Annotated in this window: 94 protein-coding genes and 2 riboswitches (2 of these 96 only partly in view); of the genes, 51 read left to right on the top strand and 43 right to left on the bottom strand. The window is 61.6% G+C overall.

Annotation, left to right across the window (positions count from 1 at the left end):
* Positions 1-1,528, top strand: partial view of a TonB-dependent receptor gene (locus tag PSFL_RS09860; RefSeq protein ID WP_115128336.1) — the 3' portion only. 863 nt of this gene lie to the left of the window's left edge; only the last 1,528 of its 2,391 coding nucleotides appear in the window; its start codon lies beyond the left edge, outside the window; it ends in the stop codon at positions 1,526-1,528.
* Positions 1,529-1,645: 117 nt separating this feature from the next.
* Complete coding sequence (locus tag PSFL_RS09855) at positions 1,646-1,861, top strand: molybdopterin-binding protein (RefSeq protein ID WP_003173733.1); 216 nt, start codon at positions 1,646-1,648, stop codon at positions 1,859-1,861.
* Between the two features lie 33 nt (positions 1,862-1,894).
* On the opposite strand, the gene PSFL_RS09850 is transcribed toward PSFL_RS09855, so the two are convergent.
* The 3 genes from PSFL_RS09850 to PSFL_RS09840 are packed head-to-tail and all read right to left on the bottom strand — an operon-like array spanning position 1,895 to position 4,708.
* Positions 1,895-3,043: a MalY/PatB family protein gene (locus PSFL_RS09850; RefSeq protein WP_115128335.1), complete on the bottom strand. Its 1,149-nt coding sequence runs from the start codon at positions 3,041-3,043 to the stop codon at positions 1,895-1,897.
* A gap of 49 nt (positions 3,044-3,092) precedes the next feature.
* The gene (locus PSFL_RS09845; RefSeq protein WP_115128334.1) at positions 3,093-3,773 is read right to left on the bottom strand and encodes a Crp/Fnr family transcriptional regulator; all 681 of its coding nucleotides are present in this window, start codon (positions 3,771-3,773) and stop codon (positions 3,093-3,095) included.
* A 47-nt stretch (positions 3,774-3,820) separates the two neighbouring features.
* Complete coding sequence (locus PSFL_RS09840; RefSeq protein WP_397469952.1) at positions 3,821-4,708, bottom strand: LysR family transcriptional regulator; 888 nt, start codon at positions 4,706-4,708, stop codon at positions 3,821-3,823.
* Positions 4,709-4,821: 113 nt separating this feature from the next.
* On the opposite strand from PSFL_RS09840, the gene PSFL_RS09835 reads away from it, so the two are divergent.
* On the top strand, positions 4,822-5,682 hold the full coding sequence (locus tag PSFL_RS09835) for a DMT family transporter (protein WP_057445050.1): 861 nt from the start codon (positions 4,822-4,824) through the stop codon (positions 5,680-5,682).
* A gap of 89 nt (positions 5,683-5,771) precedes the next feature.
* Here PSFL_RS09835 and narL read toward each other — a convergent pair whose 3' ends face one another.
* Both narL and PSFL_RS09825 read right to left on the bottom strand, forming a co-directional pair.
* Entirely contained in the window at positions 5,772-6,419 is a 648-nt protein-coding gene (gene narL / locus PSFL_RS09830; RefSeq protein ID WP_081044232.1) for a two-component system response regulator NarL, read from the bottom strand.
* Between the two features lie 11 nt (positions 6,420-6,430).
* Complete coding sequence (locus PSFL_RS09825) at positions 6,431-8,236, bottom strand: ATP-binding protein (protein ID WP_057436849.1); 1,806 nt, start codon at positions 8,234-8,236, stop codon at positions 6,431-6,433.
* 310 nt (positions 8,237-8,546) lie between these two features.
* Between PSFL_RS09825 and PSFL_RS09820 the strand changes: the two genes are divergently transcribed.
* From PSFL_RS09820 to PSFL_RS09760, 13 genes are all read left to right on the top strand, one after another.
* Positions 8,547-9,812 (top strand): nitrate/nitrite transporter, encoded by a 1,266-nt coding sequence (locus tag PSFL_RS09820; protein ID WP_081044233.1) that lies wholly within the window; start codon positions 8,547-8,549, stop codon positions 9,810-9,812.
* Positions 9,809-11,206: a NarK family nitrate/nitrite MFS transporter gene (locus PSFL_RS09815; RefSeq protein ID WP_057959377.1), complete on the top strand. Its 1,398-nt coding sequence runs from the start codon at positions 9,809-9,811 to the stop codon at positions 11,204-11,206. Before PSFL_RS09820 ends, PSFL_RS09815 begins: the two co-directional genes overlap by 4 nt.
* 70 nt (positions 11,207-11,276) lie before the next feature.
* Positions 11,277-15,050, top strand: coding sequence for a nitrate reductase subunit alpha (locus tag PSFL_RS09810; RefSeq protein ID WP_057959378.1), 3,774 nt, complete (start codon positions 11,277-11,279; stop codon positions 15,048-15,050).
* A gap of 1 nt (position 15,051) precedes the next feature.
* Positions 15,052-16,590, top strand: a complete 1,539-nt coding sequence (narH, locus tag PSFL_RS09805) for a nitrate reductase subunit beta (protein WP_029291316.1) — start codon at positions 15,052-15,054, stop codon at positions 16,588-16,590.
* 3 nt (positions 16,591-16,593) lie between these two features.
* Positions 16,594-17,349 carry a nitrate reductase molybdenum cofactor assembly chaperone gene (gene narJ / locus PSFL_RS09800; RefSeq protein ID WP_057436843.1) on the top strand — a complete coding sequence of 252 codons (756 nt, stop codon included), beginning with the start codon at positions 16,594-16,596 and terminating at the stop codon, positions 17,347-17,349.
* Positions 17,342-18,019 (top strand): respiratory nitrate reductase subunit gamma, encoded by a 678-nt coding sequence (gene narI, locus PSFL_RS09795; protein WP_057436841.1) that lies wholly within the window; start codon positions 17,342-17,344, stop codon positions 18,017-18,019. The genes narJ and narI overlap by 8 nt, the downstream gene beginning before the upstream one ends.
* Before the next feature lie 10 nt (positions 18,020-18,029).
* Positions 18,030-18,944, top strand: a complete 915-nt coding sequence (locus tag PSFL_RS09790; RefSeq protein WP_057436839.1) for a peptidylprolyl isomerase — start codon at positions 18,030-18,032, stop codon at positions 18,942-18,944.
* A 1-nt stretch (position 18,945) separates the two neighbouring features.
* The gene (gene moaA / locus PSFL_RS09785) at positions 18,946-19,932 is read left to right on the top strand and encodes a GTP 3',8-cyclase MoaA (protein ID WP_057445054.1); all 987 of its coding nucleotides are present in this window, start codon (positions 18,946-18,948) and stop codon (positions 19,930-19,932) included.
* A gap of 120 nt (positions 19,933-20,052) precedes the next feature.
* A complete protein-coding gene (locus tag PSFL_RS09780) occupies positions 20,053-21,105 on the top strand; it encodes a YhcG family protein (RefSeq protein ID WP_057436837.1) in 1,053 nt (350 codons plus the stop codon).
* A gap of 96 nt (positions 21,106-21,201) precedes the next feature.
* Positions 21,202-23,196, top strand: coding sequence for a ribonucleoside triphosphate reductase (locus tag PSFL_RS09775; protein WP_057436835.1), 1,995 nt, complete (start codon positions 21,202-21,204; stop codon positions 23,194-23,196).
* 64 nt (positions 23,197-23,260) lie between these two features.
* Positions 23,261-23,416 carry an anaerobic ribonucleoside-triphosphate reductase gene (nrdD, locus tag PSFL_RS09770; protein ID WP_038441552.1) on the top strand — a complete coding sequence of 52 codons (156 nt, stop codon included), beginning with the start codon at positions 23,261-23,263 and terminating at the stop codon, positions 23,414-23,416.
* Complete coding sequence (locus PSFL_RS09765; protein ID WP_057436833.1) at positions 23,413-24,108, top strand: anaerobic ribonucleoside-triphosphate reductase activating protein; 696 nt, start codon at positions 23,413-23,415, stop codon at positions 24,106-24,108. The genes nrdD and PSFL_RS09765 overlap by 4 nt, the downstream gene beginning before the upstream one ends.
* Before the next feature lie 101 nt (positions 24,109-24,209).
* Positions 24,210-25,829, top strand: a complete 1,620-nt coding sequence (locus PSFL_RS09760; protein ID WP_120733256.1) for a methyl-accepting chemotaxis protein — start codon at positions 24,210-24,212, stop codon at positions 25,827-25,829.
* 194 nt (positions 25,830-26,023) lie between these two features.
* Here PSFL_RS09760 and PSFL_RS09755 read toward each other — a convergent pair whose 3' ends face one another.
* The 4 genes from PSFL_RS09755 to PSFL_RS09740 are packed head-to-tail and all read right to left on the bottom strand — an operon-like array spanning position 26,024 to position 29,096.
* Positions 26,024-27,349: a 4Fe-4S binding protein gene (locus tag PSFL_RS09755; protein WP_397470071.1), complete on the bottom strand. Its 1,326-nt coding sequence runs from the start codon at positions 27,347-27,349 to the stop codon at positions 26,024-26,026.
* A 32-nt stretch (positions 27,350-27,381) separates the two neighbouring features.
* The gene (locus PSFL_RS09750; RefSeq protein ID WP_057436829.1) at positions 27,382-28,224 is read right to left on the bottom strand and encodes an FTR1 family protein; all 843 of its coding nucleotides are present in this window, start codon (positions 28,222-28,224) and stop codon (positions 27,382-27,384) included.
* A 17-nt stretch (positions 28,225-28,241) separates the two neighbouring features.
* The gene (locus PSFL_RS09745; RefSeq protein ID WP_057436827.1) at positions 28,242-28,565 is read right to left on the bottom strand and encodes a cupredoxin domain-containing protein; all 324 of its coding nucleotides are present in this window, start codon (positions 28,563-28,565) and stop codon (positions 28,242-28,244) included.
* Positions 28,566-29,096, bottom strand: a complete 531-nt coding sequence (locus tag PSFL_RS09740) for an iron transporter (RefSeq protein WP_170059230.1) — start codon at positions 29,094-29,096, stop codon at positions 28,566-28,568.
* 176 nt (positions 29,097-29,272) lie between these two features.
* Between PSFL_RS09740 and PSFL_RS09735 the strand changes: the two genes are divergently transcribed.
* Positions 29,273-29,482, top strand: coding sequence for a DUF3079 domain-containing protein (locus tag PSFL_RS09735; RefSeq protein WP_057436825.1), 210 nt, complete (start codon positions 29,273-29,275; stop codon positions 29,480-29,482).
* Positions 29,483-29,587: 105 nt separating this feature from the next.
* Positions 29,588-29,800 carry a PLDc N-terminal domain-containing protein gene (locus PSFL_RS09730; RefSeq protein WP_057959387.1) on the top strand — a complete coding sequence of 71 codons (213 nt, stop codon included), beginning with the start codon at positions 29,588-29,590 and terminating at the stop codon, positions 29,798-29,800.
* A 202-nt stretch (positions 29,801-30,002) separates the two neighbouring features.
* Here PSFL_RS09730 and PSFL_RS09725 read toward each other — a convergent pair whose 3' ends face one another.
* Positions 30,003-30,887, bottom strand: coding sequence for an alpha/beta hydrolase (locus tag PSFL_RS09725; RefSeq protein WP_057436821.1), 885 nt, complete (start codon positions 30,885-30,887; stop codon positions 30,003-30,005).
* 74 nt (positions 30,888-30,961) lie between these two features.
* Positions 30,962-32,131, bottom strand: coding sequence for a diguanylate cyclase (locus PSFL_RS09720; RefSeq protein ID WP_057436819.1), 1,170 nt, complete (start codon positions 32,129-32,131; stop codon positions 30,962-30,964).
* Positions 32,132-32,314: 183 nt separating this feature from the next.
* On the opposite strand from PSFL_RS09720, the gene PSFL_RS09715 reads away from it, so the two are divergent.
* Complete coding sequence (locus PSFL_RS09715; protein ID WP_057436817.1) at positions 32,315-32,911, top strand: NUDIX domain-containing protein; 597 nt, start codon at positions 32,315-32,317, stop codon at positions 32,909-32,911.
* Positions 32,912-33,008: 97 nt separating this feature from the next.
* Entirely contained in the window at positions 33,009-33,596 is a 588-nt protein-coding gene (locus PSFL_RS09710; RefSeq protein WP_057445062.1) for a LysE family translocator, read from the top strand.
* 1 nt (position 33,597) lies between these two features.
* On the opposite strand, the gene PSFL_RS09705 is transcribed toward PSFL_RS09710, so the two are convergent.
* From PSFL_RS09705 to gloB, 11 genes are all read right to left on the bottom strand, one after another.
* Positions 33,598-34,419, bottom strand: a complete 822-nt coding sequence (locus PSFL_RS09705) for an AraC family transcriptional regulator (protein ID WP_057436815.1) — start codon at positions 34,417-34,419, stop codon at positions 33,598-33,600.
* A gap of 111 nt (positions 34,420-34,530) precedes the next feature.
* On the bottom strand, positions 34,531-36,999 hold the full coding sequence (locus PSFL_RS09700; RefSeq protein WP_057959390.1) for a TonB-dependent receptor: 2,469 nt from the start codon (positions 36,997-36,999) through the stop codon (positions 34,531-34,533).
* 122 nt (positions 37,000-37,121) lie between these two features.
* On the bottom strand, positions 37,122-38,090 hold the full coding sequence (locus PSFL_RS09695; protein ID WP_057436813.1) for a FecR domain-containing protein: 969 nt from the start codon (positions 38,088-38,090) through the stop codon (positions 37,122-37,124).
* Positions 38,087-38,617, bottom strand: coding sequence for a sigma-70 family RNA polymerase sigma factor (locus tag PSFL_RS09690; RefSeq protein WP_143110313.1), 531 nt, complete (start codon positions 38,615-38,617; stop codon positions 38,087-38,089). The genes PSFL_RS09695 and PSFL_RS09690 overlap by 4 nt, the downstream gene beginning before the upstream one ends.
* A gap of 176 nt (positions 38,618-38,793) precedes the next feature.
* A complete protein-coding gene (locus tag PSFL_RS09685) occupies positions 38,794-40,404 on the bottom strand; it encodes an ABC transporter ATP-binding protein (protein ID WP_057436811.1) in 1,611 nt (536 codons plus the stop codon).
* Position 40,405: 1 nt separating this feature from the next.
* Positions 40,406-41,425, bottom strand: coding sequence for an ABC transporter permease (locus tag PSFL_RS09680; RefSeq protein ID WP_057436809.1), 1,020 nt, complete (start codon positions 41,423-41,425; stop codon positions 40,406-40,408).
* 1 nt (position 41,426) lies between these two features.
* Entirely contained in the window at positions 41,427-42,500 is a 1,074-nt protein-coding gene (locus PSFL_RS09675) for a microcin C ABC transporter permease YejB (RefSeq protein WP_057436807.1), read from the bottom strand.
* Position 42,501: 1 nt separating this feature from the next.
* Complete coding sequence (locus PSFL_RS09670) at positions 42,502-44,340, bottom strand: extracellular solute-binding protein (RefSeq protein WP_057436805.1); 1,839 nt, start codon at positions 44,338-44,340, stop codon at positions 42,502-42,504.
* The gene (locus tag PSFL_RS09665; protein WP_271043799.1) at positions 44,337-46,166 is read right to left on the bottom strand and encodes an extracellular solute-binding protein; all 1,830 of its coding nucleotides are present in this window, start codon (positions 46,164-46,166) and stop codon (positions 44,337-44,339) included. The genes PSFL_RS09670 and PSFL_RS09665 overlap by 4 nt, the downstream gene beginning before the upstream one ends.
* A 168-nt stretch (positions 46,167-46,334) precedes the next feature.
* A complete protein-coding gene (locus PSFL_RS09660) occupies positions 46,335-47,747 on the bottom strand; it encodes a lytic transglycosylase domain-containing protein (protein WP_057436803.1) in 1,413 nt (470 codons plus the stop codon).
* Positions 47,748-47,845: 98 nt separating this feature from the next.
* On the bottom strand, positions 47,846-48,613 hold the full coding sequence (gloB, locus tag PSFL_RS09655) for a hydroxyacylglutathione hydrolase (RefSeq protein ID WP_057436801.1): 768 nt from the start codon (positions 48,611-48,613) through the stop codon (positions 47,846-47,848).
* Between the two features lie 65 nt (positions 48,614-48,678).
* Between gloB and PSFL_RS09650 the strand changes: the two genes are divergently transcribed.
* Together PSFL_RS09650 and rnhA are read left to right on the top strand one after the other, a co-directional pair.
* A complete protein-coding gene (locus PSFL_RS09650) occupies positions 48,679-49,437 on the top strand; it encodes a class I SAM-dependent methyltransferase (protein ID WP_057436800.1) in 759 nt (252 codons plus the stop codon).
* An 84-nt stretch (positions 49,438-49,521) separates the two neighbouring features.
* Positions 49,522-49,974: a ribonuclease HI gene (gene rnhA, locus PSFL_RS09645; RefSeq protein WP_057436798.1), complete on the top strand. Its 453-nt coding sequence runs from the start codon at positions 49,522-49,524 to the stop codon at positions 49,972-49,974.
* Positions 49,975-50,029: 55 nt separating this feature from the next.
* On the opposite strand, the gene PSFL_RS09640 is transcribed toward rnhA, so the two are convergent.
* A complete protein-coding gene (locus tag PSFL_RS09640) occupies positions 50,030-50,335 on the bottom strand; it encodes a DUF2388 domain-containing protein (RefSeq protein WP_057436795.1) in 306 nt (101 codons plus the stop codon).
* Positions 50,336-50,535: 200 nt separating this feature from the next.
* On the opposite strand from PSFL_RS09640, the gene dnaQ reads away from it, so the two are divergent.
* From dnaQ to PSFL_RS09625, 3 genes are all read left to right on the top strand, one after another.
* Positions 50,536-51,276: a DNA polymerase III subunit epsilon gene (gene dnaQ / locus PSFL_RS09635; protein ID WP_162947798.1), complete on the top strand. Its 741-nt coding sequence runs from the start codon at positions 50,536-50,538 to the stop codon at positions 51,274-51,276.
* A 217-nt stretch (positions 51,277-51,493) separates the two neighbouring features.
* Complete coding sequence (locus PSFL_RS09630; protein WP_397469951.1) at positions 51,494-53,749, top strand: Orn/Lys/Arg decarboxylase N-terminal domain-containing protein; 2,256 nt, start codon at positions 51,494-51,496, stop codon at positions 53,747-53,749.
* Positions 53,750-53,757: 8 nt separating this feature from the next.
* Entirely contained in the window at positions 53,758-54,321 is a 564-nt protein-coding gene (locus PSFL_RS09625) for a GNAT family N-acetyltransferase (RefSeq protein ID WP_057436789.1), read from the top strand.
* 18 nt (positions 54,322-54,339) lie between these two features.
* On the opposite strand, the gene PSFL_RS09620 is transcribed toward PSFL_RS09625, so the two are convergent.
* Both PSFL_RS09620 and PSFL_RS09615 read right to left on the bottom strand, forming a co-directional pair.
* Positions 54,340-55,239 carry a LysR substrate-binding domain-containing protein gene (locus PSFL_RS09620; protein ID WP_057959400.1) on the bottom strand — a complete coding sequence of 300 codons (900 nt, stop codon included), beginning with the start codon at positions 55,237-55,239 and terminating at the stop codon, positions 54,340-54,342.
* Between the two features lie 92 nt (positions 55,240-55,331).
* A complete protein-coding gene (locus PSFL_RS09615; protein ID WP_057436787.1) occupies positions 55,332-55,556 on the bottom strand; it encodes a hypothetical protein in 225 nt (74 codons plus the stop codon).
* A 227-nt stretch (positions 55,557-55,783) separates the two neighbouring features.
* Here PSFL_RS09615 and PSFL_RS09610 point away from each other — a divergent pair, with 227 nt between their 5' ends.
* The 6 genes from PSFL_RS09610 (at position 55,784) to PSFL_RS09585 (ending at position 64,667) form a co-directional block, all read left to right on the top strand.
* The gene (locus tag PSFL_RS09610) at positions 55,784-56,341 is read left to right on the top strand and encodes an NADPH-dependent FMN reductase (RefSeq protein ID WP_057436785.1); all 558 of its coding nucleotides are present in this window, start codon (positions 55,784-55,786) and stop codon (positions 56,339-56,341) included.
* Positions 56,342-56,707: 366 nt separating this feature from the next.
* Positions 56,708-58,222 (top strand): class I adenylate-forming enzyme family protein, encoded by a 1,515-nt coding sequence (locus tag PSFL_RS09605; protein ID WP_057436783.1) that lies wholly within the window; start codon positions 56,708-56,710, stop codon positions 58,220-58,222.
* The gene (locus tag PSFL_RS09600) at positions 58,212-58,823 is read left to right on the top strand and encodes an HAD family hydrolase (protein ID WP_170044132.1); all 612 of its coding nucleotides are present in this window, start codon (positions 58,212-58,214) and stop codon (positions 58,821-58,823) included. The genes PSFL_RS09605 and PSFL_RS09600 overlap by 11 nt, the downstream gene beginning before the upstream one ends.
* A gap of 57 nt (positions 58,824-58,880) precedes the next feature.
* Positions 58,881-60,251, top strand: coding sequence for an FAD-dependent monooxygenase (locus PSFL_RS09595; RefSeq protein WP_143110312.1), 1,371 nt, complete (start codon positions 58,881-58,883; stop codon positions 60,249-60,251).
* A 100-nt stretch (positions 60,252-60,351) separates the two neighbouring features.
* On the top strand, positions 60,352-61,209 hold the full coding sequence (locus PSFL_RS09590; protein WP_397469950.1) for a polyketide synthase: 858 nt from the start codon (positions 60,352-60,354) through the stop codon (positions 61,207-61,209).
* 41 nt (positions 61,210-61,250) lie between these two features.
* Positions 61,251-64,667 (top strand): beta-ketoacyl synthase N-terminal-like domain-containing protein, encoded by a 3,417-nt coding sequence (locus tag PSFL_RS09585; protein ID WP_397469949.1) that lies wholly within the window; start codon positions 61,251-61,253, stop codon positions 64,665-64,667.
* Between the two features lie 92 nt (positions 64,668-64,759).
* Here PSFL_RS09585 and PSFL_RS09580 read toward each other — a convergent pair whose 3' ends face one another.
* Both PSFL_RS09580 and PSFL_RS09575 read right to left on the bottom strand, forming a co-directional pair.
* Positions 64,760-65,254, bottom strand: coding sequence for a DUF934 domain-containing protein (locus PSFL_RS09580; RefSeq protein ID WP_029291397.1), 495 nt, complete (start codon positions 65,252-65,254; stop codon positions 64,760-64,762).
* The gene (locus tag PSFL_RS09575) at positions 65,238-66,896 is read right to left on the bottom strand and encodes a nitrite/sulfite reductase (protein ID WP_057436776.1); all 1,659 of its coding nucleotides are present in this window, start codon (positions 66,894-66,896) and stop codon (positions 65,238-65,240) included. Before PSFL_RS09575 ends, PSFL_RS09580 begins: the two co-directional genes overlap by 17 nt.
* Positions 66,897-67,348: 452 nt before the next feature.
* Here PSFL_RS09575 and PSFL_RS09570 point away from each other — a divergent pair, with 452 nt between their 5' ends.
* Complete coding sequence (locus PSFL_RS09570; protein WP_057436774.1) at positions 67,349-68,428, top strand: ABC transporter substrate-binding protein; 1,080 nt, start codon at positions 67,349-67,351, stop codon at positions 68,426-68,428.
* Positions 68,429-68,435: 7 nt separating this feature from the next.
* Here the strand turns inward: PSFL_RS09570 and PSFL_RS09565 are convergent, their stop codons facing one another.
* The gene (locus tag PSFL_RS09565) at positions 68,436-68,651 is read right to left on the bottom strand and encodes a DUF2970 domain-containing protein (RefSeq protein ID WP_057436772.1); all 216 of its coding nucleotides are present in this window, start codon (positions 68,649-68,651) and stop codon (positions 68,436-68,438) included.
* A gap of 136 nt (positions 68,652-68,787) precedes the next feature.
* On the opposite strand from PSFL_RS09565, the gene PSFL_RS09560 reads away from it, so the two are divergent.
* The gene (locus PSFL_RS09560; RefSeq protein ID WP_397469948.1) at positions 68,788-75,900 is read left to right on the top strand and encodes an NEL-type E3 ubiquitin ligase domain-containing protein; all 7,113 of its coding nucleotides are present in this window, start codon (positions 68,788-68,790) and stop codon (positions 75,898-75,900) included.
* A gap of 50 nt (positions 75,901-75,950) precedes the next feature.
* Here PSFL_RS09560 and metH read toward each other — a convergent pair whose 3' ends face one another.
* Positions 75,951-79,661, bottom strand: coding sequence for a methionine synthase (gene metH, locus PSFL_RS09555; RefSeq protein ID WP_200656153.1), 3,711 nt, complete (start codon positions 79,659-79,661; stop codon positions 75,951-75,953).
* 165 nt (positions 79,662-79,826) lie between these two features.
* On the opposite strand from metH, the gene PSFL_RS09550 reads away from it, so the two are divergent.
* Both PSFL_RS09550 and nfuA read left to right on the top strand, forming a co-directional pair.
* A complete protein-coding gene (locus PSFL_RS09550; RefSeq protein WP_057436768.1) occupies positions 79,827-82,118 on the top strand; it encodes a fatty acid cis/trans isomerase in 2,292 nt (763 codons plus the stop codon).
* Positions 82,119-82,204: 86 nt separating this feature from the next.
* Positions 82,205-82,789 carry a Fe-S biogenesis protein NfuA gene (gene nfuA, locus PSFL_RS09545; protein WP_057436766.1) on the top strand — a complete coding sequence of 195 codons (585 nt, stop codon included), beginning with the start codon at positions 82,205-82,207 and terminating at the stop codon, positions 82,787-82,789.
* A gap of 987 nt (positions 82,790-83,776) precedes the next feature.
* Here nfuA and cobM read toward each other — a convergent pair.
* The 4 genes from cobM to PSFL_RS09525 all read right to left on the bottom strand — a co-directional run bounded on the left by cobM (position 83,777) and on the right by PSFL_RS09525 (position 85,915).
* A complete protein-coding gene (cobM, locus tag PSFL_RS09540) occupies positions 83,777-84,523 on the bottom strand; it encodes a precorrin-4 C(11)-methyltransferase (RefSeq protein ID WP_397469947.1) in 747 nt (248 codons plus the stop codon).
* A gap of 80 nt (positions 84,524-84,603) precedes the next feature.
* Entirely contained in the window at positions 84,604-85,017 is a 414-nt protein-coding gene (locus PSFL_RS09535; protein WP_057436762.1) for a cobalamin biosynthesis protein, read from the bottom strand.
* Entirely contained in the window at positions 85,014-85,715 is a 702-nt protein-coding gene (locus tag PSFL_RS09530; RefSeq protein ID WP_397469946.1) for a CbtA family protein, read from the bottom strand. Before PSFL_RS09530 ends, PSFL_RS09535 begins: the two co-directional genes overlap by 4 nt.
* Positions 85,716-85,726: 11 nt before the next feature.
* Positions 85,727-85,915: a CbtB domain-containing protein gene (locus PSFL_RS09525; protein WP_057436758.1), complete on the bottom strand. Its 189-nt coding sequence runs from the start codon at positions 85,913-85,915 to the stop codon at positions 85,727-85,729.
* A 95-nt stretch (positions 85,916-86,010) separates the two neighbouring features.
* Positions 86,011-86,218, bottom strand: a riboswitch (cobalamin riboswitch).
* Between the two features lie 88 nt (positions 86,219-86,306).
* Positions 86,307-86,507: riboswitch (cobalamin riboswitch) on the top strand.
* A 92-nt stretch (positions 86,508-86,599) separates the two neighbouring features.
* Here PSFL_RS09525 and cobW point away from each other — a divergent pair.
* The 4 genes from cobW to PSFL_RS09505 are packed head-to-tail and all read left to right on the top strand — an operon-like array spanning position 86,600 to position 93,079.
* Positions 86,600-87,661: a cobalamin biosynthesis protein CobW gene (gene cobW / locus PSFL_RS09520; RefSeq protein WP_057436756.1), complete on the top strand. Its 1,062-nt coding sequence runs from the start codon at positions 86,600-86,602 to the stop codon at positions 87,659-87,661.
* A 2-nt stretch (positions 87,662-87,663) separates the two neighbouring features.
* Positions 87,664-91,425 carry a cobaltochelatase subunit CobN gene (gene cobN / locus PSFL_RS09515; protein ID WP_252117352.1) on the top strand — a complete coding sequence of 1,254 codons (3,762 nt, stop codon included), beginning with the start codon at positions 87,664-87,666 and terminating at the stop codon, positions 91,423-91,425.
* Positions 91,425-92,423, top strand: a complete 999-nt coding sequence (locus tag PSFL_RS09510; protein WP_057436753.1) for an ATP-binding protein — start codon at positions 91,425-91,427, stop codon at positions 92,421-92,423. The genes cobN and PSFL_RS09510 overlap by 1 nt, the downstream gene beginning before the upstream one ends.
* A gap of 53 nt (positions 92,424-92,476) precedes the next feature.
* Entirely contained in the window at positions 92,477-93,079 is a 603-nt protein-coding gene (locus PSFL_RS09505; RefSeq protein WP_057436751.1) for a VWA domain-containing protein, read from the top strand.
* 131 nt (positions 93,080-93,210) lie between these two features.
* Here PSFL_RS09505 and PSFL_RS09500 read toward each other — a convergent pair whose 3' ends face one another.
* Complete coding sequence (locus tag PSFL_RS09500; protein WP_057436748.1) at positions 93,211-94,158, bottom strand: DUF1853 family protein; 948 nt, start codon at positions 94,156-94,158, stop codon at positions 93,211-93,213.
* A 154-nt stretch (positions 94,159-94,312) separates the two neighbouring features.
* Here PSFL_RS09500 and PSFL_RS09495 point away from each other — a divergent pair, with 154 nt between their 5' ends.
* From PSFL_RS09495 to PSFL_RS09460, 8 genes are all read left to right on the top strand, one after another.
* Complete coding sequence (locus PSFL_RS09495; RefSeq protein WP_010210870.1) at positions 94,313-95,203, top strand: NAD(+) kinase; 891 nt, start codon at positions 94,313-94,315, stop codon at positions 95,201-95,203.
* On the top strand, positions 95,200-96,177 hold the full coding sequence (locus tag PSFL_RS09490; protein WP_232544797.1) for a metallophosphoesterase: 978 nt from the start codon (positions 95,200-95,202) through the stop codon (positions 96,175-96,177). The genes PSFL_RS09495 and PSFL_RS09490 overlap by 4 nt, the downstream gene beginning before the upstream one ends.
* Entirely contained in the window at positions 96,170-97,039 is an 870-nt protein-coding gene (locus PSFL_RS09485) for a rhomboid family intramembrane serine protease (RefSeq protein ID WP_397469945.1), read from the top strand. Before PSFL_RS09490 ends, PSFL_RS09485 begins: the two co-directional genes overlap by 8 nt.
* Positions 97,040-97,069: 30 nt before the next feature.
* On the top strand, positions 97,070-97,330 hold the full coding sequence (locus PSFL_RS09480; protein ID WP_057436741.1) for a YeaC family protein: 261 nt from the start codon (positions 97,070-97,072) through the stop codon (positions 97,328-97,330).
* Positions 97,327-98,157, top strand: coding sequence for a DUF2797 domain-containing protein (locus tag PSFL_RS09475; RefSeq protein WP_057436738.1), 831 nt, complete (start codon positions 97,327-97,329; stop codon positions 98,155-98,157). The genes PSFL_RS09480 and PSFL_RS09475 overlap by 4 nt, the downstream gene beginning before the upstream one ends.
* Before the next feature lie 13 nt (positions 98,158-98,170).
* Positions 98,171-100,828: an aminopeptidase N gene (pepN, locus tag PSFL_RS09470; protein WP_057436737.1), complete on the top strand. Its 2,658-nt coding sequence runs from the start codon at positions 98,171-98,173 to the stop codon at positions 100,826-100,828.
* Entirely contained in the window at positions 100,825-101,931 is a 1,107-nt protein-coding gene (gene zapE, locus PSFL_RS09465; RefSeq protein WP_057436735.1) for a cell division protein ZapE, read from the top strand. Before pepN ends, zapE begins: the two co-directional genes overlap by 4 nt.
* 150 nt (positions 101,932-102,081) lie before the next feature.
* Positions 102,082-102,573: a GNAT family N-acetyltransferase gene (locus tag PSFL_RS09460; protein WP_057436733.1), complete on the top strand. Its 492-nt coding sequence runs from the start codon at positions 102,082-102,084 to the stop codon at positions 102,571-102,573.
* A 123-nt stretch (positions 102,574-102,696) separates the two neighbouring features.
* Here the strand turns inward: PSFL_RS09460 and PSFL_RS09455 are convergent, their stop codons facing one another.
* The 3 genes from PSFL_RS09455 to PSFL_RS09445 all read right to left on the bottom strand — a co-directional run bounded on the left by PSFL_RS09455 (position 102,697) and on the right by PSFL_RS09445 (position 105,058).
* Positions 102,697-102,918, bottom strand: a complete 222-nt coding sequence (locus PSFL_RS09455; protein WP_057436731.1) for a hypothetical protein — start codon at positions 102,916-102,918, stop codon at positions 102,697-102,699.
* A gap of 151 nt (positions 102,919-103,069) precedes the next feature.
* The gene (locus PSFL_RS09450) at positions 103,070-104,803 is read right to left on the bottom strand and encodes a phosphoethanolamine transferase CptA (RefSeq protein ID WP_057959423.1); all 1,734 of its coding nucleotides are present in this window, start codon (positions 104,801-104,803) and stop codon (positions 103,070-103,072) included.
* Between the two features lie 105 nt (positions 104,804-104,908).
* Positions 104,909-105,058, bottom strand: a complete 150-nt coding sequence (locus PSFL_RS09445; RefSeq protein ID WP_220172963.1) for a DUF6026 family protein — start codon at positions 105,056-105,058, stop codon at positions 104,909-104,911.
* A 278-nt stretch (positions 105,059-105,336) separates the two neighbouring features.
* Between PSFL_RS09445 and gnd the strand changes: the two genes are divergently transcribed.
* From gnd to PSFL_RS09430, 3 genes are read left to right on the top strand one after another with little or no spacing between them, the layout of a single operon-like run.
* A complete protein-coding gene (gene gnd / locus PSFL_RS09440; protein WP_057959424.1) occupies positions 105,337-106,317 on the top strand; it encodes a phosphogluconate dehydrogenase (NAD(+)-dependent, decarboxylating) in 981 nt (326 codons plus the stop codon).
* Entirely contained in the window at positions 106,314-107,837 is a 1,524-nt protein-coding gene (gene zwf, locus PSFL_RS09435; RefSeq protein WP_115128294.1) for a glucose-6-phosphate dehydrogenase, read from the top strand. Before gnd ends, zwf begins: the two co-directional genes overlap by 4 nt.
* Positions 107,834-108,658: an HAD family hydrolase gene (locus tag PSFL_RS09430; RefSeq protein WP_057436724.1), complete on the top strand. Its 825-nt coding sequence runs from the start codon at positions 107,834-107,836 to the stop codon at positions 108,656-108,658. The genes zwf and PSFL_RS09430 overlap by 4 nt, the downstream gene beginning before the upstream one ends.
* Here the strand turns inward: PSFL_RS09430 and nhaB are convergent.
* On the bottom strand, positions 108,646-110,148 hold the full coding sequence (gene nhaB, locus PSFL_RS09425; protein WP_169960352.1) for a sodium/proton antiporter NhaB: 1,503 nt from the start codon (positions 110,146-110,148) through the stop codon (positions 108,646-108,648). The two genes, PSFL_RS09430 and nhaB, sit on opposite strands and share 13 nt — an antisense overlap.
* Before the next feature lie 214 nt (positions 110,149-110,362).
* Entirely contained in the window at positions 110,363-110,629 is a 267-nt protein-coding gene (locus PSFL_RS09420) for a hypothetical protein (RefSeq protein ID WP_032861167.1), read from the bottom strand.
* 340 nt (positions 110,630-110,969) lie between these two features.
* Between PSFL_RS09420 and PSFL_RS09415 the strand changes: the two genes are divergently transcribed.
* On the top strand, positions 110,970-112,295 hold the full coding sequence (locus PSFL_RS09415; RefSeq protein ID WP_170059197.1) for a sigma-54 dependent transcriptional regulator: 1,326 nt from the start codon (positions 110,970-110,972) through the stop codon (positions 112,293-112,295).
* 83 nt (positions 112,296-112,378) lie between these two features.
* Here PSFL_RS09415 and PSFL_RS09410 read toward each other — a convergent pair whose 3' ends face one another.
* The 4 genes from PSFL_RS09410 to PSFL_RS09395 form a co-directional block, all read right to left on the bottom strand.
* Positions 112,379-113,665, bottom strand: a complete 1,287-nt coding sequence (locus PSFL_RS09410) for a hypothetical protein (RefSeq protein WP_115128291.1) — start codon at positions 113,663-113,665, stop codon at positions 112,379-112,381.
* A 49-nt stretch (positions 113,666-113,714) separates the two neighbouring features.
* Complete coding sequence (locus PSFL_RS09405) at positions 113,715-114,461, bottom strand: hypothetical protein (RefSeq protein ID WP_057436717.1); 747 nt, start codon at positions 114,459-114,461, stop codon at positions 113,715-113,717.
* A 37-nt stretch (positions 114,462-114,498) separates the two neighbouring features.
* Positions 114,499-115,179: a C39 family peptidase gene (locus tag PSFL_RS09400; RefSeq protein WP_057436715.1), complete on the bottom strand. Its 681-nt coding sequence runs from the start codon at positions 115,177-115,179 to the stop codon at positions 114,499-114,501.
* 65 nt (positions 115,180-115,244) lie between these two features.
* Positions 115,245-115,343, bottom strand: partial view of a hypothetical protein gene (locus PSFL_RS09395; protein WP_057436713.1) — the final stretch only. 657 nt of this gene lie beyond the right edge of the window; the window shows 99 of its 756 coding nt (coding positions 658-756); the start codon falls outside the window, past its right edge — the gene reads right to left on this strand; the stop codon is at positions 115,245-115,247.

The following is a 115,343-nucleotide window of genomic DNA, read 5'->3' as shown; positions in this document are numbered from 1 at the left end:
GCGGTTTGGCGATGAGCAGCAGTTTGGCGTGCGCTTCAATGGCGTGAAGCAGTCCGGCGATACCGAATGGGATCACCAGGAGGTGGACCGTGAAATGACAGTGATCGGCCTCGACTACCGCAAGGAGCGGGTGCGCCTGTCCCTCGACCTCGGGCGCCAGGAACGCACCGGCGACGCACCTCAGGAGCGCGTGGAAATCGCCAAGGGTAGCGTGATGCCCAAGGCCAAGGACATCCGTGACAACTTCGCCCAGTCCTGGACCTATTCCCATACCAAAGACACCTTTGGCGCGGTGCGTGGCGAGTTTGATGTCAGCGATTCATTGATGGTCTATGCCGCAGCCGGGGCGCGCAAAGGCAACTACGACTTCCTGCGCCACGGCGTGCAGGCAACCCAGAGCAATGGCGACTTCACCGTGGTGCCGCGCAGCTTCCGTCGCGACGAAGACGTCAAGACCGTCACCGTCGGCGCGCGCAGTTGGTTCGACACCGGCTCGGTAGGGCACACCCTCAATGTCAGCCTCAATCAGTTCAATATGGATTTCGACAATGCCGGCGAGCGCTACACCCCCGGCAAGAGCAACCTCTACAATCCGGTGGTTTTGCCCCGCCCAGGCAAGGCCGTGCGCTGGGACACCAGCACCCACACCGAAAACCGTTTCACCAGCCTGGCCCTGGCCGACACCCTGGCGTTTTTTGATGAGCGGGTGCTGCTGACCCTCGGCGCACGCCTGCAAAAGGTCCAGGTCACCTCCTGGAGCAATGGCATCAAGGACCAGCCGGAGTACGACGAACAAGCTACCTCGCCGGCCCTGGGCCTGGTGGTGAAAGTCACCGATCAGTTGTCCCTGTACACCAACTACATGGAAGGCTTGAGCCAGGGCGAGACCGCGCCATCGAGCGGGGTGCGCAATGAAAACGCGATCTTCCCACCGACCAAGAGCAAGCAGGTGGAAGTCGGCGCCAAGTACGACATGGGCAGCTTCGGCATGAGCGCCAGCGTGTTCCGGATCAAGCAGCCGGCCTATGGCATCGACAGCCAGGGTTTCTTCAAGCCCAACGGCGAATTGCGCAACCAGGGTGTGGAACTGAACGTGTTTGGCGAGCCCCTGACGGGCGTGCGCCTGCTCGGTGGGGTGATGCTGCTCGACAGCGAACAGACCAAGACCGCCCAGGGCCTGACCGACGGCAAGCGCGGCACCGGTGCGCCGATTGCCAACGTCAACCTGGGCGCCGAATGGGATATCCCACGCCTGCAAGGCGTGACCCTGACCGCCCGTGCGATCCATACCGGCGCGCAGTACCTGGATGCGGCCAACCAGCAGAAAATCGACAATTGGGAACGCTATGACCTGGGCGCGCGCTACACCTTCAAGGTCAAGGAAAACCCGGTGACCCTGCGCGCGACCGTGGAGAATGTGCTGGACACCACTTACTGGGCGTCGGCCGCGACCTCCAGCGACAGTGCGCCGGGCCTGACACTGTCGACGCCGCGGACGTGGCTGGTGTCGGCAACAGTGGGTTTTTGATATTCAAAAAAGGAATAAATAAATATTTATTTATTCCTTTTGTTGTTGGTGTGGATGGCGCATTTTGAAGGCCTGCGCATTCGTGCGGATTGACCCAACAGTGAAAGGAAAACCCACATGACCATCAAAGCGATCAACGTGCGCAACCAGTTCAAGGGCGTGATCAAGGAAATCCTGCTCGGCGAAGTGGTGTCCGAAATCGACGTGCAGACGGCGTCCGGAATCGTCACTTCGGTGATCACCACCCGCTCGGTGCGCGACCTGGAATTGAAGGTGGGCAGCGAAGTGATTGCCTTCGTCAAATCCACCGAAGTGTCCATCGCCAAGCTCTGAGTCCAGCCCTTGCAGGCGTCGGCAAGCCGGCGCCTACAAGGTTTTCAGCGCACGTTCCAGGCGTGAAATACCTTCTTCGAGCAACGCCCGCGGGCAGCCGAAGTTCAAGCGCACGAACTGCTGGCTGTCATCGCCAAATTCCACACCTGCACTCAAACCCACCTTGGCCTGTTCCAGGAAGAACCGCTGTGGGTCGTCCAGGCCCAGGGCGCTGCAATCCAGCCAGGCCAGGTAGGTGCCTTGCGGGGCATGCATGACCACGCCGGGCAGGCGTTTTTGTACGGCATCCAGCAGGTAGTCGCGGTTGTCTTGCAGGTACGCTACCAACGCTTTCAACCATTCATCACATTGGCTATAGGCCGCCCAGGTGGCTTCCAGGCCCAGGGGGCTGACGCTGTCGACCATGCCGCAGCGCGCCTTGTTGAAGCGTTCGCGAATGAGCGGGTCCTGGACAATGGCAAAGCAGGTCTTCAGGCCGGCGACGTTGTAGGCCTTGCTGGCTGACATCAGGGTAATGGTGCGGCGGGCGATTTCTGCGCTCAGCGACGCGGTGGGGATATGCCGGCGCCCGTCAAAGCACAGCTCGGCATGGATTTCGTCAGAGATAATCAGCGTGCCCTGATCCAGGCAGGCGTTGGCCACGGCCAGCAGCTCTTCGCGGGGGAACACCTTGCCCAGTGGGTTGTGGGGGTTGCTCAACAGCAACGCACCGGCGCCTTTCAAGGCCTGGCGCAAGGCGGGCAGGGGGGTGAGGTATTCGCCCTGGTCGTTCAGTTCGAAGGGCACTTCGATCTTGGGCAGGTTCCAGTTGCCCGCGGCATGGCGCAGCGGCGCATAGTTGGGGGTTTGCAACACCACCGACTGGCCTGGCTGGACAAAGGCGTGCAGAGCCATGTTGAAACCGGGCTCGACGCCCGGCAGGAACAACAGTTCATCGGGCTGCACGCGCCAGGCGTACTTGTCCCACAGGTCGCGGATGATCGCTTCGCGCACTTCTGGCCGGGCGACGCTGTAGCCGAGCATCTGCTGGTCCAGGCGTGCGTGCAGGGCCTTGAGGATCGCCGGTGGCGCGGCGATATCCATGTCGGCAATCCACATCGGCAAGACATCTTCTGGGTAACGGCTCCACTTGGTACTGCCGGTGCCGAGGCGAGGGTGGATCGTGTCGAAATCAAAGCTCATGGGGGCGCTCGTGTCAGGAAGGCGGGCGAAGAATGCCGTCGATTCTAAGTCAGCCGGCCTGATAGGTCATCAATTGCTCCTCGCACATAATGCGGATGGTGCGCCGTTGCACTTCAATCAGCCCGGCGTCCACCAGCCGATGCAGAATCCGCGAAAACGTTTCTGGCTGAATTCCCAGTTTGGAGGCCACCAGGCGCTTGGGCACTTGCAGCACTACCTCGCCACTGGCCAGATCGCGCTCCTGGATCAGGAAGTTGATGACCCGGCGACTGGCGTTGGCCAGGCTCAGGGTGTCGATGTCCTTCAGGCGTTGATGCAGGTGGATGCTCATCGTGCCGAGGATCGCCAGGCAGATCTGCGGCTGGTCCTCCAGGGCCTTGCGGTAATGATGGCCCTCGATGCTCACCAGCACGCTGTCCTTGAGCGCCGTGGCACTTACCGGATACGCCTTGGCGTGGCTGAACAACAGGGCTTCGGCAAAGGTCTGGCCGGGGCGGATAACCTCCACCAAGTGCTCCTGGCCTTCGCCGGTGACCCGGTGCAACTTGACCTGGCCGCTGACCAGCAGGAAAAACCGATCGGCAGGGTCGCCCTGGTGCATCAGGGTCACATGCCCGGGCAGACGCTTAAGGTTGGCCAGGGTGCAGACGTCCTGGAAGATCTTCTCCGGCAACGGACTGAACAGATGATGCCGGCGCAGGGTTAAGACGATGGATGGGTGGGTCAACATGGCGTACCTCCGCTCCCGCCCATGGTAGGGCGTGCGGCCGGCGGGGCCTATGCCTCGTTGGAGGTAGCCCCGTAGAGGGAGTGTTCGCGCAGCAGTGCCGAAAATGCATCCCGGGCCGGGTGACAACCTGCATGGGCGTGCCAGTAAAACCGGTTGTCGATGTGCGTCAGTTCCGCGAACTCATGGCCTTGCCAGTTGGCACCCTGGCGGTATTGCTCGTAGATCCCCCGAGGCACCAGCGCGGCGCCGCTGCCAGCACTGACACAACCGACAATCGTGCCGTAGCTGGCGATGCTGACGATGGGGCAGACCTGGTCGTGGCGAGACAACCACTGCTCCAGCGCCAGGCGATAGGGGCAACCTGAGGGCCACATAAACAGGGTCAGGCCCTGCAGGTCCGCGACGCTGCGCACCGGGCCCAGCGACGTGGGGGCAATCAGTACCAGGTCTTCGCTGTACAGCGCCGCGCTTTCCAGTCCCGGGCGTTGCACATCCACGGCGACAATCGCCGCGTCCAGCCGATGGTGCTGGATATCATCGAGCAACTGCGACCAGGTGCCGGTGCTCAACTCCAGCGACACTTGGGGGTACAACGCGTGATAACGCGCCAGCAGCTGTGGCAAGCGCCCGGTTGCACTGGACTCGATAGCACCGATGCGCAGTCGCCCATGGGGCGCGCCACCGGGGGCCACGGCACGCCGGGAGGCTTCGGTCAGGTCGAGGATTTTCGTCGCATATTCGATAAACACTTCGCCGGCGGGGCTGACCCGCAGACCCCGGCCCTCGCGCACAAACAGCGCGACGCCGAGTTCCTGCTCGAGGGACTTGAGCCTTGCGGTGATATTGGACGGCACGCAATGCAGCTGCTGCGCCGCACGGGCGATGCTGCCCAGTTCGTAGACCGCCTTGAACATGCGCAGTTGGGACAGTTCCATGGTTCACCTGGAGTGAAGAGTGGGCTCAGTTTAAGTCACTTTTTTCCGGGGCTGGGGTTTCTCATACTTTTGCCAGGCAGTGCCTGTGTGCTGCCACGTCCCTGAGAACGCTCATGCCCCGTGCAAAAATTATCCTGGCAACACTCTTCGTCATTCTCTGCTGGGCGTATTCGCCGATCGGCATCCATATCGCGTTGCAGGCTTATGCGCCCGATAACCTGGCGTTGTTGCGTTTTTTGATCGCCTCCGGGTTCATGGCCGGTGTGGCCTGGATCAAGGGGATTTCCCGGCCCCGACTGCGGGATTTGCCTTTGTTTGCGGTGCTGGGATTGTTTGCCGTGACACTGCACCACATCGCCCTCAATTACGGCCAGCGCGGTGTGAGTGCCGGCGCTGCCAGCGTCCTGGCGCAATCCACGCCCTTGTTCAGCGCGTTACTTGCCAGCACGCTGTTCAGGGAGCGGCTCGGGGCCTGGCAGTGGGGCTGCGTGCTCGGCGGCCTGCTCGGCGCCGGAGTCGTGGCGGTAGGGGATCGCGGCTTGGGCGAGCTGGATGGGCATGGGTTGTTGATCCTGCTGGCGGCGGCGTCCTGGAGCCTGTATTTCGCTCTGCAAAAGCGTTATTCCCAGCATTACGACGGGCTGACCCTGGTGTGTTTCACCCTCTGGTCAGGTACGGCGTTGCTGCTGGTGTATCTGCCAGGGCTGCCGGCGGAGTTGGCCCAGGCTTCGGTGTCGGTGAACCTGGCAGTGCTGGTGCTGGGCATCTTTCCCAGTGCGCTGGCGTACCTGGCCTGGGCTTATGTGCTGACGCATAGCCAGGTCAGTCGGGCAGCGATTGCGCTTTATCTCATACCGCCGGTGGCGATGCTGATGGCGTGGGTGATATTGGCGCAGCGGCCTTCGGTGATGGTGATTGTGGGGACGGTGATTGTCCTGGCGAGTGTGGGGGCGTTGACGGTGAAAGTGCGGTGACGTAACTGACTGTCGCCGTTGGGTGGCTGGCGATGGCCATGTTTGGGTTGGGGTACAGATCCGTTGTTGCGATGGCGGTACATCAGTCCCTACCCAGCCTGACGCAAATGCTCCATCGCCCACACCGCCGCTTCCACCCGCGAGCGCAACCCCAGCTTGTGCAGCAAGTTCTTCACATGCACCTTCACCGTGCCCTCGGTAATCCCCAGTTTGTGCCCGATCACCTTATTGCTATACCCCCCGGCAATGGTCTTCAACACCTGCCGCTCGCGCTCGGTCAGTTCCACCGCCGCATGGGGCTGGGGCGAGCGCAGGGCCTGGGCCAGCACCCGAGTCAGGCCGGGGCTGATCACCAGGGCGCCGTGCAGGGCATCGCGGATGTACTGGATCAGCAACTCCGGCTCCATGTCTTTGAGCAGATACCCATTGGCATCCAGGCGCAGGGCGTCGCGGATGTCGTCTTCGGCATCGGACACGGTAAACAGCAAGACCTTGCCGCCATAGGCCATGGCCCGCAGGCGGCGCAGGGTTTCCAGGCCGTTCATCTGCGGCATGTTGTTGTCCAGCAGCACCAGGTCCGGTTGCAGCGATTCGATCAGGCCCAGGGCTTCTTCGCCATTGCCGGCTTCGCCCACCACGTGCAGGTCATCTTCCAGTTCGAGCATCTGGCGCATGCCGTGGCGCATCATCGGATGGTCGTCGACGAGCAGGATGCGGTGGCGGACTGATGGGTTGATGAGCGCCGTGTTCATGACAAGCTACCTTCTTGTAGGGAGGGCCCGAGAAATTCCGGGCGAAACAGCAAGTGCACCCGGGTGCCCTGGGGCTCGCGGGAGGAAATGTCCAGCTGGCCGTGCAGGCTGCGGGCGCGTTCGTCCATGATGGTCAGGCCGTGGTGTTCACGTTGGTCCACCGGCTCGCTGAAGCCGCGGCCATCGTCTTCAATGCTCAGGCTGACGGTTTCGCCATGCTGGCGCAGTTGCAGCCAGGCATTCTCGGCATGGGCATGGCGCAGGCAGTTGGACAGGGCTTCGCGGGTCACCTGCAACAGGTGGATCTGTTCACTGGCCGACAGCTGGAAGGCCAGGGCATCCACGTGCAGGTGTACCTGGAACTCGCCACGCCGGGAGAATTCCTCGGCGGTGTCTTTTAGCTCCTGGACCAGCCCGGCATCGTGAATTTGCAGGCGGAAGGTGGTGAGCAACTCCCGCAGTTGCCGATAGGCATTGTTCAGGCCTTCGCGCAGTTCGCCGGTGACGGTTTCCAGGGTGGCCTTGGGTTCGTCGCGGCGCAGCAGGGTCTGCATGCGGCTGACTTGCAGCTTCATATAGGACAGGGCCTGGGCCAGGGAATCATGTAGTTCGCGGGCGATGATGGTGCGTTCGTCGAGCAGCAGCAGGCGGTGGTCCTGTTCGCGCTGGCGTTTAAGGGACAGCGAGGTGCCGATCAGGTTGGCCAGGGCCTGGATCAGTTGTTGCTCCCAGGCCTGGGGCGCATGGCCGTCAACAAAGTGTGCCTTGAGTTCGCCCAGTTCCGCGCCCTGGTTGCTGATGCTGAACACCTGGGGCGGGGCCACGTGATGGCGCTCGCAGGTGGCGCAATCGCCAATGGCGCAGACGTTGCGGCTGTTGCCGCCGTGCAGCGCGAGCATCTGTTGCGCCGGGGCGAGGAAGTGCCCTTGCAGGCACAGCGACAGGCGCAGGCCCGGCAGGCGTTTCTGGAAGCGCCGGATCAACTCGTCGAGCCCTTCGGCGTTGGCCAGGCGCGTGGCCAGGCTGCGACTGCTCTCGTAGAGCAATTCCAGGGCAGCGTTGGCCTGCTGCAAATTGAGGGTTTTTTGCTGCACCTGGCTTTCCAGGGTGCGGTGGGACTGCTCGATGGTTTCGGCCAGGGTGTTGAAGCTCAGGGCCAACTGCCCCAGCTCATCCTGGGAGCGGTGATTGACCCGGGTCTGGTAATCCCCCTCACGAAAGCGCCGGGTGGCGTCCACCAGTTCCTTCAAGGGGGTGACCACGCCGTACTGCAATTCATACAGCCCAAGCAGCAGGATGATCAGCGTGCTGAACAGCGCCAGGCCCTGGATCAACTGTTGCCAGCCTTGTTTGTGCTCGCTCTGTTGCTGCAACAGGCTGACGAACTGGTTCAGTTGCTCGACAAAAGCCGGCGCGCGTTCGCGGAAGAGGGCGCCGTCGTCGCGCTCGATGGCCGGGCGCAGCTCCTGGTTCCAGTGTTGCTGGATCTGCCGGTAGCTCTGTTGCAAGGCGCTGTGGGGGCCGTCTTCCAGTACTGCTTTCAACGACTGGCTGTCGAGGCGCCGTTGCAGGCTTTGAGTGATGGCCTGGATCTCGTCGGCGGGGGCATGGTCGGCGAGCTTCCAGCTCAGGTGGTAGGTCTCCATGCGCACCGAGCCTGCGGTGTTGATGGCCGCGCCATCGCCCTGGCTGAACCAGGCGATCAGCCCGGCGCTTAGGGAACTGGCCAGGGCCAGGATTGCAATCAGGATGACCGCGACACCGGCGCGTGCGGGCAGGGAGCTGCGCAGCCAGTTAAACATCACGGCGTAATCGAAGGGGTAAGAACAGCAGCATGACGGCACCTGGCACGGGAAACAGCATTGAATTGTGCATTCCCTGGCGCACTACCTCTAAAGAGTTGCCGGCGGACCCTCCCACGGGAAAAAGCCGGCACAAGAGATCAATCCATTGATAAATAAAGACTTTCTCTTGTTATTGGGCCTACCTCCTTAGAGGTAGACGGGGTAAGCATAGGCCAATACCCCCCAGGCGGACGTTGATCTGGGTCAAGTTCCTGGAGGACCTCGCCCCTAACCTGCGCTCATGGAATCACTTCTGGGAGCGCAAACCGTGACTCAACCCCGTGTAAGACAGGGCCTGGTGCTGGGCATGAGTACACTGGCCTTCACCGTGTGCTTTATGGTCTGGATGATGTTCGCCGTCCTCGGCGTGCCGATCAAAGAGCTGCTGCAACTCAACGAAACCCAGTTCGGCCTGCTGGCCGCCACCCCGGTACTGACCGGCTCCCTGGTGCGCCTGCCCCTGGGCCTGCTGACTGACCGCTTCGGCGGGCGCATCGTGTTCTTTGTCTTGATGCTCACCTGCGTGCTGCCGCTGTACTTGATCACCTACGCCACCGCTTTCTGGCAATTCCTTGTGCTGGGGCTGTTTGTCGGCCTGGCCGGCGGCTCGTTCTCGGTGGGTATCGCCTACGTCGCCAAGTGGTTCGACAAAGACAACCAGGGCTTTGCCATGGGCGTGTTCGGCGCCGGCAACGCGGGCGCTGCAGTCACCAAGTTTCTGGCGCCGGCCCTGATTGCCCTGGGGACCTGGCACCTGGTGCCGAAAGTGTTCAGCGCGATCCTGTTTATCACCGCGCTGCTGTTCTGGTTCCTCACCAGCGAGAACAAGGCCCACCGCAGTGCCGGTGGCGCGACCTTGCGCGAGCAACTGCTGTGCCTCAAGGACCCGGCCGTATGGCGCTACTGCCAGTACTACTCGATTGTGTTCGGCGGCTACGTGGCCCTGGCGCTGTGGGCGACCAAGTACTACGTGCAGGAATACGGCTTCAGCCTGCAAAGCGCCGCGCTGTTGGCCGCGTGCTTTTCCCTGCCCGGTGGCGTGCTGCGCGCTGTGGGTGGCTGGATGTCCGACCGCTGGGGCGCACAGAGCGTGACCTGGTGGGTGTTGTGGGTCAGCTGGATCTGCCTGTTCCTGCTCAGCTACCCGCAGACCCAGTTGCAGGTGCAAACCGTCAATGGCCCGCTGGACTTCCATATCGGCCTCAACGCCACCCTGTTCACCGTGCTGCTGTTTGTGATGGGCATCGCCTTCGCCTTCGGCAAGGCCTCGGTGTTCAAGTACATCGCCAATGACTACCCGCAAAACATGGGCGCTGTGTCCGGCATCGTCGGCCTGGCGGGCGGCCTTGGCGGCTTTGTCCTGCCGATCATGTTCGGCGCCCTGGTGGACCTCACCGGCGTGCGCTCCTCCTGCTTCATGTTGATGTACGGCGTGGTCTGGGTATCCCTGACCTGGATGTACTTCAGCGAAATCCGCAAGCAACCGCTGCTTGGTAAAGCGGCGGCCCAGCCTCTCCAAGGAGAATCCGCATGACTATCGCGCAAAAGCCCAACTCGGGCCCGGTGATCCACGACTGGCGCCCTGAAGACCCGGCGTTCTGGGGCGCCAGCGGCAAGCAGACCGCGACCCGCAACCTGTGGATCTCGATCCCGGCGCTGCTGTTGGCCTTCGCCGTGTGGATGGTGTGGAGCACGGTGATCGTGCGCCTGAACGCCATCGGCTTCAGCTTCACCACTGACCAGCTGTTCTGGCTGGCGGCATTGCCCGGCCTGTCTGGCGCCACCTTGCGCGTGTTCTATTCGTTCATGGTGCCGATCTTCGGTGGCCGCCGCTGGACGGCCCTGAGCACTGCGTCGCTGCTGATTCCATCACTGTGGATGGGCTTCGCGGTACAAGACCCGAGCACCTCCTACAGCGTGTTTGTATTGATCGCGCTGCTGTGCGGCTTCGGCGGCGGCAACTTCGCCTCGAGCATGTCCAACATCAGCTTCTTCTATCCCAAGTCCCAGCAAGGCACGGCCCTGGGCCTGAACGCCGGCCTGGGTAACCTGGGGGTGTCGGTGATGCAGTTCTGCGTGCCGCTGGTGATTACCTTCGGTGTGTTCGGCCTGATTGGCGGCCAGCCCCAGACCCTGGAAGACGGCAGCCAGTTGTGGCTGCAGAACGCCGGGTTTATCTGGGTACCGTTCATCATCACCGTGACCCTGTTTGCCTGGTTCGGCATGAATGACCTGTCCAGCGCCCGCGCTTCGTTCAGCGAGCAGGCGGTGATCTTCAAGCGCAAGCACAACTGGCTGATGTGCTGGTTGTACCTGGCCACCTTCGGCTCGTTCATTGGCTTCTCGGCCGCCTTCCCGATGCTGATCAAGACCTCGTTTCCAGACGTCAACGCCTTGAAATTCGCCTTCCTCGGCCCGCTGGTAGGTGCCCTGGTACGCCCATTGGGTGGCTGGCTGGCCGACAAACTGGGCGGTGCGCGGGTGACCTTGTGGAACTTCGTGCTGATGATCGTGATGGTGTTCGGCGTCCTGCACTTTTTGCCCCTGAACGGCGAGGGCGGCAGCTTCTACGGCTTCCTCGGCATGTTCATGCTGCTGTTCATCACCACCGGCATCGGCAATGGCTCCACCTTCCGCATGATCCCGGTGATCTTCCGCACCCAGCATGAAAAGGCCAGCGCCGGCAAACCTGCCGCCGTGCGTGAGCAAGCCCTCAAGGATGCCAGCAAGGAGTCGGCAGCAGTGCTGGGCTTCAGCTCGGCAATGGGCGCCTTCGGTGCGTTCTTCATCCCCAAGACCTTTGGCTCGTCCATGGCCTACACCGGCAGCCCGGCCATGGCGTTCTACATGTTTGTCGGCTTCTACCTGACCTGCATCGTCGTGACCTGGTGGTGGTATGCGCGCAAAGGCGCCGAGACCCCCTGCTGAGTCGACCCCGAATTCAAACCTTGCGTGGGCGGGGCACAGAACCCCGCAGCAAGCCTGAGAGGAAAGCACCATGAGTCATTTACTGGATCAACTGCGGTTCTTCAATCGCAAGCAAGACGAGTTCTCCGAAGGTCACGGCGAGACCCGCAAGGAGTCCCGCGACTGGGAAAACGTCTACCGTTCGCGCTGGCAGTACGACAAGATCGTGCGCTCCACCCACGGGGTGAACTGCACCGGCTCGTGCTCGTGGAAGATCTACGTGAAGAACGGCCTGATCACCTGGGAAACCCAGCAGACCGACTACCCGCGCACCCGTAACGACCTGCCCAACCACGAGCCGCGCGGCTGCCCCCGTGGTGCGAGCTACAGCTGGTACATCTACAGCGCCAACCGCCTGAAATACCCGAAGATCCGCAAACCATTGCTCAAACTGTGGCGCGAGGCGCGCCTGACCCTGTCGCCGGTCGAGGCCTGGGCGAGCATTGTCGAGGACAAGGTCAAGGCCGACTCCTATAAAAGCAAGCGTGGCATGGGGGGCTTCATCCGTTCCAACTGGGATGAAGTCAACGAGATCATCGCCGCGTCCAACGTCTACACCATCAAGCAATATGGCCCGGACCGTATCGTCGGCTTCTCGCCGATCCCGGCCATGTCCATGGTCAGCTATGCCGCAGGTTCGCGTTACCTGTCGCTGATCGGCGGCGTGTGCCTGAGCTTCTATGACTGGTACTGCGACCTGCCGCCAGCCTCGCCGATGGTCTGGGGCGAACAGACCGACGTGCCGGAATCGGCCGACTGGTACAACTCCAACTACATCATTGCCTGGGGTTCCAACGTCCCGCAGACCCGTACCCCGGACGCGCACTTCTTCACCGAGGTGCGCTACAAGGGCACCAAGACCGTGGCGATCACGCCTGACTATTCGGAAGTGGCCAAGCTCACCGACCTGTGGCTCAACCCCAAGCAGGGCACCGACGCGGCACTGGCCCAGGCCTTTAACCATGTGATCTTCAAGGAATTTCACCTGGATAAACCGAGTGCCTACTTCACCGAATACGCCAAGCGCTATACCGACTTGCCGGTGCTGGTAATGCTCAAGCCGATGACCGGTTTTGCGCCGGGTGCAGGCTTCCAGCCGGACCGCTTCCTGCGCGCCTCGGACCTGGTCGACAACCTGGGCCAGGACAACAACCCGGAATGGAAAACCATCGCCCTCGACGAAAGCGGCGAGCTGGTTTCGCCACAAGGTTCCATCGGCTATCGCTGGGGCGAGAAGGGCAAGTGGAACATTCTGGCCAAAGAAGGCGGTGAAGGTCGCGAGATCGACCTGAAACTGAGCCTGATCGGCGATGACGTCGCCGAAGTGGCGTTCCCGTATTTTGCCGGTGAAGCCCACGACTACTTCCAGCACGTGGCTGGCGATGCCGTGCAATTTCGTCGGGTACCGGTACACAGCGTGACCCTGGCCGATGGCACGGTGGCCAAAGTGGCGACGGTGTTCGACCTGTCGGCGGCCAACCTGGCCATCGACCGTGGCCTGGGCGGCAACAACGTGGCCAAGGACTACAACGACGCCAGCGTACCGGGCACGCCAGCCTGGCAGGAGGCAATCACCGGGGTCAGCCGCGAGAAGGCCATCCAGATCGCCCGTGAGTTTGCCGACAACGCCGACAAGACCCGTGGCCGCTCGATGATCATCGTCGGCGCGGCGATGAACCACTGGTACCACATGGACATGAACTACCGCGGGCTGATCAATATGCTCATGCTCTGCGGTTGTGTCGGCCAGACCGGCGGCGGTTGGGCGCACTACGTGGGCCAGGAAAAACTGCGTCCGCAATGCGGCTGGCTGCCCCTGGCATTCGGCCTGGACTGGAACCGTCCGCCACGCCAGATGAACGGCACCAGCTTCTTCTACGGCCACAGCTCGCAATGGCGCCACGAGAAGATGAGCATGCACGACATCCTCTCGCCGCTGGCCGACAAGTCGCAGTTCCCGGAACACGCCCTGGACTACAACATCCGTGCCGAACGCGCCGGTTGGTTGCCCAGCGCGCCACAACTCAATACCAACCCGCTGCATATCTGCCGTGATGCGGCGGCTGCCGGTATGGACCCCAAAGACTACGTGGTCAAATCCTGGCAGGACGGCACCCTGCGCTTTGCCTGCGAGCAGCCGGACAGCCCGGTGAACTTCCCGCGCAACATGTTTATCTGGCGCTCCAACCTGCTCGGCTCGTCGGGCAAGGGCCACGAGTACATGCTCAAGTACCTGCTCGGCACCAAGAACGGGGTGATGAACGAAGACATCGGCCACAGCACCGAATGCAAGCCAACCGAGGCCGAATGGGTCGAAGACGGCGCCATCGGCAAGCTGGACCTGGTGACCACCCTGGACTTCCGCATGTCCTCGACTTGCGTGTATTCCGACATCGTCTTGCCGACCGCCACCTGGTACGAAAAAGACGACATGAACACCTCGGACATGCACCCGTTCATTCACCCGCTGTCGGCGGCGATTGATCCGGCGTGGGAGTCGCGTTCGGACTGGGAAATCTACAAAGGCATCGCCAAGGCGTTCTCGGCCATGTCGGTCGGCCACCTGGGTGTGGAACAAGACCTGGTCACCGTGCCGTTGATGCATGACAGCGTGGGTGAACTGGCCCAGCCGTTTGGCGGCACTGACTGGAAAAGCGCCGGTGTGGCGCCGGTACCGGGCAAGAATGCGCCGAACATGGCGGTGGTGGAACGGGACTACCCGAACATCTACAAGCAGTTCTCGTCCCTCGGCCCGATGCTGGAAAAACTCGGCAACGGCGGCAAGGGCATCAACTGGAACACCGATGAAGAGGTGCAGTTCCTCGGTGAACTCAACCACCACGAAGGCGACGCGGGCATCAGCCACGGCCGGCCAAAAATCGACACGGCGATTGATGCGGCCGAGGTGATTCTGTCCCTGGCTCCGGAAACCAACGGCAAGGTCGCCTTGAAAGCCTGGGCGGCGCTGTCGGAATTCACCGGTATCGACCACAGCCACCTGGCGATTTCCAAGGCCCACGAAGCAATCCGCTTCCGCGATATCCAGGCACAGCCGCGCAAGATCATCTCCAGCCCCACCTGGTCGGGCCTCGAAGACGAACACGTGAGCTACAACGCCGGCTACACCAACGTCCATGAAAACATCCCATGGCGCACCATCACCGGCCGCCAGCAGTTCTACCAGGATCACCCGTGGATGCAGGCGTTCGGCGAGCAGTTGATGAGCTACCGGCCACCGGTCAACACCCGCACCATCGAAGGCGTGAAGGGCAAGCGCAGCAATGGCGAGACCGAGATCGTCCTGAACTGGATCACGCCGCACCAGAAATGGGGGATTCACAGCACCTACAGCGACAACCTGCTGATGCTCACCTTAAGCCGTGGCGGCCCGATTGTGTGGCTCTCGGAAATCGACGCCAAGCGCGCCGGGATCGAGGACAACGACTGGATCGAATGCTTCAACGTCAACGGCGCGCTGACCGCCCGTGCGGTGGTCAGCCAGCGGGTCAAGGAAGGCATGGTGATGATGTACCACGCCCAGGAACGCATCGTGAACGTACCGGGTTCGGAAACCACCAAGACCCGCGGCGGCCACCACAACTCGGTCACCCGCGTGGTGCTCAAGCCGACCCATATGATCGGCGGCTATGCCCAGCAGGCCTACGGTTTCAACTATTACGGCACGGTCGGCTGCAACCGCGATGAATTCGTGGTGGTGCGCAAGATGGTCAAGGTCGATTGGCTCGATGGCTCCAGCGGTGATGATCTGCCGCGTCCATTGCCGACCGATATCGAGGAGAACTGAGATGAAGATCCGCTCACAAATCGGCATGGTCCTGAACCTGGACAAATGCATCGGCTGCCACACCTGCTCGATCACCTGCAAAAACGTGTGGACCAGCCGTGAAGGCATGGAATACGCCTGGTTCAACAACGTCGAATCCAAGCCCGGGATCGGCTACCCGAAAGAATGGGAAAACCAGGACAAGTGGAAGGGCGGCTGGATCCGCAACGCCAACGGCTCGATCAACCCGCGCATCGGCGGCAAGTTCCGCGTGTTGGCGAACATCTTCGCCAACCCCGACCTGCCGAGCCTGGACGACTACTACGAACCGTTCGACTTCGACTACCAGCACCTGCACACCGCGCCTTTGGGCGAGCACCAACCGACCGCGCGGCCGCGCTCGGTGGTGTCCGGCAAGCGCATGGAAAAAATCGAGTGGGGCCCCAACTGGGAGGAAATCCTCGGCACCGAGTTCGCCAAGCGCCGCAAGGACAAGAACTTCGACCAGATCCAGGCCGACATTTATGGCGAGTACGAAAACACCTTCATGATGTACCTGCCGCGCCTGTGCGAGCACTGCCTGAACCCGGCGTGCGCGGCGTCGTGCCCCAGCGGCGCGATCTACAAGCGTGAAGAAGACGGCATCGTGCTGATCGACCAGGAAAAATGCCGTGGCTGGCGCATGTGCATCAGCGGCTGCCCGTACAAGAAAATCTACTTCAACTGGAAGAGCGGCAAGTCCGAGAAGTGCATCTTCTGCTACCCACGGATCGAAGCCGGCATGCCTACCGTTTGCGCAGAAACCTGCGTCGGGCGTATCCGCTACCTCGGCGTGCTGCTGTATGACGCCGATCGCATCAGCGAAGTGGCCAGCACCGCCAACGAGCACGACCTGTACGAGAAGCAGCTGGAAATCTTCCTCGACCCGAATGACCCGGCGGTGATCCGCCAGGCCCTGGCCGATGGTGTACCGCAGTCGGTGATCGACTCGGCCCAGCGTTCGCCGGTGTACAAAATGGCCGTGGACTGGAAGCTCGCGCTGCCGCTGCACCCGGAATACCGCACCTTGCCGATGGTCTGGTACGTGCCGCCACTCTCGCCGATCCAGAACGCGGCCGCCGCTGGCACCGTGGGCATGAACGGGGTGATCCCGGATGTCGACAGCCTGCGCATCCCCCTACGTTACCTGGCCAATATGCTCACCGCCGGTGACGAAAAACCGGTCAAACGTGCCCTGAAACGCCTGCTGGCCATGCGCGCTTTCAAGCGTTCGCAGCAAGTGGATGGGGTTGAAGACCTGCAAGTGCTGGCCGACGTGGACCTGAGCGTGGCCCAGGTGGAAGAGATGTACCGCTACCTGGCGATTGCCAACTACGAAGACCGTTTTGTGGTGCCCAGCGCCCACCGTGAAGACGCGATGAGCGATGCGTTTGCCGAGCGTTCCGGCTGTGGTTTCAGCTTCGGCAGCGGCTGCAGTGGCAGCTCCGACACCAATATGTTCGGCGCCAAAAAGGCTAACCGCCGCGACGTGTTGAAAACCGTCCAGATCTGGGAGGACTGAGCCATGCGCATTCTTAAAGTGATCTCGTTGCTGCTGGACTATCCCACCCAAATCCTGGTCGACGGCCATGATGAGCTGGAAAAAGCGATTATCGAATCGCGGGAAATCAGCCCCAAGCAGCGCGGTGCGCTGTTTGAGCTGCTCGAACTGATCTGCAGCAATGACCTGATGGACGGCCAGGAGCACTACGGCGCGCTGTTTGGCCGTGGCCGCTCGCTGTCGCTGCTGTTGTTCGAACACGTGCATGGCGAGTCGCGGGACCGTGGCCAGGCCATGGTCGACATGATGGCCCAGTACCAGGAAGCCGGGTTTGCCATCGGCGTCAAGGAGCTGCCGGACTACATCCCGCTGTACCTGGAGTTCTTGTCCACCCGCGAAGACATTGAGGCCCGCGAGGGCCTGGCGGATGTGGCGCACTTGCTGGCCCTGCTGGCAGCGCGCCTGGACGAGCGTGAAAGCGCTTACGCCAGTTGCTTCCGTGCGCTGTTGCAGATCAGCGGCGCCGAGCCGCACCAGGCCATCGCCGAGTTGCGTGCCCAGGTCGCCGCTGAAGTCCGCGACGACTCCCTCGAAGCCCTGGACAAGGTCTGGGAAGAGGAGGCCGTGGACTTTATGCAGGCCGAGCAGCAGGACCGTTGCAGCTCGATGCCCAGCGCACCGGGCAAGGCCCGCGAAGAAAGTGCGGTGCCCTTGCACTGGGTGGATTTTCAGCACGAAGGGCTGGCCGCTGTGCCAGCCAAGGAGGTGGGTAATGTCTAAGTGGAATTTGTTGGTATTTGGCGTGTATCCGTATGTCGCCCTGGCCATTTGCCTGTTGGGCAGTTGGGCGCGGTTTGACCTGTCCCAGTACACCTGGAAGGCCGGCTCCAGCCAGATGCTCAGTAACCGTGGCATGCGCGTGGCGAGCAACTTCTTCCATATCGGTGTGCTGTTCGTGCTGGCCGGGCATTTTGTCGGCCTGCTGACCCCGGCGTCGATCTACCACCATGTGATCAGCACTGAGCACAAGCAACTGCTGGCGATGGTTTCCGGTGGTTTCTTCGGCCTGCTGTGCCTGGTGGGCCTGCTGATGCTGGTCAAGCGCCGCCTCACCGATCCACGGGTACGGGCCACGTCGAGCCCGTCGGACATCTTGATCCTGCTGGTGTTGCTGGCGCAGTTGGTGCTGGGCTTGCTGACCATCGTCGCCTCCACCGGGCATATGGACGGCTCGGTGATGGTGATGCTCGCGGACTGGGCGCAGAACGTCGTGCTGCTGCGACCTGTGGAAGCGGCCGCCGCGATTGCCCCGGTGAGCCTGATCTACAAGTTGCACGTGGCGCTGGGTCTGACCCTGTTTGTGCTGTTCCCGTTTACCCGTCTGGTGCATATGGTCAGCGCACCGATCTGGTACCTGGGGCGTCGTTATCAAATCGTGCGGCAGAAGTGAGGAGAACGTCATGACTACAGGATGCGGATGTGGTGGCGGCGGTGCGGGCGGTGGCGGTTGCAGTTCTTCGGCCAAGGCTGTGGACGTTGTGGTACCCGAAGTCGAGGTGGCGGTTGAGCCGCAACTGATCGCCAGTAGCGAGCAGGAATGGCCGATTGTCAGCGTCAACGGGGTGGTGATCACCCCGGAAAACATGGCCCAGGAGTTGCAATATCACCCGGCTGAAAGCCGCGAGGAGGCGGTCTTCCTCGCTGCCCGCGCGCTGGTGATCCGTGAGCTGTTGCAGCAGCGGATTCGCGAGTTGGGTGTGCAACTGGAAGTCGGCGCCGGCGAGAACGAAGAGGAGGCGGCGACCCGCCTGTTGCTGGAGCGCGAAGTCCAGGTGCCGGACTGCGACGAGGCCACTTGTGTGCGCTACTTCGAGAGCAATCGCGGGCGCTTTCACAGCGCGCCGTTGCTGGCGGTGCGCCACATCCTGCTGGAGTGCGCGCCGGATGATGCTGAGGCGCGTCATCAGGCCCATGCCCAGGCCGAGGTGCTGTTGCAGAGCCTGGAAGAGTCGCCCGGCAGCTTTGCCGAGCTGGCGCTGCAGTATTCGGCGTGCCCCTCCAAGGCCCAGGGCGGCTCCCTGGGGCAGGTCAGCAAAGGCCAGACCGTGCCGGAGCTGGAGCGCCAGTTGTTCACCCTGGCCCCGGGCCTGGCCGGCAAACCCCTGGAAAGCCGCTACGGCTGGCATGTGATCTGCGTCGATCAACGCATCGAAGGCCAGGCGCTGCCATACGAGGCGGTGGCTACGGCGATCCGCACCCAGTTGCAGCAAGGGGTATGGCAGAAGGCACTGGTGCAATACCTGCAAACCCTGATTGGCGCGGCCGATGTGCGTGGCATCGCGCTGCAGGGCGCCGACTCGCCGTTGGTGCAGTGACATGAGCCTGGTGGATGGTGTGGGCCGTTCCATTGACTACCTGCGGTTGTCGGTGACCGATCGTTGTGATTTGCGCTGTGTGTATTGCATGGCGAAAAACATGACGTTCCTGCCGCGCCAGCAGGTCCTGACCCTGGAGGAGCTGCAACGGCTGGCGACGGTGTTCGTCAGCCAGGGTGTGCGCAAGATCCGCCTGACGGGGGGCGAACCGCTGATCCGTCCAGGCATTGTCGAACTGTGCCGCCATATCGCCGCGTTGCCCGGCCTGCGTGAGCTGGTGATGACCAGCAACGGCACGCAACTGGGGCGCCTGGCCCGGCCGCTGGTAGAGGCTGGGGTCAAGCGTATGAATATCAGCCTCGACAGCCTCGACCCCGAGCGCTTTCGCGCGATTACCCGCAACGGCGACCTGCGCCAGGTGCTGGACGGCATCGAGGCGGCGCGGGACGCGGGGTTCGAGCGGGTCAAGCTCAACTGCGTGGTAATGAAGGGGCGCAATTTCGATGAAGTCCCGGCGCTGGTGCAGTACGCCATCGACCAGGGCATTGATATCAGCTTTATCGAAGAGATGCCGCTGGGCGATGTAGGGCGCTCGCGGGGCGAATCCTTTTGCTCCAGCGAACAGGTGAGGGCGTTGATCGCCAAGCATCATGGCTTGCTCGACAGCACCGAAAACAGCGGCGGCCCGGCGCGCTACGTGCGCCTGGCCCGCCATCCGCGCACGCGCATCGGCTTTATCTCGCCCAACTCCCATAACTTCTGCGCCAGCTGCAACCGGGTGCGGATGACGGTGGAAGGGCAGTTGCTGTTGTGCCTGGGGCAGGACAATGCGGTGGATTTTCGGGCGTTGGTACGCCGTTATCCGCTGGATGACCGGCCGTTGGTGGAAGCGCTGCACAAGGCGTTGCGGGGCAAGCCATTGCGCCATGATTTCACCGGGCAGGGCGAGGTGCAGGTGGTGCGGTTTATGAATATGAGTGGGGGGTGAGGCTGGCCAACGGTAGTTCCCATTGTTTTGTATCAAGGGCATTCCGCTGGCCCGCGTGGCTTTTTTCGGTCGTTACCATTGCCGGTTTCTACAACGAGCACTATCGAAAAGGAGTTAGGTATGAATCGACCCCCTGACGGACTCACCGCACCACCTGAGGGATATGGCGACTGGTTGAAAGAACTGAAAAGCCGCATCCACTCTGCCCAACTGCGTGCATCTCTGGCGGTAAACCGTGAGCTGGTGCTGCTGTACTGGCAGATTGGCCAGGACATATTGACCCGACAGGCGCAGCAGGGATGGGGAGCAAAAGTCATCGAGCGTCTGGCGCGGGATTTGCGTTCAGCTTTTCCTGATATGAAAGGTTTTTCGCCACGCAACCTCAAGTACATGCGCGCATTTGCTGAAGCCTGGCCGGACGCTGAGTTTGTGCAAGGGGTGCTTGCACAATTGCCTTGGTATCACCAATTAGCGTTGCTCGATAAGCTACCCGGCCCCGAAACCCGTCGCTGGTACGCCGCCCAAGCCATTGAACACAACTGGTCACGCAACATTCTGGTCATGCAGATCGAGACCCGTTTGCTCGAGCGCAGTGGCAATGCTGTCAGCAACTTCGAAACCCTGCTGCCCAAGCCCCAGTCGGACTTGGCCCGCGAGTCGCTGAAAGATCCTTACCGTTTCGACTTTCTGGGACTGACCCTGGACGCGCAGGAGCGCGAGATCGAAAGCGCACTGGTCAGGCATGTGACCGACTTTCTACTGGAGCTGGGGGCAGGCTTTGCCTTTGTCGGCAAGCAGGTGCTGCTGGATGTGGGCGGCGAGGAGTTCTTCCTTGACCTGCTGTTTTATCACCTGAAACTGCGCTGTTACGTCGCGATCGAGCTCAAGGCGGGCAAGTTCAAACCAGAACATCTGGGGCAGTTGGGTTTTTACCTCGCAGCGGTGGACGCCCAACTCAAGCACCCACAAGACAGCCCCACCATTGGCCTGCTGCTGTGCAAAAGCAAAAACAAGATAGTGGCTGAATACGCTTTGCGTGACAGCGCTCGCCCCATCGGGGTGGCGGAGTACCAGTTGGTCGACTCCCTCCCGGCAGAACTCCAAATCAGCTTGCCCAGCATTGAACAGATTGAACGTGAACTGGCCTGTGACGATACGTCTTCGCAAACTTGACCCTGGTCAATTGCAACCCGCCATTCACTGCGTACCATCACTGCATCTTGTGTTTATACGAACTATTAAATCTATATGTAGTGTTTGGAGCCCCTAATGCAGATCACCTCAAGCCCGCTGGTCAGTACCCGCCTACACAAGCGCGATGGCACCCAGGTCGCCTTTGACGCCGAAAAAATCCGCCAGGCGATGATCGCCGCCGGTAACGCCACCGGCGAGTATCAGGAGGCCGAGGTCGATCTGTTGTTGGGGGCGGTGCTCGCCAGGTTGCGCGGGATCGCCCGGCTGGATGTGGAGCAGATCCAGGACAGCGTCGAGCGGGTGTTGATGGATGCCGGGTACTTTATGGCGATGCGCGCCTATATCGTCTACCGCGAGCAGCACGGGCGCCTGCGCCGGGATCGCAAGACCCTGGTGGAGGTCGCCACCTCGATGAACGAGTACCTCGACCGCGAGGACTGGCGCGTGCAGGCCAATGCCAACCAAGGCTATTCCCTGGGTGGGCTGGTGCTTAATGTGTCGGGCAAGGTCACGGCCAATTACTGGCTGGACGAGGTCTACAGCCAGGAGATCGGCCAGGCCCACCGTGAGGCGGACTTGCATATCCACGACCTGGACATGCTCGCGGGATACTGCGCCGGCTGGTCCCTGCGCACGCTGCTGCACGAAGGCCTCAATGGCGTGCCTGGCCGTGTCGAAGCCGGGCCACCCAAGCATCTGGGCAGCGCCCTGGGGCAGATGGTCAACTTCCTCGGCACCCTGCAGAACGAGTGGGCCGGCGCCCAGGCATTCAGTTCGTTCGACACCTACCTGGCGCCCTTTGTGCGCAAGGACCAACTGACGTTCCCCGAGATCCGCCAGGCGGTGCAGGAATTCATCTACAACCTCAACGTGCCGTCGCGCTGGGGCACCCAGACACCGTTTACCAACCTCACATTCGACTGGGTCTGCCCGGAAGACCTGCGCGAGCAGATCCCGATTATCGGCGGCGAAGAAATGCCGTTTGCCTACGGCGATCTGCAAGTGGAAATGGAGCTGATCAACCGCGCCTATATCGAAGTGATGCAGGCGGGCGACGCCAAGGGCCGGGTGTTTACCTTCCCGATCCCGACTTACAACATTACCCATGACTTCCCGTGGGACAGCGAAAACGCTGACCGCCTGTTCGAGATGACCGCGCGCTACGGCCTGCCGTACTTCCAGAACTTCCTCAACTCCGATATGCAGCCCAACCAGGTGCGCTCGATGTGCTGCCGCCTGCAACTGGACGTGCGCGAGTTGCTCAAGCGTGGCGGCGGGTTGTTTGGCTCGGCGGAACAGACCGGTTCATTGGGGGTGGTGACGATCAACTGCGCGCGCCTGGGCTACCTGTTCAAGGGCGATACCAGTGGCCTGCTGCAACGCCTGGACCACTTGATGGAACTGGCGATGGAGAGCCTGGAGGTCAAGCGCAAAGTGATCCAGCACCATATGGACGCCGGCTTGTATCCCTATACCAAGCGCTACCTGGGCACCTTGCGCAATCACTTCTCGACCATTGGCCTGAACGGCATGCACGAGATGCTGCGTAATTTCACCGGCGACGAGGAGGGCACCCATACCGCCCGTGGCCGCGAGTTTGCGCTGCAGGTGCTGGACCATGTGCGCGCCACGTTGCTGCGCTTCCAGGAAGACACCGGCCACCTGTACAACCTGGAAGCCACACCGGCCGAAGGCACTACCTACCGGTTTGCCAAGGAAGACCTCAAGCGCTACCCCGACATTCTCCAGGCCGGCAGCCTTGATGCGCCGTACTACACCAACTCCTCACAACTGCCGGTGGGCTTTACCGAAGACCCCTTCGAAGCCCTGGAGCTGCAAGACGAACTGCAATGCAAATACACCGGCGGCACCGTGTTGCACCTGTACATGGCCGAGCAGATTTCCTCGGCCCAGGCCTGCAAGCAACTGGTGCGCAAGGCCCTGGGACGCTTCCGTCTGCCATACCTGACAGTAACCCCCACGTTCTCCATCTGCCCGGTGCACGGCTACCTGGCGGGCGAACACGAGTTCTGCCCCAAGTGCGACGAAGCCCTGGGCCTGCCCCATTAATCAGTGGTTACCACAAGTGCCTGTTGCCGGTTTGGCAATAGGCTTCACCCCAAGGAGATTGACCATGCAAACCTCTCAGCCCCAACGCCAACGCTGTGAAGTCTGGACCCGTGTGATGGGCTACCACCGACCGGTTTCGGCCTTCAATCCCGGCAAGCAATCGGAGCATCGCGAGCGTGCGCACTTTACCGAAAGTGCCGCTGCGGCCGGGCGCCAATGAGCCGAGCGCTACGGGTCGGGGGCCTGGTGCCCCTGACCACCCTCGACTACCCCGGCATGCTCGCCTGCGTGCTGTTTTGCCAGGGCTGCGCCTGGCGTTGTCGGTATTGCCATAACCCGGACCTGATCCCCCCTCGCGGCAGCGATGAGGTGGATTGGCGCCGGGTTTTGCTGTTTCTGCAACGCCGCCAGGACCTGCTGGACGCCGTGGTGTTCAGCGGCGGCGAACCGACCTTGCAGGAAGGCCTGCCGGCAGCCATGGACGAAGTGCGCCATATGGGCTTTCGCATTGGCCTGCACAGTGCCGGGATCAAGCCTGCCGCGTTCGGCCACGCCCTGGTTCATGCCGACTGGGTCGGGTTTGACGTCAAGGCCCTGGCCGAGGATTGCCAGTTGATCACCCAGGTCAAAGGCAGCGGCGCCGCCAATTGGCGCAGCCTCGACCTGCTGCTGCACAGCGGCGTGGACTATGAGTGCCGCACCACCGTGCACTGGCACCTGATTGACCCGCAGCGCCTGCTGCTGCTGGCCCAGCGTTTGCAGGAACGAGGAGTCAAGCGTTTCGCCGTGCAGCTGGTGCGCACCGCGCGCATGCTCGATGAGCAGTTGCCGAGCGTTTCGGCGCAAGCCTTGCTGCCAGAACTGTGGGAAAAAATGCGGGCACTGTTCCCGGCATTTGTTTTACGGGGTTGAACCTTTCGCACAACCCCCTTTCAAGCGTGGCGACTGAACTCCCACCGGATCTACAAAGATGCTGCCCCTTGTGGGCAGGTATTCATCAGGGAGCTTATGACATGACTCGATTGACCACCGCCCGCCGCATCGCCATCGGCTTTGCTATCGCCCCCCTGGCCCTGGCCGGCATGGCGTTGTACGCCTTGCACGACCTGGGCACCCTCAAACAACAGTCGGAGCTGATCGTGCAGCAGGACTGGCCGAAAATCGCCCCGATCATGGTGATTGCCACCGGCGTGCGCGATAACGGCCGCAACACCCGAGACTTGCTGATCGACCAGGACAACCAGGCGGCCCAGCAGGCCATTGGTACTACCCGGCAACGCATCACCGACGCCTTTACCCAGTTAGAGCCATTGTTCGATACGGCCGCCGGCCAGGCGGCCTATGCCGACCTGAAGAAACACCGCGAAGCCTATGTGGGCGCCTTTACCCAGGTGCAGGCACTGATTCGCCAGGGCGCCCATGCCGAGGGTGTGGCCCAGCTCAAGCAAAACGTACAACCCGCCGAGCAGGCGGTGTTCAAGAGCCTGGAGGCGATGATGGCCCTGCAGGGGCAGATTTTTGCCGAGCGCGAACACGCAGCGCAGACCCTGTACAGCGACGCGCGGCGCAATATGCTCGGGCTGTTTCTGCTGTGCGTGGCCCTGGTGGTGGCGGCAGCGGTGATTGTCACCCGCAGCGTGACCCGGCCCCTGGGCGGCGAGCCCGACGAGGCGGCGCGGGTGTTGAGCCAGATTGCCCAGGGCGACCTGACCACGGTAGTGCCAACGGCAGGCAGCGCTGACGGCAGCGTGATGAAGAACCTGCAGCACATGCAGCACAACCTTAACGAAATGGTGCGCCAGATCGCCGCGTCGGTGGACCGCGTGGCCAGTTCGTCCGAGGAGTTGAGCGCGGTCAGTAGCCAGACCAGCAGCAGCCTGCAGTCGCAAGGTATGGAGATTGAACAGGCGGCCACCGCGGTCAATGAGATGACGGCGGCGGTGGATGAGGTGGCGCGCAATGCCGTCAGCACCAGCGAAGCCTCGCGTCTGTCGGCGCAGACCGCCCAGCTTGGGCGTGATCAGGTGCAGGAAACGGTCGCCTCGATCAGCACCCTGGCAGACGGTGTGAGCGGCACGTCGGTGCGCATCCAGCAACTGGCCGGGCGGGTGCAGGACATCAGCGGCGTGCTGGAGGTGATCCGCAGTATTGCCGACCAGACCAACCTGCTGGCGCTCAACGCGGCCATCGAAGCGGCACGGGCCGGGGATGCCGGGCGTGGTTTTGCGGTGGTGGCTGATGAAGTGCGGGCCCTGGCCCATCGCACCCAGGCCTCGACCCAGGAGATCGAGCAGATGATCGGCAATATCCGCTTGGACACCGAACAGGCCGTGACCGCGATGCAGGGCAGCAGCGACCTGGTGCGAGCCACCTTGAGCGTGGCACAACGCTCTGGCGAGGCGCTGGAAGCGATTACCCAGTCGATCTCGCAGATCAACGAACGCAACCTGATGATCGCCAGCGCCACCGAAGAACAGGCATTGGTGGCGCGGGAAGTGGATCGCAACCTGGTGGGCATTCGCAACCTGTCCGAGCAGGTGTTGCTGGGGGCCCGGCATACCGATACGGCGGGGCATGAGCTGGCGCAGATGGCCAGCGAGTTGCACCTGACAGTCGCCAGGTTCCGCGTTTAGCGCTGGGCCTGTGTGCGGGCTTGCCCGAATGCCGTTCAGTTAAGCGCAGATCCCCTGTGGGAGCGGGCTTGCCCGCGAAGACGTCGGCCTAGTAAACATTAATGTTGACTGACCCACGGCTTTCGCGAGCAAGCCCGCTCCCCCAATTGATCTGCGCCGCTTTGAGTATTGCGTTCGCTTGACCGAACGGCGTCTTACAGGTTCCAGCCCCAGAACTGTAGCCACCAGCCATACGCCACCAGCCCATTACCCAGTAGCAGGCAAGCCGAGGCAGCGTAGCGTCGCGCCAGGGGTAGATCGGCCAGCTGTGTCCACGCCAGCCACACACACCAACCAACAGCCCCGACCAGCAATGCGCCGCGCGCCGGTTGGACCCATTCGAGCAGCAACCCTTCGTAGCGCAACAACTTCACCGTGGTGGCCGACAGCCCGAGGAACAGCCCCGCACCGCCCAGGGGCGTCAAGGTCAACGCCAGGGCCCAATACCGTGCACGATCACCGCTGATTCTTGCGGCCAGGCGCACCAGCCCCATCAAGGCGCCGCCGATCAGCAGGCTGCTGGCGCCCAGGTACGCGACGATGCAAAAGCCGTCCAGCCAACTGAAACTGTCGTTGGCCTGGGGGTAATGGGCCAACAGCCACCAGGGCGCGCTGTCCTGCAATGGCCACAGCCAGTCGCGCTCCACCAGCCACTGCGCCAGGGACTGCTTGAGCGTGATAAACCATGGGCTGACGGTCCACTGGAAGGCGCCCATCGCCAGGCCGATCACCCCGAACAGCAACAAGCGCGTATCCCAGGCCAACGCGGGTTTGCGTGGGGCCTGGAGGATTTCGCTATTGCATGAGCGGGCAATCAACTGCACCGCGCCCCGTTGCCCGCTGCAGCGCCCGCAGGCGTGGCAATCGCTGGCGCCTTGCAGGCGGCGGATGTCCAGCAGCGGCGCGCAGTTGGGCAAGGGTAGGCGCGGGCCGTCGTTGGCTTTCCAGCGTTGTTCGTCGACCTGGAAATGCACCGGCGCCAGGCGCGCGAGCAGGGCGAACACACCGCTGACCGGGCACAGGTAGCGGCACCACACCCGTTTGCCGCGCACGAACAACAACCCCACCAGCACGGCGGCCACGGTCGAACCGCCGAGAATCAGCAGGGCCGCCTGGGCGTAGTCGTAGACACTGATCAACTGGCCGTAGAGGGTGGTCAGGCAGAAGCCTACCGTGGGCCAGCCGCCCCAGCGGATCCAGTTCGGAATGCCCAGGCCACGTCCATGGTGGCTGGCCCATTCGCTCAAGGAGCCTTCGGGGCAGAGCACGCCGCACCACACGCGGCCGAACAACACGATGGACAGCACCACGAACGGCCACCACAGGCCCCAGAACAGGAACTGTGCCAGCAGCGTCAGGTTATCCAGCAGGCGTGCCTGGCTGTCGGGCAGCGGCAGCCACGCCGGCACTACCAGCAGCCCGGCGTAGAGCAGCACCACGGCCCATTGCACGCCACGAATCACCCGCGCATGGCGGCGCATGCCATCCCCCAGGCGTTGCAGCCAGGGGGTGTTCACAACGGCGCTCGCCGGGCCCGGTACAGCCCGCGGCCGACCAGCAACCAATACCCCGCCAGCACCAGCAGGGTGATAGTGCTGGGCGTCGCGCGGTAGCCGGCAAACCCTGCGAGCACGGCGCCCAGGCCGTGGCTGTCACTGAGCAGCACGCTGCTGTCCCACCAGGCTTCGCCGACCAGGGTGTAGACCCAGTTGGGCATGTCCATCGCCAGCAGTTGCCCGCCGATACGTTCCACGGCGGCCACCAGCAAGGAGGCCGCCAACAGCAGTAACAGAGCCTCGCTGAGGGCGAAAAAACTCGACCAGGAAATCAACCGGCGTGTACTGCGCAGCAGCATCACTGTGAGCCCGGCCAACACCAGGCCCAGCCCGCCGCCAATGGCGAACAGAGCCAATGCCGGGCCGTCCAGATGGGCGCCGGCGCCGTACAGAAACACCACGGTCTCGCTGCCTTCACGGCTGACCGCCAGCAGCGCCAGCAACAGCAACCCCAGGCCACCCTGGCGTGCCGCGCGCTGGTCGGCTTCGCGCAGCAGGGTATGGCGCAGGCCCGGCCCGTGGCGGTGCATCCAGAACACCATCTGCACCATCAGTAGGCTTGCCAACAGGGTCATGCCGGCCTGGAACCATTCGCCGCCAGGCCCGCTCATGGCTTCGCCGGCCCACAGCATCAGGCCGGCCAGCCCGCCAGAACACAGCAGGCCCAGCACCACGCCAGCCCACAGGAAGCGCCCCAGGCGCGAGTCCTCGGGCTGCTGGCTGATCCAGGCCTGAAGGATGCCGATCACCAGCAACGCCTCGACGCTTTCGCGCCAGACGATAAACATCGATTGATTCATCAAATGCTCCTGGGCCGTTATTCGGCGAGGATGCTGCCTTCGGGCAGCTGTGAGTTGAATTCGTCGAAAAACGGATAGGCGCCCGGTTTGAGCGGGTGGATCACCACGAAGGTGGTGACCCCCGGTGACAGCACCTTTTCCACGCGCAGTGGTGTGCTCTCGAACTCGGCCGGGCCCTGGCCGATGTTTTTCAGCACGATCTTGAAGCGCTGGCCGGCCGCCACCTTGAGTTGCGCCGGAGTGAAGTGGCCGTCTTGCAGGGTCAATTCATAGGTGGGCAAGGGCGCGGCCAGGGCCGAGCCACAGGCCAGCAGGGCGCAGAGGGCGAGGGGGCGGCGCATTCAGTAGCCGCCTTTTTTGCCGATCCCCGCGTAGACGAATTCGTAGTGCACTTCACATCGCTCGAACCACGGCGTGACCCCGGTTTCCTTATCGGTGTGTCGGCCCAGTGAGCCATGGCCGCTGGGCGGCATCACGGTGAAGGTCAGCTGATATTTGCCCGGGCCCAGCAGCTTGACGTTGTCGCCGTAGTGCGGCCCGTCGTTGGCCACCATGGCGTGGAACTCACCGATGATCGGGCTTGCGCCGCCTTGTTTCTGCAGGCGGAACGACACGTTGAGGTAGGGCACGAAACTGCCCTCCTGGAAGCCCTGCTGGTTGTCGGCGGTGGCGCGGATATCGGCTTCCAGATGCACATCCGAATCGGCGGTGGCGCGCATCATGCCTGGCGGTGCCATCTCGATCGGTTGCAGATAGACCGCGCCGACTTCCAGGCCAGGGCACATTTGTGGCTCGCCGATCGGGTATTCCTTGGCGACGGCTGCGCCAGTCGACAACAGCAGGGCCAGTGACAGCGTGAAGGGGATACGCATGGGTACTTCCTGACAGGGCAAATGAGAAGTCGAGTCTAGAAAGCTTTGCTGTAAATAATAATGATTCCTGTCAAGTTTCCAGGGATATACACATAACCATTCTTGACGTTGGTCAAGGCCGTGGGGCGGCGCCAGCCGTAGGATCCAATCACTGCCCACCGCTGTGGAGCCTGCTCATGGCCAAGCCATTCCCGCTCAACCCCAAACACCCCGAACGTATCTGCTGGGGCTGTGACCGTTACTGCGCAACCACCTCCCTGGCCTGCGGCAACGGGGCTGACCGCACCATGCATCCGGCCGAGATGATCGGCGACGATTGGTACCTGCATGGTGATTGGGGGATTGAGTTGCCGATTGCTACGGACAAAGTGCCGGAAGCTGGCTGACCGGTGGTGAGGGGACTTGCCAGGTGCCTGAGCAGTCGTTGGCATTTTTTCTGAACCCTCACGTTCACCCCTGGCCCTAAGGTATATGACCTCAGGAGGTGAACCATGCAAATCGAATACATCTGGATTATTTTGGCAACGCTGTTGGTGCTGGCTGAGTTGTGGGCGATCAACTGCGTATTGCGCAGTGCCAGTCGAGCCGAAACCAAGATGCTGTGGGTCGTGGTGATTGTATTCGTGCCCCTGCTGGGCATGATTCTGTGGGCGATCACCGGGCCCAAGGCGATTGCCAAGGAAAACGCCGGCGCCAATCGGTGAACCTCCCGCGTAAAAAAATCGTTTAAATGCCAAAAGAGTTGTCCACGAAAACCGTGGGTATCTCTGTGGATAACCTTGCGCGGGCCCGGCAGCGCTGGCGATTCAACCCGCGGTTAATATTTGATCAGGATCGTTCGCAAGCCTTTTGGCGTGCGGCTTGCGCTTGACACGCGTCGCTGAAATCGGTGCCGGATCCGCTGTTCTACAGCAAACCCTGGAGCGCCTGGCGATAGTTGCGACCACCCAGGCTCAGGCTGTTGTTATGACTGGCCCCCGGCACCAACAGCAGGTGCTTGGGCTCCAGGGCCGCATCAAACAGTTGCTGGCTGAAGCGCGGCGGCACATAGCGGTCGTCAAGGCCATGCACCACCAGCAAGGGCATATGGATCTCGGCGATCTTGTCGATGGAATCAAACTTCTGCGACAGCAACCAGCGCACCGGCAGCGAGGTATTGGCCACGGCCGCCGCCACGTCGGCCAGGGAGGTAAAGGTGGACTCGATCACCAGCCCGCGCACCGGAGGCGGCAGCTGTTTATCGGCGGCCTGCTGGCCCAACTCGGCCGCCAGGTCGATGGCGACGGCGCCGCCCAGGGAATGGCCGTAGATCAGGCGCTTGCCTGGATCAGGTTGCAGCACCTGGAAGCGCTCCCAGGCAATCCGCGCATCTTCATAGACGCTGGTCTCTGACGGCAAGTCGCCCTGGCTCTGGCCAAACCCGCGATAGTCGATGGCCAGCACCGAGTAGCCCTGGGCGTGCAGTTGCTCGATGCGAAACAGCTGGCCAGTGAGGTTCCAGCGCACGCCGTGCAGGTACAGGATCGCCGGCGCGTCTTTTTTCGCCGCCGGCCACCACCAGCCATGCAGGCTCTGCCCGGACTTGAAGCTGGCCGGCTTGAGTTCGAACTCCTGTAAGCCTTGCGGCAGGCCGCGGTACCAACTGGCGGTGCCGGGCTCGATGCGAAACACCAGCTCGCGCTCCTTGTGTTGAAGCACATTGCAGCCCACGGGCAGGCCGATGATCAGCAATGCCATGCACAGCAGGGGCAACCAGCGCAAACGCAGGCGCGAGAGAAAACGTGAGGGCATGGAGGTTCCAGGACAGGAGCGAAGCCGGATTTTTACCAGATGCCTGGCCAGTGAGGGGAATATTCAGACCATCGTCAGGGGGCGATTGCTTGCAAAGTGTTACAGGCGGTCTGCACGCGATTGCGCCCTTGATCCTTGGCGCGATACAGCGCCTGGTCGGCCTGGGACAGCAGGCGCGACAGATCGTGGCAGGCCGGCGTGGTGGTCACCACCCCGATGCTCACACTGAGGAACCCCGGTGCCAGCAGGTCCAGCTCGGCGAACCGCTGGCGAATGCGTTCCGCTACCTGCACGGCGCCTCGTTCATCGGTATTGGCCAGCAGGCAGGCAAACTCTTCGCCACCAATACGCGCAAACAGATCGTGCTTGCGCAAGATCGACGCGGTCAGTTGGCTGAAGGCGATCAACGCCTGGTCGCCCATGGGATGGCCAAAACTGTCATTCAGGCGCTTGAAGTAGTCGAGGTCACACAACAGCAATGTCACCGGCTGCCCGCGCTGCATGCTGTCGGCCAGCAGTTGTTCGCCATGGAGCATGAACGCCCGGCGGTTGCCGATACCGGTCAGCACGTCGGTGAAGGCGGCCGCCTTGAAGTTGAGTTCGGCGCGCTCCTTGACCATCGCCAGGGTGACGTAGGCGATGCCGATGGCATACAGCATGGATTCGAACAGCATGAACGAAAAAAGCTGTACGCCGTCGTTCATCAATGCGTTCGGGTCCTTGTACGGCATGCCGGGATCGAGCACGCCGCGCACGCAGTAAAAGGTCGTATGCAACAGCATCAGCACCACGGCTGGCAGATAGGCCACTTCCAGGTGTTGACGGTGGCGCCACAACTCCAGGGCCGACAGCACGCCGTAGCTCGCGGCTATCAGGGAATACAGGGTCACCCGGCTGGACATCGAGCCATAGAACTGCGGGACCAGGCACATCACCAGCCACAGCGCCGGCCCGGCGAGGATGCCCGGCAGGTGTGGCTTGCCCTGGACAAACAGGCGCATGGCGGTCCAGTTCATTGCCGCGCTCATCAGGAGCACCACATTGCCTATCACCAGCGCGACGAAGTCCACGCCCACCCCGCGCACGACCATCAACGCCGTGCCGAGGGAGGCCAGCAACAGCATCACGCCAAGATAGCCCAGGGTGGGCTCACGTACGCGATGCCAGGCATGCACGGTGAGCAAGCCCATCAGGCAAAAAACGAAGACGGCAACTATCAGGAGCGTCGGTATGTGCAGCATCATGTCCTTGACCCCGAAGGATGCACTGTCGAGATCACCCCGTCGGACACGTGCCTGGGCGGTGATCCGGTGCACAAAGGGCGCAATTGTAGCTGGATAACGCATAACAATGCTGGCCTATGGACAGCTTGACGCTGGCAGGGCGTCACCGACATGCTGCGCGACCCTGCGACCAAAAGGCCCCCCATGGACAACAGCCCCGTACGCATCACCGCCGAAGAGTTGCTCTCGGACAACTGGTACCTGCTGAAAAAGTACAGCTTCGACCTTCGTCGCCGGGACGGCAGCTGGCAAGCCCAGACCCGCGAGGTGTACGACCGTGGCAACGGTGCAACCATCCTGCTGTACAACACCTTGCAGCGCACAGTGTTGCTGATTCGCCAGTTCCGCATGCCGACCTTCGTCAATGGTCATGACGGCTACCTGATCGAAACCGCCGCTGGCCTGCTGGACAACGCCAGCCCCGAGGAACGTATTCGCCTGGAAGTCGAGGAAGAAACCGGCTACCGCGTAGGCCACGTGGAGAAAATCTACTCGGCCTTCATGAGCCCGGGCTCGGTGACCGAGCGCATTCATTTCTTTATCGGTGAGTACCAACCTGCCGACCGCGTGGGCGAGGGCGGCGGGCTGGAGCACGAAGGCGAAGATATTCAGGTGCTGGAGTTGGGATTCGACGAGGCCATCGCCATGGTTGGCCGCGGCGAAATTGTCGATGGCAAGACCATCATGCTCCTGCAATACCTGGAGCTGCGGCTGCTCAAGGCGGCGCTGACCCTCGCGTAGAAGCCAGCGCCTCCAGGGGCATTTTCTTCAATACGCACTGGCTACAGGGACGTAGCGTACAGGCCTGTCCACCTGTCATTACAAAAAAGGAAGTGCAATGAGTTTGATCATGTCCATGGCCGCCTTCGCCTTGGCGACGTCCATCACCCCCGGCCCGGTCAATGTGGTCGCCCTTGGCTCGGGCGCGCGCTTTGGTTTTGCCGCCAGCCAGAAACACGTGGCCGGCGCGGCCTTGGGCTTCACCTTGCTGCTGGTGTTGATTGGCCTGGGCCTGCACGAACTGCTCGTGCGCTGGCCGATCCTGACCCAGGGCATCCAGTGGGGCGGGGTGGCCTTTCTGCTGTACATGGCCTACAAGCTGGCGATGGACGACGGCCGGCTGGATGCGCAAGACGCGGCTGTTGCGCCGTCGATGCTCTATGGCGCGGTCATGCAATGGCTCAACCCCAAGGCCTGGCTGGCGTGTGTGGCGGGCATGGGCCTGTTTGCGGCCGATGGTGAGGCCGCGCGGGTCTGGCAACTGGCGGCGGTGTACCTGGTGATTTGCTATCTATCGGTGGCGTGCTGGGCGTATGTCGGCACGTTTTTTCGTCGTTACCTGAGCAATGCCCGGGGCATGCGCCTGTTCAATCGGGCCATGGCGCTGTTGCTGGTGATCAGCGTGGTGTACCTGTTGCTGGCGTGAGTCAGCCGCGATACTGCCCCGGCGTGGCCGCCAGGTGTTGTTTGAACGTGCGCTGCAGATGTGCCTGGTCGGCAAAACCGGCGGCCAGTGCCACATCGGCAATCAGGTGGCCGCTACGTAACTGGTTGCGGGCGAACTGGACGCGCTGGTTGATCAGGAACGCATGGGGCGTCATGCCGTAAGCCTGCTTGAACGCGCGAATCAGGTACGACGGCGACAGCTGCGCCGCCTGGCAGATTGCTTCCAGCTTCAGCGCCTCGGTGCAATGCGCGCGGATGTACTCGGCGGCGTGTTCCAGCTTGTGATTGACCTCGCGTACAGGCTCGGCAGCCGGGTTCAGGCGCAGTTGCACCTCAGTGAAAAAACTCACCACGGCGCTGTGTTTCTGCAGGTGTTCGGTGTGCTCGTCGACCAGCACGGTGTACAGCTCCAACAGGCCGGCAAACAGCAGCGGGTCGTCGGTATGGGTCGCGTCGAAGCGGCGAAAGCCCAAGTCACTGGCAAACCCCAACTGGTGTTGCAGATCGGTCAGCCAGGGCGTGTCGATGTAGAGCATGTGATACGACCAGGGTTGGTCGTCGATGGGGTTGCAGGCATGCACATCGCCCGGGTTCATCAGCACCACAGTGCCGGCGCGGATGTGGAAGGTGTCCGGGCCATGGAGATAAAGGCTTTGCCCGGCGGTGATCGCGCCAATCGAGAAGTGGTCGTGGGCATGCCGGGTGTAGCAGACCTTGCGCCCATCCTCGATGGTACGCGCCTCGATAAACGGCAGGCTGGCATCACGCCAGAAGCGTGGGGCGGCGAGGTCGGGCAGCGCCATGGTGCAATCTCCGGGGGACCTTGTAGGACCACGATGATTGCACATAAATACGCCGCCGACCTTATGTAGAAGCCGGCAAGCCCCCACATTTCTCAGGGGGCGCCCCCAGGCTTAGAAGTCCCAGCGCGTCGCCAGTTGCAGGCTGCGCGGCTCGCCGTAGAACCCGGTGCCGAAGTTGCCCAGGCCGGTGTAGTACTTTTTATCCAGGGCATTTTTCACGTTCAACGTCGCGCTCAAGTGCTCGTTGAAGCGATAGCGTGCCATCAGGTCCACCAGGTAGTAGCTGTCCTGGGTGATGCGCGCGTATTGGCCAAAGTTGACCGTGTCATTCGGGTTGGGCTGGAACACATTGCCGAAGAATTCGCTCTGCCAGTTGACCCCGGCGCCGAGGGTCACCTTGTCCAGCGCGCCCGGTAGGCGATAGGTGTTGAACAGGCGCACCACTTGTTGCGGCGTGGTGGTTTGCAGCACCGAGCTGTAGACGTAATCGTCGTTGGCATCGCGGGTGTGCTGGTAGGTGTAGCCGGCCGAGACATTCCAGCCGTCCAGCACTTCGCCGGCCAGTTCCACCTCAAAGCCCTTGGTGGTGGCGCCGGCAATCGGGCGATAGATCGAGTCGCTTTCAAAGCCCGAGACGTATTGCGCGACATTGTCCTGTTCGATGCGGAACGCGGCGAAGCTGGCGTTCAGGCGGCCGTCGAAAAAGGCTGCCTTGAGCCCGGCTTCGTAAGTGTCGCCCTCAATCGCGTCGAGCAATTTGCGGTCGGCATCCTTGCTGTTTTGCGGGCGGTAGATCTTGGTGTAGCTGCTGTACACCGACCAGATGTCGTTGAGGTCATAGACCACCCCGGCGTAGGGCGTCACCACCCCGGTTTGTTTGTAGCTGGTGCGGGCGTCGGTACTCGTCGCAGCGTAGAAGTCGGTGGTGTCGGTGTTGCTGAAATTGCTGACGCGGGTACCCAGGATCACCGACAGGTCATCGGTAGGCTTGAGGCGGGTCGCCAGGTAGGCGCCGGTTTGGCGTTGCACAATATCGTTCTGGCCGCTGCGCGGGATATCCGGCTTGGCGTACTCACCACGCCAGTCATAAATGCTGCCGCCCACCGGCGGGTAGATCGAACCGTAGACCGGCACGTCCTGTTTCGAGCGGGTTGCCATAAAGCCCATGATCAACTCGTGCTCGCGACCCAACAGGCTGAACGGGCCGCTGAGGTTGACGTCGAGGGTGTTCTGCACCTGGTCGCCCTTGTACTTGCCCATGAACATGTACATGCCCTCACCAGTGACCTGGTCCGGGTTGCCGCCACTGGCGGAGGCGAGCAAGGTGTCGTGCTGGCTGCGCTTGCGGTCCAGGCTGACTTTGAGCGACCAGTCGTTGGCCAGCTTTTGCTGGACCGAGGCGAAGATCGTCTGGTTCTGGAAGTCGCGGCGGCTCCAGTCGGCGGCCGGGTTGAACGAGCGCGAGAAATTCGTGCGATTGCCATTGCTGAAATACATCGGGAAACCGGTCCAGCTGGCGCCACGGGAGCGGGTGTCCTGCTGGTCGATACCGAAGGTCAGCAGGGTGTCGGGAGTCAGATCGGCTTCGAGGATGCCGTAGGCAATGTCCTTGGTGTGCTGGTAGTGGTCCAGGTACGACGAGCGATCCTGATAAACCCCGACAAAACGCCCGCGCACATTGCCCGACTCGGTCAGCGGCCCGGAGATATCGCCTTCGGTGCGGTAGTTGTCCCAGGAGCCCACGGTGCCGGTAACCGAGGCCTTGAAGTCCTTGGTGGGCTTTTTACGGATCAGGTTGACCGTGGCCGACGGGTCGCCCGAACCGCTCATCAGGCCCGATGAGCCCTTGATGATTTCCAGATGGTCGTACACCGCCATGTCGGTGCTGGTGGTGCCGTAGTCATACACGCCGTCATAGGTGGAGTTGACGCCGTCGTACTGGAAGTTGGTGATCGGCAGGCCACGGCTGGAGAACTCCCAGCGCTCGCTGTCGTAGTTCTGCACGCTGACGCCAGGGGCGCGGCGCAGGGTGTCGGCGATGTTGTTGGAACCCTGGTCATCCATCTGCTGGCGGGTGATCACGGTGACCGACTGCGGCGTCTCGCGGATCGACAGCGGCAGGCCGGTGGCCGAGGCCATCGAGCCGGTGGTGTAGGAATGACTGTCTTCGGTGGTGGCGCCCAGGGCCACGCCGGAAATGGTGGTGGCACCCAGCTCCAGCTCGCCGGTATTGAGCGGCACCAGCTCCAGCACATAGCCATTGTCGCCCTGGGGCTGGGCCTGCAAACCGCTGCCTTGCAACAAACGCTGCAAGCCGGCTGCGGGGGTGTAGCTGCCACTGAGTCCAGGGCTGGTCTTCCCGGCTGCCAGGCTGTTGTGGCCGGCGATAAACACCCCGGACTGCTCGGCAAAGCGATTCAGCACGCTGACCAGCGACCCGGCGCCAATGTTGTAGCTGCGCGTGGTTTCCTGGGTCGACGGCGTTTCCACCGCCTGCACATTGAGCGGGCCCAGGCAGAGCAGGGTCGCGGTGATGGCCAGCGCCAGGGGGCGCAGCGTGAAAGCAGCGGGTTGCGACATGGAAGGTTCCCTACGGATTCGGCGAATATGAAAGCGTCTGCTGGGTTAACCGAACGAACGTCGAAAAGGGGAACAGGTGGAGCCAAAAAAACTGCTCGCCACAACAGCCCGGTTGGTTGGCGTTAGGTAGCGTGTGTTTTGGGCCCCACGCTGACCCACCACGGCAGCACTCTGTCCACCTGGATCGGCAATGCCGCCTCCAGCAGCCGCAACGCATGCTCGCTGTCCTTGAGCGGGAACGAGCCCATCACTGGCAGATGGGCCACGGCCGGATCACAACCGAGGTGGCCGGGCCGGTAGCGGTTCAGTTCACCGATCAATTGGCCCAGGGGCAGGTTGTCGGCCAATAGCACGCCGCGGCTCCAGGCCTCGCGGGTGGCGGATGCGGGCACTGTGCTGCGGATCGTGTGCCGACCGAACACCGCCTGTTGCCCGGACTCGATAATGCGTACCTGCTGGCCGTCGGCGGTGCGCACTTCTACCCGGCCGTCGAAGACATTCAGGGTGGTGTTGTCTTCGCCGTGCAGCACACTGAAGCGCGTACCCAGGGCACGCAGGTGGCCGTGCGCAGTGTCGACCAGGAACGGGCGCTGGAGGTCCTTGGCAGTGTCGATCAACACTTCGCCAAAACGCAGGTGCAGCAGGCGCTGCTGCGCATCGAAGCGTACATCCATGGCGCTCAGGGCGTTGAGCCAGATGTGTGTGCCATCGGCGAGCAACGCATCGCGGATCTCGCCGCTGGCCGTGGCGTAGTCGGCGCTCCAGCCGCCGATCACCCGGGGCAGGGCAGTGCCGCGCCAGGTGCCCCAGGCCAAGGTCGAACCGGCGCACAGCACCAATAATGTCTTGAGGGTTTGCCGCCGCGTGCTGCGCAGGGCGCGGCCGGCGCCGATGGGCTCGTCGGTCAGGGGCGCGAAGCGTTGGCTGACGCGCTCGACATAGCGCCAGGCAGCCTGATGCTCGGGGTTCTGCCCCAGCCATGTCTGCCAATGCTGTTGTGCCTGGCTGCCGCCTTGCGGGTCCTGTAGGCGCACATACCACTGGGCTGCCTGCTGCAGGCTGGCGTGGCTGAGTTTTCCGCTGGGGTTCATTCCACCAGCAACCCGTCGAGTTCGGCTTCCAGCACCGCGCAGTGCAACAGCGCCTGGGCCATGTATTTTTTCACCATGCGCTCACAGACCCCCAACTGCACGGCGATTTGCTTGTAGGTCAGGCCATGCAGTTGCGCCAGCAGGAACGCATCGCTGACCTTGCGCGGCAGGCGCGCGAGCATGGCATCGACCTCGTACAGGGTTTCGACAATGATCGCCCGCTGCTCCGGCGATGGCTGCACCGCCTGTGGGCGGTCGGCGAGGCTTTGCAGCCAGGCCTGCTCCAGTTGGCGGCGGCGCCAATGGTCGATGCACAGGCCCCGGGCGATGGTGGCCAGGTACGAGCGCTCGCGCACGGCGTCAGCCTGGTCAGGCGGGCGCTTGAGCACGCGGATAAAGGTGTCTTGCGCCAGGTCGGCGGCATCCCAGCGGTTGCTCAGGCGCCGGCGCAACAGGCCGAGCAGCCAGGAGTGGTGGCTGCCGTAGAGCTGACTGAATGAAGCGGGGGAAGTCGACACAATATCCAACCGGCGCTGGCGCCACGACGTGAATAGGAATTGGTCGCGATTAAAGCAAAGGCCTGCGGGCAGCGCAAATGATATTGGTTTGCTTTTGCGAAAGGCTTTGCCTGCAGAGCTGCACAAATCAAATGGGGGAGCTGGCAAGCCAGCTCCCACAAGGCGTCTCCGGCCTAAACTCAAGATCAGCTACGTGAGGTTGGCACCAGAAACGCGGCCTCCAGCAGCTGCCGGGTATAGGCATGCTGGGGATCGGCGAAGATGGTCTTGGCATCCCCCTGTTCCACCACTTGCCCCTGTTTGACCACCATCAACTGATGGCTCAGGGCTTTGACCACCGCCAGGTCATGGCTGATAAACAGGTAAGTCAGGTTGTACTTGGCCTGCAGGTTACGCAGCAGTTCCACCACCTGGCGCTGCACCGTGCGGTCCAGGGCCGAGGTGGGCTCATCCAGCAGGATCAGGCGTGGCTTGAGCACCAGGGCGCGGGCAATGGCAATGCGCTGGCGTTGACCTCCGGAGAATTCGTGGGGGTAGCGGTGGCGGGTCTGCGGGTCGAGCCCCACCTCCTTGAGCGCGGCGATAATCGCTGCTTCCTGCTCGGCCGCGGTGCCGATCTTGTGGATGCGCAAACCTTCGCCAACGATCTCGCTGACGCACATACGCGGGCTCAGGCTGCCAAACGGGTCCTGGAACACCACCTGCATTTCCCGGCGCAATGGCCGCACCTGTTGCTGGGTCAGTTGGTCCAGTTGCTGGCCCTCAAAACGGATCCCGCCCTTGCTGCCGATCAACCGCAGGATCGCCAGGCCCAGGGTGGATTTGCCCGAGCCGCTTTCGCCGACAATGCCCAGGGTCTGGCCCTGGGGCAGGCTGAAGTGGATACCGTCCACCGCCTTGACGTAATCGACGGTATTGCGCAGGAAGCCTTTTTTGATCGGGAACCAGACTTTCAGGTCGTCGACTTCCAGCAGCGGCGGGCCAACCGCGTTGCTCGCCGGACCGCCACTGGGCTCGGCGGCCAGTAGTTCCTGGGTGTACGGATGCTGCGGGGAGCGAAACAGTTCTTCGCAGGACGCCTGCTCGACAATGCAACCGCGCTGCATCACACACACGCGGTGGGCAATGCGCCGCACCAGGTTCAAGTCATGGCTGATCAGCAACAGCGCCATGCCCAGGCGCGCCTGCAACTCCTTGAGCAGTTCGAGGATCTTCAACTGCACGGTCACGTCCAGGGCCGTGGTCGGCTCGTCGGCGATCAGCAGTTCCGGCTCGTTGGCCAGGGCCATGGCGATCATCACCCGTTGACGCTGGCCGCCAGACAACTCATGGGGCAGGGCCTTGAGGCGCTTGTGCGGTTCGGGGATGCCCACCAGGTCCAGCAGTTCCAGGGTGCGCAGGGTCGCGGCCTTGCCGGTCAGGCCCTTGTGCAGGCCCAGCACTTCGTTGATCTGCTTTTCGATGGAGTGCAGCGGGTTCAGCGAGGTCATCGGCTCCTGGAAGATCATCGCAATGCGGTTGCCGCGAATCTGGCGCAGGGGCTTTTCTTTCAGGGTCAGCAGATCCTGCCCGGCATACTCGATCGTGCCGGACGGATGCCGCGCCAGGGGGTAGGGCAGCAGGCGCAGGATCGAGTGGGCGGTCACCGACTTGCCGGAGCCGCTTTCGCCGACCAGGGCCAGGGTTTCACCGCGGCGGATATCGAAGCTGATATTTTCCACCACGCGCTGATGCTGCTCGCCGGTGACGAACTCGACACTGAGGTCGCGGACTTCGATCAGATTGTCCTGATTCATCTCATTTCCTCGGGTCGAAGGCATCGCGAGCGGACTCGCCGATAAACACCAGCAAACTCAACATGATCGCCAGCACCGCAAAGGCACTGATGCCCAGCCATGGCGCCTGCAGGTTGGATTTGCCCTGGGCCACCAACTCGCCCAGGGACGGCGACCCGGCGGGCAGGCCGAAGCCCAGGAAGTCCAGGGCGGTGAGGGTGCCAATCGCGCCGGTGAGGATGAAGGGCATAAAGGTCATGGTCGAGACCATGGCATTGGGCAGGATATGGCGGAACATGATCGCGCCGTTCTGCATGCCCAGGGCGCGGGCCGCGCGCACGTATTCCAGGTTACGGCCGCGCAGGAACTCGGCGCGCACCACGTCCACCAGGCTCATCCAGGAAAACAGCAACATAATCCCCAGCAGCCACCAGAAGTTCGGCTGCACAAAGCTGGCGAGGATGATCAGCAGGTACAGCACCGGCAACCCCGACCAGATTTCCAGGAACCGCTGGCCGGCCAGGTCGACCCAGCCGCCATAAAAACCCTGCAGGGCCCCGGCCGCCACACCGATGATCGAGCTCAACACCGTGAGGGTCAGGGCAAACAGCACCGACACTCGAAAGCCATAGATCACCCGCGCCAGCACGTCGCGGCCCTGGTCGTCGGTGCCCAGCAGGTTATCCGCCGAGGGCGGCGCCGGCGCCGGGACTTTCAGGTCGTAGTTGATGCTCTGGTAGCTGTAGGGGATCGGTGCCCAGAGCGTCCAGGCATCCTTGGCCTTGAGCAGTTCGCGGATGTACGGGCTTTTGTAGTTGGCTTCCAGGGGGAATTCGCCGCCGAAGGTGGTTTCCGGGTAGCGCTTGAGCGCCGGGAAGTACCAGTCGCCGTCGTAATGCACTGCCAACGGCTTGTCATTGGCGATCAACTCGGCGCCCAGGCTCAGGCCAAACAGGATCAGGAACAGCCACAGCGACCACCAGCCACGTTTATTGGCCTTGAAACGCTCGAAGCGGCGGCGATTGAGGGGGGATAGCGTCATCTCAATGCTCCCGGCTTTCGAAGTCGATACGCGGGTCGACCAGGGTGTAGGTCAAATCACCGATCAGTTTCACCACCAGGCCCAGCAGGGTGAAGATAAACAGGGTGCCGAACACCACCGGGTAATCGCGGTTGATCGCCGCTTCAAAGCTCATCAGGCCCAGGCCGTCGAGGGAGAAGATCACTTCGACTAGCAGCGAGCCGGTAAAAAAGATACCGATAAACGCTGAAGGGAACCCGGCGATCACCAGCAGCATGGCGTTGCGGAATACATGGCCGTAGAGCACGCGGTGATTGGTCAGGCCCTTGGCCTTGGCGGTGATCACGTACTGCTTGTTGATCTCGTCGAGAAAGCTGTTTTTGGTCAGCAGGGTCATGGTGGCGAAGTTACCGATGACCAGGGCCGTGACCGGCAGCGCCAGGTGCCAGAAGTAGTCGAGGATTTTGCCGCCCCAGCTCAGTTCGTCAAAGTTGTTGGAGGTCAGTCCCCGCAACGGGAACCAGTCAAAATAACTGCCGCCGGCAAACACCACGATCAACAGGATGGCAAACAGGAACGCCGGGATCGCATAGCCGACGATGATTGCCGAACTGGTCCACACGTCAAAGTGGCTGCCATGGCGAGTGGCCTTGGCGATCCCGAGGGGGATCGAGACCAGGTACATGATCAGGGTGCTCCATAACCCGAGGGAGATGGACACCGGCATTTTCTCCTTGATCAGGTCGATGACCTTGGCGTCGCGAAAGAAGCTGTCGCCAAAGTCCAGCTGTGCGTAGTTCTTGACCATGATCCACAAGCGTTCCGGCGCCGACTTGTCGAAGCCGTACATCTTCTCGATTTCCTTGATCAGCGTCGGGTCCAGGCCCTGGGCCCCGCGGTAGCTGGAGCCGGCCACCGAGACTTCGGCACCGCCACCGGCGATACGGCTGGTAGCACCTTCAAAGCCTTCGAGCTTGGCGATCATTTGTTCCACCGGGCCGCCGGGGGCGGCCTGGATAATCACAAAGTTGATCAGCAAAATGCCGAACAGCGTGGGGATGATCAGCAGCAACCTGCGAAAAATATAAGCCAGCATGTCAGTCGCCTCCGCTCGCCGGATCGGCCGTGGTCTGGGGTTGCGGCGTTACGGCCGGGGCCTGATGGGGCTTGATCCACCAAGTGGCAATGCCCACGTCATAGCGGGGCGGGACTTTAGGGTGGCCAAGGTGATTCCAATAGGCCACGCGGTAGGTCTTGATATGCCAGTTGGGGATCACGTAGTAGCCAAACTGCAAGACCCGGTCCAGGGCCTTGGCGTGGGCCACCAGGCTGTTACGCGAGTCGGCATTGATCAATTGTTCCACCAATTCGTCGATGGCCGGGTCCTTGAGGCCGATGTAGTTGCGGCTGCCGGGCTTGTCGGCACTGCTCGATTGCCAGAACTCACGCTGCTCGTTACCCGGTGAAGAGGACTGCGGAAAGCTGCCGACCATCATGTCGAAGTCCCGCGAGCGCACGCGGTTGACGTATTGCGAGACATCGACCCGGCGGATCACCAGTTCGATGCCCAGGTCCGCCAGGTTGCGCTTGAACGGCAGCAGGATGCGCTCGAAGTCGGTCTGGGCCAGCATGAACTCGATGCTCACCGGCTTGCCGGTGGTGTCGACCATCTTGTCGTCAACAATGCGCCAGCCGGCCTCTTGCAACAGTTGGTAGGCTTCGCGCTGCTGGGTGCGGATCATGCCGCTGGCATCGGTTTTTGCCGGGGCGAAGGCCTGGGTGAAGGCTTCGTCAGGGATCCTGCCGCGCAGCGGTTCGAGAATCGCCAGTTCGGCAGGGCTGGGCAGGCCGGTGGCGGCCATGTCCGAGTTCTCGAAATAGCTGCGGGTACGGGTATAGGCGCCGTTGAACAGTTGCTTGTTAGTCCATTCGAAGTCCATCAACAGGCTGATCGCCTTGCGCACCCGCACGTCCTGGAACATCGGCTTGCGGATATTGAACACAAAACCCTGCATCCCGGTGGGATTGCCGTTGGGCAGTTCTTCCTTGATCAGCCGGCCCTCGGCCACGGCCGGGACGTTGTAGGCGTTGGCCCAGTTCTTGGCCGTCATTTCCTGCCAGTAATCGAACTGCCCGGCCTTGAGCGCCTCCAGGGCCACGGTGCTGTCGCGGTAGTAATCGCTGATGCGGTAATCGAAGTTGTACAGGCCCTTGTTGACGGGCAGGTCCTTGCCCCAGTAATCCTTGACCCGCTCGTAGCGGATCGAGCGCCCTGGCTTGACCTCGGCCACTTTGTACGGGCCGCTGCCCAGGGGGATCTCCAGGCTGCTCTTGGCAAAGTCACGCCCGGCCCACCAGTGTTTGGGCAACACTGGCAATTGGCCGAGGATCAACGGCAGTTCGCGGTTGCTGGTGTGCTTGAACTTGAACAGCACGCGCAACGGGTCTTCGGCGATCACTTCGGCGACGTCGGCGTAGTAGGTGCGGTAGATCGGGCTGCCCTGGGTGATCAGGGTTTCAAAGGTGAACACCACATCTTCGGCATGCACCGGATGGCCATCGTGGAAGCGCGCTTCGGGCCGCAGGTAGAAGCGTACCCAGCTGTTATCCGGGGCTTTTTCGATCTTGCCGGCGATCAGGCCATATTCAGTGATGGGCTCGTCCAGGCCCTGCTGGGCTAGGGTGTCGTAGACCAGGGTGATGTTATCGGCGGGCACGCCCTTGCTGATAAACGGATTGAGGCTGTCGAAGCTGCCCATGGCTGCTTCGCGAAAGGTGCCGCCTTTGGGCGCATCCGGGTTGACGTAGTCGACATGCTTGAAATTGGCCGGGTACTTGGGCGGCTCGTCATACAGGGTCAAGGCATGTTGTGGGGCAGCAACGGCCTGGGCGCAAAACAACAGGCCACTGATAATCGCAGTACGCAAAGGCATCATTGGGGTTTCTCCGAAGCTTTCAGCCACCACGCGCTCAGGCCCAGGCTGTAGGGCGGCGTGGTGACGAAGGCGAACCGGTTACGGTACGCCAGGCGATGATAGTTGAGATACCAATTGGGAATACTGTAGTGCTGCCACAGCAGGACCCGGTCCAGGGCCCGGCCGGCGGCGACTTGTTGGTCGCGGGTCTGCGCGGCGAGCAGTTGCTCCAGCAGGTGGTCGACCACCGGGTTGGCGATGCCCGCGTAGTTCTTGCTGCCTTTGATCGCGGCCTGGCTGGAGTGGAAGTACTGCCACTGTTCAAGGCCAGGGCTCAAGGTCTGGTTGAGGGTCATCAGGATCATGTCGAAATCAAACTGATCGAGGCGCTGCTTGTACTGCGCGCGGTCCACCGTACGCAGGCGGGCATCAATGCCGATGCTGCGCAGGTTTTCGACGTAAGGTTGCAGGATGCGCTCCAGGTTAGGGTTGACCAGCAGGATTTCGAAACGCAGCGGCTGGCCATTGCTGTCGAGCAGGCGCTGGCCAGAGAGTGTCCAGCCACCTTCGGCCAGCAGGCCGAGGGCGCGGCGCAAGGTTTCCCGGGGGATGCCGCGCCCGTCGGTCTGCGGCAGGCTGAAGGCCTGGGTAAACAGATTGGCCGGTAGCTGGTCGCGATAGGGCGAGAGCATCAGCCATTCATGACCCACCGGCAGGCCGCTGGCCGCGAATTCGCTGTTGGGGTAGTAGCTCAGGGTGCGTTTATAGGCGCCGCTGAACAGGGTGCGGTTGGTCCACTCGAAATCGAACATCAGCCCCAGCGCTTCGCGCACTTTGGCCTGGCTGAAAGTGGCGCGCCGGCTGTTCATGAACAGGCCCTGGCTCTGGGTCGGGATCTGGTGGGCAATCTGCGCCTTGATGACTTCGCCACGGTTCACCGCCGGGAAGTTGTAGCCATTGGCCCAGTTTTTGGCCTGGTGTTCGATATAAATGTCGAATTCGCCGGCCTTGAATGCCTCGAAGGCCACGTCGCTGTCGCGATAGAACTCCACCTCGACCTTGTCGTAGTTGTAGAACCCGCGATTGACCGGGAGGTCCTTGCCCCAATAGTCCTTGACCCGCTCGAACACCAATTGCCGGCCCGGTTGCACCTGGCTGATGCGATAGGGCCCGCTGCCCAGCGGCGGCTCGAAGGTGGTGGCCTTGAAGTCGCGGTTTTTCCAGTAGTGCTGAGGCAGCACCGGCAACTCGCCCAGGCGCAGGATCAACAGCGGGTTGCCGGCGCGCTTGAACACGAAGCGGATGCGATGGGGGTTGAGTACATCCACCCGGGCCACTTCCTGCAGGTTGGTGCGGTATTGCGGATGGCCTTCGGTCAGCAAGGTGCGGTAGGAAAACGCCACGTCGTCGGCGGTAATGGGCTTGCCGTCATGGAAGCGCGCTTGCGGGCGCAGGTTGAACACCACCCAACTGCGGTCCTCGCTGTACTCCACAGATTGGGCAATCAGGCCATAACTGGACGTGGGCTCGTCGCCGGATGGGGCGTACTGGCCGGTGCCGACCATCAGCGGCTCGTTGAGCTCGTTAACGCCGTATTGCAGGAAATTGGCGGTGGAGACCGGGCTGGAGCCCTTGAAGGTATAGGGGTTGAGGGTGTCAAACGTGCCAAATGCCATGACCCGCAAGGTGCCGCCCTTGGGCGCTGCGGGGTTTACCCAATCGAAGTGGGTGAATTTGGCCGGGTACTTGAGCGTACCGAACTGCGCATAACCGTGGTTCTCGGTAATGGTCGCATTCGCGCAAAAGCTCAAGGCCAGACTTATTAGTAGAAGGAGGGGACGCTTCAAGTCAGAGATCCGATCCGGGCGGCTTGGGCTTTATGATCGGTACAGTAACAGCTTGTTCCACTTGGAAAAAGACTGTTGAAAAGGCCATTTTCAGGCTCGGAGGGATCTTGAGCGGTGCGCAGGGCCTGTATGGGAGCTGGCTCCCATACAGGCCTGCGTGCACTCGGTTTATCTTGGCCCGGAAACCACCAGCATCTGCCCCGGCTTCAAGGCCTGGCCAGTGCGAGGGTTCCAACGCTTGAGATGTTGCATCTCGACGTTGAAGCGCTTGGCAACCATGTACAGCGAGTCACCTTTCTTGACCTTGTATTGCACCGGTTTCTTGCCGCCAGCCTTGGCCACCAGTCTGCGGGTGTCCTGCATCACCAGGGTCTGGCCAACCTTCAGGGCCTGGCCATTGAGCTTGTTCCAGCGCTGCAGGTCATGCACATCGACCTTGTTGGCCTTGGCAATCAGCGTCAGGTTGTCGCCGCTCTTGACCTTGTAGCTGCGCGAGCGCCCGGCCACGGCCTTGTGTTCGACTTCGTCAAACACCGGCTTTTTCGGGCGCAGGCTCAACAATTCCTCGGGGTTCATCGAGGACAGGCTACTGGCCAGTAACTGCGCCTTGGAGGTGGGCACCAACAAATGCTGGGGACCGTCCAGGGTGGTGCGTTGCTTGAAGGCCGGGTTGAGCTGGAACAGTTCGTCTTCGTCGATCTCGGCCAGCGCGGCGACCCGGGACAGGTCCATGCTCTGCTTGACTTCGACCATTTCGAAGTACGGCGTGTTGGCAATCGGGTTCAGGTTGACGCCGTAGGCCTCGGGGGCCAGCACCACCTGGGACAGCGCCAGGAACTTGGGCACGTAGTCCTTGGTTTCCTGGGGCAGCGGCAGGTTCCAGTAGTCGGTGGGCAGGCCGAGCTTCTCGTTGCGCTCGATGGCCCGGCTGACCGTGCCTTCACCCGCGTTATAGGCCGCCAGGGCCAGCAGCCAGTCGCCGTTGAACATGTCATGCAGACGTGTCAGATAGTCCAGGGCGGCGGTGGTGGAGGCGGTGATGTCGCGACGGCCGTCGTAGGCACGGGTCTGGCGCAGGTTGAAGTAGCGCCCGGTGGAGGGAATGAATTGCCACAGGCCGACCGCATCGCTGCGTGAATAGGCCATTGGGTTGTAGGCACTTTCAATCACTGGCAGCAGCGCCAGCTCCAGGGGCATGTTGCGTTCTTCAAGGCGTTCGACGATGTAGTGAATATAGAGGCTGCCGCGTTCGCCGGCATTCTCCAGGAAGGACGGGTTGCTGGCGAACCACAGGCGCTGTTGCTCGATACGCGGGTTGACGCCGACACCGTCCTGCAGTTGGAACCCCTGGCGCATGCGCTCCCAGACATCCTGGGGGACCTGCGGGCTTGGCTTCTCTGAGAGCCAAAGGGGTTTTTGCTTGATCTTGGCTGTGAGTACGGGTTTGGGTTGCACGGTGGATTGTGCAGCGAAATGAGTGGTTTGGCAGCCCGCCAGAGTTGCGGATACGGCCACCGCAATGGCTTGAGCCAGGCGGGTCAATGCGTCTGAATGGTTGGACTTACGAATAGATGACGACATTGGCTGGAAGTTAGTTCCGGGCAAAAATGTCGGGCGATTCTAGAAAGCGCTTGGGTTCCGGTCAACCATTCAGAAATTTCGTATCAGAACCTGTCTGCTTAGAACGTGTCTTTCCACGCTCGCAAGCTAGCAAAAACCTCGCTCCCAGCGCGGTTATCGCGGTTCCCCCACTCGTCCGCTTTTTGTTTAACGGATGTTTCGGCGGTGCGCAAAAACGGGTTGGTGAGTTTTTCCAGGGCCAAGGTCGAGGGCAACGTCATCTTGCCGGCTGCCCGAAGTTGGCTGACTTTAGCCACCCGTTCGGCGATATCGGCGTTGTGCGGTTCCACGGCCTGGGCAAAGCGCAGGTTGCTTTGGGTGTACTCGTGGGTGCAGTAGACCAGCGTGTCGGCCGGCAGCGCGGCCAGGCGCTCCAGGGAGTTGTACATCTGTTGCGGCGTGCCTTCGAACAAACGCCCACAACCGGCGGCGAACAGGGTGTCGCCGCAGAACAGCAAGCCATGATGATAAAAGGCTATATGTCCCAGGGTGTGTCCCGGCACGGCGAGCACGTCGAAGCCCCAGCCCAGCACCTCGATCCGGTCGTTATCGTTGAGCGCGACGTCACGGGCCGGGATTTTTTCGCTGGCCGGGCCATAGACCTTGGCGCCTGTGGCTTGCTTGAGCTGCTCTACGCCGCCCACGTGGTCATTGTGGTGGTGGGTAATCAGGATGTCGCCGAGGGTCCAGTCCGGGTGCTGCGCAAGCCACGCCATGACAGGCGCGGCATCGCCCGGATCGACCACGGCACAACGATGGCTGCGATGGTCCTGTAACAACCAGATGTAGTTATCGGTGAAGGCGGGCAGGGCACTGATCTGTATCATTCTTCTATTCGCCAAGCTGAACACATTGGTGCATCTTAGAACGTCTTGGCGAGTTGGAGAATGCAATGACTGATAAAGCGTTCGCCCAGGCCGATCCCGAGTGGCTGGCCTTGATCAGCGCAGCCCGTGAGTGGCTGTCCGGGCCGATCGGGCAATTTCTGCTGGAACAGGAGCGGCTTATGCTCGAAGAAGAGCTTGAGCGCTTCTTTGGCGGCTACCTGGTGCACTACGGCCCTTCGGCACAAACCCCGCCGCCCGCGCCCCAGGTGCAGCGCAATGTGCGCCTGGGCGCGCCGTTGCCGGGGGTCGAGATTGTCTGCGAAGAACAGGCCTGGCCTTTGAGCGAGCACGCCGCCGATGTGGTGGTGATGCAGCATGGCCTGGATTTCTGCCTGTCGCCCCATGGCTTGCTGCGTGAAGCGGCCAGCGCGGTGCGCCCGGGTGGCCATCTGTTGATCGTCGGCATCAACCCCTGGAGCTCCTGGGGCCTGCGGCATGTCTTCGCCCATGATGCGCTGCGCCAGGCCCGCTGCATCTCGCCCTCACGGGTCAGCGACTGGTTGAACCTGCTGGGCTTCGCGCTGGAGAAACGTCGCTTCGGGTGCTATCGTCCGCCGCTTGCTTCGCCCAAGTGGCAGGGCCGGTTGGCCGGTTGGGAGCGCCGTGCCGGGGCCTGGCAGTTGTCCGGGGGCGGTTTCTACCTGCTGGTAGCCCGCAAGATCGTGGTCGGGCTGCGACCGGTGAGCCAGGTCCGGCGCGAGCCCATCGGCAAACTGGTGCCAATGCCCCTGGCCAAGGTCAACCGGCGCTCCAGCGAGCAATAACTCACTTTTTGGCATTCAGGTCGTCGTGTGCGACCTCGGGAGCTGTCGGTCGATTACCGGCAACCCGCTTTGATGGATAGCGTAATGACCGATAGCGTAGAACTCTTTACCGACGGCGCCTGCAAGGGCAATCCTGGTCCGGGCGGCTGGGGCGCCTTGCTGGTGTGCAAGGGCGTGGAGAAGGAGTTGTGGGGCGGCGAACCCAACACCACCAACAACCGCATGGAGCTGATGGGCGCCATTCGCGGCCTGGAGGAGCTCAAGCGCCGTTGCGACGTGCTGCTGGTGACGGACTCGCAGTACGTCATGAAAGGCATCAACGAGTGGATGGTCAACTGGAAAAAACGCGGCTGGAAGACTGCAGCCAAGGAGCCGGTAAAGAACGCCGACCTATGGCAGTTGCTGGATGAACAGTGCAACCGCCATAACATCACCTGGAAATGGGTGCGCGGGCATATCGGCCACCCGGGCAACGAGCGGGCCGACCAATTGGCCAATCGTGGCGTGGATGACGTGCGCGGTTACAAGCAGAGCTGAGGTTCCCCATAGCCCTTGTTGGCTGGCGCGGTCCTGGATCTGGCAATCGCTGAAATCACAACGCCAGAATCCCCCGGGCGAGTTGCTCGTCCGTATCGCGTAACGCCGGCAAGGTACGGCGAATGTGCTGCAATGCCGACTCCAGCTGGACACCCCGTATCTCGCCGTGGCTGGCAACAAACGCTGCGGCATCGTCCTTGGCCGCCAGTACGATCTTGTCATCCTTGAAGTTGCTGCTGGTGCCCTTGGTGGCACTCATCGACAGGCTGACCAGGGCGTCGGTGGTCATCACAAAGCTGGTGGCCTGGGCATGGGCAGCGCCCATCAGGCATAGGGCGAGCAGATAGTTTGGCTTGAGCATGGGTAGATTTTTACGCATCTGTAAGGAGCGGCGCAGGCTAACAAGGCGCTTGATAGCAAACTGCGCAAGCTTTGCTAAACCTTGTAAAAAACTGTTGGGCGAGGGCTCGCGGCGTTCCTCCAGGGGGCGCTCCGGTTATAGAGCGTGCTAATATCCCGCCCCTTGAAATACACACCGTTGAGAGCTGAACCCTGATGGCCATCCGATCCGTTGTACTCGATACCGAAACCACCGGCATGCCGGTGACCGATGGTCACCGGATCATTGAAATCGGCTGTGTCGAGTTGATGGGCCGCCGCCTTACCGGCCGGCATTTCCACGTGTACCTGCAACCGGACCGGGAAAGTGACGAAGGCGCCATTGGCGTCCACGGTATCACCAACGAATTCCTGGTGGGCAAGCCGCGCTTTGCGGAAGTTGCCGATGAGTTTTTCGAGTTCATCAACGGCGCGCAGTTGATCATCCACAACGCGGCGTTCGACGTGGGTTTCATCAACAACGAATTCGCGCTGATGGGCCAGACGGATCGGGCGGACATCACCCGTCACTGCTCGATCCTCGACACCCTGATGATGGCCCGTGAGCGCCACCCAGGCCAGCGCAACAGCCTCGACGCCTTGTGCAAACGCTATGGCGTCGACAACTCCGGCCGTGAACTGCACGGCGCCTTGCTCGACTCCGAGATTCTCGCGGACGTCTACCTGACCATGACGGGCGGGCAGACCAGCCTGTCCCTGGCCGGCAACGCCTCCGATGGCAACGGTTCGGCCGAAGGCTCGGGCAACCGACCTTCGGAAATCCGTCGCCTGCCGGCGGACCGCAAGCCCACGACCATCATCCGCGCCAGCGAGCAGGACATGGCCGAGCACGCGGCACGCCTGGAAGCCATCGCCAAGTCGGCGGGTGCGCCGGCGTTGTGGACCCAGTTGACCCAACACTAGTCGGGCCCGGCACGGTCTAAACATGTCGGAGCAGGCTTGTGTGGGAGCGGGCTTGCCCGCGATTACGGTTTGACAGCCAGTGCAGCTGTTACTGATCCACCGCCATCGCGGGCAAGCCCGCTCCCACATTGGTTCTGTATAGGCTTCGAAATCTTCATTCGCGACATTCGCTCCCAGCTTCTACCCTGAGTACATCGCTCTCAGGACGCCAAGCCCCATGTACAAAGACCTGAAGTTCCCTATCCTGATCGTGCACCGTGATATCAAGGCCGACACCGTCGCCGGTGATCGGGTCCGGGGCATCGCCCGGGAGCTGGAGCAAGAAGGTTTCAGTATCTTTTCTGCCGTGGACTATGCCGAGGGCCGGCTGGTGGCCTCGACCCATCATGGGCTGGCGTGCATGCTGATCGCCGCTGAAGGCGCCGGGGAAAATACCCATCTGCTGCAGAACATGGTCGAGCTGATCCGACTGGCGCGCCTGCGTGCGCCCAACCTGCCAATCTTTGCCCTGGGTGAGCAAGTCACCCTGGAAAATGCCCCGGCCGACGCCATGAGTGAACTCAACCAGCTGCGCGGCATTCTCTACCTGTTCGAAGACACCGTGCCATTTCTGGCCCGGCAGGTGGCCCGGGCGGCGCGTACTTACCTCGATGGCCTGCTGCCGCCATTCTTCAAGGCCCTGGTGCAGCACACGGCCGACTCCAATTACTCCTGGCATACCCCCGGCCACGGCGGTGGTGTTGCCTATCGCAAAAGCCCGGTGGGGCAGGCGTTTCATCAGTTTTTCGGGGAAAATACCCTGCGTTCGGATTTGTCGGTGTCGGTGCCGGAACTCGGTTCGCTGCTGGATCACACCGGCCCCTTGGCCGAAGCTGAAGCCCGTGCGGCGCGCAACTTTGGCGCCGACCATACCTTCTTTGTGATCAATGGTACGTCCACCGCCAATAAGATCGTCTGGCATTCCATGGTCGGCCGCGATGACCTGGTGCTGGTGGACCGCAACTGCCACAAGTCGGTGCTGCACTCGATCATCATGACCGGCGCGATCCCGCTGTACTTGTGCCCGGAGCGCAATGAGCTGGGGATCATCGGCCCGATTCCGCTGACCGAGTTCAGCCGCGAGTCGATTCTCGCCAAGATCGAGGCCAGCCCCTTGACCCGGGGCCGCGAGCCCAAGGTCAAGCTGGCGGTGGTGACCAACTCGACCTATGACGGCCTGTGCTACAACGCCGAGCTGATCAAGCAACAATTGGGCAACAGTGTCGAGGTCCTGCACTTTGACGAGGCCTGGTATGCCTACGCGGCCTTCCACGAGTTTTTCGCCGGGCGCTATGGCATGGGGACTTCGCGTACGCCCGATAGCCCGCTGGTGTTCACCACGCATTCGACCCACAAGTTGTTGGCGGCCTTCAGCCAGGCGTCGATGATCCATGTACAGGACGGCGGGGCACGGCAACTGGACCGTGACCGGTTCAATGAAGCGTTCATGATGCACATCTCTACCTCGCCGCAGTACAGCATCATTGCCTCGCTGGACGTGGCGTCGGCCATGATGGAAGGGCCGGCAGGGCGTTCGCTGCTCCAGGAGATGTTCGATGAGGCCCTGAGTTTCCGTCGGGCCCTGGCCAATCTGCGCCAGCATATTGCCGCCGATGACTGGTGGTTCTCCATCTGGCAACCGCCTTCGGTGGCGGGCATTGACCGGGTGGCGACGGCCGACTGGTTGCTGCAGCCCGAGGCCGACTGGCATGGCTTTGGTGATATCACCGAAGACTATGTGTTGCTCGACCCGATCAAGGTCACCCTGGTGATGCCCGGCCTCACGGCGGGCGGTGCCTTGAGTGACTGCGGAATCCCGGCGGCGGTGGTCAGTAAATTCCTCTGGGAGCGTGGCCTGGTGGTGGAAAAAACCGGGCTCTATTCATTCCTCGTGCTGTTTTCCATGGGGATCACCAAAGGCAAGTGGAGTACCCTGCTCACGGAATTGCTGGAGTTCAAGCGCAGTTACGACGCCAATAGCAGCCTGGCCAGTTGCCTGCCATCGGTGTTCGAGCAGGGCCCGACGCGCTACCAGGGCATGGGTTTGCAAGACTTGTGCGACCAGTTGCACGGCTGCTATCGCAGCAACGCCACGGCCAAGCACCTTAAGCGCATGTACACGGTGTTACCGGAAATCGCCATGAAACCGGCCGATGCCTATGACCAACTGGTACGCGGTGAAGTCGAGGCCGTGTCCATAGATGCCTTGCCAGGGCGTATCGCCGCCGTGATGCTGGTGCCTTATCCGCCGGGCATTCCGCTGATCATGCCGGGGGAGCGCTTTACCGAATCGACGCGCTCGATCATCGACTACCTGGCCTTTGCCCGGGAGTTCGATAGCAGCTTCCCGGGGTTTGTCGCCGATGTGCATGGTTTACAACACGAAGACGACGGCAACGGTCGTTGTTACACCGTCGATTGCATCAAGTGTTAAGGATGGTTATGCAAGCTGTAGTGAATCCGAAGTACCCGGGGCTCAGTGTGCGAGTCGCCGACGAGGGATTTGACGCCTACGTGTGGGGCAATGATTTCAGCTTTGAGGTGTGCGTATATGGCACGCCGGAACTGGGCAAGCCAGTTGATCAGTGGGCGGTGGAGCAGATCCTGCCGTACCGCAAATGCTACGGCATTGATCCCGAGGAGTTCGCCAGCTATCGCGATGCCGCCGACAGCGCGGTATTCATGGCTTATCTGGATGATCGGCCGGTTGGCCATATCGTCGTCAGTACCAATTGGAATGGCTATGCCCATGTCGATGAATTGGCCGTGGTGCTGCCGGCACGCCGGCATGGCGTGGCCAAGGCTTTGCTCGACGTGGCACAGTTCTGGAGCCGCAAGAAAAACCTGCCGGGGATGATGCTGGAGACCCAGAACAACAACCTCGGGGCCTGTCGGCTGTATGAACGCAGCGGCTACGTCATGGGCGGGATCGACCATCTGCGTTATCGCGGGATTGATCCGCAGACGCGTGAGGTGGCGATTTTCTGGTATCGCTTGTTCGGCTGAGCCCCACCCGGGCGGGGGCTAATTGACCGGCGACAACAGGCCCTGCGCTTTGTGCGTGACAATCTCCAGCAACGCATTGAGCGCCGGGCTCGGGCTGCTGTCCTTGACCGTCAAGCCATACAGGCTTACCAGGATCGGCGGTGATAAAGGGCAGGTATCCAGCCCGGCCTCACGCGCGCCACTGGCGGTGAAGGGATCGACCACCGCCAACCCTTCGCCGGCCTCGACCATGCTGCGCATCATCTGATAGGTCTGCACCCGTGTCTGGATTACCGGCAACGGGCGCAGCGCCTGTAATTTGCTGTCCAGCAACTGGCTCAACGGGTCCTGGCCCTCCAGGCCGATCATCGACTGGCCGGCCAATTCTTGCAGGGCGATGTATTTCTGCCGTGGCTTGAGCCAGCCATGGGGCGCCAACAACTGCAACTTGCCCTGGGCCAGCACGGTACTGGTGATTTGCGGGTGTTCGGGATCATGCAGGCTCAGGCCCAGGTCGGCCTCTTGCAGCAACAGGCTCCTGACGATGTCGCGGGTCGGCTGGCTGGACAGGTTGCAGGGGGTGTCCTGGAAACGCCGACGCAACAGCGCAATGCTTTGCGGCAGCAACTGATTGGCCAACGGCGGTGTACAGAGCGTGCGCAGCGGCGGCGCATGATGATGCTTGAGGCTGCTGGCCAGGCGTTGTATCGGTTCCAGGGCTTCGTAGAGATGGGCGATCTGTGCCTGCATCGCCAGGGTTTCCCGGGTGGCCTGCAACCGCCCGCGGACGCTGGCAAACAGCATGAATCCCAGTTGCTGCTCAGCGTCCTTGAGGGTGGCGTCCACATCGGACACAGCCAATTGCAACCATTCGGCGGCGGTGCCGAGGTGTCCGGTCTGCAAAATGGCTTGAATCACTTCGATATGACGTAAACGCATGCATGAAGTCCATGTTCAGCAGGTAAGGGATTCACCGGGTGAATCCTAACCCAAGTCCGCTCATATGACTTCTGCCTGGAGGCACAGCCTTATCAAACAGGCGTGTTTTCGGGCTCGCGGGTCAGCGAAACCTGCGACTGGACCAGCACAAAGGTGTTGTCATCGACTTTGTTGACCCGATCACCAATCGCCAGTTTGTAGGAAATGACAGGTTCTGAACCGCCGTCTGTCGAGGTGGACTCCTGGAATTCATGCACGGAATAAACGCGGCCTTCCGCGTCGCGGGCATGGAATTGTCCGACAAGTACTGCTGCCATCTGTTTAGAACCTCTGGAGAAAAACACCGATTTGCGGTTCTGTAGACCGTCATTAAGGCGGGTAGTTTACCTACATAGAAAAAATACTATTCGATGATGTGCTGCTTATTTTTCCTACAGGTAGATCACGGCGCAAAACAGCCGCCGATTGGGCACAACCTGCTGGTGATAGGCCGGCTAAGGCTCTATAACTACAGGTTCCTTTAGTCAGATGTCGGGAAAGCCCCATGAGCAAGGTCTACACGATTGCCGTACTGGTCGGCAGCTTGAGAAAACAGTCGATCAACCGCAAGGTCGCCCAGGCATTGGCGCAATTGGCGCCTGCAAACCTCAAGCTCAGCATCGTCGAAATCGGCGAATTGCCGCTGTATAACGAAGACCTTGATGGCTCAGCGCCGCCTGCCGCCTACAGCACCTTCCGCCAGCAGGTGGCTGCGGCCGATGCGGTGCTGTTTGTCACCCCCGAATACAATCGCTCGGTGCCGGCGGCCTTGAAGAATGCCATTGATGTGGGTTCGCGTCCTTATGGCCAGAGCGTCTGGAGCGGCAAGCCAGGTGCGGTCATCAGCGTTTCACCGGGGGCCATTGGTGGGTTCGGCGCCAACCACCATTTGCGCCAGTCCCTGGTGTTCCTGGATGTGCCGTGCATGCAGCAGCCAGAAGCCTACCTGGGAGGCGCGGGCAGTGCGTTCGATGAGGCGGGCAAACTGTCGGAGAAAACCAAACCGTTCCTGCAGGCGTTTATTGATGCCTATGGCCAGTGGGTAACGAAACAGAAGGGCTGACCGATCGGCAAGACCCAGGCATCGCGCCTGGGTCTTTTGCTACGGTCAGCTCAATTGGTCGGCCAGGTGCAACGCCTGCCGCCCGATAAACTTGAGCCTGGCTTGCATGCAGGGGTTCTGGAAGCCCAGGGTCTGCGCCTGGCACTGTTGCGTTGGTGAAAAGAGGCCTATGCGGGTTCCCTAGACTGGAACTTAAAAGTGTTTCAAAGATAATTCGGCATTACATGTTGAAGTGTCCTACATGTATTCGATCCTCAGATGAGTAAGATCCAAGCGCCCTGGAAGTATAAACGGCCTCGTCACTCTACCTGTGCCTAAGGTGCTTTAGTCCAATTCACTGGTTTGAAACATCAGGAGTATTAATAAATGGAATCCTTGCTGTGTCAGGACGGCTTTCTACACCGATTTTTCGGGATCTCAGAGTCCTTTCCTGAACATATCGCTATCAGGAATCTGGATGTCGACACAGGGGTTGTGACATATCGCGAGTTACGACTAAAAGCCGAGCAGTGTAACGGTGCGCTCGGCACTTTAAATATCTTGCCGGGCGACAAAGTTGCACTTGTTCTACCCAGCGGTGTTGAATTTATCGCTTATTTTTTAGCGATCGTTGGACGTGGTGCAATTCCGGTCATTCTTAACTACAAGTTGACGCCATTTGAAATGGCGAGTGTGGTGGGCAGCGCCAGGCCTGTGCTGGTTGTGACAACAGCTGCGCTCTTCGAAAAACACAGCGAAATATTCCAACTCGCCAACGGCGTTCGTCACTCCTTGTTATTGGACGTGGGTGAGTCCTCATCGCTGCCTGAAAATGCGACGCCTGATGTTCAGCTTATGTGTCGCAACGAACCGCTGGTATTGCCTGAAGGCAACCCAGTCGTCTCGATACAGTTCACTTATCGGGGCACCGGCAAACCGCTGGCGGTTCCTCACCGCTACCTTGACGTGACGCATGCAATCGACGGCATGCACGAGCATATTCATCGCCAAGGGGTCGGCTCCGTCCATCTGGTCACGCTGCCGCTGCACGCCATCTTCGGGCTGTCGGCGATGATGATCTTTCCATTGAGCGTGGGCGCCACGCTGTTGATGACCGATACCTTGCTCAACAGGGACCTGGCAGAAGTTCTGTCCCGGCATAAGGTCACCTATACCTGCCTGGTGCCTGATGTCATTCGCTATTTCAATAGCCGACTGGCCAAGCGCAAAGGCGCGCTGTTGCCGATGCACCCTCAACTGATGATTTACTCAGGCGGTAGCCATCTACCCGCGGACGAAGCGGAGAAACTGGGGCGGTTGCTGGGCTGCAAACCGGTATTGCAGGGCTACGGCTTGACCGAGAGCATGCCCGTGCTGCTACAGAGTACGCTTGGCGTCGCGCAGCGCGGTGCCATGGGGCAGCCGATCAGGGGCGTGGAGCTGCGCGTCGTCGATGCTCAAGGGCAAGACGTCGCACCAGGGCGGATCGGCGAATTGCTGGTACGCGGGTCGATGGTGATTGACGGTTACGACGATGCCGAAGAAGCCAATAAGCGGTTCTTCCGTGACGGCTGGCTGCACACGGGTGACCTGGTTTGGCGCGATGACGATGGGCATGTGTTTTTCTATCGTCAACGCTTACGCATCTCAAAGATCAAAGCGCAGATGGTCGATCTGTTGGAGGTCGAATCCGTCGCCATGCAACATCCCAATGCGGTGCGTGCAAAAGCCTACATCGTTCCCGACCACAAAGAGGTCAACGCATTGCACCTGTGTGTCGAGGGGCGTGCCGGGCTGACTCAGAGCGCAATTTCCACGCTGCTTTCTCAGCACCTCTCGGGGTTCAAACTGCCCAAGACCATTGAGATCATGGTTCTCAAGGAGCACAGCCATGCAAGCTGATGGCACGCCACCGGTATTGGCGGTGTTTGACTTTGACGGCACGCTCTCCGACCGGCATACGTTCTGGCGCTATATGCGTTACGTCGCGGGAACAAAAATGTTCTGGCTCAAAATGATCTGGCTGCTGCCAAAAGTGTTCAGCGTGATTCTGGGCGTGACCCCGTTGATGCAGGCTCGATTGGCGTTTATTGCGCGTTACCTGGGTGGCGTGTCGGTGGAGCAGGAGCGTGAGCACGCGCGGCATTTCGTGACTGAGCAATTGCCACGCTGGATCAGGCCCGAGGCGCTGCGCCGGCTGCAATGGCATCAATCCATGGGGCATGTCACGGCGCTGGTCAGCAACTCGCCAGAGAACTACCTGGCTCCCTGGGGGGCGGCAGTGGGGTTCGACTATGTGTGCGGCACTCGCCTGGAAACCGAGAGCGACAGGCTGACGGGGGGCATCTCAGGCACCAACTGTGTTGGGCCGGAGAAAGTCATACGGCTCAGAGGCTGCCTGGCCAACCTTGATGACTACTACATTTACGCCTACGGCGACTCATCCGGCGACGATGCCCTGCTCGGTATTGCCAACGCCCCCTTTTATCGAAACTGGTACTGACTTATGGGCGCCTCGAACACTTCAGTCCCCGGGCCATGCGCTGTGCCGACGACGGTCATGATCGTGGGTGCCGGACCTGTTGGCCTGCTACTGGCAAACCTACTGCAGAAATGGGGCGTTTCTTTTCGCCTTATTGACAAGAATGCCGGCCCTTCGACTGCCACCACGTCACGGGTCGTGCATTCAAGAACCCTGGAAATGCTCCGGCACCTGGGGGTTGCCGAACAGGCTGTCAGCAACGGTTTTACGCTCAAGCAGTTTTCGCTGCAGGCGAACGGCAAACGGGTTCCGAACGATAACTTCTCCTATCTGGATGCCTGTTACCCTTTTTTACTCAGCTTGCCAGCGTCGACGCTAGAGCAAATCCTGCTTGAGCGTCTTGATGCATCGGGCCTGGGTGTTGAGTGGAATACCGAACTGGTCGAACTGCAGAACCAGCCGCAATCCGTGCAGATGCTCCTGCATCATGCTGATGGCCGCGACGAACGTTTGAGCGCTCGCTGGATGGTCGCCTGCGACGGTGCTCATCGCCGCATTGCCACGTCCCAGCCGCGTCGTGTGCAGGCACTGCAGCACGATGCCGTGTTCCTGGCAGGCGATTCGGCGCCTATCGGCCACCCTCTGGCGGATCAGGCGATTAACCTGGGGATGGGGGAGGCCTATAACCTGGCGTGGAAAATCGCCTATGTCGATCAGGGCCTGGCAGCCCCCGCATTGCTGCAGAGCTATAACGAAGAGTGCTTCCCGACAACCTTGCGAGCCGAGAGCATGGTGTACCGAGTGCTTGTCTGGCTGCGGGATAACATCCTGCCACTGCTGGGTGACTGGCGCCCGCTCCAGCGCACGTTGGCCTCGATGATTTGCGCTCATCATTACCGCTACGGCAAAAGTGCCGGTATTCAAGAGTCCCTGACGAACAAGCAGCGCGCGCATTGGAATAAAAAGGGCAGGAAGTCGCGGTTCCCGACCACAGCGCCTCGTGCCGGCCAACTGGCTCCCGATATTGAGTTATGGCAACCCCCGGGTACGCCGCCAAGACGCTTGATGGATCTGTTCCAGGGAACGTTCACGTTACTGGTCTTCAGTGCGGCCGATCAATTTTCCTCTTTACTGCCGGGTTATTACGCACTGGCTGATGCAGTGCAGACGGATTACCCAGGTATCAAGGCCTACTGCGTTATTGATGCCCTCGGCAGTGCAGGGGCGCCGTTTCAACATTCGACGTTATTGGACCCGGACTGGCGCTTGCACAAGCGTTATCACGCGCGGGCAGGCACATTGATGCTGATTCGTCCTGACGGCTATATCGCTTTTCAGGGGCTGGATATAACTACGCTGATGACGTATCTGCACGTGCGATCCGGGCTGATCAAGGTGAACAAAAAAGCAACTTCCAGCGAAAATGATTTAACGGCGCTGCCGATTTAAACCTGTGTGCGCAGTTCATTAGTTTGCGCAAGGCCCACGTTGGCGATGAACTGATAGTTTGTTTTAAATAACCAAATTTAACTTCGGTTAGGAGGTCTCCATGCGCCTTGAACTTGGCGATGTTGTTCAGGAATTTATCGTATCCAATGGAAAAATGGTCCAGAGTTATTTCTCTCTATCAGAGAGGATCATTGATTCGCTGGGCGACTCGGATACAGCGAAGGAATCAATATTGATGCGTTTGCTGGCTCAGGCCGAAACCGTCACGGTGCAGTATCTCAATGCTCACAAACAAGTACTTGAGGGCGCGTTTTCCCGTCGGGTTGAAGTACCGCTTAATCCAACTGTTGCACCGCTGGAAACGTCGTACTTGAACTCAGCCACACTGGCAACGGCCGCTCTTGATGAGCCAGGCAGTGCGCAATTGCCAGCTGTGGATGTCGAAGCCTCGGTGCTTGAACAACTGGCAATTATCACCGGTTTTACCGTAGATCAGATCGACCAGGAACAACCCTATGAAAGCCTGGGGCTGGACTCTTTGGTGCAGATGGAATTCCTCGAGTCGCTCGTCGACCTGTGGCCGGAACTCAAAGCCAGCGGCACTCAATTGCTCAACGCCAAGTGCCCGCAACACACTATCGCACTGATTAAAGCGGCTCTGGCCGCGCCCGAGTCGCCCCCCGCGCCGGCAAGTGCTGCGCAAACGCCTGAGGCCCAGAGCGCCGAGCCGGCCTTCAGCCAACAACTGTTCGACGCTTTGGTACCGCTGATCCCGGGCGAGCCAAAAGCGTTCGATATTGATACGCCCTTCACCGAGCTGGGACTCAATGGTTTTGCCCGCGAAGCATTTTGCCAAGCACTGGCACAGCAGTGCTCTGCCAGCCAGTTTGCCGGTGAAGCGTTGATGTCATGTCGTACGCCGCGGGACACGCTGTGGTTTTTGGAAAGGCTGAGCTGAGACAGGCCCCGCTGCAATTTTTGCAATCAGGAGGAAACGACATGCAGAGCACGGTGACACCAGAGGGGGATTTTTGCTTCAGCGCCATGGCTGGCGAGTTCCCTGGGGCGCCATCAGTAGATGCGCTTTGGCACTTGCTGGCACAAGGGCAGATCGCGCCTCTGAATTCGATGCTGCCACGCTGGGAGCTGGATAAAGCGTCGATCTATTCAGCCACGGTCGGGGAAAAAAACCGCACCTACCTGGACAGTGCCTATTGCCTGTCTGATAGCGCAGCGACCCCTTCACGGTATGAAGGAAGGCAGGTCGCCATTGGCCTGAAAGTGCTGCAGGCACTCCTTGCCCAATTGACTGCACAAGGTTCGGCGTTGATCAGGGAGCGCACAGCGTTGGTCGTCGCGACGTCCTGGAGCGACGAGAGTTTTTTCCTTGCCCCCACATCGACTGAGGCCCGTGTGCCACAGGGCTATGCGCCCGGCGAACAAGTGGCGGAGTTGGCGTTGGCGCTGGGGCTGGGAGGGCCGGCGTTGTCCGTCGACACCGCCTGCAGTTCGTTCCCCTACGCGCTGAACATGGCCCAGGCTCTGGTCAACAGCGGGCAAGCGGATAACGCTATCGTGATGGCGTTGAACACGGTACTGCCGCTTCCACTTTTCCTGGGGTTTTCCCAGTTGACGGCGTTTTCACCCAGGGCCCGGATGCAGGCGTTCGGTCGCGACGCGGACGGTATTGTGCCGGGTGAGTGCGCGGTGGCTTTCCTGGTCGAGCCGGTATCCCAAGCCCTGCAGGCGCAGCGCCGCCCTCTGGGCATACTGCGCGCATTGGGGCTGTCGGCCGATGGCGCAGAGGGTTCAGTGTTTGCACCCGGCAAGCAGGCCCAATATACGGCGTACCAACGCGCCTATCTCGGCCTGGACCCCGGCGCGGTGGACTATATCGAGACCCATGGTACGGGCACCCCGCTGGGTGATGCGACAGAACTCGACTCGCTGAACAGTTTCTTCGGTGCCTATCGTACCGAGGGTAAAAAATTACCCATAGGCTCGATCAAATCTGTCATTGGGCATCCCTTGGCGGCCGCAGGAGGTGCTTCGCTCGCCAAGACGTTGATGATACTGGCTCAAAAAACCATTCCACCCCAGCCCGACTACTCGCCAAGCGCCAAGGTCGATGAATCCTGCCTGCAACTTGCGAGCGGGCAGGGACAGCCCTTGGCTGATCGCCAGTCGGTGATTCGCATCGGCATCTCCAGCTTTGGTTTTGGCGGTGCCAACGCGCACCTGGTGGTGGATCAATACCTGCCCGGCAACCAGCCCATGGCCTCCCGAGTCAGCCCCGGCGTGCTGCTACTGGACCTGGGCATTGTCGAGGCGGAGGCGGCGATCGGCAGCCACCTCTCGTTACACTCACTCAAGCAACAACTTGATCAGCCTGCGGCCCCCTTGGTTGGTTTTCCCCACGGGCGCTTTGTTGATTACCCGGCCACTTCGGTTCAGCCGTTGCCAGGGCGATTCTTGGCGCAGGACCACGTCATTGATATCGATGGCTTCGGCATGGGCCCCAAACTGCTGGCCAGTGTCGATCCGTTCAAACTGTTGATCACCGATCGCGTCAATCACTTACTGCGCCGCCTGCCGGGGGTAGCCGGCTCACCCGAGACCGCGATGGTCATGTGCTGTAACTTGGGCGGCGCGCACTTCAGTAACGCCTATAGCCGTATTCACAACTTCTTCGGCCGGGCACAGGGCATGCCACCCGAGCAGGATGCGGCGGACGTGGCAACCAGTTTGCCGAGCATGTTGTCGGGGTACCCGGCGAAAATTTTCGACCTCAAGGGTTTTCATCAGACATTGGTCGGCACGCCTGGGGTGTTCTGGCACGCCCTGCTGGCCTCGCAACAATGGTTCAACGAAGGCATCACCACGCTGTTGCTCGGTGCGGGGCGCTTTATCAGTGCGCCAGCCGAAATCGAGCGCGTTCGGCAGTCACCGACCCTGCAGGGGGAGGGCATGGGGGTGTTCGCTTTGCGGCCCTATCGAGCGCAAACCAGTGACACACCTGTGCTGGTGATCCGCGCAGCGGTCTTGGGCCATGTCGCCACCTCCCTGGAAGCGGCGTGCGCACGGCTGGGCCGGGCGCGAAGCGATGTCCAGCATATTGAGGTGTGTGAGTTGCAGCCGACGGCAGCCCCTGTCGGCGGTTCATGGCAAGCCATGACCGGTTGCCTGGCTGAAGCCACCGGCGTCGAAACCCTGCTGGCCGTGATGATGAATGCGTCGGTTCACTCGGTGATCGAGGTGCGCCAGGCCGGCAAGCCGGTGATGTGGTTATTCACCGAGAAACTGCGGGAGTGGGGGGGCACCGCCCCCGAATGCCCGCCAGCCATCAAGCGCCCCTTTGAATTGCGCTTCGCGCACCCGCAGCCTCAGGCGTTGCAGTCATTCATCGGGCCTGACCGTCCTGCCAGCCCTGTGGTTGATTTGCAAAACGATGAAACAGGCGCGCTGGCACTCAGCGATCAACTGACAGACACGCTGCTCTCGGCGCTGCGTGTCAGGGTGCGTGCCATCGAAGCGCTTTGCGCCCTGCGCCGCGACGCTCACGCCCGGCCTGCCGAGCACTGGCAGCGCAGCCCGGAAAACATCGTGATCAGCAATGTTCAACGCAGTGCACAGTCACTGCACGCGCAATTGCTGGTGAATGAAGCACACCCCTATTTTTTTGATCACCCACTGGACCATGTCCCCGGCATTTTATTGATCGAGGGGGTATTGCAGTTGACCGAACTCGCCATGCCTCCACGCAGTGGCCGGGTCGCGTATGTCAACGACCTGACGATCAAGTTCCAGCGGTACGTACAAAAACAAGGGGCAATTGACCTGCAACTGGAATACGACCAAGACCTCCAGGTATTTCGCGCGAAGGTCCGGCAAGCCGGCAAGCTCATGTGCACCTGCACCCTGGGCATTGCATACAGCTCGGCACACGAGGCGTTGCCCGCCGCCCCGTTCACTGCGACCGCCTGCCGCGACAAGGCTCTGCTGCACAAGGACAGACAAGAAAACGTTCTGGTCAGCGACATGAGCGATGTCGCTCGGGGCTTGAGCGTCGAAACCCTTCAACCGCCCGACGAGCACTTTTTCCGCAAGGGCGGCCCCAAGCATTACTCGATGGTGTATTTCCTTGAAGTTGCGCGCCAGTGCTTCATGCAGATTGCTCACACCCACCGACGCATCCCACTGGGCACCCCGATGAACCTGCTGGCCTTGAGTTTCACGCTGGATCGACCGATTCCGACGAACAGCCCCTTGCTACTGGCGCCACAAGGCAGCTTCGAGGCGCCTGAGCCGTCATTCAAAACCAACCAGGTCTGTATTGATCTGTTCAATCGGGGAGAAAAAATCGGTCAAGCCGACATTACCGCTCAATTGCTGAGTCGGGCTCACGCTGGCGCATAACCGCGCTTGCCCTCAACCCCGGCAAAGCCGTGTCCGCACGGCGTAAAACCAAAAAAGCCCTGACAGGTCAGGGCTTTTTCATTGGCTGGCGCTTAGCGCCGACGGAACAGCGGCAGCGGTTCATCCGTAGCCGCCTGGTACGTCACCGAAAAGTCCTTGAGACTTTCCAGCGCTTCATACGGGTCTTTGTCAGCGCGCAAGGCGTAGGCATCGAAGCCGCAGCGATGCAGGTAGAACAACTGGTCGCGCAGCACATCGCCAATCGCCCGCAGTTCGCCCTTATAACCGTAGCGGTCACGCAGCAAGCGCGCGTTGGAGTAGTTGCGCCCGTCGGTGAAGGCCGGGAAATTCAGGGCGATGACCTGGAAGTGTTGCACGTCATCGCCGATTTCCTCGGCTTCTTCATCGGCGTCCAGCCACACACCCAGGCCGCCATCGCGGGCCTTGAGGGCATGACCATGCTCGCGCCACAGGGCCAGTGGCACGATCAGGTCGTCGCAGTTGGAGATGCCATCGAACGTCGCGTCCTTGGGCAACAGGTGCCAGGTTTCGTCGACGACTTCGTTGTTCTTAATGATTCGCTGCATAGACGCGCTCCTTGAACAGGTCAATGCCAATGCGCTGGTAGGTGTCGATGAAGCGCTCATCTTCGGTGCGCTGTTCGATATAAACGTCGATCAGCTTGCCGATCACCTCGGGCATGGCTTCCTGGGCGAAGGATGGGCCGAGGATCTTGCCCAGGCTCGCATCGCGGCTGGCGCTGCCACCCAGGGACACTTGGTAGAATTCTTCGCCTTTCTTGTCCACCCCGAGGATGCCGATGTGGCCGACGTGGTGGTGACCACAGGCGTTCATGCACCCGGAGATGTTCAGGTCCAGCTCGCCGATGTCGAACAGGTAGTCCAGGTCGTCGAAACGGCGCTGGATCGACTCGGCAATGGGAATTGACTTGGCGTTGGCCAGGGAGCAGAAGTCGCCACCCGGGCAGCAGATGATATCGGTCAGCAGGCCGATGTTCGGCGTGGCGAAACCGCCTTCGCGCAGCTCACCCCACAGGCTGAACAGTTGGCTCTGCTCGACGTCCGCGAGGATGATGTTCTGTTCGTGGGACGTACGCAGTTGGCCGAAGCTGTAGCGCTCGGCCAGGTCAGCGACGGCATCCAGCTGCTTGTCGGTGATATCGCCAGGTGCTACGCCAGTCGGCTTGAGCGACAGGGTCACGGCCACATAGCCCGGCTGCTTGTGCGCCAGGGTGTTGCGGGTACGCCAGCGGGCAAAGCCCGGGTGCTGCTGGTCGAGTGCGGCCAGTTCGGCGTCCTGGTTGTCCAGGGCCTTGTAGTGCGGGTCGACAAAGTGCTTGGCCACGCGATGCACTTCGGCTTCGGTCAGGGTGGTCTGGCCGCCGCGCAGGTGTTCCATCTCGGCGTCGACCTTCTGGGCAAACACCTCGGGGGTGAGGGCCTTGACCAGGATCTTGATGCGCGCCTTGTACTTGTTGTCCCGACGGCCATAGCGGTTGTACACGCGCAGGATGGCGTCGAGATAGCTCAACAGGTCTTGCCAGGGCAGGAATTCATTGATGAATGCGCCCACCACCGGGGTACGCCCCAGGCCGCCGCCCACCAGGACGCGGAAGCCCAGTTCGCCGGCAGCGTTGTACACCGGCTCCAGGCCGATATCGTGGACTTCGATCGCGGCACGGTCGGAAGCCGAGCCATTGATGGCGATCTTGAATTTACGCGGCAGGTAGGCAAATTCTGGGTGGAACGTAGTCCACTGCCGAACGATCTCGCACCACGGGCGCGGGTCGATCACTTCATCGGCGGCCACGCCGGCAAACTGGTCTGTCGTCACGTTGCGCAGGCAGTTACCGCTGGTCTGAATGGCGTGCATCTGCACGGTGGCCAATTCAGCCAGGATGTCCGGCACGTCTTCCAGGGCCGGCCAGTTGAACTGCACGTTCTGGCGGGTACTGATATGGGCATAGCCCTTGTCGAAGTCACGGGCGATCTTGGCCATCATGCGCGTCTGGCGCGAAGTCAGTTGGCCGTAAGGCACGGCCACCCGCAGCATCGGCGCAAAACGCTGGACATAAAGGCCATTTTGCAGGCGCAGAGGGCGGAACTCTTCTTCGCTCAGTTCACCTGCCAGATAGCGTCGGGTCTGATCACGGAACTGCTTGACGCGGTCCTCGATGATGCGCTGATCGTATTCGTCGTATACGTACATATAGGTCCTGTTCTCGGCAAATCTGCGCGCACGGCCGCGCACTCCCAACGGAGCCGGCGAACGATACCAGCTTGCGTTTATGCGCAAAAGTGATGTTTTAGTATATGCACATAACCAAATAGCCTAATGAGAACGGTTATTGCGATACCCACATTTGTCATGCGGGCAATCATCGACTTTACTGTGGTCGAGTCTTAATGCAATCAGCCATAAAACCGACAAGAGGCGATGCGATGAGCAATCCAACCAAAGCCCGCAAACCCGACAGCAGTGTGGATGCCTGGGCAATTCTGTTCCTGATTATCCTGGTGGTTGCCACCGCCGTGTTCTGGGTCAGCCATCAATAGGGAGCGCTGATCGCCACGCAACTGTCCTACTATCTGACAAATAGCCAAGATCAAAAGGCTCATTGCCATTATTATGATCGGTCAATTTCCAGGGTGCGGGCAGTAATGTTGAAGGTTCTCTGTGGGTGCTTGTGGTGGGTGGGGCTGACGTTCGGGACGATCGCTCATGCCACATCGGTGGTGTTTCTCAACCCCGGCCTGTCCACTGAAACCTTCTGGGTCAGCTATTCGCAATTCATGCAGGCCGCAGCCAAGGACCTCGGCCTGGATTTGCGTGTGCGCTATTCGGAGCGCAACGGGCAGAACACCTTGCAACAAGCCCGCGAAGCACTGCAAGGCCCCAATTCCCCGGATTACCTGGTGGTGGTCAATGAGCAGTACATCGCCCCGCAGATTTTGCGGATGGCCCAGGGCAGCCCGGTCAAGTTGCTGATCGTCAACAATGCCCTGACCCCGGACCAGGTGCAGTTGCTGGATGCCGGCAAATACCCCAACTGGATCGGCAGCATCACCGCCAACGACGAGGAGGGCGGCTACCTGATGCTCAAGGAGCTGCTGCGTCAGCACGGCCCGGTTCCGGCGGGCGAAACCCTCCAATTGCTGGCATTTTCCGGCGCCAAGAATACCCCCACTTCCCAGGCCCGTGAGCATGGCCTGCGGCGGGCCTTGGGCGAACACCCGCAAGTGCACCTGCGCCAGTTGGTTTATGGCGAATGGAGCCGCCAGCGCGCCTTCGAGCAAGCAACCCTGATGTTCAAGCGCTACCCGCAGGCGACGCTGGTCTGGTCGGCCAATGATGAAATGGCCCTCGGCGCCATGCAGGCCTTGAATGGCAGTGGGCGCACGCCCGGCAAGGAGGTGTTGTTCAGCGCGATCAACAGTTCCCCCGAGGTGTTGCAGGCGCGCTTGCAAGGGCGGATCAGTGCGCTGGTGGCCGGGCATTTTACGCTCGGTGGCTGGGCCATGGTGCTGCTGCATGACGACGCCAGTGGGGTGGACATTCAACGCCATGGCGGGCGCGAGCGTCAGGTGAGGTTATTTCAGTTGATTGACAAGCCACAGGCCCAGCGCCTGCTGGACCTGCGTAACCACGAGGGCGACGGGGTGAATTTTCGCGCACTGTCGGCTCAGGGCAAGCCCGCGGCCTACCAGTACCCCTTCAGCTTGAAGATGCTGTGGAAGTAAGCGCGGCCTAGACCCCGGCCAGGTGCAGCACCAGCTTGACGATGGCAAAGAGGGTCAGGGCAAACACGGCGGTAAACAGGATCCCCAGCACTACAAAATGGCTGGGCTTGCCATGGGTGAAGTCCCGCGCGCGGTTCTTGCCGCTCTGCACGCCAAAAGCGGCAGCCATCACGCTGTGAAGCATCTGCCAGAAGGTCGGCGGTTTATTGTCCGGTGCGTCCATGAGTCCTCCTGCGAGGTCTGGGTGACATGATGTCTCCCAACAGGATAGCCAAGGCCGGGGGAATAGGTAGACGTAGTTACCGCTGTCGCGCCTGACCTGCGTGATGTGCTGGAGCTCCTTTTCCTGGAGCTGCATCATGCCCGACTCTCCCGTAACGCCCGCGCGCCTTGAGCCGCCAACCCCCAGTATCCATCGACAATTGTTGATCGGTGCCACCCCGCAATGGTTGATCGGGAGCACTGCCCCACGACGGGCGGCGCTCAAGCACGCCGATACGTCACTGCCGCCGGCCTATTGGCGTGCCACCCCCGAGCAACGCCAGCAGTTGCATGCCTGTTTTACCGCAAGCTTTTCCACGCAGACGGTGGTGGACAAGAGCCTGTCTGCCTTGCAGGGGATCGACGCGTTTGCCAGGCCGCTGCTGGTCAATGCGCTTAAAGAGCAATATGACGTCACACTGGCCCCCCACGTCGACACCTGGTTGAGCCTCAGAAAATCCCTGCTGGTCAGTGACTTCAAGATAGCGGCGCGGACCTACGACTTTTTGAAACTGGAGCTACTGCAGGCTGCGCTGCATAACTTCGAGGAATCCGAATGCGAGGAGGGGGCCTTTCACCCCTCGTCCGGTTTCCGCTGGCACGTGTCGTCTTCCGGTTCCTCACCTGACGAGCCGTTGCTGCCCGTGCGCTTGGGCAGGCTCAAGGTCCATGAGTTTGTGCAGCTGTGCCGCAGCCTGGATCTGGGCGGAAAGTACCAGGCCTATATCAGCGATTTCTTTGCCTCGGTCGAAACCACCCTGCGCCAGCAATTCATTGCCAGTCAAAAGGCGGCAATGAGGGCTGCGGCCGAGCTGGCACGCTTATGCCAGGACATTACCGAGGACGACTACACCATGATCCTGTCGGTGATCAACGGCGAGCGCGCGCCGCAGATGGATGGGCAACCGGTGTGGATCTGCGACCTTGGCCTGATGAAATTACGCATGACGGGGTGTGTGTTGTTTCTGGCCTTCGATGATGAGCATTTGGATTCGCCGATCCTCTATGTGCCCCAGGACCCGTATCATCCGCTCAAGCGCTATAAGGATCACGCACAGTTGCTGGGGACTTTGCAGCGCCGCTTCACCACGCCTGGCGCGGCCACCACCCGGGTCGAGCGGCCAACCGCGTATCAGGCCTTTTTCAGTCAGTTCGTCGAGGCCGCCGACCACCCTTATTACTTCAGGCAATTCACCCAGGATGCGCCCGATGCCACCTTGCGCGAGAAAATCGGCTCGAATTTTCCCGGCATCGGGCAACTGTATGAGCTGGTCAGTAAGCTGACGCCTTTGAGGCTGAAGAATTTCCCGCCGCTGCCTTTGGCCCCCCAGGTGCCAAACCCGGATCCGTTTTTGGCACCCAAGGCCATGGCGTTCAAAGGCCAGGCGTTCGGCAGCCATAAAGTCGATCTGTGGACCTACCTGTATGAGCAACATCGGCACAAGTGCATCGCCGATGCGGCCAGCCGCGCCGTGCCCACCGCGCAGGTCGATGCCCGTGTGCGTAAACAGAAACTGGCCATGGTGCTCAATATCGAGATGTTTGCCCTGGGTGCTGTGGCAGGCTTCGTGCCCGTGTTGGGGGAGCTCATGCTGGCCGTGATGGTCGAGCAATTGTTGACGGGGGCGATTGAGGCAACCCAGGAGTGGAGTGCGGGCGACCGCCAGGCGGCCCGTGCGCACTTGATCGACCTGGCGCAGAACCTCGCCTTGATCGGCTTGATGGCGGCGGGTGGTTCGGCGCTGCGCCAACTCAGGCCCGAGCCGGTGATCGAAGGCCTGGTGCCGGTAACGCTGCCGGACGGCCGGAAGCGCTTATGGCGGCCCGACCTGGCGCCCTACAAGAAGCACCTCACCCTTGCGTCAGGCCGCCAGCCCAACGTCTTGGGGCAGTATGAGGTCGATGGGCAGCTCCACATCCACATGGATAACGCGTTCTACGAGAAAACCTTCGATCCGCAGATCAACAAATGGCGCATCAAACACCCGCACGACCCCATGGCCTATCAGCCGATCCTTGAGCACAACCGGGCGGGGGCCTGGCGCCATAGTCATGAGCGGCCCTTGGCGTGGGACCGCCCGACGCTGCTGCGGCGCCTGGGGCATATCACCGACGGCTTCTCTGATGAGACTTTGGGGCTGATTGGTGATGTGAGTGGTGTCGATGACGACCTGCTGCGCCAAGTGCATATGGATGGCCTGCCGGTGCCTGCAGGGCTGGCTGACACTCTGGAGCGATTCAGGGTCGATCAGGAGGTCGACGACCTGATCGGGCGGCTACGCCGTGGAGCCGGCCTGGACAGCCGCCACGAATACGCCTTGCCCCTCACGGTGGAGATGGGCGGCTGGCCGCCAGGGCGGGTATTGGAAGTGTTTGAGGAGGTAGCCTTCGTGGCGCGCGCGCAGGGCCAGACGGGGCTGGGCGAGGAGGAGGCCCGGCGTCTGCTGGGCACGCCGCAGCGCGGCGAGCAGCCTGGCGCGCCGCTGATCGATGAGTGGGAAGGCGGACGTTGGGAACCGGCGGGGCGCTCCATTCGCTATGGCAGCCATGCCTTGGCAGATGATGAGTTGCCGACCCTGAAAATCAGCCGGGCCGATTTACAGCACGGCAAGCTCGCTCAGGTGCTGTTGAATGGCCTGAGCGAACAGGAAGTCACCGGCCTGCTGGGCAGTGCGTCCAGTTGGAGGGGGCGGCCCAGGGAGCAGGTGTTCAACGAGCGCCTGGCCGATCATGCCCTGCACCGCCAGTCAGCGCTGTTCGACGCTCGGTTATCTGCCAAGGGTGACCCGGTGGTTGACCGGGGGCTGCTGCAACGCCGGTTTCCCTCGCTGTCTGCACGGGCCCGGGAGGAACTCCTGAATAGCGCCAGCCCCCAGGAACTGCGGCGCTTGCAAGACAGCGCGCGGCTGAGCGAGCGTCTGGATCACCAGGCCCGCAGCAGCCTGCACCAGGGGCGCTTGAGCCGAGCGATCAGTGGCCTGCACCGCGACCGACTCGCCAACGCCGACAGCGATCGGCTCGCCTTGCATACCCTGGAGCGCCTGCCCGGATGGCCTTCAGGCTTGCGCCTGGAGATGCGTGTAGACAGCATTCAAGGGCCCTTGGTCGACAGCATTGGCGAGGCGCACGCCGCCACGCGTCGCTACCTGATCAAACGCGGCAATCGTTTCCAGGCCCAGGATCAAGCCGGCAAGCCGCTCAATAGCGCACCGGCCCAGGGCCGTAATCTATTCCCGTCGATCGTCGATGCCTTGCCCGAAGCGGCGCGTCAAGCGCTGGCGCTGACCCCTCATGGGGCGGACTTGCAGCCGGTGTTGGCAGCCTACGCCAGGCGCCACCGCGACGTTATGGCCGATGACGTCTTAAAGTTGCGCAGGCCGAGGTCCCGGCCGGCGCTGCGCCTGCCCGGCGGGCGCCTGGGATATGAGTTATCGGGGCGCGGCGGGCCTTTTGCAGCGGATGACTCTCTGATCGCCCAGGTTCGCACGGCGTATCCAAATATCAGCGACACCCAGGCGCAAGAGCTGATCTGGGCGCGCCGACGTGACGGTGAAAGCAACCCGCAAATCTGGCGGTTGTTCGCCAATCGCCAGCGAGAGTTGTTGGGGTTGCGCAACACCCTTGAGCAATGGGCGGGGGCAGATGCGCAGCGCTTGCGTTCGGTAGAGGACGTCATCGAATGCTGGCGCCAGGGCTATGACCGAGACCGCAGCGCCCATGCCACCCTGAATCTGCGCGGGGAGCACGCGCTACCGCAGATGGAGGCCGACTTTTCCCATGTGCGATCCCTGCACCTGTCAGGGGCCAGATTGCTCGCCCAACAAGCCAGCGATTTATTTCGGCCATTTCCCAATGTGCAGTATCTGGAGCTCTACGTGCGCCCCAACAATCTTGGCCAGGTGGCTGAACGGCTGGCGAGCGTGCCCGGCATCACCCGGCTGTCGCTCACCGGGCCATTGCTGACCTATTCGCCTGAAGTGCTGCTGGCGCTCAATCGCATGACTGCGCTTGAACGATTGTCCCTGGCCGGCAAACTGGAAACCCTGGATATCCAAGGGCTGACGGCGCTGCGCCGCTTAACCGTGTCCGGAACCCTGGAAACCTGGCCCCAAGGGCTCCTGGCACTTGAGCACCTGGAGTTTCTCGACCTTGCCCAGACCCAGTTGCGTTCGGTGCCGGCCGAGATGCTGGTCGGGCATCAACGGTTGTGGCGCGGGTTGCAGATGAATTGGGCGGCGTATGAGCCTGAAGACTTCATGCGGGTTTTTGAGTACCTGCATGACAATCCGGCCCATCTGGTCGATGAGCAGCGACTGGTGCAGGCCTACTGCGAAGGGGCCTTGGCTCGCTTGCGACGCGCGGACCCGACATTCGCCGAAAGGGTGTTGCTCAGCTTCAGAACGCAGGGGCTGACGGCCCGCCAACGTCTGGAGAGTGTCAACGCGGTGCAGGCGCAATACCGTAGGTTGGTCGATGAGCTGGAGCAATGGTCGGATCGCGATTCAAGCACTGGCCGGGTCGAGGTGGATCGTCAGGTAGCCGCTGAAAAACTCCTGGATTGCTGGCGCGAAGGCCTGGAGCAACACCTGGTAGCAGAGGCTGAGCCCGTTCCTGCCGGGGCGGCGGTGTTGGACCTGTCAGGCGCCAACCTGATTGATTTACCGCGGGTGCCGGCCAACGGGTTTGCCCATGTGCGCAGCTTGATCCTGGAGGATATCGGCGTTTCCCTTGAAGGCATCAATGCCTGGCTCGACCAGTTTCCCCAGGTCGAAACATTGAGCCTGGCCCGCAACAACCTGACCGAGCCGCCTGCGGTACTGCTTACCCATTCGTCCCTGCGCCACCTCGACCTGTCTCACAATTGGCTGGTGATCAACCCGGCGATCCAGGCGCGTTTGAGCAGGTTGACCGGCCTTTTATCATTGCACCTGCAGTACAACCCGATCAGCCGCCTGGATGTCAGCGGCTTCCACGACTTGCGTACGTTGGACCTGAGTCACAGCGCAATCAGCGAATGGCCCCAGGGTGTGCTTGAGTTGTCGTCGTTGCAACGCCTGGATCTGAGCCACAGCGCCGTAACGGCAATCCCCGAAGCGGCGCTGAGCGGGCATGATAGTTTGCTTTCCAATACCCATCTGCGCGGTTGTCGCCTCAGCGTGACGGCGCGTACCGATGCGCGGACGTTTGCGCGACGCTACGCGATTGAACACCCATCCGTTGCCCTGGAAAACCCGTTGGGCATACCCCGTGAGTTGCTTGCCCAGGGCCTGACCGGGGGGGAGCCTGAGTATTTTCCCGAGAATGTCCTGCGCCGCCCCGACTTGCTCGTGGCACTCCCCACGGCACTTGCCTCGGCTGCACTGGCTCCCGCAGCCCGCATACAACGCCTGGTCCCGGCGCTGGACGAGTTGCAGGCGGTGGCACGGCTAGCCGAGCTGCAAGCCAGCGGCCTTGACTCCGGGCAGATCCAGGCACGCCTCGATGAGTGGGAAGGGCAGTACAGCCAGTGGGTGCAACTGCTCAATGAATGGATAGATGTCCATGGCTACCTTGATGGCGGTTGGGTCAGTGTATTGGATCGTCGTCGCGCAGCGGACCGTGTGCTGGACAGCTGGCGTCACACCCTACGTGCCACGCCCAGCCTGCCTGAAGTGAATAGCGCCAGCCTGCTGGATTTGTCCGGCCTGTTGTTGGGCGACCTGCCGAAGTTGCCCAAGTATTTCGCTCACGTCACCGAACTGAACCTGAGTCGCGTCAGGCTCACGGCCCAGGGTTCCAACGAGTTCCTGCGGGCCTTCAGCCACGTGCGTACGTTGACCCTCAGTGACAACGGCCTGCGAGCCTTGCCCGATGCCCTCGCAGAGTTTCACGGGTTGAGACGCTTGGACCTCAGCAGAAATGAACTACAAAACGCCTCCCAGCTTCAGGGGCACCTGGCGCGCCTGCAGGCGCTGGAATGGCTGAACCTGGGCGAGAACGTCTTGAGCGAATTGGACCTCGGTGGCCTGTCCAGGCTCGAAACGTTGTACCTGCATACCAACCTGTTGGACGAGTGGCCCATGACAGTGCTTGAGCTTGGGCGCCTGCGCACCCTGGACCTGCACGACAACTGGATCGAGACCCTGCCAGATACAGCCTTTGAGCCGCAACACCGCGCCTTGATGGCGGGGACTGACCTCTCGGGAAACCGCCTTGAGCAGGAAAGCTGTGAGCGTTTGCAGGGGTATCTGGCGCAGACCGGCAATGGCTTGGGGTTTTCCGCCGAGCAGCTTGAGGAAATGATCCAGGGATACTGGGAGCGCGATGAGCGGGGGGCTTTTGACTCCCCTGACTACTCGCTGGATCATCCGGATATCGAAACGCCACAAATCCAGAAGGCACGCTGGTTTGCTGATGTCTTGCCCGATTCGCCAAGGCACCGGATCTGGGACGACCTCAACGCACAGCCGGGGAGCCACGATTTCTTCTTCACCCTGTCGCAACTGCGCAATACCGAGGACTTCCTTGAGGCGCCAGGCGATCTGACCCAGCGCGTATGGGCGGTGTTGGAGGCCATTGGCGGCAACCCGGCCATGCGGCGGGACGTGTTCGCCCGGGCGACGGCGTTGATGCCCGAGGTGACCTGTGGGGATGGCAGAATCCTGATGTTCAACGCGTTTGAAACCCGCGTGCAGGAGTTCGCTGCGTTGAGATTGGCCGAGGCTGGTCAGGATGGCGCCGCCCTGTTGAAGTTCGCCCGTGGCATGCTTCGCCTGGAGGCGGTTGAAGGCATCGCCGAGGACATCATCGAGGCCCATGAGGATATTGACCCGGCGGAAATTCGTTTAGCCCTGCGCATTGGCCTTGCCGAGCGCCTGGACCTGCCCCGGCAGCCCTCCGGCATGCTGTATAGCGAGTTATCGGAAGTGACCCAGGCCGACCTCGACCGGGCATACGCCACTGTCCTGGAGGGCGAGAGCACGCCGGGCTTTGAAGAAAAGCTGGTGGGCCTTGAGTATTGGCGCAATTACCTGAAGAAAAAGTACGCCACGGATTTTGCGGCCCTGGCGCGCGAGCTGGAACACCAGACCGATCGCCTGGATGAGCGCTACCCCGAGAGCGGTGCCGAGTACTTGCGTGAATACGCGGCATTGGGTGCCTGGATCAAGGAGCAGCGCAGGGCGCTGGCGATCCGCCTGACCCGGCAGGAACGGGCCGAGCTGAAGCTATAAGGCTGCCAGCGGTGTGCCAGGCACCCGAACAGAGTGCCTGGCAATCGCCCCTAGTTGTCGTAACCCAGGTTCGGCGCTAGCCAGCGTTCGGTCACGGCCAGATCCTGGTCTTTACGTGCGGTGTAGCTGGTCACCTGGTCCTTGTCGATCTTGCCTACAGCAAAGTACTGCGCCTGTGGATGGGCGAAGTACCAGCCGCTGACCGCTGCGGCCGGGAACATCGCGTAGTGCTCGGTGAGGAACACGCCGCTGCGGCCCGCATGCATCTCGTGGGCCTCGGGGTCGAGCAGTTGGAACAACTGCGCCTTCTCGGTGTGATCCGGGCACGCCGGGTAGCCGGGGGCAGGGCGGATACCGCTGTACTGCTCCTTGATCAGCGCCTCGTTGTCCAGCTCTTCATCCTTGGCATAGCCCCAGTGTTCTTTACGCACTTGCTGGTGCAGCCATTCGGCGCAGGCTTCGGCCAGGCGGTCGGCAAGGGCCTTGACCATGATCGAGTTGTAGTCGTCGCCCGCATCCTGGTAAGCCTTGGCCACTTCCTCGGCGCCGATGCCGGCGGTGGTGATAAAACCACCGATGTAGTCGGTTACGCCGCTGTCCTTGGGCGCAACAAAGTCGGCCAGGGAGAAGTTCGGCTTGCCGTCGGTCTTGATGATCTGCTGGCGCAGGTGATGCAGTTTGGCAATCGGCTGGCCGTCGTCGCCGTAGACTTCCAGGTCATCCTCCTGCACCTGGTTGGTCGGCCAGAAACCGAACACGGCGCGGGCGCTGATGAGTTTTTCGTCGATCAGCTTGTTGAGCATTTCCTGGGCGTCGGCGTACAGCGCGGTGGCCGCTTCACCCACCACCTCATCGGTGAGGATGCGCGGAAACTTGCCGGCCAGGTCCCAGGAGATAAAGAACGGCGTCCAGTCGATGTACTCGGCCAGCACCTTGAGGTCGATATTGTCCAGCACCTTGGCCCCGGTAAACGTCGGTTTGACCGGGGTGTAGGTGCTCCAGTCGAACTGCGGCTTCTTGGCGATGGCCGCCGCGTAGCTCAGGCGCTCGGTGCGGGCGCTGCGGTTGGAGGTGCGCTCACGCACATCGATGTATTCCAGGCGGGTCTTCTCGACAAACCCGGCCTTCAGCTCCTTGGACAGCAACTGGGTGGCCACGCCCACTGCGCGCGAGGCGTCGGTCACGTAGATCACCGCATCGTTGCTGTACTTGGGCTCGATCTTCACCGCCGTGTGCGCCTTGGAGGTGGTGGCGCCACCGATCATCAGTGGCAGGTGGAAGTCCTGGCGCTGCATCTCGCGGGCCACGTGCACCATTTCATCCAGGGACGGTGTGATCAGCCCGGACAGGCCGATGATGTCGCACTTCTGCTCCTTGGCCACCTGCAGGATCTTCTCGGCCGGGACCATCACGCCCAGGTCGACAATGTCATAGCCGTTGCAACCGAGCACCACGCCGACAATGTTCTTGCCGATGTCGTGTACGTCACCCTTGACCGTGGCCATGAGGATCTTGCCCTTGGCTTCCGGCTTGTCGCCCTTTTCCAGCTCGATGAAGGGGATCAAGTGGGCCACGGCTTGCTTCATTACCCGTGCCGATTTCACCACCTGGGGCAGGAACATTTTACCGGCGCCAAACAGGTCGCCGACGATGTTCATGCCGGACATCAACGGGCCTTCGATCACCTCGATCGGGCGCGCGAACGACTGCCGGGATTCCTCGGTGTCTTCAACGATATGGGTGGTGATGCCCTTGACCAGCGCATGCTCCAGGCGCTTGTTGACTTCCCAGCCACGCCATTCCTCGGTCTCGGCTTCCTTGACGCTGCCGTCGCCCTTGTACTTGTCGGCGATGGCGAGGAGGGCGTCGGTGCCTTCCGGGGTGCGGTTGAGGACCACGTCTTCCACGGCGTCGCGCAGCTCGGCCGGGATCTGGTCGTAGATCTCCAGTTGGCCGGCGTTGACGATACCCATGGTCAGGCCGTTGCGGATCGCATACAGCAGGAACACTGAGTGGATCGCCTCGCGCACCGGGTTGTTGCCGCGGAACGAGAACGACACGTTGGACACGCCACCGGAGGTCAGCGCATACGGCAGTTCATCGCGGATATAGGCACAGGCGTTGATAAAGTCGACGGCATAGTTGTTGTGCTCTTCGATACCGGTGGCCACGGCGAAGATGTTCGGGTCGAAGATGATGTCTTGCGGCGGGAAGCCCACTTCATTGACCAGAATGTCGTAGGAGCGCTTGCAGATCTCTTTCTTGCGCGCCTCGGTGTCGGCCTGGCCGGCTTCATCGAACGCCATCACCACCACCGCCGCGCCGTAGCGCTTGCACAGTTTGGCGTGATGAATGAACTGCTCGACACCTTCCTTCATGCTGATGGAGTTGACGATGCCCTTGCCCTGGATGCATTTGAGGCCGGCCTCGATCACTTCCCACTTGGAGGAGTCGATCATGATCGGCACACGGGAGATGTCCGGCTCGCCGGCAATCAGATTGAGGAAGGTCACCATGGCCTTCTTCGAATCGAGCATGCCCTCGTCCATGTTGATGTCGATCACCTGGGCGCCGGCTTCCACCTGCTGCAGGGCGACTTCCAGGGCTTCGGTGTAGTTGTCCTCGCGGATCAGCCGGGCGAATTTGGCGGAACCGGTGATGTTCGTACGTTCGCCGACGTTGACGAACAACGACTGGCGATCAATGGTGAAAGGCTCCAGGCCCGACAGGCGGCAGGCCTTGGGAATGTCCGGGATCTGGCGCGGCGCGTAGCCGGCCACGGCCTTGGCGATGGCCTCGATATGGCCCGGCGTGGTGCCGCAGCAACCGCCTACGATATTGAGGAAGCCGCTCTGGGCGAATTCTTCGATGACCTTGGCGGTTTGCGCTGGCAGCTCGTCGTACTCGCCGAACTCGTTGGGCAGGCCGGCGTTGGGGTGGGCGGACACGTAGGTGTCGGCCTTGTTCGACAGTTCTTCCAGGTACGGCCGCAACTCGCTGGCGCCCAGGGCGCAGTTCAAGCCCACGGAAATCGGCTTGGCGTGGCTGATGGAGTTCCAGAACGCCTCGGTGGTCTGGCCCGACAGCGTGCGGCCGGAGGCGTCGGTGATGGTCCCGGAAATCATGATCGGCAGTTCCACACCCAGTTCTTCGTACACGCCTTGCACGGCAAAGATCGCGGCCTTGGCGTTGAGGGTGTCGAAGATGGTTTCGATGAGGATCATGTCCGCACCGCCTTCGATCAGGCCTTTGGTGGCCTCGGTGTAGTTCTCCACCAGTTCATCGAAGGTGACGTTGCGGTAGCCGGGGTTGTTCACGTCGGGCGACAGCGAGCAGGTGCGGCTGGTCGGGCCCAGCACGCCCGCGACAAAGCGCGGTTTGTCCGGGGTTTCCAGGGTCTTGGCGTCGGCGACCCGGCGGGCCAGGCGTGCGCCTTCCAGGTTCAGCTCGTAGGCCAGCGCCTCCATGCCGTAGTCGGCCTGGGACACTTGGGTGGCGTTGAAGGTGTTGGTCTCGAGGATGTCGGCACCGGCATCCAGGTACGCTTTCTCGATCCCGCCGATCACGTCCGGGCGGCTCAGGATCAACAGGTCGTTGTTACCCTTGACGTCGCTGGGCCAGTCGGCGAAGCGTTTGCCACGGTAGTCCTCTTCCTCCAGCTTGTAGCTCTGGATCATCGTGCCCATGCCGCCATCGAGGATCAGGATGCGTTCCTTGAGGGCTTGGTGGAGGGCTTGCAGGCGAGTGCTACGATCGGACATGGGACTACTCTAATCAGGCATTACGGAGGGCGTGGATCATAGCAAACCTGTGCGCTTTTAGAGCATGCCTGGGTTTTGCATGAATATCGCTCATGTTGAGGGCGCCTCGACATCGGTAGAATCGCGGCAATTTTTCAGCGCTCGCATCGACTCGGGACCGGATACATGTCACTTCGCCTCATCACCGGCGCCGCCTTGGCGTTGGTCGCCTGCCTCGCGCAGGCCAACGGACCCGCCCCGGCGCTTTCCTATACCCGCGATATTCAACCGATCTTCACCGAGAAATGCGTGGCCTGCCATGCCTGCTACGACTCCGCCTGTCAGCTCAACCTGGGCAGTGGCGAAGGTGCGGCACGCGGCGCGAGCAAGCTGCCGGTGTATGACGGCGAGCGCAGCCAGGCGTCGCAGCCGACCCGGCTGTTTTATGACGCCTTTGGCAAGGCCGCCTGGCAGCGCCACGGTTTTGCCTCGGTGCTGGATGCCCAGGGCACCCAGGCGGCGCTGATGGCGCGCATGCTGGAGCTGGGTCATAAAACCCCATTGGCGCCCAATGCCAAGCTGCCCGAAGAGATTGTGCTGGGCCTGAACCGCGAGAATATGTGCCCATTGCCGGGGGAGTTCGACGCCTACGCCGGCGCGCACCCCAAGGAAGGCATGCCGTTGGCCGTCACCGGCCTGACCGATCAGCAATACCAGACCCTGCAGCGTTGGCTGGCGTCCGGTGCGCCTATTGATGAGCAGGGCCTGGCGCCGAGTGCCCAGGAAGCCTTGCAGGTACAGCAATGGGAAAACCTGCTGAACCAGCCCGGCGCCCGGGAAAGCCTGGTGGCGCGCTGGTTGTTCGAGCACCTGTTCCTCGCTCATATCTATTTCGAGGGCGGTGAGCCGGGGCATTTTTTCCAGTGGGTCCGCTCGCGTACGCCCAGCGGCCAGCCCATCGACCTGATCAACACCCGTCGCCCGAATGACGACCCTGGCACCCGCGTGTACTACCGCCTGTGGCCGGTGCAAGGGGTGATCGTGCACAAGACCCACATTACCTACCCCTTCAGCGCGGCGAAGATGGAGCGGGTCAAGTCGCTGTTCTACAGTGGCGACTGGCAAGCCACGGCGCTGCCGGGCTACGGCCCTGGCCGTCGGGCCAACCCGTTTGAAACGTTCGAGGCGATCCCGGTCAAGGCGCGCTACCAGTTCATGCTGGATAACGCCGAATACTTCGTGCGCACGTTTATTCGTGGGCCGGTGTGCCGTGGGCAGATTGCCACGGACGTAATCCGCGACAACTTCTGGACCCTGTTCCAGGACCCGGACCACGACCTGTACATCACCGATGCCCGCTATCGCGGCCAGGCCACGCCGCTGCTGGCGATGCCGGGGCAGAACGATGACGTGGGCAGTGTGTTGAGCCTGTGGCTGGCCTACCGTGACAAACGCAATGAATACGAGGCACTGCGCCGCGACAACTACGCTGATTTGCCGGCGCCGGGCTGGTCGAGCCTGTGGCAGGGCAATGACAACGCGTTGCTGAGCATCTTCCGCCACTTCGACAGCGCTTCGGTGAACAAGGGCCTGATTGGCGAAGTCCCACAGACGATGTGGCTGTTCGACTACCCGCTGCTGGAGCGCACCTATTACCAATTGGCGGTGAATTTCGACGTGTTCGGCAATGTCTCGCACCAGGCCCAGACCCGTTTGTATTTCGACCTGATCCGCAATGGCGCCGAGCAGAACTTCCTGCGCCTGATGCCGGCGGATTCGCGCGATGGCTTGCTCGACGACTGGTACCAGAACAGCGGCAAGGTCAAGCTGTGGCTGGACTATGAAGCCATCGACAATGACAAGCCCAGCGGCCTGAAGCTGGACCCGCAGGACCCGAAACGGGACTTTGCCAACCAGTTGCTGGCCCGGTATGCCGACTTGAACGCCAGCCCGGACCCGATCAACCGTTGCATCAGTGCCTACTGCTCACGTCTGGGTATCGACCCGCAACTGCGCGACGTCGAACAAACCCTCAGCCGCCTGACCTCAAGGCCGGCGGCCGGGCTCAAGGTGATCGAGCAGTTGCCGGAAGCCACCTTGCTGCGCATCCAGACTCCGAGCGGCAAACGCGAGGTCTACAGCCTGCTGCGCAACCGCGCCCACAGCAACGTGGCCTTTATGCTCGGCGAGGCTTATCGCTATCAACCGGGCCTGGATACCCTGACGATCTATCCGGGCGTGCTCAGCAGCTACCCCAACTTCATCTTCAATGTGCCGGCCGAGGATGTGCCCGAGTTTGTCGAGGACATGGAACTGGCCAGGGACGCCAAGCGCTTTGAACGGATTGTCGAACGCTGGGGCATTCGCCGCAGCCACCCGCAGTTCTGGGAGTACTTCCACGATTTATCGCAGTACATCCGCGAAACCACTCCGGTGGAAGAGGGTGTGCTGGATATGAATCGCTACGAGAACCTGTAGGTGTGGATTTGCCTGACAAAAATACTAGGACTTTGTACCGTCGCGGCGATTGGCGTAAACTGCCGGCAAGCCTGTGAGGAGTTCCCATGACTGCCATAACCATTACCGACGCCGCCCACGATTACCTGGCTGATCTGCTGTCCAAGCAGAACACCCCGGGTATCGGCATCCGCGTCTTTATCACCCAGCCTGGCACCCAGTACGCCGAGACGTGCATTGCCTACTGCAAGCCGGGCGAAGAAAAGCCTGAAGACACCGCCCTGGGGCTCAAGAGCTTCACCGCGTATATCGACGCCTTCAGCGAAGCCTTCCTTGACGATGCCGTGGTCGACTACGCCACTGACCGCATGGGTGGCCAACTGACCATCAAGGCGCCCAATGCCAAGGTGCCGAACGTCAATGCCGATAGCCCGATCAACGAGCGTATCAACTACTACCTGCAGACCGAGATCAATCCGGGCCTGGCCAGCCATGGCGGCCAGGTCAGCCTGATCGACGTGGTGGATGACGGTATCGCCGTGCTCAAGTTCGGTGGCGGCTGCCAGGGCTGTGGGCAGGCTGACGTGACCTTGCGTGAAGGTATCGAGCGTACGTTGCTGGAGCGGATTCCCGAGCTCAAGGGCGTACGTGACGTGACTGACCATACGCAGAAAGAAAACGCCTACTATTAAGGTGTTCGCTGCAAACAAAAAACGGCGTCCGTGAGCGCCGTTTTTTTATGCTTTAAAGTTAGCAAGTTACACGATTTGTCTAACAAATAAGATGAGCTTTTTGAGCTGGCTTGCATGCGATACCCGTAGGTATCTATACATCTCTTTTATCCAGTGCTTGTTGGGTTTGTGAACATATCCGTTGCTGCGGTCATGGCGGCTATTGGTTCCGCTCTTACAGCGGGTCACTTTTGGAAAAGAGCCCCAAAAGTAACCAAAAGGGCTCTTGCCCCACCACTCGGCACCTCGCCTAGGCTCGGTGTGCCCGTCATCCGACATTGATTTGGGGGGCCGCCGCGATGGGCCATCCATGGCCCAGCGCGGCTAACCCGGCGTCCTGCCGGGTTACCCCCCAAATCAATATCGGATGACGGCCAGCGTGGTTTAACGGGGCGCCTCAGATCAAAAGCAAAGCGAGGCGGCCTTAGAGCCGACCTGATCGTTGAAGCGTGCGCGGACTCCTGTGGGAGCAGGCAAGCCAGCTCCCACAGGGGAATGCAGCTTCGCGCCCCGGCTTTGGCATTGCTGTTGCTGTTGCTCTGCTTTTGATCTGGCTTTTGATCTTGATCTTGGGCGCCCCGTTAAACCACGCTGGCCGCAGGCAGGTATTGCGCAGTGGGCACCCCGGCATGGATGCCGGGGTAGCCGCGACACGGCCATGGATGGCCGATCGCGGCGGGCCCACGGAGCAATGCCTGACTGCGGGCATGCCGAGCCTAGGCGAGGCACCGAGTGGTGGGGCAAGAGCCCTTTTGGTTACTTTTGGGGCTCTTTTCCAAAAGTGACCCGCCGTAAGGGCGGAACCCTAAGTGGCCGTGACCGCAGCAACGGATATGTATACAAACCCAGAAAAGAGTGGTGTAGATACTCATGCCGCGATGGCGGTATATCAGGTTAGGAATACTTGCCTGACACACCTCTATCGCAGGCAATCCAGCCCCCACACTGTCAGGGTCGGTAGAGGTGGGCGTGCCCTGCGCGATACAGCGAGGATTCGCTGAAGCTGTCACTGGCCAGCACCCGCCCCACCACAATCAGCGCGGTGCGCCTGAACCCCTTGGCTGCCACCTTACCGACAATATCCGCCAAGGTGCCAATCGCCCAATCCTGATCCGGCCAGGTCGCCCGGTGTACCACGGCAATCGGGCAATCTGCACCGTAATGCGGCAGCAGCGCGGCAACGATTTTCTCCAGGTGATTGACCCCCAGATGCACGGCCATGGTAGTGCCGTGGCTGGCCAGGCTGTCGAAGGACTCCCCCGCAGGCATCGTGGTTTTATCGGCATAGCGGGTCAGGATCACGCTTTGGGCGATATCCGGTAAGGTCAGCTCCGCCTCCAGCAACGCGGCACAGGCGGCCACGGCGGTGACGCCGGGAATGATCTGGAAGGGAATCCCCAGTGCGCGCAAATGGCGGATTTGCTCGCCAATCGCGCCATACAGGCTCGGATCGCCAGAATGCACCCGCGCCACGTCCTGGCCCTGTTCATGGGCATGCTTGATCAACTCAATGATCTGCTCCAGGTGCAGTTCGGCGCTGTTGACCAGGGTTTCGGCCTGATGGCCTTCAAGCACGGCGGCCGGCACCAGGGAGCCGGCGTAGATAATTACCGGGCAACTGCGGATCAGCCGCTGGCCTTTGACGGTGATCAGTTCCGGGTCGCCGGGGCCTGCGCCGATGAAGTAGACGGTCATGGGGGATTCCTGTGAAAAAGCCGGCGAGGCGGGCTGCAGATGAAGACCGCTCATGATCAAGGAGGCGGATTATCGGGAATTCAGCCCGCGCACGCCAATGCAAAGGTGGCTTGCGGGCTTTTCTGGCGGTTGATCAACAGGCGGGCAGGGCGCTGGGCCAAGTGCTCGGCCAGGGCCAGGGCGGCGCTTTCGGCGATGCCGTGGCAGCCGGTATGGGCAAACGCGACAGCAGAGCGGTGGCTCAATTGCGCTTCGTGGCTCGCCAGCTGTTCGGCACTGAAAAACTGCAGTGGCAACCTCAAGTGTTCGGCCAGGGCCAGTAACCCTGGCTCATCCTGTTTACGGTCGATACTCGCCAGTGCGCTGATGTGCCGAGGGTCGATTCCCGCGCCAGCCAAGGCTTCATTGAACAGCGCCAATAGCGCCGCGAGGCTGCAACCACGCTGACAACCCAGGCCGACCACCAGGGTCGGCGCGGTGGTGGCTGCTGTCATGCCGAGTGCTGGTCGTCGCGATTGCGTCGGAACAACCAGGCGCTGATCAGGCCCAGGGCCAGCCAGAACGCAACGTTGGTCAGCTGCGACGCGATCTTGAACTGCGCTTCCAGGGCCTGCGGGGCGAGCATCGAGTGCACTTCGGGCTGTGGCGCGCCAATCACATGGGGCACCGCCAGGATCGCCACGCCGAGGATCTTCAGCAGCCAGTTGCGACCAAACACAATCAACGCGATACCGGCGGCGGTGGAGGCTGCCGTGCCGATCCACCAGATCTGCCGTTGCGCCAGGTCCGCCGCAGCGGTGCCGGGTAGTTCCGGTGGCAGGCCGAGGGTCGGTGCCAGCACAAAGGTGGCGTAACCGGCCAGGCCCCAGAGCAGGCCCTGGGCGGTGCGGGTCGGGGCGCGCAGGGTGTACAGGCCGGCGAGCATCAGCGCAAAACCTACGGCGACCACCAGGTTACCGCCAGTGGTGGACAGCACGCGCTGCCAGCCGTCTTCCGGTTCCCAGGCCTCGGCGTCGTGGCTGTGGGCCGCAGCGCCAGGCGCATGCTCATGCACTTCGGTCGTGGTCGGGGCGTTTTCGTAGGTTTCCGCCTGCAGAATCAGCGGAGCCACCCAGAAACTTTGCAGCAGGGTCAGCAGCAGGGCGGCCAGCAGGCCGGTGAAACCTGCGGTTTGCGCAATTCGCTTGATCATGGTTGCAGGTCTCAATGGCACGGGAAGGCGGCGCTGTGGCGCGTATCGTGGGCGGCGTTGTGCACGGCCTCGATATGGGAGAACCCGGCGAAATACACCAGGCACGCACCGAGGATCGAGGCGCCGATAGCGGCGGTCAGGCGTTGGCTCAAGGTGGCGGAGCGGCTGGCGGTGTGTGAGGTGCTGCTGATGATCGACATGGCACGTCCCTTTCGAGTGGCAGGGTGACACGAGCGCATGAAAACCCCGCGAGCCGGGCACGCAGGGTTCTGAACAGCGCCCGCCCACCGCGGGTTTGTTATTTGATTTTTCGGGCCGGTCTCCGGGCTTGCGAGGGGGCTCTCCTGAGTCCTGAAAGCATCGCCTTCCCATGCCAAAAGCACAGTGGCTGTGACGCTTCGCTCGCTTACCGTTGCGGGGGCAGCACCGGATTGGTCATGCATGCATGATTGACCGGTTTCCCGTTTCACCCTGGAAAGGGCACCCGAAACAAGATGTGTAGGAGAGCATGGGCGCGGGACGGCCGTCAATCTGTAGCTGGGCACTGCGGCTCTTCGCATGGTTTTGAATTGACCGTCCCTCAAGCACTGCGTAGCCTTGCACCTTCGAGGTTCTTCGGCTGCGGTCGAAGCTAAGAAGGGAACGCGGTCCAAGCCGCGGCTGCCCCCGCAACTGTAAAGGGTTTATCTGACTGCCACGCCACTGCCAATACGGCGGGAAGGCGCAGCCAGCGCCAGCCGCAAGGCCGGCAAGCCCCAAGCCAGGAGACCTGCCTCGCAACCGATTTTCCATTTCAACCGGGCGGGGTGATCCGGTGACGAATCCAGCACCTGCACGCCGCTGCAGGGCCAGTCGTCCCGTATGCCCGCCCCAAAGGGCATCCGATGAAAACACTGGCCAAACTCCCCGTCACTATCGTCACCGGCTTTCTCGGCTCGGGCAAAACCACCTTGCTGCGGCACATGCTGGACAACGCCCAGGGTCGGCGCATTGCTGTGATCGTCAACGAATTCGGCGAACTGGGTATCGACGGCGAGATCCTCAAGCAGTGCTCCATCGGTTGCACCGAAGAAGAAGCCAGCGGCCGCGTGTATGAACTGGCCAACGGCTGCCTGTGCTGCACCGTGCAGGAAGAGTTCTTCCCGGTGATGCGCGAGCTGGTGGCCCGTCGTGGCGACCTCGACCATATCCTCATCGAAACCTCTGGCCTGGCGCTGCCCAAGCCCCTGGTCCAGGCCTTCCAGTGGCCGGAAATCCGTAGCGCCTGCACGGTTGACGCGGTGATCACGGTGGTCGACAGCCCGGCCGTGGCCGCTGGCACCTTTGCCGCGTTCCCGGACCAGGTCGACGCCCAGCGCAAACTGGACCCGAACCTGGACCACGAATCGCCACTGCACGAGTTGTTCGCCGACCAACTGGCCAGCGCCGACCTGGTGATCCTCAACAAAACCGACCTGATCAGCCCTGAAGACCTGGCCCGTGTACGCCTGGAAGTCGCCGAAGAACTGCCGCCAGCAGTGAAAATCGTCGAAGCCAGCAGCGGTCGCCTGCCTCTGGATGTGCTGATTGGCCTGGGTGCCGGCTCCGAGGAGCATATCGACGGGCGCCATAGCCATCACGATCATCACCACGAAGGTGAAGACGACCACGATCACGATGCGTTTGACTCCATCTCCATCGACCTGCCACAGGCTGATGAAGCGCTGCTGCTGGACGCCCTGACGCAATTGGTGGTGCAGCACGGCATCCTGCGGGTCAAAGGCTTCGCCGCAATCCCCAACAAGCCGATGCGCCTGTTGATCCAAGGCGTGGGCACGCGCTTCGACAAGCACTTCGACCGGGCCTGGGGCGCCGACGAAGCGCGCATCACACGGTTGGTGCTGATCGGTCAGGACCTGGATGCAGCGGGCCTTGAAGCGCAATTGCGCGCCGCGCTCAGCGTTTAACCATGCACCTGCTCAGGACCCAGCCCGGTGGCTTCGTCTCCGATGACAACATCGCCGACCTGGGACAAACCCCCGCCGAGCTGGTGATCCTGTGCAGCGGCGATTCCAGCCTGGCGTTGCTGGCCGAAGCCGCCCAGCAACTGCCCGACGACTACCCGAGCCTGCGCCTGGCCAACCCGATGCAGGTGCAGAACCACGCCTCGGTGGACCTGTATGTGGATGAGGTGCTGCGCCACGCCAAGGTCATCCTGATATCCCTGCACGGCGGCATCGGCTATTGGCGCTACGGCATCCAACGCCTGGTGGAGCTGGCCGAGCAGGGCGTGCAGTTGATCCTGGTGCCGGGGGATGATCGCCCCGATCCCGAACTCAGCGGCCTGAGCACCGTGGGTGTGGTTGAGCGTGACCGCCTGTGGCACTTTCTGCGCCAGGGCGGGCTGGGGAATGCGCTGGATTTCTATCGCTGCCTGGCCAGTAGCTTCCTGGGCCGCGATTACCCGTGGGCCGAGCCGCAAACTCTGCCGCGCACCGCGATCTATCACCCGCGCGCCGCCAATGCCCGCCTCAATGACTGGCAGGCGGACTGGAACACCGATTGGCCGGTGGCAGCGGTGCTGTTCTACCGCTCGCACTTGCAGGCGGCCAATACCGGTTTTATTGATGTGTTTTGCCAACGCTTGCAGGCAGCGGGCCTTAACCCGCTGCCGATGGCGGTGGCCAGCCTGAAAGAGCCTGGCTGCCTGACAGTGGTTGAGGATCTGCTGGATGAGGTCGGGGCGGCGGTGATTCTGAACACCACCGGCTTTGCCCAATCCAGCCCCGAAGCGCCCCATCTGCGGCCGTTTCGCCGCAATATCCCGGTGATCCAGGCGATCTGCGCCCAGGACAACCAGCCCGGCTGGGAAGCCAGCGAGCAGGGCCTCGGCCCGCGTGACCTGGCGATGCACATTGCTTTGCCGGAGCTGGACGGGCGCATCATCAGCCGCCCGATCAGCTTCAAGGACCTGGCCTGGCGCAGCGAACGCAGCCAATCGGACGTGGTGTGCTACCGCGCGGCCCCAGAGCGCATGGACTTTGTCGCCGAACTGGCGCGGCGCTGGGTCGAGCTGGCACGGGTGCCGCATGCTAACAAGCGCATTGCGCTGATCCTCGCCAATTACCCGACCCGTGATGGGCGCATCGGTAATGGCGTGGGCCTGGACACCCCGGCCGCGGCCTTGAATATCCTGCGGGCCCTGCAGGCCGAGGGTTATCCGCTGCCGGATGCATTGCCGGCCAGCGGCACTGCGCTGATCCATGACCTGCTCGGCGGTGTCACCAACGACCTGGACAGCCTCGACCTGCGCCCCTGCCATCAAAGCCTGGGCCTGGACGAATACCAGGCGATGTTCAATCGCTTGCCCGAGGCCAACCGCCAGGCCGTGCTGGAACGCTGGGGCACGCCTCATAACGATCCGATGTGCCGCGACGGGCGCATGATGATCGCCGGCCTGCGCCTGGGCCTGACCTTTGTCGGCATCCAGCCGGCGCGGGGCTACCAGGTGGATGCCAGCGCGGTGTACCACGACCCGGACCTGGTGCCGCCCCACGCTTACCTGGCGTTCTATTTCTGGCTGCGCCACACCTACGGCGCCCATGGCGTGATCCACGTCGGCAAGCACGGCAACCTGGAATGGCTGCCGGGTAAAGGCGTCGGGCTGTCCGAGAACTGCTGGCCAGATGCATTGCTGGGACCGCTGCCGAACATCTATCCGTTTATCGTCAATGATCCGGGCGAGGGTGCCCAGGCCAAGCGCCGCACCCAGGCGGTGATCATCGACCATTTGATGCCGCCGCTGACCCGCGCCGAAACCTATGGCCCATTGCGCAATCTGGAATTGTTGGCGGATGAGTATTACGAGGCGCAGTTGCTCGATCCGCGCCGCGCTCTGGAGCTGCAAAAGGACATCCTCAAGCTGGTGCGCGAAACCCGCATCGATCAAGAGCTGGAACTGGATAACGAGGCTGACGCTGCCGTCTGGCTGCCGCGCCTGGACACCTACCTGTGCGATCTGAAGGAGTCGCAGATCCGTGACGGCCTGCATATCTTTGGCGAGTCGCCCGAAGGTCGCCTGCGTATCGACACCTTGCTGGCCCTGCTGCGCATTCCGCGTGGCGATGGGCGGGGTCCGCAATCAAGCCTGCTGCGGGTATTGGCCAAGGCCTTTGAGCTGGGCTTTGACCCGCTGGACTGCGCGCTGGCCGAACCCTGGACCGGGCGCCGCCCCGAGGTGCTGCAGAAGATCGACGGGCAGTTGTGGCGTACCGCTGGCGATACTCGCGAGCGCCTGGAGTTGTATGCGGCGCGGTTGATCGAACAGGCGCTGGAAGGCCCGCTCGAACAGCTTGAGGAGCCGGGCTGGGAGGAGGTGAAATCGGTGATCGAAAGCCTGCGCATCGTCGTCGCACCGCGCCTGGATGCCTGTGGCCCGGCGGAAATGCATGGCTTGCTGGAGGCGTTGAGCGGTCGTTTCGTGCCGGCGGGCCCCAGTGGTGCGCCGAGTCGTGGGCGCCTGGATGTGCTGCCGACCGGGCGCAATTTCTTCACCGTCGACGTGCGTAACCTGCCTACCACGACTGCCTGGCGTATCGGTTTCCAATCCGCAAACCTGATGCTTGAGCGGCACCTGCAGGACCATGGTGACCACCTGCGTCAGTTGGGGCTTTCCGTGTGGGGCACCGCGACCATGCGCACCGGCGGTGACGATATCGCCCAGGCCATGGCACTGATGGGCGTGCGTCCGGTGTGGGCCACGGGCAGCCAGCGTGTCGATGATTTTGAGATATTGCCCATCAGCTTGCTCGACCGCCCGCGAGTTGACGTCACGCTGCGGGTGTCGGGGTTCTTCCGCGATGCGTTCGCCAACCTGATCCGCCTGTTCGATGCTGCGGTGCAGGCGGTCGCGGCGCTGGATGAGCCGGACGACCTGAACCCCCTGGCGGCCAAGGTGCGCAGCGAGCGCGAGGCGCTGCGCAAGTCGGGCCTGGATGAAGAGGCTGCGGCCAAGCAGGCCGGCTGGCGCATTTTCGGTGCCAAGCCTGGGGCCTATGGCGCGGGTGTGCAGGGCGCGATTGACGGTCGCCTGTGGCAAAGCCGCGAAGACCTGGCCGAGGTCTATCTGAATTGGGGGGGCTACGCCTATGGCGGTGCGGATGAAGGCACCGCCGCCCGTGAACAGTTCGCCCAGCGCCTGAGCCAGGTGCAGGCCGTGCTGCAGAACCAGGATAACCACGAGCACGACTTGCTCGACTCCAATGACTATTACCAATTCCAGGGCGGTATGCTCGCCGCCGTGGAAACCCTCAGTGGCGCCAAGGCCGCCAGCTACCATGGCGATCATAGCCAGCCGGACTTGCCGAAAATCCGCACGCTGAAGGAAGAGCTGAACCGGGTGATCCGTTCCCGCGCCGCCAACCCCAAGTGGATCGAAGGGGTCAAGCGCCACGGCTATAAAGGCGCGTTCGAGATGGCGGCGACGGTGGACAATCTGTTCGCCTTCGACGCGACCACGGCGCTGATCGACGACCACCAATATGCATTGCTGGCCGATGCCTACCTGCTCGACCCCGACACCCGGGCGTTTGTGCAACAGCACAACCCTGCGGCCTTGCGCGACATGACCGAGCGCATGCTGGAAGCCCAGCAGCGCGGTATGTGGCAGGAACCGGGGGCGTACCGCGAGGCATTGGAAAACCTGTTGCTGGACATAGAAGAAGACAGTTGATGACTGACATCCCCCATTTCCCACTGTCGGCAGTGGTCGGTGCCGACGACCTGAAGCTTGCCCTGTGCCTGACCGCCATCGACCCGAAGATCGGTGGCGTGCTGATCGAAGGCCCGCGCGGCATGGCCAAGTCCACCCTGGCTCGCGGCCTGGCGGACCTGTTGGCCAGCGGGCAATTCGTCACCTTGCCGCTGGGCGCCACCGAAGAGCGTTTGGTCGGCACTCTGGACCTGGATGCGGCGCTGAGCGAAGGCCGTGCGCAGTTTTCCCCTGGGGTGCTGGCCAAGGCCGATGGCGGGGTACTGTATGTGGATGAGGTCAACCTACTGCCTGACCATCTGGTGGACCTGCTATTGGATGTAGCCGCCAGTGGCACCAACCTGATCGAGCGCGACGGTATATCCCACCGGCACTCGGCGCGTTTTGTGCTGATCGGCACGATGAACCCGGAAGAGGGTGAATTGCGTCCGCAGTTGCTGGATCGGTTCGGTTTCAACGTGGCATTGAGCGGGCAGACTTTGCCGACCGAGCGCGGGCAGATCATCCGTCGGCGCCTGGATTTCGATAGCGACCCTGGGGCGTTCTGCGCGCAGTGGTCTGACCAGCAAGCGGCGCTGCGTGCGCGTTGCACCCAGGCCCGTGCACGCCTGGAAAGCATCGCCCTGGATGACCAGGCCCTGGCGCAGATTACCGAGCGCTGCTTTGCCGCTGGTGTGGATGGCCTGCGCGCCGATCTGGTGTGGTTGCGCGGGGCGCGGGCCCATGCGGCGTGGCGTGGGGCTGCGGCCATCGCTGAAGAAGATATAGAGGCCGTTGCCGAATTTGCCCTGCGCCATCGTCGCCAGGAGCATTCATCTGCCGCCCACCCGCCGGAAAATGCGCCGGCGCCCAAACCCACTGACCCCAGCAGCGGCCAGGGACAGTGGGGTGAAATGCCTCCGTCTACACAAGTAACGGGTGCCCGCCGTGAAATACCCACCTGGCCAAAAAAGCCCTAGGCATTCGCCCCCGACCTGACGCGGGGGCGGATGCCCGGCCCAAGGCGGGTCGACTGGATCAAGGCAGGCAAGGGCGGGCGCGCAACGGCGCCGAGGGGATGGTCAATTGGCCGGGCACCTTGTTGGGCGGGCGACCACAATCGCGTAAAGACCTGGTGTACTGCAACCGCAGCCGTGCCTCCCATGAGCTGTGGCTGGTGATTGTCGATGCCTCGGCGTCCACTCGGCGGCATCAGGCGCTTAGCGATGCCAAGGGCTTGCTCGCGCAGGTGTTCGACGACGCCTATCGGCAGCGGGCGCGACTGGCGTTGTTGACCGCCAGCGGGCAAGTGCCGAGCTGGCAGGTACAAGGCTTGAAAGCGGCCAAGGGCCTGGGGCGTTGGCTGGATGGCCTGGGCGCCGGTGGAGGGACGCCGTTGCTGGCGGCGTTGACCGAGGCCGGGCATTGGCTGGCGGCGCGGCGCAAGCGCTATCCGGCTGAACAGCAGCGGTTGCTGGTGATTACCGATGGCCGGCTCAAGAATATTGGTCAATTGCCGGTGTTGGATTGCCTGGGGCTGTTGGTGGATATCGAACGTGGGCCGATCCGGCTGGGGCGGGCGCGGGAGCTGGCCGCCGGGTTGCAGGTGGATTATCGGCATATTGATAGCCTGTAGCGCTGCCGCTACCGCTACCGCTATCGCGAGCAAGCCCGCTCCCACATGTGGCCGCGTACATCCTTTGGAATGCGCTTGAATGTGGGAGCTGGCTTGCCTGCGACAAGGCCTTCAAACCCACCGCAAAACGATCAGCTAGCCCCCGGCACATTCGGCCAAAGATCCGCCACCAGAAACAGCCGCTCCGCTTCCTCCCAATCCCCGCCGTTCTCCATCATGCGCACCAACAACTGCGCCGGCGCCATCGGGTCCAGGTCGACCAGCCAGCGCTGCATCTGCTCTTCACTCCAGATTTCTTCCGCCGGGTAATGCGCCGGCGCCAGCCAGGCATGGCGCGGCAGGGGCTGCCAGCGGCCCGGCGGGCTGGCCTGGATAAAGTCCTGCCAATCGCGCTGATGCAACCAGCGCCCGCGCAAATGCTGGGGGTGGGCGCCGAGGGGCGGGGCGGCCTCGCCGGGCCAGGGGTACAACAGGTAGCCGCCGAGCCACAGATGGGCGGTGAACTCCTGGATATCCAGCGTCGCCAGCACCTCCCGGCTTTGCGCCCTGGCCGAGATGGGCAGTTGGTGGTCTGCCAGATGCGCCAGCTTACGATCCAGGCGGTCGTGACAACCCGGACCCAGCCATTGCGCGGTGTCCTGGCCGTTGCCGTCCTGGGGGCCGAGGTAAAGCTTGATCGCCAACTCCAGATGATGCACGCCGTCACGGTCGCGCAGCAGCATGTCCAGCTCACCCAGGGTGTGCCCGGCCTGGCGGATCGGCAGGTTGGCCGCCAGCAACTCCACGCCAGGGGCGTGCTGCACGGCAAATTGCCACAGGCGTTCGTAATACAGGCCCAGGCGCCGGGTGCGTGCCAGGCTCAGCCAATGCAGCAGGGCGCTGCTGTCCTGGTCCAGGCGCCTGAGCCATTGCTCCAGGGCCGCAGGCTGCTGCACCCAGTCACTGCCGGCCAGGGGGTGACGTTGTGGCCAGGGCGTCTGCGCGAGCATCGGCGGGGCGAGGATCACCCACGCCAGGTCCCGCACTGCGGGATGACGCAATTGACGGGGCAGAGGCTGCAGGTCGGGAAACGGATTCATGGTCCGAGCATAGCTGTTTCCTACTCGCCGCGTGACCCCGGGGAGTGTTGAGAACCGTTGTCGTCTGGGGCCTGGGGCGACAAAGGATTTTGTCTAATGCGGCCTTTCGCCCATAATCGTTCTTTTTGCCAGACCCAAACCCTGCAGGAGCCCCATGGAGCAATTTCGCAATATCGGCATCATCGGTCGCCTGGGCAGTACCCAGGTTCTGGACACGGTCCGCCGGCTGAAAAAGTTTCTGCTTGAGCGCCACCTGCATGTGATCCTCGAAGACACCATCGCCGAGATTCTGCCGGGCCACGGCCTGCAGACCTCGTCGCGCAAAATGCTCGGTGAAGTCTGCGACATGGTGATTGTGGTCGGCGGCGACGGCAGCCTGCTGGGCGCCGCCCGGGCCCTGGCGCGGCATAACGTGCCGGTGCTGGGGATCAACCGGGGCAGCCTGGGGTTCCTCACCGATATCCGCCCCGACGACCTGGAAGTTGAAGTGGCCAAGGTGCTGGACGGCCACTACCTGGTGGAAAACCGCTTCCTGCTGCAAGCCGAAGTGCGCCGCCATGGCGAAGCCATCGGCCAGGGCGATGCCCTCAACGATGTGGTGCTGCACCCCGGCAAGTCGACGCGGATGATCGAGTTCGAGCTGTATATCGACGGCCAGTTCGTCTGCAGCCAGAAGGCCGACGGCCTGATTGTCGCCACGCCCACCGGGTCCACGGCCTATGCGCTGTCGGCCGGCGGGCCGATCATGCATCCCAAGCTGGATGCCATTGTGATCGTGCCGATGTACCCCCATATGTTGTCTAGCCGACCGATTGTGGTCGATGGCAACAGTGAGTTGAAAATCGTGGTCTCCAAAGACATGCAGATCTACCCGCAAGTTTCCTGTGACGGGCAGAACCACTTCACCTGCGCCCCCGGTGACACCATCACCGTGAGCAAAAAGGCGCAGAAGCTGCGGTTGATCCACCCACTGGATCACAACTACTACGAAGTGTGCCGCACCAAGCTGGGCTGGGGCAGCCGCTTGGGGGGTGGAGGCGACTGATGCTCGATCCCGCGCGTAGCTACGACCTGATTGGTGACGTGCACGGTTGCGCTCATACCCTTGAGCACCTGCTCGACCAGATGGGTTACCACAAGCAGGGCGGCGTCTGGCGCCACCCATCACGCATGGCGGTGTTCCTCGGCGATATCATCGACCGTGGCCCGCGCATCCGTGAGGCGCTGCATATCGTCCACGACATGGTCGAAGCCGGCCAGGCGCTGTGCATCATGGGCAACCACGAGTTCAACGCCCTGGGCTGGAGCACCCTGGCGCCGCCCGGCAGTGGCAAGCAGTACGTGCGCGAACATTCGCCACGCCACGCGCGGCTGATTCACGAGACCCTGACCCAGTTCGAACACCACCCCGGCGACTGGCATGACTTCCTCGGCTGGTTCTACGACATGCCGTTGTTTGTCGATGCCGGGCGTTTCCGCATGGTGCACGCCTGCTGGGATTCGGGGTTGATCGAACCGCTGCGCCGGCAATTCCCCGACGGCTGCATCGACGAGCATTTCCTGCAGGCGGCGGCGGTGCCGGGCAGTTTTGCCTGCAACGCCTTCGATCGCCTGCTGCGCGGCACCGATATGCGCCTGCCGGACGGCCTGACGCTGACCGGCGGCGATGGCCTGACCCGTTCGTTCTTTCGCACCAAGTTCTGGGAAGACGACCCGAAGACCTACGGCGATATCGTGTTCCAACCGGATGCCTTGCCCGATCCGGTGGCCCGTACGCCGTTGTCTTCGACCGAGAAAAACTCCCTGTTGCGCTATGGCGTCGATGAACCCTTGCTGTTTGTCGGCCATTACTGGCGTAGCGGCAAACCGGCGCCGATCCGCTCGAACCTGGCCTGCCTGGACTACAGCGCAGTGCTCTACGGCAAGCTGGTGGCGTATCGCCTGGATCAGGAAACCTGCCTGGACCCCAACAAGTTCGTGTGGGTCGATGTCGAGCGCCCTGAGGTGATTCATGAGTAACGTGGCCGTTTTACGCTTGCCGCTGACGGTCGACCTGGCTGGCTTCGTCAAGCTGTTGCAGCGCATGCAGGTGCCCCATCGCGTCAGCGAAGAGGCCGGCGAGCAGGTGCTGTGGGTGCCGGACGCGATCAGCGAAGACGTGCGCAGCCTGTATCAGCGTTTCCCGACCGGCGATCCGGACCAGCAGCTGGATATTCCCCAGGAACCGGTAGCCAAGCGTCCCGGCTTCCTCCAGCAACTGCGCCACAGCCCGCTGACCGCAGGTGTGTTGCTGCTGAGCCTGGTCGTCGCTGCGGTCACGATGCTTGGCGACAACCTGCAAACCATGAGCTGGCTGACGTTCCTGAATTTCCACGTGGCCGGTGAGTACCTGTATTTCACGCCCCTGGCCGACAGCCTGGCGGCAGGGCAGTGGTGGCGGTTGGTCACGCCGATGCTGATCCACTTCGGCATCCTCCACCTGGCCATGAACGGCATGTGGTACTGGGAGCTGGGGCGGCGCATCGAGGCCCGTCAGGGCAGTATCAACCTGCTGGGCCTGACGATGCTGTTCAGCCTGGCCTCCAACTATGCGCAATACACCTTTGGCGGGCCCGGCCTGTTCGGTGGTCTGTCCGGCGTGTTGTACGGCTTGCTCGGCCATTGCTGGATCTACCAGTTGCTTGCGCCCAACCCGGCGTATCGCCTGCCGCGCGGCGTGCTGGTGATGATGCTGGTGTGGCTGGTGCTGTGCCTGTCGGGCCTGGTCTCGATGATCGGCTTTGGCGAAATCGCCAATGCGGCCCATGTCGGCGGCCTGGTGGCGGGTTGCATCACCGGTTTGCTCGGCGGGTTGTACAGCTGCCATAAACGTAACGCTTGAATCTTTGCCCATTATTGAAGGAAGAGTCTTATGTCCTCTTTTGCTGAAATGATCGAAAACATCACCCCGGATATCTACCAGAGCCTCAAGCTCGCTGTGGAAATCGGTAAATGGGCCGACGGCCGCAAGCTCACTGCCGAACAGCGCGAGCTGTCGTTGCAGGCCATGATCGCCTGGGAGCTGCAAAACCTGCCGGAAGACCAGCGCACCGGCTATATGGGCCCGCAGGAATGCCAATCGAAGTCGACCCCGGTGGAAAACATCCTGTTCAAGTCGGATGCCATCCATTGATTGAGATTGGCCGTGGTGCAGTCAGCAAGATGTCGGCGCAACTGGGTTCGCCGACCGTTCAATACGCTTTTCGCCTGGGCGACACCGAGGTGCCGGTCAACCCGTTGATTGGCACTCATATACGCCTGGAATACCTCGGTGCGATCCACTGCACCCATTGCGGACGCAAGACCAAGACCAGCTTCAGCCAGGGCTATTGCTACCCGTGCATGACCAAGCTGGCCCAGTGCGACCTGTGCATCATGAGCCCCGAGCGCTGCCATTTCGATGCCGGCACTTGCCGCGATCCGGCCTGGGGCGAGAAATTCTGCATGACCGACCATGTGGTGTACCTGGCGAACTCGTCGGGGATCAAGGTCGGCATCACCCGCGCCACCCAGTTGCCCACGCGCTGGCTGGACCAGGGCGCGAGCCAGGCATTGCCGATCATGCGCGTGGCCACGCGCCAGCAATCGGGCTTTGTCGAAGATGTGCTGCGCAGCCAGGTCGCCGACAAGACCAACTGGCGCGCCTTGCTCAAGGGCGACGCGGCAGCGGTAGACCTTGCGCAGGTACGCGACGAGCTGTTTGTCTCCTGCGCCGATGGCCTGCTGCAATTGCAGGAACGCTTTGGCCTGCAGGCCATCCAACCGGTAACCGATATCGAGCCCCTCGAAATCCGCTACCCGGTGGAGCAATATCCAGCCAAGATCGTCAGTTTCAACCTGGACAAGAACCCGATTGCCGAAGGCACGCTGCTGGGGATCAAGGGCCAATACCTGATCTTCGATACCGGCGTTATCAATATTCGTAAATACACGGCTTACCAGCTCGCCGTGCATCAGTAGAAGGATTTCACGCATGCGCACCGAACAACCGAAGATGATTTACCTGAAGGACTATCAGGCGCCCGAGTACCTGATCGACGAGACTCACCTGACCTTCGAGTTGTTCGAGGACCATAGCCTGGTCCACGCGCAGCTGGTGATGCGCCGCAATCCCGAGCGCGGCACCGGCCTGCCGCCGCTGGTGCTCGATGGCCAGCAGTTGGAACTGCTGAGTGTGGCCCTGGGTGACCAGGAACTGAGCGCCACCGACTACCAATTGAGCGAGAGCCACCTGACGTTGCAGCCGACCAGTGACAGCTTCACGGTCGACACCAGCGTGCGCATCCACCCGCAAACCAACACCGCCCTGGAAGGCTTGTACAAGTCCGGTGGCATGTTCTGTACCCAATGCGAGGCCGAGGGCTTCCGCAAGATCACCTACTACCTTGACCGCCCGGACGTGATGAGCACGTTCACCACCACGGTGATCGCCGAGCAGCACAGCTATCCGGTGCTGCTGTCCAACGGCAACCCGATTGCCAGCGGCCCCGGTGAAGACGGTCGGCACTGGGCGACCTGGGAAGACCCGTTCAAGAAGCCGGCCTACCTGTTCGCCCTGGTGGCCGGCGACCTGTGGTGCGTCGAAGACACCTTCACCACCATGAGCCAGCGCACCGTCGCGCTGCGCATTTATGTCGAGCCGGAAAACATCGACAAGTGCCAGCACGCCATGAACAGCCTGAAGAAGTCCATGCGCTGGGATGAAGAAGTCTATGGTCGCGAATACGACCTGGATATCTTCATGATCGTCGCCGTCAACGACTTCAATATGGGCGCCATGGAAAACAAGGGCCTGAACATCTTCAACTCCAGCGCCGTGCTTGCCCGCGCCGAAACCGCGACCGACGCCGCGCATCAGCGCGTCGAGGCCATCGTCGCCCACGAATACTTCCACAACTGGTCGGGCAACCGCGTGACCTGCCGCGACTGGTTCCAGCTGTCGCTCAAGGAAGGCTTCACGGTGTTCCGCGATTCGCACTTCTCTGCGGATATGAACTCGGCCACCGTCAAGCGTATCCAGGATGTGGCCTACCTGCGCACCCACCAATTCGCCGAAGATGCAGGGCCGATGGCCCACGCTGTGCGCCCGGACAGCTTTATCGAAATCTCCAACTTCTACACCCTGACCGTGTACGAAAAGGGTTCGGAAGTGGTCGGGATGATCCACACCTTGCTCGGCGCCGAGGGCTTTCGCAAAGGCAGTGACCTGTACTTTGAACGCCACGACGGCCAGGCCGTGACCTGTGATGACTTTATCAAGGCCATGGAAGACGCCAACGGTGCCGACCTGACCCAGTTCAAACGCTGGTACAGCCAGGCCGGCACGCCACGCCTGGTAGTGAGCGAGTCCTACGACGCTACCGCCAAGACCTACAGCCTGACCTTGCGCCAGAGCTGCCCGCAAACCCCGGACAACGTAGAAAAACTGCCATTCGTGATTCCGGTGGCCCTGGGCCTGCTGGACGCCAATGGGGCTGATCTGCCGTTGCGTCTGGCCGGTGAAGCGGCGGCGCAGGGCACCTCGCGAGTGTTGTCGGTGACTGAGGCCGAGCAGACGTTCACCTTCGTCGATATCCCTGAACAACCCTTGCCGTCGCTGCTGCGTGGCTTCTCGGCGCCGGTGAAGCTGAGCTTCCCCTACAGCCGTGACCAGTTGATGTTCCTGATGCAGCACGACAGTGACGGCTTCAACCGTTGGGAGGCGGGCCAGCAACTGGCGGTGCAGGTGTTGCAGGACCTGATCAGCCAACACCAGCAGGGCCAGGCCCTGGTGCTGGATCAACGGCTGGTCAATGCGCTGCGCAGCGTGTTGAGCGACGAAAGCCTGGACCAGGCCATGGTCGCCGAAATGTTGTCGTTGCCGGGTGAAGCCTACCTGACCGAAATCAGCGAAGTGGCTGACGTCGATGCGATCCACGCTGCCCGCGAGTTTGCGCGCAAGCAGTTGGCCGATAATCTGTTCGAAGGCCTGTGGCTGCGCTACCAGGCTAACCGCGACCTGTCGCGCAACACGCCTTACGTGGCGTCGGCCGAGCACTTCGCGCGCCGCGCCCTGCAGAACATCGCGCTGTCTTACCTGATGCTCAGCGGCAAGCCCGAAGTACTGGCGGCGACCCTGGAGCAGTTCGACGCGTGTGACAACATGACCGAACGCCTGACGGCATTGGCGGTGCTGGTCAACTCGCCGTTCGATGCCGAGAAGGCCACGGCCCTGCAAGTGTTTGCCGAGAACTTCAAGGACAACCCCCTGGTCATGGACCAATGGTTCAGCGTCCAGGCCGGGAGCGTGTTGCCGGGCGGGCTTGCGCGGGTCAAGGCCCTGATGCAGCACCCGGCGTTCAATATCAAGAACCCGAACAAGGTGCGCGCGCTGGTCGGTGCCTTTGCCGGGCAGAACCTGATCAACTTCCATGCAGCCGATGGCTCGGGCTATCGCTTTCTGGCGGACCTGGTGATCGAGCTGAATGCCTTCAACCCGCAGATCGCCTCGCGGCAGTTGGCGCCACTGACCCGCTGGCGCAAATACGACAGCGCCCGTCAGGCGCTGATGAAGGCTGAGCTGGAGCGCATCCGTGGTTCGGGCGAGCTGTCCAGCGATGTGTTCGAGGTGGTCAGCAAAAGCCTCGCATGACGGCCGACTCACCACTGGCCGCCTACCAGCGGGCCCTGGCCGATGGTTTTGTGGCAGACGACGCGCAACGCCGGGCGGTCGAGGCGTTGCAGGCCTGCCATGGGGCATTGCACCAGGGCGCCGACGCACCGGTCACCGGCGTTTATCTGTGGGGGCCGGTGGGGCGGGGCAAGACCTGGCTGATGGATCAGTTCCACCAGAGCCTGCGAGTGCCCGCGCGGCGCCAGCACTTCCATCACTTCATGGGCTGGGTCCATCAACGTCTGTTCCAGTTGACCGGCACCCCGGACCCTTTGCAGGCCCTGGCCCGCGAGTTGGCCGGGGACGTGCGGGTGCTGTGTTTCGACGAGCTGTTCGTCAATGACATTGGTGACGCGATCATCCTCGGGCGCCTGTTCCAGGTGATGTTCGACGAAGGGGTGGTAATGGTCTGCACCTCCAACCAGCCACCCAGGCAGTTGTACGCCGACGGTTTCAACCGCGAACGCTTCATGCCGGCTATCGAGGCGATTGAGGCCCATATGCAGGTGGTGGCGGTAGACGGCAGTGAGGATCACCGCTTGCATCCGGGCACCGCCGAGCAGCGCTACTGGGTCGATCAACCACGAGCATTGGCCGCGGTTTTCCAGCGTTTGAGCGCTGGACAAGCCTGCAGTGAGGCGCCGGTTATGGTCGGTTCGCGGCGCATTGTTACGGTGCAGTCCAGCGAAACGGTGCTGTGGTGCCGCTACGCTGATCTGTGCGAACAACCGCTGGCGGCCATGGATTTCATGCAGCTGTGTGATCGCTATAGCGCCATATTGCTCGGCGAAGTGCCCGGGCTGAGCGCCTCGACACGTCCTGGGCGGATTGCCCGTGGTACCGAGGATGGTGCCCAGCGCGTGGAGGCGGGCGACCGCGAGCTGCCGGCGTTGTCGGTGCACGATGACAGTGTGCGCCGGTTTATCGCCCTGGTGGATGAGTGCTACGACCGCAAGGTCCCGCTGTACATCGAAGCCAGGGTGCCCTTGGCCGAGTTGTACACCGAGGGTTACCTGGAGTTTGCGTTCCGCCGCACCCTCAGTCGTTTGCAAGAAATGCAGTTGCAACGCTTTGGTCAGTAGTGGCCATTGGCCCACTGACACAATCATTTGCCTGATGGCTTTTTCCCGCGCCAAGTTGTAGTTAATCTCCTTCATCTAACCCCTACACCCCGCTTACAATCGAGCTTTTGCGGGGAGCTCATCCCTGCCGGGCAGTTATCGAGGAAGGAAATGGAAGCCGCAGAAATATTGGTGCTGCAAGCCAGCTACAGCAACTCCGTGCACGCCGAGGCCATTGGCCTGTTGCTCAACCACTATGCACAAGACCCCATGGGCGGTGGCCATGCCCTGTCCGCCGACCTGCTGCAACAATTGCCGGCGGAATTGGCCAAGCGTCCCCATGCCTTCAGCGTGCTGGCCTTTGTTGGCGGCGAGCCTGCCGGGCTCGTTAACTGTTTTGAAGGGTTTTCGACCTTTGCCTGCCGGCCGCTGGTCAACGTGCATGATGTGGTGGTCAAGGAACCGTTCCGAGGCCTGGGCCTGAGCCAGAAAATGCTGCAAAAGGTCGAGGAAATCGCCCGCCAGCGCGGTTGCTGCAAGATCACCCTGGAAGTGCTGGAAGGTAATCCAGTGGCGCAGGCGTCGTACCGCAAGTTTGGCTTCGATGACTCGATCTTCGACCCTGCCCATGGCCGCATGCTGTTCTGGAGCAAGGCCCTCTAAATCCTCAGGTCGTTCCCGCGCTCCCCTTGGGAAGGTTCGACCAGGCAAAAAAAAGCGCCCCGTACAGGGCGCCAAATTGACCTTCACCACCAGAGCATAATGGTGCCGGGTATTACTCGTGCATCAGCCTTTGGGTTGCTCAGCATCCCGCGTGTGTTGGGTGGATCCGGATTCAGCACCCTTGGCGTCGGCAGCCGCCGTCTGTTCGGTGTCGCTGTGGATTTGTTTCTGGGTGAAGCTGAAATTATCGAAGTGCTCCTTCACGCGCTCAGCGCCGCCTTCGGCGAAGGCGGCAGCGGAGGTCAGGCCCAGCAGGCCAGCAAGCATCAAGGTTGAAAGTTTCATCGCAGGTATTCCCATTAAAAAGTGATCGTGTCTGCACCGTCCCTGGTCAGATTTATGGGAATAGTCTGTAGGAAGCTAATTAAGTGGGGGTTAACGTCAAGCACATCCAGAGTTAACCGCAGGGGTTAACTCTGGACGGGGCGCGGGTCGTTTACTTCTGGACCACACTCCGGGGTGCGGTACTGGCTTTGGGCTTGATCAGGCTGAAGTCGATCAAGGCCTTCTGCGAACGCTGGTAGGGATCGCCGATCAGCAATGGCCGTGGCTTGAAGCTGTCGCTGACCAGGCTGCGGCTGCGGTCCAGTTCGTCGAAACTCAAGCCGGCCAGGTCGGCCCAGGTATGAATCAACTGCGAGCTGCTGTAGGGCCGTTGTATATCGCCCTGCATGTTCCAGTCGTGGGTGGCGCGCCACTTCGGCGAGGCCCAGGTCATGAAGGGGATGGTGTACATCGGGGCTGTCGGTTTGCCCTCGTTGCGGCCCAGGGTGTCATGGCCCGCTGAGTCGAACACATCCTCGCCGTGGTCGGAGAGGTACAGCAGGAACCCATTGGGGTCGGTCTTGGCGTAGTCCTTGATCAGGCTCGACACCACGAAGTCGTTGTAGCGCACTGCGTTGTCATAGCTGTTGTAGGTCGGCAGCTGGTCGTCACTGACCGCGTCCGGGACACCCTGGCGGTCGGTAAAGGTGTCGAAGCTTGGCGGGTAGCGGTACTGATAGCTCATATGGGTACCCAGCAGGTGCACCACGATCAGCTTGCGCTCGGCCTTGTCGGCCAGGGCCTTGGAGAACGGCTCCAGCACGTCGCCATCGTACTGGCGGGCGTTCTGGTTACGGTTGTTGTTGAGGTACACCTGCTCGTCGGCCTGTTCGGAGAACGTGGTGAGCATGGTGTTGCGCTTGGTCATGGTCTGCTGGTTGGTGATCCAGAAGGTCTTGTAGCCAGCCTGTTTCATCATGCTGACGATGGAAGGGGTCTTCAGATACAGATCCGGATTGTCTTCATCGGCAAAGGTCAGTACCTGTTGCAGCGCCTCGATGGTGTAGGGGCGCGGGGTGATGACGTTGTCGAACACATCCAATTGGTCACGCAGCTTGTCCAGCTCCGGCGTGGTCTTGCGCGGGTAGCCGTAGAGGCTCATGCGCTGCCGGTTGGTGGACTCGCCGATCACCAGCACCAGGGTCGACGGTTGGCCGGCCATGCTGTCCTTGAAGTTGCTCAGGGGCGGGATCTTGCTGACGTTGTCGAGCATGCCCTGCATGTTGTTCAACTGCTGGGTGTAGCGGCGATAGGCAACAATCATCTGCCACGGCACGGCAGGTTCGACTCGGGTTTCGAAGCCATCGATGGCCCGTTCCAGGGTGTCGTTGGTGGCAATCTGCTTGACCAGCGGATAGCCGACAATCGCCAGCACAATGGCCGTCGCCGCGACCATTGCCCGGCCCCGGGGCAGGTAGACCGGGCGCACACGGGTCCAGAGGAAGACGGCCAGGGCTGTGTGGGCAATAAAGGCCAGCACGATCCACCAGGCAAAGTATTGCGTTGCATACTCGCCGGCTTCAGAGATGTTCGACTCGAACATGATGAAGATGACGCTCTGGGAAAATTCCTGCTGGTAAATAAAGAAGTAGCCCAGGCTGGCCATGGAACAGGCCCACAGCACCACACCGATCAGCGCGGCGAGTAGCCGGGCGCGACGCGGGAACAGCAGCATGGGTGCCAACCACAGCGCACTCATGAAGAACGCCTGGCGGAAACCACTGAAGCCCGAGGTGCCGGTCAGTTGGATCAGCAGTTGGGTAATACCGGAGAAATACCAGAAAAACAGGAACATCCAGCCCAGGCCGGCCCAATCAAACCCTTTTGCAGACTTCGTGCTCGCCATGCAGCGCTCCAACCCGATAATTGCCGCCGCCCATGCGCGAGGCGGCGTTCTGGCGCAGGATTATCGGGAAGGGCGGGTGAAAAGTTTGTGAGTTGGACCTGGGGTTCAGCAGGTAATGGCTTGGTTTGCCAACTGAGCCTGCAACTGCGCCCGCAGACGGATCACTTCCTGCTGCAACTGCTCGCGTTCGTCCTTCAGCTGGCGCAGTTCGTCGCGGCGGACGGTGACGTATAGGGTCTGTGGCGGGCGTGTCATCTGTGCTGTGCGCATTGCTTACCTCGCAAATAGCCGGTGTATCGCGGTGCCAGAGCGCTTGAGTCGAGGCCCTTGGCAGGAGTCAGGGGCGATTCTGATTTCTTTTTGGGCTCAAGGGAACTTTTTTATTTTTCAGGGTCGCTGTGACTTTTCTGCCAGTGATGGTGAAACGATGGCCTCTTTTTGTGATGAAACTAGTGCGATTGGCGCCGGACTAATTCGTCATTGCGCTATAAACTGTGTCACACATTTTTATTTGTAGTTGGGAGCATCAATACATGCAACTGGGGATTATCGGACTAGGCCGCATGGGCGGGAATATTGCGCGCCGCTTGATGCTCAATGGGCATACCACCGTGGTCTACGACCGCAATGAAGCATTCGTCAAAGGCTTGAGTGAAGAGGGCGCGACCGGCGTTGCTGATCTGCCTGCCCTGGTCGCGGGCCTGCAAAAGCCGCGGGCTGTCTGGGTCATGTTACCGGCGGGCGAGCCCACCGAAACCACGATCAACGACCTGAGCGAACTGATGGAACCCGGCGATGTGATCATCGACGGCGGCAACACCTTCTATAAAGATGACGTACGTCGCGGCAAGGCCCTGGCGGAAAAAGGCCTACACTACATCGACGTCGGCACTTCCGGTGGCGTGTGGGGCCTGGAGCGCGGTTACTGCATGATGATTGGCGGCGACGCCGAGACCGTCAAGCACCTGGACCCGATCTTCGCCACCCTCGCGCCGGGCCTGGGCGATATCCCGCGCACCAAGGACCGTACCGCTACCGACGACCGCGCCGAACGTGGCTATATCCACGCCGGCCCTGCCGGTTCCGGGCACTTCGTGAAGATGATCCACAACGGCATCGAGTACGGCATGATGCAGGCGTTTGCCGAAGGCTTTGACATTCTCAAGACCAAGAACTCGGAAAACCTGCCGCCAGAACAACGTTTTGACCTGAACGTGGCCGATATCGCCGAAGTCTGGCGTCGCGGCAGCGTTGTGTCCTCCTGGCTGCTCGACCTCACAGCCGATGCCCTGGCGACCGACCCCAAGCTCGACGGTTACTCCGGTTCCGTGGCCGACAGCGGCGAAGGGCGCTGGACCATCGAAGCGGCCATGGAGCAATCGGTACCGGTACCGGTGCTGTCCAACTCGTTGTTTGCCCGGTTCCGCTCGCGCCAGCAAAGCACTTACGGTGACAAGCTGCTGTCGGCCATGCGCTTCGGCTTTGGCGGCCATGTGGAGACTTCCAAAAAATGACGGCCACCGGCAAGAAACCCAAGGCCGAACCCGCTCCACCCACTACCTTGTTCCTGTTCGGCGCCCATGGCGACCTGGTCAAGCGCCTGCTGATGCCGGCGCTGTACAACCTCAGTCGCGATGGCTTGCTGGGTGAGGGGCTGCGGATTGTCGGGGTGGATCACAACGCTATCAGCGATGCAGACTTCGCCAAGAAACTCGAAGACTTCATCCGCACCGAAGCAGCGAGCAAGGTCAAGGGGAATGCCGAACATGCACTGGACCCACAGTTGTGGGCCCAGTTGGCCAAGGGCATCAGCTACGTGCAGGGCGATTTTCTCGATGACGGCACCTATGCCGACATCGCCAGCAAAATCGCCGACAGCGGCACGGGCAACGCGGTGTTCTACCTGGCCACCGCGCCGCGCTTCTTCAGTGAAGTGGTGCAGCGCCTGGGCCGGGCCAACCTGCTGGAGGAAAGCCCCGGGGCTTTCCGCCGCGTGGTCATCGAAAAGCCGTTCGGCTCCGACCTGGCCACCGCCGAGGCGCTCAACGCCTGTCTGCTCAAGGTCATGACTGAGAAGCAGATCTACCGCATCGACCATTACCTGGGCAAGGAAACGGTGCAGAACATTCTGATCAGCCGTTTCTCCAACGTGCTGTTCGAGGCGTTCTGGAACAACCACTACATTGACCACGTGCAGATCACCGCTGCCGAAACGGTCGGTGTGGAAACCCGGGGCAGTTTCTTCGAAAACACCGGCACCCTGCGCGATATGGTGCCCAACCACCTGTTCCAGTTGCTGGCGATGATTGCCATGGAACCGCCGGCAGCCTTTGGCGCCGATGCGGTGCGTGGCGAGAAGGCCAAGGTGATCGGGGCCGTGCGCCCCTGGTCGCTGGAGGATGCACGGGCCAACTCGGTGCGCGGCCAGTACACCGCCGGCGAGATCGGCGGCAAGGCGCTGCCGGGCTATCGGCAGGAGGCCAATGTGGCCCCGGACAGCAGCACCGAAACCTTCGTTGCGCTCAAGGTGATGATTGATAACTGGCGTTGGGTCGGCGTGCCGTTCTACCTGCGCACCGGCAAGCGCATGAGCGTGCGCGACACCGAAATCGTTATCTGCTTCAAACCAGCGCCCTATGCCCAGTTTCGCGATACCGAAGTCGACGAGGTCAAGCCGACGTACCTGAAAATCCAGATCCAGCCCAATGAAGGCATGTGGTTCGACCTGCTGGCGAAAAAGCCCGGGCCGACCCTGGACATGGCCAACATCCAGCTGGGCTTTGCCTACAAGGACTTCTTCGAGATGCAGCCTTCCACCGGCTACGAGACGCTGATCTATGATTGCCTGACCGGCGATCAGACCCTGTTCCAGCGTGCCGATAACATCGAAAACGGCTGGCGTGCGGTACAACCGTTTCTCGATGCCTGGCAGAAGGACGATGGCATTCAGGCTTACAAGGCCGGGGAAGACGGCCCAGCGGCAGCGGATGCGTTGCTGGCCCGTGATGGCCGCGCCTGGCATAGCCTCGGATGAGTGAGGAGACGATTCACCCCATCCGTTTTTTGTTGAGTGATATGGACGGCACCTTGTTGCTGCCCGATCACAGCCTCAGCCAGCGCACCATCGCTGCCGTGCGGGCGCTGCGCGAAGCCGGGGTGTTTTTCAGCCTGGCCACCGGGCGGCCGCCGAGGGCGATGTTGCAGCAGATCGAAGCCCTGGGCGTCGATGTGCCCACGGCGGGGTTCAACGGCGGCACCCTGGTGAACCCGGATGGCAGCATTCTGGTGGCCCACCACTTGCCGGCAGAGGCAGCGTTGATCACCCTGGCACTGTTGTGCGACCAGCCGGAGGTGGAAATATGGGTGTTTGCCGATGGTGAGTGGCTGCTGCGTGACCCCTCGGGCCCGATGGTGCCTCGGGAGCAGCATGGCCTCGGTTATGCGCCGGTCGTGGTGGAGAGTTTCGAGCCGTTCCTGGGGCGGATCGACAAGATCGTCGCCGCCAGCGCCAATGCACAGTTGCTGGTCGAGCTGGAAGCGCGCTTGCAGCCCAAGGTTGCAGGCTTGGCTCAGGTTTCGCGTTCGCAGCCGGTCTATCTCGATATCACCGCAATGAAGGCCAACAAGGGCGATGCCCTGAAAACCCTGGCTGCGCACCTTGGGGTAGCGCTGGAGCAGACGGCAGCCATCGGCGATGGTGGCAATGATCCGGCGATGTTTGAAGTGGCCGGGTTGTCGATTGCCATGGGGCAGGCAGAAGAGGTGGTCAAACGTCAGGCCAACCTGGTCACCGGCAGCAATGTCGAGGACGGTGCTGCCGAAGCCATTGAACGGTTGATCCTTCACAGCCAGTAACTGACCCCGTACCAGCCCAGCACGCCCATCACCACCGTGTACGGCAGCGCCATCCACACCATGCGCCCGTAGGACAGGCGAATCAGCGGCGCAATCGCCGACGTCAACAAGAACAGGAACGCTGCCTGGCCATTGGGCGTTGCCACGCTGGGCAGGTTGGTCCCGGTATTGATCGCGATGGCCAGGGTCTCGAAATGCTCGCGGCTCATATGCCCGGACACAAACGCCTGCTTGACCTCGGTGATATAGATTGTTGCTACAAACACGTTGTCGCTGATGGCTGACAGCAGGCCGTTGGCAATAAACAGCATGCCCGGCTGCTGGTCGGCGGGCAGGGCCAGCACCCACTGGATCAGTGGGTTGAACAACTGTTGATCATGTATCACCGCGACCACGGCGAAAAACACCACCAGCAGGGCAGTAAAGGGCAGGGCGTCCTTGAAGGCGTTGCCGATGCGATGTTCTTCGGTAATCCCGGTGAAGGCGGTGATCAGTACAATTACCAGCAGGCCGATCAAGCCAACCTCGGCGATATGCAAGGCCAGCCCGGCGATCAGAATCAGTGCAGCCAGGCCTTGGACAATCAGCGCTGCGCGCTGGCGCGGGGTGCGTTCGGCGTTGTCCTCATGGGCGTAGTTGGCCAGCACCTGACGCACGTTGTCCGGCAGCAGGGTGCCATAGCCAAACCAGCGCAGCTTTTCCAGCAGCACGCAGGTCACCAGGCCCGCCGCCAGCACTGGCAACGAGACCGGGGCGATCTGTTGGAAGAACTGGCTGAAGTTCCAGCCCATTTCGTGGCCGATCAACAGATTCTGCGGTTCGCCCACCAAGGTACACACGCCACCCAGAGCAGTGCCGACGGCGCCGTGCATCAACAGGCTGCGCAGGAAGGCGCGGAACTGCTCCAGGTCGGCGTGGTGCAAGGTGGGCAGGTGATGGTCGTCGCTATACTCGCTGTCCTGGCGTGGATCATTGCCTGAAGCCACCCGGTGATACACCGAATAGAAGCCCACGGCGGCACTGATAATCACCGCAGTGACGGTCAAGGCATCGAGAAAGGCTGACAGGAAGGCCGACAAGAAGCAGAACATCAGCCCCAGCAGTGCCTTGGACCGCACGCCCAGCAGCAGGCGCGAAAACAGGTACAGCAGCAAGTCCTTCATAAAGTAGATGCCGGCCACCATAAACATCAGCAGCAGGATCACCGGGAAGTTATGCAGCAGCTCGTCGTACAGCGCCTGAGGCGTGGTCATGCGCAATAGCAGCGCCTCGACCATCAACAGCCCTCCGGGCATCAACGGGTAGCAGTGCAGCGCCATAGCCAGGGTGAAAATGAACTCTGCCACCAGCAACCAGCCGGCCGCGACCGGACCGAAAGCCCAAAGCACCAGGGGGTTGAGGATCAGGAACGTGAGGATGCTGGCCTTGTACCAACGGGGCGAGTGCCCAAGGAAATTATGGGCGAAGGCCTGGGCCATTGATCCGGACATGGGGTGCTCCTGGGGGCGAGAAGTGCGCAAGGTGCCCGAGGCTCACTGGAAGATCAAGTGATCATGGCATGGCGGCTATATAAAAAGGGCGAGACGAAAGTTTCAGGCACGCAAACCCGTGGCGAGGATCAAACTCACTCGCCACGGGTTTAATAGTCTTAACAAGTTGCAGCCGATATAAGAGGCGACGTTATGTCGCAGTAGCTGCGTTAACTTACTTGGGCATTGCCCAGGACTGTAGCTGATAGCCTTCGCCATTGAGTTCGGCGCGGGCTTGCAGCAGCAGGGTTTCCAATTGTTTTGGATCGGAATAGGTGCTGCAAGGAATCTGTTTGCGCCCGATGCGGTTTTCGGTGCGGTCGATCACGGTCAGGCTCAGCTCGCCAGTACCGTCTTGTGGGGCCCAGGCCACGCAGTGAAAGGGTTGGAAAGCACGGTCTGCGATCAAAAGAGCTTCGTTGATACGGAGCGGGGCGTTCATGGGGTCTTCTCTCTAAGTGCCCAATCAAAAGATGTGCCGTCGGTTGGGCTTACCGTTCGGCTAGTACCTGTACTGATGCACGATGACGGGGTACGGGTCACATGCTAAAACAAGAAAATTCAACTTTTCGTGATTAACGTCATGTAAGCGGCGCTTTTGAAAGGCGTGGAAAGATTCAAATCGCCGCACTAAAGCGGGTTGATAGCCAAATGCCGTATCCCGAGAGCTTTTATCGCGAAACGATACAAGCGTAGTGTCAAGTTCTTGCTAGGGTTATGAGCAGCTCACCCAAACTGTTGTTTCTAAATAACTTTAATGTTTTTGACGCCAAGGAATAGTCATGGTTGTTACACCAGCCCTGCGTCGCTTGCTTGTGGTCGATCCCTGTGACGACTGCCACCAGTTATTGCCTGGTTTGCGGGCGGCTGGATGGGCAGTGGACAGCTGTGCCCTGGATGCCTTGGGCGATCGCACCTGTGACGTCGGATTATTGCGACTCCAGGCCAAACACCTGGAGCGACCCGAGGCGGTCAAGGAGCTGATCAGTCGCAGCGGTACCGAATGGATCGCCGTGCTCAGCCCCGAGATGCTGCGCCTGCAGAACGTCGGCGACTTTGTCTGTGAATGGTTTTTTGACTTCCATACCTTGCCGTTCGATGTGGCGCGCGTCCAGGTCACCCTGGGCCGAGCCTTTGGCATGGCACGCTTGCGGGGTAAAGGCTGCGCCTATGTGACCGAGCCCGAACATGAACTGTTGGGTGACAGCCGGCCAATCCGCGAACTGCGCAAACTGCTGGCGAAACTGGCCCCTACCGAGTCGCCGATTCTGATCCGTGGCGACAGCGGCACCGGCAAGGAACTGGTGGCCAAGACCTTGCACCGGCAATCCCAGCGGCACGCCAAGCCATTCGTGGCGATCAATTGCGGGGCTATTCCGGAACACCTGATCCAGTCCGAACTGTTTGGCCATGAAAAAGGCGCATTCACCGGCGCCCACCAACGCAAGATCGGGCGCATCGAAGCGGCCAATGGCGGCACCCTGTTCCTCGACGAAATCGGTGACCTGCCGATGGAGTTGCAAGCCAACCTGTTGCGCTTTCTCCAGGAAAAACATATCGAGCGTGTCGGTGGCAGCCAGCCGATCCCGGTGGATGTCAGGGTGTTGGCCGCGACGCACGTCGATCTGGAAGCGGCCATCGAAAAGGGCACCTTTCGCGAAGACTTGTACTACCGGCTCAATGTCCTGCAAGTGGTCACCGCACCGCTGCGTGAGCGCCATGGCGATGTGGGGATGCTGGCCAATCATTTTTCCCGGTTCTACAGCCAGGAAACCGGGCGCCGTCCGCGCAGTTTCAGCGAGGACGCGCTGCTCGCCATGGGCAAGCATGGTTGGCCGGGCAATGTGCGCGAACTGGCCAACCGGGTGCGGCGCGGCCTGGTCCTGGCCGAAGGGCGGCAAATCGAAGCGGCCGACCTGGGTTTGCAAAGCCAAAAGGCAATCGCGCTGCCCATGGCTACACTGGAAGACTATAAGCACCGCGCCGAACGCCAGGCGCTGTGCGATGTGCTGAACCGCCACAGCGACAACCTGAGTGTTGCCGCCCGGGTGCTGGGGGTTTCCCGGCCTACCTTCTACCGGTTACTGCACAAGCACCAGATCCGCTAGGGCGGGTAAAAAAAGCCCCGTCGCGACCCTTATCGCGGCGGGGCTTTTCCTTATCTCAAACTCACCACTCCCTGTAGGCGCGTTTAGAAGTAGTACGGGAATTTCAGGCTGAAGGTGAAGTCCGGTGCGTCATCTGTCATGCCGATGGCCAGGTTGGGCACGATGGTCAGGTTTTCGCTGGCGGCAATGGTCATGCCGACGTTGAAGTAGCCCGCGTTGGCGTCACTGGACACAACCGACTGCCAATCGCCACCGTCGGGTTTGAGCTTACTCTTGCGCTGGATCAGGTCAGACACCGAGAACGACATACTCATACGCTCGTTCAAGGCAAATGCCACGCCGACACCGAACTGGAAGCTGTCGCCCAGGCGTACCTTGCCGCCGACTTTTTCGTTGACCGTGGAGCTGATGTCGTCAAACGAATCTTCGAAGTTGTGGGTGTAGGAGAGCGAGCCGAACAGCACGGCTGGATCGAAGGTCTTGACCAGGGAAATCCCCGGGGTCACCGACCAAACGCCATTGCCGGTTGGCAGGTTCTCCGGCACATAGAGGTTGGTGTTGGAAGGCGAGCGTACCAGCTTGATACCGAACGGTTCCTTGCCGGTCGGCGCCTTGACCCGTACCGAGAGTACGGCGTCCGGCAGGGAGGGGGATTCATCGAGGAACTTGTAGGCAACCCCGAAGTTGACGTCGCCGATGGTCGGGTCGCGACTGACCGACTCCTCTGAAGTCGCGGTCCCCGCGCCACCATTGGCGCCCCCGGACTGATAGGTCGATTCGCGGTACACCACGGGGACGTTGACGTCGAACTGCCAACGGTTATCGACGTTGTAGCGGCCCGTCATGTCCAGGGTCCAGTTATCCGCCTTGATGCGATCCAGGTTGATATTGCCGAGGAAGATCGAGTCCAGTGCCAGGAAGCCATTGAGGGTCAATTGCCGGGCATCGTAGCGAGCGTAGGTAATGCCCGTCTCAAAGCTGAACTTGCCATTGCCAAAGAACCCGCTGGCCTCGTTATAGAGGTTGCTGACACTCTGTGCCGGCGCCGAATCATCCTTGAGTGCCTGCCCATAGGAACTGCCGGTTGCACCGCCGGTGCCACTGGCGGCCACCGTACTGCCGCTTTGCTTGAAATCTGCAGGTGACTTGGCCAGGCGCTTGGGCGCGGGTACTGCGGGCTGGTCTTCGACCTGGCGCACCCGTTGCTCCAGGACCGCCAGGGCTTTTTGCTGTACTTCGTAGCGTTGCTTGAGTTCCAGCAGTTCCTGTTTGAGGGTTTCTATATCGGCGTCTGGCGCTGCGTACAACAAGCTCGCGGGCAAGAGCGTACTTAAACAAACAACGGCGCGTAGCGATAACGTTCGATGCATGAAATAAGCCGTCCTTTTCTAATGCGTAAGTGTCGAGGGTCAGCGTAGTTCAATAACCGAGAGTGCGTAGACCCTTGAGTTGGTCCAGGTTGCAGTTCAGTGCCACGTTGTTTAGTCCGTTGCTACCGAGCACGACATTCAGTTGGGTCATGTTATTAACGAAGTTGCTATTGCCTTGCAGAATCGTGCCTTGCAGCACATTGCCGCCGCCGATCTGCTGCACGGCGCTGCCCTGATTATGGTTGGCCTGGATCGCCATCTGCAGGCCGCCGTTATTGGCAGAAACACTCACCTTGCCAGCGGCGCTATTACCAGAGATCGAACCGCCAGCGACCAGGACCTGGCCCGACTGCACCAGATTGGCGGGCGCCAGGCCGTTCTCACTGACATTGATCCCGACGTTGTTATAGGCCGTATTGCCATCGCCCGCGGCGCGTACGGTTTGTGTCACGCCGGCGCCGGTACCCAGCCCGGAGCCGCCGATGACCGTACCGGTCCCCGTGGGGCGGTCGCTGCCTTTGCCGGTCTCGCCGGTAGTCTGCACATAGAACTGCGGCGTGATGGTGGAGGAGTCGATCTGCATGTTGGCCTTGACGGTGCTGGTATCGCCTGCGGCGTTGGTCCAGGTGGTGCTCATCACAATACCGAAGCTGACAATCCGCCCCGGCATGACGAAGCGGCCGCGCAGTTGGGCCAGTTCAGCATCATTTATTTCAATCGGCTTGAACGCCGAGGCTGCATAAGCGGGCATTGAGGCTGCCAGGCACAGGACCGTCAGCCAACGGTAAGTGTTCATCATCTGCTCCTGGAGCTTCCTGCTCCTTATGGCGCTTCTAGAAGAAGTCGCTCTGGATGAAACCGAAGTCCATCAGCTCGGCGTCGCCCACGGGCCGGAACTCGTTCATTTTGCCCTTGGCGGTCAACGGTATCGGCGGATCGAGCAGGGCGTTGGCCTTGTCGTAGCCTTCACCCAGCACCGCAAACACGATGCCGTTCCATCCGGCGAGGAAGTCGTCCCGCGAGTAGCGTTTGTTGCCCAGTACCGGGTCGCCGATATAGATCCAGTCTTTCTCTGCCCGCTGCATCACCACAAAGTGCTTGTAGCCACGGATATCCAGGAGCACCACCACCGGGATCTTCACCGTTGTCAGGGTGTCAGCCCCGATCTTGTAGCCCCTGGCCCGCATGCCAATGCTTTCGAGGTAGCGCTTCATGTCCAGCATGGAAAAGCCCTGGGTGCGTACCAGGTCCTGGTCGGCGTTGACCAGCATGCCCTTGATGACGTGTTCTTCATCAACATCCAGCCAGTAGCCCTGGCGCAGGATGGTGGCGAGTGCTGCGGCACCGCAGCTGAAATCGGTTTTCTGTTCCACCAGGTTGGCGAACCGTCGCTCGCGGATGCTCTCGACCTTCTTGAAAATCACCGCACCGCCGGGCATGGCGGAAATCGCCATTTGCCCAGCCCAGGAAGGGCCGGTGAGGGTTAACAGCAGGCACAGGGTCGCGAGGCGCATGATCGAATGACCGGGTGGGCACGGGAATAAAAAAGGGCCTTGTTGCCAAGGCCCTCTGCGTCAGGTCAGAAGCGTACGCCGCTGCCAGCTGCGCACTGGGTGCAACCGCTGCCCAGGGACAGGGAGTTGGATTGCTGGTTGCCAGAACCCGCGGACACGTTGAT

It is taken from the genome of Pseudomonas sp. DD1 (assembly GCF_044510355.1).
Classification (GTDB): Bacteria; Pseudomonadota; Gammaproteobacteria; order Pseudomonadales; family Pseudomonadaceae; genus Aquipseudomonas; species Aquipseudomonas shahriarae.
The sequence above is the reverse complement of the archived record's forward strand: the minus strand, read 5'-3'. Positions and strand labels throughout refer to the sequence as shown.

Bases quoted from the DNA above. Each gene is read 5' to 3' on its own strand.
- PSFL_RS09855 (WP_003173733.1), top strand. From the start codon at position 1,646: ATGACCATCAAAGCGATCAACGTGCGCAACCAGTTCAAGGGCGTGATC.
- PSFL_RS09850 (WP_115128335.1), bottom strand. From the start codon at position 3,043: ATGAGCTTTGATTTCGACACGATCCACCCTCGCCTCGGCACCGGCAGT.
- PSFL_RS09845 (WP_115128334.1), bottom strand. From the start codon at position 3,773: ATGTTGACCCACCCATCCATCGTCTTAACCCTGCGCCGGCATCATCTG.
- PSFL_RS09840 (WP_397469952.1), bottom strand. From the start codon at position 4,708: ATGGAACTGTCCCAACTGCGCATGTTCAAGGCGGTCTACGAACTGGGC.
- PSFL_RS09835 (WP_057445050.1), top strand. From the start codon at position 4,822: ATGCCCCGTGCAAAAATTATCCTGGCAACACTCTTCGTCATTCTCTGC.
- PSFL_RS09825 (WP_057436849.1), bottom strand. From the start codon at position 8,236: ATGTTTAACTGGCTGCGCAGCTCCCTGCCCGCACGCGCCGGTGTCGCG.
- PSFL_RS09815 (WP_057959377.1), top strand. From the start codon at position 9,809: ATGACTATCGCGCAAAAGCCCAACTCGGGCCCGGTGATCCACGACTGG.
- PSFL_RS09810 (WP_057959378.1), top strand. From the start codon at position 11,277: ATGAGTCATTTACTGGATCAACTGCGGTTCTTCAATCGCAAGCAAGAC.
- narH (WP_029291316.1), top strand. From the start codon at position 15,052: ATGAAGATCCGCTCACAAATCGGCATGGTCCTGAACCTGGACAAATGC.
- narJ (WP_057436843.1), top strand. From the start codon at position 16,594: ATGCGCATTCTTAAAGTGATCTCGTTGCTGCTGGACTATCCCACCCAA.
- narI (WP_057436841.1), top strand. From the start codon at position 17,342: ATGTCTAAGTGGAATTTGTTGGTATTTGGCGTGTATCCGTATGTCGCC.
- PSFL_RS09790 (WP_057436839.1), top strand. From the start codon at position 18,030: ATGACTACAGGATGCGGATGTGGTGGCGGCGGTGCGGGCGGTGGCGGT.
- moaA (WP_057445054.1), top strand. From the start codon at position 18,946: ATGAGCCTGGTGGATGGTGTGGGCCGTTCCATTGACTACCTGCGGTTG.
- PSFL_RS09780 (WP_057436837.1), top strand. From the start codon at position 20,053: ATGAATCGACCCCCTGACGGACTCACCGCACCACCTGAGGGATATGGC.
- PSFL_RS09775 (WP_057436835.1), top strand. From the start codon at position 21,202: ATGCAGATCACCTCAAGCCCGCTGGTCAGTACCCGCCTACACAAGCGC.
- nrdD (WP_038441552.1), top strand. From the start codon at position 23,261: ATGCAAACCTCTCAGCCCCAACGCCAACGCTGTGAAGTCTGGACCCGT.
- PSFL_RS09765 (WP_057436833.1), top strand. From the start codon at position 23,413: ATGAGCCGAGCGCTACGGGTCGGGGGCCTGGTGCCCCTGACCACCCTC.
- PSFL_RS09760 (WP_120733256.1), top strand. From the start codon at position 24,210: ATGACTCGATTGACCACCGCCCGCCGCATCGCCATCGGCTTTGCTATC.
- PSFL_RS09755 (WP_397470071.1), bottom strand. From the start codon at position 27,349: ATGCGCCGCCATGCGCGGGTGATTCGTGGCGTGCAATGGGCCGTGGTG.
- PSFL_RS09750 (WP_057436829.1), bottom strand. From the start codon at position 28,224: ATGAATCAATCGATGTTTATCGTCTGGCGCGAAAGCGTCGAGGCGTTG.
- PSFL_RS09745 (WP_057436827.1), bottom strand. From the start codon at position 28,565: ATGCGCCGCCCCCTCGCCCTCTGCGCCCTGCTGGCCTGTGGCTCGGCC.
- PSFL_RS09740 (WP_170059230.1), bottom strand. From the start codon at position 29,096: ATGCGTATCCCCTTCACGCTGTCACTGGCCCTGCTGTTGTCGACTGGC.
- PSFL_RS09735 (WP_057436825.1), top strand. From the start codon at position 29,273: ATGGCCAAGCCATTCCCGCTCAACCCCAAACACCCCGAACGTATCTGC.
- PSFL_RS09730 (WP_057959387.1), top strand. From the start codon at position 29,588: ATGCAAATCGAATACATCTGGATTATTTTGGCAACGCTGTTGGTGCTG.
- PSFL_RS09725 (WP_057436821.1), bottom strand. From the start codon at position 30,887: ATGCCCTCACGTTTTCTCTCGCGCCTGCGTTTGCGCTGGTTGCCCCTG.
- PSFL_RS09720 (WP_057436819.1), bottom strand. From the start codon at position 32,131: ATGATGCTGCACATACCGACGCTCCTGATAGTTGCCGTCTTCGTTTTT.
- PSFL_RS09715 (WP_057436817.1), top strand. From the start codon at position 32,315: ATGGACAACAGCCCCGTACGCATCACCGCCGAAGAGTTGCTCTCGGAC.
- PSFL_RS09710 (WP_057445062.1), top strand. From the start codon at position 33,009: ATGAGTTTGATCATGTCCATGGCCGCCTTCGCCTTGGCGACGTCCATC.
- PSFL_RS09705 (WP_057436815.1), bottom strand. From the start codon at position 34,419: ATGGCGCTGCCCGACCTCGCCGCCCCACGCTTCTGGCGTGATGCCAGC.
- PSFL_RS09700 (WP_057959390.1), bottom strand. From the start codon at position 36,999: ATGTCGCAACCCGCTGCTTTCACGCTGCGCCCCCTGGCGCTGGCCATC.
- PSFL_RS09695 (WP_057436813.1), bottom strand. From the start codon at position 38,090: ATGAACCCCAGCGGAAAACTCAGCCACGCCAGCCTGCAGCAGGCAGCC.
- PSFL_RS09685 (WP_057436811.1), bottom strand. From the start codon at position 40,404: ATGAATCAGGACAATCTGATCGAAGTCCGCGACCTCAGTGTCGAGTTC.
- PSFL_RS09680 (WP_057436809.1), bottom strand. From the start codon at position 41,425: ATGACGCTATCCCCCCTCAATCGCCGCCGCTTCGAGCGTTTCAAGGCC.
- PSFL_RS09675 (WP_057436807.1), bottom strand. From the start codon at position 42,500: ATGCTGGCTTATATTTTTCGCAGGTTGCTGCTGATCATCCCCACGCTG.
- PSFL_RS09670 (WP_057436805.1), bottom strand. From the start codon at position 44,340: ATGATGCCTTTGCGTACTGCGATTATCAGTGGCCTGTTGTTTTGCGCC.
- PSFL_RS09660 (WP_057436803.1), bottom strand. From the start codon at position 47,747: ATGTCGTCATCTATTCGTAAGTCCAACCATTCAGACGCATTGACCCGC.
- gloB (WP_057436801.1), bottom strand. From the start codon at position 48,613: ATGATACAGATCAGTGCCCTGCCCGCCTTCACCGATAACTACATCTGG.
- PSFL_RS09650 (WP_057436800.1), top strand. From the start codon at position 48,679: ATGACTGATAAAGCGTTCGCCCAGGCCGATCCCGAGTGGCTGGCCTTG.
- rnhA (WP_057436798.1), top strand. From the start codon at position 49,522: ATGACCGATAGCGTAGAACTCTTTACCGACGGCGCCTGCAAGGGCAAT.
- PSFL_RS09640 (WP_057436795.1), bottom strand. From the start codon at position 50,335: ATGCTCAAGCCAAACTATCTGCTCGCCCTATGCCTGATGGGCGCTGCC.
- PSFL_RS09630 (WP_397469951.1), top strand. From the start codon at position 51,494: ATGTACAAAGACCTGAAGTTCCCTATCCTGATCGTGCACCGTGATATC.
- PSFL_RS09625 (WP_057436789.1), top strand. From the start codon at position 53,758: ATGCAAGCTGTAGTGAATCCGAAGTACCCGGGGCTCAGTGTGCGAGTC.
- PSFL_RS09620 (WP_057959400.1), bottom strand. From the start codon at position 55,239: ATGCGTTTACGTCATATCGAAGTGATTCAAGCCATTTTGCAGACCGGA.
- PSFL_RS09615 (WP_057436787.1), bottom strand. From the start codon at position 55,556: ATGGCAGCAGTACTTGTCGGACAATTCCATGCCCGCGACGCGGAAGGC.
- PSFL_RS09610 (WP_057436785.1), top strand. From the start codon at position 55,784: ATGAGCAAGGTCTACACGATTGCCGTACTGGTCGGCAGCTTGAGAAAA.
- PSFL_RS09605 (WP_057436783.1), top strand. From the start codon at position 56,708: ATGGAATCCTTGCTGTGTCAGGACGGCTTTCTACACCGATTTTTCGGG.
- PSFL_RS09600 (WP_170044132.1), top strand. From the start codon at position 58,212: ATGCAAGCTGATGGCACGCCACCGGTATTGGCGGTGTTTGACTTTGAC.
- PSFL_RS09595 (WP_143110312.1), top strand. From the start codon at position 58,881: ATGATCGTGGGTGCCGGACCTGTTGGCCTGCTACTGGCAAACCTACTG.
- PSFL_RS09590 (WP_397469950.1), top strand. From the start codon at position 60,352: ATGCGCCTTGAACTTGGCGATGTTGTTCAGGAATTTATCGTATCCAAT.
- PSFL_RS09585 (WP_397469949.1), top strand. From the start codon at position 61,251: ATGCAGAGCACGGTGACACCAGAGGGGGATTTTTGCTTCAGCGCCATG.
- PSFL_RS09580 (WP_029291397.1), bottom strand. From the start codon at position 65,254: ATGCAGCGAATCATTAAGAACAACGAAGTCGTCGACGAAACCTGGCAC.
- PSFL_RS09575 (WP_057436776.1), bottom strand. From the start codon at position 66,896: ATGTACGTATACGACGAATACGATCAGCGCATCATCGAGGACCGCGTC.
- PSFL_RS09570 (WP_057436774.1), top strand. From the start codon at position 67,349: ATGTTGAAGGTTCTCTGTGGGTGCTTGTGGTGGGTGGGGCTGACGTTC.
- PSFL_RS09565 (WP_057436772.1), bottom strand. From the start codon at position 68,651: ATGGACGCACCGGACAATAAACCGCCGACCTTCTGGCAGATGCTTCAC.
- PSFL_RS09560 (WP_397469948.1), top strand. From the start codon at position 68,788: ATGCCCGACTCTCCCGTAACGCCCGCGCGCCTTGAGCCGCCAACCCCC.
- metH (WP_200656153.1), bottom strand. From the start codon at position 79,661: ATGTCCGATCGTAGCACTCGCCTGCAAGCCCTCCACCAAGCCCTCAAG.
- PSFL_RS09550 (WP_057436768.1), top strand. From the start codon at position 79,827: ATGTCACTTCGCCTCATCACCGGCGCCGCCTTGGCGTTGGTCGCCTGC.
- nfuA (WP_057436766.1), top strand. From the start codon at position 82,205: ATGACTGCCATAACCATTACCGACGCCGCCCACGATTACCTGGCTGAT.
- cobM (WP_397469947.1), bottom strand. From the start codon at position 84,523: ATGACCGTCTACTTCATCGGCGCAGGCCCCGGCGACCCGGAACTGATC.
- PSFL_RS09535 (WP_057436762.1), bottom strand. From the start codon at position 85,017: ATGACAGCAGCCACCACCGCGCCGACCCTGGTGGTCGGCCTGGGTTGT.
- PSFL_RS09530 (WP_397469946.1), bottom strand. From the start codon at position 85,715: ATGATCAAGCGAATTGCGCAAACCGCAGGTTTCACCGGCCTGCTGGCC.
- PSFL_RS09525 (WP_057436758.1), bottom strand. From the start codon at position 85,915: ATGTCGATCATCAGCAGCACCTCACACACCGCCAGCCGCTCCGCCACC.
- cobW (WP_057436756.1), top strand. From the start codon at position 86,600: ATGAAAACACTGGCCAAACTCCCCGTCACTATCGTCACCGGCTTTCTC.
- cobN (WP_252117352.1), top strand. From the start codon at position 87,664: ATGCACCTGCTCAGGACCCAGCCCGGTGGCTTCGTCTCCGATGACAAC.
- PSFL_RS09510 (WP_057436753.1), top strand. From the start codon at position 91,425: ATGACTGACATCCCCCATTTCCCACTGTCGGCAGTGGTCGGTGCCGAC.
- PSFL_RS09500 (WP_057436748.1), bottom strand. From the start codon at position 94,158: ATGAATCCGTTTCCCGACCTGCAGCCTCTGCCCCGTCAATTGCGTCAT.
- PSFL_RS09495 (WP_010210870.1), top strand. From the start codon at position 94,313: ATGGAGCAATTTCGCAATATCGGCATCATCGGTCGCCTGGGCAGTACC.
- PSFL_RS09485 (WP_397469945.1), top strand. From the start codon at position 96,170: ATGAGTAACGTGGCCGTTTTACGCTTGCCGCTGACGGTCGACCTGGCT.
- PSFL_RS09480 (WP_057436741.1), top strand. From the start codon at position 97,070: ATGTCCTCTTTTGCTGAAATGATCGAAAACATCACCCCGGATATCTAC.
- pepN (WP_057436737.1), top strand. From the start codon at position 98,171: ATGCGCACCGAACAACCGAAGATGATTTACCTGAAGGACTATCAGGCG.
- zapE (WP_057436735.1), top strand. From the start codon at position 100,825: ATGACGGCCGACTCACCACTGGCCGCCTACCAGCGGGCCCTGGCCGAT.
- PSFL_RS09460 (WP_057436733.1), top strand. From the start codon at position 102,082: ATGGAAGCCGCAGAAATATTGGTGCTGCAAGCCAGCTACAGCAACTCC.
- PSFL_RS09455 (WP_057436731.1), bottom strand. From the start codon at position 102,918: ATGAAACTTTCAACCTTGATGCTTGCTGGCCTGCTGGGCCTGACCTCC.
- PSFL_RS09450 (WP_057959423.1), bottom strand. From the start codon at position 104,803: ATGGCGAGCACGAAGTCTGCAAAAGGGTTTGATTGGGCCGGCCTGGGC.
- PSFL_RS09445 (WP_220172963.1), bottom strand. From the start codon at position 105,058: ATGACACGCCCGCCACAGACCCTATACGTCACCGTCCGCCGCGACGAA.
- gnd (WP_057959424.1), top strand. From the start codon at position 105,337: ATGCAACTGGGGATTATCGGACTAGGCCGCATGGGCGGGAATATTGCG.
- zwf (WP_115128294.1), top strand. From the start codon at position 106,314: ATGACGGCCACCGGCAAGAAACCCAAGGCCGAACCCGCTCCACCCACT.
- PSFL_RS09430 (WP_057436724.1), top strand. From the start codon at position 107,834: ATGAGTGAGGAGACGATTCACCCCATCCGTTTTTTGTTGAGTGATATG.
- nhaB (WP_169960352.1), bottom strand. From the start codon at position 110,148: ATGTCCGGATCAATGGCCCAGGCCTTCGCCCATAATTTCCTTGGGCAC.
- PSFL_RS09420 (WP_032861167.1), bottom strand. From the start codon at position 110,629: ATGAACGCCCCGCTCCGTATCAACGAAGCTCTTTTGATCGCAGACCGT.
- PSFL_RS09415 (WP_170059197.1), top strand. From the start codon at position 110,970: ATGGTTGTTACACCAGCCCTGCGTCGCTTGCTTGTGGTCGATCCCTGT.
- PSFL_RS09410 (WP_115128291.1), bottom strand. From the start codon at position 113,665: ATGCATCGAACGTTATCGCTACGCGCCGTTGTTTGTTTAAGTACGCTC.
- PSFL_RS09405 (WP_057436717.1), bottom strand. From the start codon at position 114,461: ATGAACACTTACCGTTGGCTGACGGTCCTGTGCCTGGCAGCCTCAATG.
- PSFL_RS09400 (WP_057436715.1), bottom strand. From the start codon at position 115,179: ATGCGCCTCGCGACCCTGTGCCTGCTGTTAACCCTCACCGGCCCTTCC.